Raw genomic sequence first — 115,343 nt, 5'->3', positions numbered from 1 at the left:
GGGGTTCTCCTCCTTCTGGAGGTGCATGTACGGGATCTCCTTGTCGCCGCCCACGTCGAGGGTGCGGATGATGACCGGCTGGCCCTTCATGCGCAGCGCGACCTTCTGGTACGCGGCGAACTGCTCGTCCTCGCTCGGGAGCTCCTTGGCGTCCATGAACAGGAACTCGGAGCGGAACAGGCCGACGCCCTCGCAGTCGTGCTCAGCGGCGACGTTGGCGTCGTCGGGGTTGCCGATGTTGGCGACGAGAAGGACCTTCTCGCCGTCGCCGGTCACGGTCTCCTTGCCGCGGTAGGCCTCGAGCGCGAGCTTCTCCTCGGCGTACTGCTTGGCCTTGGTGCGGTAGTGCTCGAGGTCGGCGTCGGAGGGGCTGGCGAGCACGCGGCCGCGCGAGCCGTCGACGATGACCATGTCGCCGCTCTTGATATTCTTGGTGCAGTCGGCCACGGAGAGGACCGCGGGAATCTCGAGGGCGCGGGCGATGATGGCGGAGTGGGAGGTGCGGCCGCCGGTCTCGGTCACGATGCCAGCGACGTTGTCCTTGTCGATGTCCGCCGTCATGGACGGGGTGAGCTCGTGTACCACGACGATGGAGTTCTCGGGCAGCGTGGAGAGGTCGACGACCTCCTTGCCCAGAAGGTCGGCGAGAAGACCGGTCTTGACGTCGGCGACGTCGGCGGCGCGCTCGCGGAACAGCTCGTCCTCCATGTTGGAGAACATGTTGTAGTACATGTCATAGGCCTCGGAGACGGCCTGCTCGGCGCACATGCCGCTCTCGATGGAGCCGTTGACCATCTCCTGGATGCCCTCGTCCTCGGCGAACTCGATGTGGGCCCCCATGATGGCGGCGGCCTCCTCGCCCACGGTCTGCGTCATGCGCTCAATCTGGGCGTTGGTCTGCTCGATGAACTTGGCGACGGCGGCGGCGTAGCGCTGTTTCTCGTCACCGGCGTCATCGGGCTTGTGCGGCGTGAAGCTCAGGTCGGGCTCAACGGCAACGCGTGCCACGCCAATCCCGATGCCGTCAGATGCGTTGACTCCCTCGTACATGTTACCCCCTACCTTTGGGCCGCTCAGCGGCCGTATCCCATAACGCTCACGCCCCGGGCGACCGAGGCGAAGAACACGTGGCAAGAGCGTCGGCGACGGTCGCCGACGCGCTACTTGGACGCAGCCTCCTCGGCCGCGGCCTCGCGATCCTTGTTGGCCTGGATGTCACGCGCGATGGTGCCGGGGATGGCACGGCCCATCTTCTTGTAGAGCGCGGTCACCACGCGGTCGATGGTGGAGCGCTTGGCGATGCCCTTGCTCGCCGCCGTGGCGGTTCCGCACGCGGAGGCGAAGATGAGCGCCGTCTCGTAGTCGACGCCACGCGTGACCTGCGAGAGGAAGCCGCCGACCATGGAGTCGCCCGCGCCGGTGGCGTTGACGAGCTTGATCTTGGCGGTGGGGACGACGTGCTCGGCGCCGTTCTCGTCGAGCAGCAGCGAGCCGTGCCCGCCGCAGGAGATGATGACGTTGCGCGCGCCTGCCTCCTGGAGCTTGTGGGCGTAGGGCATGCACTCCTCGGGCTCCTCGATGTTGACGCCGTAGATGCGCCCGACCTCGTGGTTGTTGGGCTTGATGAGGAACGGGTGCATCTCGAGGGCCTCCATGAGCAGCTGGCCCGGGGCGTCCACCACGAACTGGATGCCGCGCCCGCCCAGGCGCTTCATGATCTGCGAGTACATGTCCTCGGGGAGGGTGTTGGGGATGGAGCCCGTGAGGACAAGCGTGTCCCCGGCGGTGACGACGTCCATGCGCTCGAGAAGCTCGTCGACCTTCTTCTCGGGGATCTTGGGGCCCATGCCGTTGACCATCGTCATGACGATGCCGTTGAGCTTGACGTTGATGCGGGTGTAGCCGCGGTCGAGAAAGACGAAGTTGCTCGCGATGCCCTTCTCCTGCAGGCGGCGCAGGAGGTAGTCGCCGGTGAAGCCGGCGGCGATGCCCATGGCGATGCTGGGGGTATCGAGCTCGTTGAGCAGCGTGGAAATGTTGATGCCGTTTCCGCCGCAGTGCAGCTCCTCGCTGGAGGAGCGGTTCGTGAAGCCCATGTCGAGCGTCAGGGGGTGCATGACATAGTCGAGGGCGGGGTTCAACGTCATTGTGTAAATCAACGCGCGCTCCTTCCAACGGGCGAGAACACCTGTACAGTATGCCGCATGCCTCTGAAAGCTCGTGTAAAAATACGCGAGCGCGCGTGTCGGCGCGGCCAGAGGTGGTGTGCGGGCCAGACGTCGGCGGTCGACGCCCGGCCCGCGAGCGATCCTGGTGCGCCCTGAGGGATTCGAACCCCCGACCTTGAGATTAGAAGTCTCCTGCTCTATCCAGCTGAGCTAAGGGCGCGGCAGACACGTGCGTCAGTCATTTTAGAGCATCCCGAACGCCTTTGCCGCGAGAATGCCCTCCACCGTCTTGGCATCCTGAATGAGCCCCTCGCGGATGGCGGCGACGGCGTCGTCGACCCCCACCCACACCACGTTGAGGAACTCGCCCTCGTCGAGGCGGGCGCTGCCCTGCCGCAGCCCGTGGGCGAAGTAGACCGAGGTGTGCTCGTCGGTGAACCCCGGGGCCCCGTAGGACTCCGTGAGCAGCTCGAGGCGCTCGGCGACGAGCCCGGTCTCCTCGGTGAGCTCGCGGGCGGCGCAGACGTCGCGCGCCTCCCCCGGGTCGACCTTGCCCGCCGGGATCTCGAGGGTCATGCGCCCGAGCGCCACGCGGTACTGGCGCACGAGGCAGACGCGCCCGCCCACCGCGGCGACGACGCCCGCTCCCCCGTGGTGCCGCACGACCTCGCGCCACGCGAGGCTCCCGTCCGAGAGCCCCACCCTCAGGTGCTCGACCGTGAAGATCGCGCCCTCCCACTCGGCCTCGGCGCTCACCACGCGCTCGACCATCGCGGGGTCGACCTCGAGCGCGCGGCGCACCGCATCGAGCCCCTCGTTCTTCTCTCCCATGGTCCCTCACTCTCCCGCAGCGGAAAACGAGCCCGTTGCGTAGTCGATGTCGTACCCGAGCGCGGCGTTGAAGACCTCCACCTCGAGGTCGAGCTCGCCGTCCGAGGAGCGCACGTCGACGATGACGCTCCTCGGGACGAGCTCCGAGCCCTCGTAGACGGGCGCGGCGGAGTAGTAGAGGGTCCCGTCGGGGTGGGAGCGGAGCCAGTCGCGGGCAAGTCCCTCCGTGTAGGCCATGCCGCCGTCCTGGCCGCGGTTGTCGCCGACGTTTTGCGTGCGCGTGCCCGTCACGAGGTTGTAGTCCGCGTCGTCGCCGCCCAGGGACTTGGCGAGCAGGTGGCTGCGGTTGAAGAGGTAGCCGTGGTAGGTGCTGCCGTCGGGCATCTGGATGGCGACCTCCTCGTTGTGCCCCCAGCCCGAGGGGTGGACGTCGGAGATGTCCTCGCGCTCGCGCTCGCTGCCCGCCTCCGCCATCTCCGGCGTGACGAGCGCCGCGACGCGACCGGTGCGCCCGAGCTCGTCGAGCCCCTCGTAGCGCACCTCCCCCGGCTCGAGCTCGAGGTCGACCTCGGCCTCGCCGACAACGCGGTAGTAGTCCGGGCACGCCTGGGGGTCCCACTCGGTCCAGCCACCCCGGTCCGCGAACGGTGCCGCGGGCCCGATGCCCAGGGACTGCCTCATGCTCGGGACCGCGGCGCTGAGCCCCACGAAGAGCAGGGCGACGAAGACCGCGGCGAGAAGGGCGGCGGGCCTGCTCCTCATGCGGCGCGCCCGACGCCGCCCGGAGCGCGCACCGTGTGCCATGCGACCACCTCCCGATAGGTCCCCCATCTGCCTTTCTCGCAGGATACCACGGGCGCCGGACACACCCGGAACGCGACCGCGGGGACCGGGGGCAAAGCCCTCCCCGCGCACCGGCACCCGAGACATGAAAACGGCCGGGCACCCGAGGGCACCCGGCCGAAGCTATCATGGTGGATCGTCAGGGGTTCGAACCCTGGACCTTGGGATTAAGAGTCCCCTGCTCTACCAGCTGAGCTAACGATCCAAAGATGGTGGATCGTCAGGGGTTCGAACCCTGGACCTTGGGATTAAGAGTCCCCTGCTCTACCAGCTGAGCTAACGATCCGTATTCGATTAAATGGGGTGGGCGAAGGGTCTCGAACCCTCGACCTACGGAGCCACAGTCCGTCGCTCTACCAACTGAGCTACACCCACCATTTCGCGAACCTCTTCAGGCAGCTCGATTATTATGCACAACCGCGTGATGCGATGCAAGGACTTTTTTCGGGATAATCTGATTTCCCCATCGCGCCAATGCCGCGCCGGGGCGCCTCACGCCGCGGCGCACGTCGCGAGGCCCATGAATACGAGCAGCAGCGCCGCGAGCACGAGCATCGACGCCGCGCACCCGCCCAGGCACGAGCCGCAGCCGCCGGGGCCCCGGGCGCGCCCGGAGTCCGCGCGGCGCAGCTCGCCCCCGATGCCATAGTGCGTGAACGCCCGCTCGTGGCCCTCCCAGCAGCCGTCGCGGTCGAAGTCGTAGGGGTTGCCTCGCATGGCTAGTCGAGCAGGCCGTCCCAGGTCAGCAGGGTCTCGCTCCTGAGGAATCGCCTGAAGGGGCTGAGGTCGCCCTCGAGGTGGAAGATGTCGAGGCCCGCGTGGTAGGCGGCGTGGTCCTGCGCGCGGATCACGATGGGGGGCATGCCCATGGCGAGCAGGACGCCGTTCATGAGCAGGCGCGCCGTGCGGCCGTTGCCGTCCGCGAAGGGGTGGATGGCGAAGAGCCTCGCGTGCAGGTAGGCGGCGATCGTGAGCGAGCGCCTCCCCTCCTCGAGCTCGGTGTTCACCTCGTCGGCGAGCGTGCCGACCGCGTGGGGGACCTCGACCGCGGGGATGCCCACGCGCGCCGGGCCGCCCACGTAGTTGTCGATCTTGAAGGTGCCCGGGAGCTCGCCGGCCCTCAGGAGCCGCTCGCTGTAGGTCCCCATGGTCACGAGCCCCTGCGCCTGGCAGATGAGCTCCTCGGACAGGCACGGGTCCTCGGCGAGCCTCTCGCGCGCGAGGTCCCAGGACAGCTTGAGGTTGCGGGTCTCCACGAGGACCTCGGCGTCCCCGGTGTAGTTGGTGAGCGCGTCGCGCTCCACGATGTCGCGCACGGTTGAGAACTCGAGGTCGCCGTTCTCGATCTTCTCGGAGTTGTAGACGTAGTCGGCCACGAAGTCGCCCAGGAGCGCCTCGCGCCGCCCCTCCGGCAGCGCCACCCACGTCGCGACGAGCGCGTCGTAGCGCTCCTTCAGCTCGTTTGCCATGGGCACCTCCCCATAAGGGTTACCTTCTGAGTATTTTAGGGCCGCGCGCGACAGAGGGCGGAGCGCCTTCCGTCAGAGGCGGGCGGAACTCGGTGGAGGGGCGGCGACGCACGTCTCGCGTCTCCTGAGCACCCAGCAGGGCCGATGGGGCGCGATTGCCAGTTCCGCAGACAACCGAGCGCCTCACGCACGATGCTCCGGTTGTACTGCGGCAGCGTGCCATACGACGCCCGTAAAGGTCAAGCAGCTCGCGCGCGTCAGCGACAAGCTGCTCGTCTGCAAGGCTGCCCTATGCGGCCCAGTCCGCGAATCCACCCACCATGATGGCCTCCCCGCTCTTCTCGGCAAAAGCGAACGGTGCAAGGTCCCTAGCAGTAGAAGTGAGCTTCCCCAAAGTACGTTTTCCACTGCTCAACAATCTCCGCGCTTCGTGCCTCAACGATTCTCATGATGTTGCGAAGAGTCTTAGCTGGAATCTTGGAATTGTTATTGCAGAGGTAACTCTTTCCCTGCACGCGTAATCCAAATCTTCGTAGCCGCCGCGCTAGGAGCGCCTTCCGAGACGCGCACGTGAACTGGCTCGAGAGGATCGCTTTCGTTTGTCCAGAAGTAGACCCAATACGATCCGACCCTAAAAACCTGAGGCATTCTCGAACCCCCCGTCCGCGGCAAACTCGAGAATGAGGTTCGAGGTCGACGAGACAATCTCCTTGTAGCGCGCGAGCTCCTCGTCGGTAAAGCCGAAGGAGTCCTCCCAGGTGTAATCGGGAAGATAACAGGTCACATGGTGAAAGCAGTCCTTCTCATCGGGCTTCTCGATGTATACCTTGACGCGACCATCGGGCCTCGTCTCCGAATGGACAATCTCGCTGCCGTCGTTAAGCGTCATGAACGGGTACATCATGGTGGCCTCCTCGCATCGTGCGCACCTACTTTATATCCCATGCACGGGAACGGGCGCCGCGGGGCACGTCCGCAGATATACTTGACGCAGGCACCCACAGCAAGGAGGACCCATGCACATCAACGACACCGAGGTCGTCGCCCTTCTCGGCGCGCTGTCCGACGCGAAGGGGCCGTCGGGCTTCGAGGACGAGGTGCTCGACGTCGTCCGCCGGTTCTGCGAGGGGTGGGCGCGCGTGGATGAGAACACGCTGCGCGACGGCCTCGTCACGCCGCGCAGCTTCACCGGCGAGAAGCCCGTGCTCATGCTGGACGCCCACGGCGACGAGGTGGGCGGCATGGTGCGCGCGATCCACGCCAGCGGCGCGATGAGCTTTGTCGAGCTCGGGCGCTTCTCGCCGGGCGCCCTGGACGGGCAGGACGTCTGGGTCCGGGCGACGGACGGCTCGTGGGTTCGCGGCGTCGTCGGCGTGAAGCCGCCGCACTTCTGGAGCGAGGCGGAGCGCGCCGCCGGGCGCGGCACGCTCGTGCTCGACGTGGGCGCGACGTCACGCGAGGATGCGATCGGACGTTTCGGCATGGGGATGGGCGAGCCCTTCGTGCCCGCGACCTCGTTCTCGTTCGACGACCGCACGGGCATCGCGCACGGCAAGGCCTTCGACTGCCGAGCGGGCGTGTGCGCGATGCTGCTCGCCCTGCGCGAGCTCTCCGGCCGTGACGACCTGCCGTTTGACGTCGTGGCGTCGGTCTCGGCGCAGGAGGAGGTCGGAGAGCGCGGGGTGGCCGCGGCCGCGCGGCACTTCTCGCCCGCCGTCGCGTTCATGTTCGAGGGGTGCCCGGCCGACGACACCTTTGCGCCCGCCGACGAGGTCCAGGCAGCCCTGCGCCGCGGCCCGATGTTCAGGTACTTCGACCGCTGCATGATAACCAACCCGCGCTACCAGCGCTTCGTTCTGGGGGTCGCGCGCGAGTGCGGCCTGCCGGCGCAGACCTCGGTGCGCGAGGGCGGCGGCACCGACGGCGGGCCCGTCCACCAGCTCGACGTCCCGTGCGTGGTGGCCGGCGTCCCGTGCCGCCACGTCCACGCGGGGACGGCCATCTGCGCCCTCGAGGACGTCAAGGTCGCCGCCGAGGTCGCCGTGGCGGTGGCGGAGCGCCTCACCCCGGAGGTCGTCGCGGGGTTCTAGCGCAGGCGGTCCATGCGCCGGGCGAGAAGGGCCTTGGGGTCGTTGCTGCCCTGGGGTCGTCGCGGCCGCGGCGCGTGAGGGCGCCTCAGCCGCGGACCCCGTGCCGCCACGCCAGGTCCCTGACACGACGGCGGCGAGGCCGGCCACGCGCCGACCCCGCCGCACTTCTCGCCAGGTCTGAGGAAGCGCCTACAGCAGGTGCTCCGCAATCTGCACGGCGTTGGTCGCCGCGCCCTTGCGGATCTGGTCGCCGCAGCACCAGAAGGTGAGCGAGCTCACGCCGTCGGGCGCGGAGAGGTCGCGGCGCAGGCGACCGACCCAGACGAGGTCCTGGTCGGACGTCTCGAGCGGCATCGGGTAGCGCGACGCCGCGGGGTCGTCGACGACCCGCACGCCCGGCGCGGCCTCGAGCAGCTCGCGCGCCTCGTCCACGGAGAGCGGCCGCTCGAACTCCGCCGTGATGGACTCGGAGTGCGAGCGCACCACCGGGACGCGCACGCAGGTGCAGCTCACGCGCAGGCCGGGCAGGTGCATGATCTTGCGCCCCTCGTTCTGCATCTTGAGCTCCTCGGAGGTGTAGCCCTCCTCCCTGAATCCGCCGATCTGCGGGATGAGGTTCTCGGCGAGCTGGTACTGGAAGGGCGCGCTCGGGCCGACCTCCTCGCCCGCCGCCACGCAGCGAATCTCGCGCACGAGCTCGTCGAGGCCGGGCTTGCCCGCGCCGGAGGCGGCCTGGTAGGTGGAGACGATGAGACGCGTCACGCCCGCCGCCTGGTGCAGCGGCCACACCGGCACGAGGCCGATGATCGTCGCGCAGTTCGGGTTGGCGATGATGCCGCGCGGGTGGTCGGCGATGTCCGACGCGTTGATCTCGGGCACCACGAGCGGCACGTCCTCCTCGAGGCGGAAGGCGTGGGAGTTGTCCACGCACACCGCGCCCCGGCGCGCCGCCTCGGGCAGAAGCTCGCGGGCCGTGGCGTCGTCGGCGGCGCCGAGGACGATGTCGACGCCCTCGAAGGCGTCCGGCTCGGCCAGGCGCACGGGCACGTCCTCGCCGGCGAAGCGCACGGTGCGACCCGCGTCGACGGAGCGCTGGCTCGCGAGCGGCACGAGGCGCCCCACGGGGAAGGCGCGCTCCTCGAGGCACTGGAGCATCTGCTGGCCCACCACGCCGGTGGCGCCGAGGATGGCGACGGTCTTCTCACTCATGACGTTTCCTTTCTGCCGAGGGGCGTGCGGGGGGGCGTGCAAGGGGGACAGTCACTTTTGCACGGTGTCCGCGTGCAAAAGTGACTGTCCCCCTTGCACGCCCCCCCGCACGCCCCCTTCGCGTTATCCGGCGGTAACCATCTCGTCGCGGACGAATCGATCGTAGATCACCTGGATGGCGCGCTCGAAGTCCTCGTTGTTGACGCCCATGATGATCGAGATCTCCTGCGAGCTCTGGGTGATCATGCGGATGTTGACGCCGGCGTCTCCGAGCGCCCCGAAGATCTTGCCGGAGGTGCCGGAGCGCTTGGACATGTTGCGCCCGACCACCGAGATGAGCGCGAGCTTGTCGACCATCGTGATGTCGTCGGGCTCGAGCTCGCGGCGGATGTCGGTCACGATGGAGTAGATCGAGTCGCGCACGTCGGCGCCGTTGACCACCACCGAGAACGAGTCGACGCCCGTGGGGATGTGCTCGACCGAGACGCCGTAGCGCTCGAAGACCGAGAGCGCCTTGCGGACGAAGCCGACCTCGCCGGACATGTGCGCCTTCTTGACGTGCACGGAGATGAAGTCGCGCTTGCCGGCGATGCCGGTGATGAGGTGCTCGTCCTCGCCGAGGCGCGCCTTCTCGCGGATGATCGTGCCCTCGTCGCCGGGGCGGTTGGTGTTCTTGATCTGGATGGGGATGTTGACCTCGCGGACGGGGAAGATGGCCTCCTCCTGCAGGACCGTGGCGCCCATGTAGGAGAGCTCGCGCATCTCGTCGAAGGTGATGCGACGGATGGAGCGCGGGTGCTCGACGATGCGCGGGTCGGCCGAGAGGAACCCCGAGACGTCGGTCCAGTTCTCGTAGAGCCCGGCGTCGATGCAGCGCGCGAGGATGGCGCCCGTGATGTCGCCGCCGCCGCGCTGGAAGAGCTTGATCTGCCCGTCGACCGTGGCCCCGTAGAAGCCCGGGAGCACGAAGGAGCCCTGGCGCACCATCACGTCCTTGAGGCGGGCGGCCGTGCGCTCCATGTCGACCTCGCCGTTGTGGTGGAAGACGATGACGTCAGCGGCGTCGACGAAGGGCATGCCCAGGTACTCGGCCATGAGGTGGGCGGTGAACCACTCGCCGCGCGCCACGACGTACTCGGGCGAGTGCTTTTTGATGTTCTTGGCGAAGAGCTCGAACTTCTCGTGCACGGGCCACTTGAGGCCGAGCTCGGTGGCGATGTCGACGAAGCGCTGCTCGATGTCGGCGAGAAGAGACGTGCAGTCGACGTGGTACTGGACGTGCGCGTTCACCAGCAGCAGCAGGTCGGTGATCTTGTTGTCCGCCGAGAAGCGCTTGCCGGCCGCCGACACCACCACGAAGCGGCGGTCGGGGTCGGACTCGACGATGGCCTTGACCTTGCGGAACTGCTCGGCAGAGGCCACCGAGGAGCCGCCGAACTTTGCGATCTTGATCATGTGAGAACTGCCTCCCTGTTGGTTGGTGCGCGGGGCGGTGGGACGGGCGGGCACCCGGCGTCGGACGACTCGACGCGGGGTTGACGCAAGCGTCAGACGCCAGCGTCAGGCGTCAGCCCAGCGCGGCCATGAAGGTCGTGGGGTCGGCGGCGAGCGCCTCGTCGAGCAGGGCGCGGGCCGCCTCGGCCGTGAGGTCGCGGACGAGCACGGCGCCCGGCGCGTACGGCTCGCCGCCGACCGCCGCCTCGGTGCGCAGGACGTAGTCGGCGCGCAGCAGCGACGAGTCGTAGGCGAGCGGGCTCGAGAAGTCGTAGACGGGCCGGCGCGCGCCCGTGGCGCAGTCGAGCACGTCCTGGACGATGGCGTTTCCAGTGGGGAGGCTGCCGGCCCCCTGGCCGTAGAACTTGAGCTCGCCGACCGTGGTGGCATCGAGCGTCACGAGGTTGAAGTTCCCGGGGACGCACGCCTCGAGCGAGTCCTCGCGCACGGCGACGGGCTCGACGGCGGCGGCGTAGGAGCCCCCCTCGCGCACGCCGCGGCCGAGGAGCTTCACCGTGCGGCCGTCGCCCGCGAAGAGCTCGAGGTCGGAGAGGCGCAGGTTGCGGATGCCCGACGCCGGGAGGTTCTTCTCGCACGCCACGTCAAAGGCGACCGAGGCCGTGATGATGGTCTTGTTGAGGACGTCGACGCCGTCGATGTCGGCAGAGGGGTCGCGCTCGGCGTAGCCGAGCTCCTGGGCGCGCGCGAGCACGTCCGCGAAGTCCGCCCCGTCGCGGCGCATGGCGTCGACGATGTAGTTGGTGGTGCCGTTCATGATGCCCATGAACGAGGTGACGTCGTCGACGCGGCGCGCCTTCTCGATGCTCGCGATCCAGGGAATGCCGCCGCCCACGGAGGCCTCCAGGTACAGGCCGACGCCCGACGCCTGCGCCGCCGCGGCGAACTCGGGGAGGTGGGCCGCCACGACGGCCTTGTTGGAGGTGACCACGTGCTTGCCGGCCTCGAGGGCGGACATGAGGTAGGTGTGCGCCGGCTCGATGCCGCCCATGCACTCGACCACGAGCTCGACGGAGCCGTCGGCGAGGATGTCGTCGAAGCTCGCGGTCATGCGGTCGTCCGTGAGGCGGTCGGGGAGCTCGAGGATGCGCGCGACCTCGACGCCGGGCACGCGCGACGAGATGATCTCGTCCACGCCGCGACCGACCGTGCCGTAGCCGAGAAGGGCTATCTTCATGTTCGTCCAATCTTTCGAGTCTGTGTCGGGCGGCCGCGCGCCGCGGCCCGCGGCTTATGATACATGCATCCGGAGGGGCCTCGGCCCGAGCACCAGACGCAAGGAGCAACCGTGACCACGTTCTATCACAGCACGCGCTCTGCCGAAGATTCCGTAACAAGCAAGCAAGCTATCCTCGCCGGCATCGCGCCGGACGGCGGGCTGTACGTGAGCGACGCGCTCGCCGACGCGCGCGTCCCGCTCGAGACGGTGTGCGCCCAGGGCTTCCACGCCACGGCGCGGCTCGTGCTGGGAACGCTCCTCCCCGACTACGCGCCCGACGAGGTCGCCTCGTGCGTCGAGGGCGCCTACGGCACGCAGTGGGACAGCGACGCCGTGTGCCCGGTGACGCCGCTCGGCACCGACTGGCTGCTCGAGCTCTACCACGGGCCCACCTGCGCCTTCAAGGACGTGGCCCTGCAGATGCTCCCGCGCCTCATGAGCGTGGCTCGCGACGGCGGCGGCCGCAAGATCATGATCGTCACCGCCACCTCAGGCGACACCGGCAAGGCCGCGCTCGACGGCTTCGCGGGCGTGGAGGGCACCGGCGTCACCGTCTTCTACCCGCACGGCAAGGTCTCCGACATCCAGCGTCTCCAGATGGTGACGCAGCTCGGAGGCAACGTGGCGGTGTGCGCCGTCCGCGGGACCTTCGACGACTGCCAGGGCGAGGTCAAGCGCATCTTCGCCGATCGCGCGCTGGCCGAGCGGCTCGACGCGGCGGGCGTCGCCCTCTCGAGCGCGAACTCCATCAACGTGGGTCGCCTCGCCCCGCAGGTCACCTACTACTTCGACGCCTACGCGCAGCTCGTCCGCCGCGGCGCCGTGAGGGCGGGCGACGAGGTCACCTTCTGCGTCCCCACCGGCAACTTCGGCGACGTCCTCGCCGGGTACTACGCCAAGCGCCTGGGCCTCCCCGTCCGCCGGCTCGTCGTGGCCTCCAACGCAAACGACGTCCTCGCCGACTTCCTCACCACCGGCACCTACGACCGCCGCCGCCCCTTCCACAAGACCATCTCCCCCTCCATGGACATCCTCGTCTCGTCCAACCTTGAGCGCCTGCTCTACTTCGCCTCCGGCGGGGACTGCGAGCTCGTGTCCTCCCTCATGCGAGACCTCGCCGAGGACGGGGCCTACACCGTGCCCGACCGCGTCTTGGACGAGATCCGCGCGACCTTCGCGTGCGGGCGCGCGGACGACGACGACACCCGCGCCGCGATCCGCGACACCTGGCGCGAGCTCGACGTCCTCATCGACCCGCACACCGCCGTGGCGAAGCACGTGCTCGACGGCATCGAGCGCGACGGCAGCGAGCGCGTCTGCCTCTCCACGGCAAGCCCCTACAAGTTCTGCACCGACGTGCTCCGCGCGCTCGGCGAGGTCACCGACGGCATGAACGACTTCGCGTGCATGGACGCCCTCGAGCGCCTCACCGGCACGGTCGCCCCCGCCCAGCTCGCCGGGCTTCGCGCCGGCGAGGTCCTCCACGACGACGTCTGCGACCGAGAGCGGATGGGCGCCTTCGTCGAGTCGGCCTGCGCGAGGGTCTTCCTGTGATCGGGGCCGACGGTCGCGAGCGCCCCATGGTCATCGTGCGCGTGCCCGCGACGAGCGCCAACGTGGGCGTGGGATTCGACTGCCTGGGCGTCGCGCTCGACCTCACCGCGACGTTTCTCATGACGCCGGCCGAGAGCCTGCAGATCGAGGGCTGCGAGCAGCGCTTCCGCGGGGAGGACAACCTTGTCTGGACCACCTACCTCGAGGCGTGCTCCCGGCTCGGGACGCGCCCGAGGCCGCTGCACATCACGATCCTCTCCCCCATCCCGCTCTCCGGCGGGCTTGGCTCGAGCTCCGCGTGCGTGATCGCGGGTATAGGCGCCGCGATGGCGCTCTCCCCCGACGGATTTGACCGCGACCGCGCGCTCGAGCTCGCGGTCTCCATCGAGGGCCACCCCGACAACGTCGCCCCCGCGCTGCTCGGCGGGCTCGTGAGCTCGTTCGTCGACGGCGGGCTGACCACCTCCACACGCATGGACGTGGCGGACAACCTGCGCTTCGTCGCGGTCGCGCCCCCCTACGAGGTTCGCACCGCCGAGGCGAGGCGCGTCCTGCCCGACACCGTCTCGCGCGAGACCGCCGTGTGGCAGATGGGCCGCTGCGTGGCCGTGGTGCGCGCCCTCGAGCTGGGCGACGCCGACCTCCTTGGCGCGGCGTGCCACGACCGCCTGCACGAGCCCTACCGCGCAAGGCTCATCCCCGACTACGACGAGCTGCGCAGCGCCGCCCTGGGCGCCGGGGCGTGCGCGTTCGTGATCTCCGGATCCGGCTCGACCATGATCGCCATCGCCGACGGCGACGAGGCGGCCTCCGCCGTCGCCTCCGCGCTGCGCTCCGAGCGCCCGGGCTACTGGCTCCAGTCCCTCCCCGCCAACACCCTCGGCACAACCGTCGAGGTCCACTAGAGACCTGAGGAGAGAGGGGCCTCGCGGCTGCGGGTCCTTCTCGCCCTCTGCCGCGGTGCATCGCGCGACGTCACCTGCGTCCCCGCGGAGCGCCGCGCGACGTCTCCGACCAGGGCGCCCGCCGGCGACCGAGACGCTCGCCGGCGCAAACCTCCCGCGATTGGGCATAACTTTTTATGTTTCCCCCGCGCGCTCGCTTGGACATCCACCCAACCACGCGCCCTTCTCGGCAATTTGCCCAGAATATCCGACGATTGGGTGCTTTCGCGCACGCACTGGCGAGCGGTGCATAATCATGGGCACCCAACCATGGGGCGATCTTGACAAAATCGACGGCGAGAAGAGCGCGTCGGCCCCGCAATACCCAATCATCGGCAATTCCTGCCCGCCGCCCTCCGGACCGCCCGCCGCTCTTTGGGTCGCTTGCCGCCCCGCACCTCGACCGAGCCCTCGGCCCCGCGCTACATGCCGAGGTCCTTCAGCAGCTTCCCCCTCAGCAGGATCTGCCTGAGCCTGACCTCCGCGCTCGGCTCGCGCCAACGGATGCCGAGGCCCCTCCCAGCCGCCTTCGCGACCTCCTCCATGCGGTCTTGGCGCTTGAGCATCCCGGCATCGAGCTGGGTGAGCGTGCGACCGTCCGCCACCAGCACGTTTCCCTTGCGCATGTCATAGCTCGCGCGCGAGCGGGACTTGTGCTGCGAGCCCTGGTACTCGACGACGTTGCGCCCACCGTTCCAGCTGATGTCGCACACAAACGAGTCGATGCCGAAGAGTCTCGAGGTGGGGGCGCCCAGGCGCACGCGCTCGTTCATCCTCGCCTCGGGAAGCCCAAAGCCCCCGAGCCGCCGCGGGTAGGTGAGCACCATCGACGACACCGCCTCCTCGGGCGACGCCGCCCGGTCGCGAACCCGCGCGAGCGCCCGACGGGCCCGCGCGACCCCCGGGGGAAGCCCCCGACCGTCCTCGTCCCGCAGCGCCTCAAGGCGATCAAGGTAGGAGGAAATCCTCGCCCGCGTGGTGAGGGCGGGGCAGTTCGCGAACGTCGCGGTGCCGGCGCCGTCCCTGGCATAGAGTCCGCAGAGCTCGTACCCGTACGCAACGAGCAGGTCTACGTCGAGCTCGGAGGCGGCCTGGAGGAAGCACAGCTCCGGGGAGACGACCACGGCCCCCTCGCGCACGCGATACAGCGACCCCGTCGGGTAGCGCCCCGTCACCAGGTGGACCCGGGCCGAGCGCACCTCGTGGCGAGCCGCCTGGGTCGAGACGCAGACGTCGACGACGTCGCCGAGCTCGGGATGACCCGCGCGAACCGTCGCGACGCCCGCCGTGGCGACGCGCGCGGGGACCCCCGTATGACGGGACCGTTTGGGCATGGACCCGAGGTCGATGCCCGGCCCTCCCTGAAACAGAATCCTGACGAGCAGGGTCGGCACCTCATCGCTCGCCGGGTTGTCGGCCGCGATGCGGTGCCCGACGCCCCGCCAGAATCCCCGAGCGCTCGCAAACTTAAAAGAGACTGGTCCCCTCCCCGTCGAAGCCCCGCACGGGCGCGGTCGCGCAGCGCGTCGGCGCCCTCCCTCTCTACGGAAAGCGTAGGCACTTGGGGGGACCCGTGCCGACGGGGCGAGCCGATAGCATGGCGAACGCTTCGTGCAAGCCACGTTTACCCAGCTCATAGACGTCGTTTCAAGCAACTGGGCCCAAGCGAGAAGAACGTGGGGGCGGCTCCGTCACCGCGTTCACGCACATTCCACAACCTTGGTGCGGGGCGGGGGTGCGAACGCGCCCCGCACCCCCGCCGGACCGGGGCGCTCCCCAAGGGCGGGTGTCGTCACGCGCGCGAGCGTGCAGGCTGTCCACAATCTCCATGCGGTTGGGTAAACCCGATGTGCGCGTAGGCCGAGAAGCCTCATTTCGAACAGAAGCCCCGACGATTGGGTGCTCGCCCTCAGGGAGTCGCGTCGCGAGACGAGCTCGAACCGCTCGTGGACCCCCAGAATGCCCGAAACTGCCAGCGGTTGGGTGACAACGACGCCCGTCGAGCCCGAGCCGGCTTGGGAAACATCAAGATGGCTACCCAATCGCCTGGGGTTCATGCAAAATCGGGTCCTTCTCGCTTACGCGCGTCACGAGACTACCCAATCGCCCCTTGGTGCGGACGTTGGAGCGAGGACGCACCACCCAATCGCCGGGCGAGCCTGCCACCCAAAGACGCGTGGGGCCGAGCCACACGCCGCTCGCAGCCACGCGCCCGCAGCACCGCGCCGCCCGCCGTCGCGCACAAAAGGGGCGGCGGACCCGGGAGGGTGGTCCGCCGCCCACGACGAGGGCTTCGGCCGCGCGCTGCAACACGCGGCTACCCGCCCAGGTACGCCTTCCTGACGTCGTCGTCCACGAGAAGCTCGGCGCCCGTGCCGGACTTCTTGACCTGCCCGATCTCGAGCACGTAGGCGCGGTCGGCGACGGAGAGCGCCATGTTGGCGTTCTGCTCCACGAGCAGGATGGTGGTCCCGGACTCGTTGAGCTGCTTCACGATCTCGAAGATCTCCTGCACCAGGATCGGCGCGAGGCCCATCGACGGCTCGTCGAGCATGAGCAGGCGCGGGCGGCTCATGAGGGCGCGCCCCATCGCGAGCATCTGCTGCTCGCCGCCCGAGAGCGTGCCGGCCACCTGCCCGCGGCGCTCCTTGAGGCGCGGGAAGTGCGCGTAGACCCTCTCGAGGGTCTCCCTGTTCTCGGCGTCGCTTCGGGTGTAGCCGCCCATCTCGAGGTTCTCGGCCACGGTCATCTGCGTGAAGACGCGGCGCCCCTCGGGGCAGAGCGCCATTCCGCGCCCGACGACCTTGTGCGCGGGGACGCCCACCACGGACTCCCCATCGAACTCCACGGAGCCCGACTCGGGCTTGATCAGCCCGGCCACGGTGTTGAGGGTCGTGGACTTGCCCGCGCCGTTGGCGCCGATCAGCGTCACGATCTCGCCCTCGTCGATGTCAAAGGAGATGCCGCGCACCGCCTTGATGGCACCATAGGAGACGTGCAGATCACACACGGAGAGAAGAGCCATCCTACTTCACCTCCTGCTTGCCCAGATACGCCTCGATGACGCGCGGGTCGTTCTGAATCTGCTCCGGCGTGCCCTTGGCGATGATCTTGCCGTAGTCGAGCACGCCCACGACCTCGCACACGCCCATGACGAGCGACATGTCGTGCTCGATGAGCAGGATCGCGATCTGGAACTCGTCACGAATCCGCTGGATGTTCTCCATCAGCTCCTCGGTCTCGGCCGGGTTCATGCCCGCTGCCGGCTCATCCAGGAGCAGCACCTTGGGACCCGTCGCCAGGGCTCGCAGGATCTCGAGGCGACGCTGGGCGCCGTAGGGCAGGTTGCCCGCCAGCGTGTCCGCGTACTTGCGCATGTCGAAGATGTCCAGCAGCTCGAGGGCGCGGTCGTGGAACTCCGCCTCCTGGCGCCAGTGGCTCGGGAGCCGGAGCATGTCAGCCAGCAGGTGCGTGCGCATGGTGTTGCCAAAGCCCACGAGCACGTTCTCCTCGACCGTCATCTTGGAGAAGAGGCGGATGTTCTGGAACGTGCGCGCGATGCCCATGCGGTTGACCTCGGCCACTGACTTGCCGGCCGTGTCGTAGCCGTCGATGAGGACGGTGCCGCGCGTGGGCTTGTAGACGTTGGTGAGCAGGTTGAAGATCGTGGTCTTGCCAGCTCCGTTGGGGCCGATCAGGCCCGAGATCTCGGTCCTGCCCATGGCGATGTTGAAGTCGTCGACGGCAGTGAGACCGCCGAAGTCGATGCCCAGGTGCTCGGCCTGCAGCACCGGGATGGTGCCGAGGTCGCGCTCGGGAATGAGGTTGGGCGTCTCGACCTGAACGAGGACCGGACGGCGCTTCTTCCTATCGGCCATCGGCGCTCACCTCCTCGACGCTTGCGCCCGAGTCGGCGCCCTTGTCCTTCTTCCAGGGGAAGTCCCGGTTCATCACGCGCTCGATCACGCGGGAGAGCGAGAAGTCGTAGCTGCCGAGAAGACCCTGGGGCCTGAAGATCATCACGAGGATGAGCACCACCGCGTACGCGATCATGCGGTAGTCCGAGAAGGCGCGCAGCGCCTCGGGCAGGATCGTGAGCACCGTGGCGGAGAGCACGGAGCCGAGCATCGAGCCCATGCCGCCGAGGACCACCATGACGAGGATCTCGATCGACTGCATGAAGCCGAAGTTGGCCGGCTGGAGGACGCCCACGCACCCCGCGTAGAGGCCGCCGGCGACGCCGGCGAAGAACGCGGAGACGACAAAGGCGAGCGTCTTGTAGTAGGTCGTGTTGACGCCCGTCGCCTCGGCCGCGATCTCGTTGTCGCGGATGGCGAGGATGGAGCGGCCGTGACGCGACTTCATCATCGTGTGCACGAGGAAGCACACGATCGCCACGGCGAGAAACACGTTCAGGAAGTTCGAGTAGCTGGGTATGCCCGTGAGGCCGGCGGCGCCGCGCGTGAGCTCGAAGCCGAGCACGTCGTCGATGTTGAGCATGACCACGCGGATGATCTCGGCGAAGGCGAGCGTGATGATGGCGAGGTAGTCGCCCTTGAGGCGCAGCGCCGGGATGCCGATGATGACTCCCGCGACCGCGGCGCAGATGCCGCCGAAGACCACGCCGGCGAAGACGAGGAGCGCGACCATGGGGCCTCCGGCGACGATGTCTCGCGCGCCGATGCCGAGCGCCTCGCTCAGGCGCATGATGAAGATCGCGCAGCCGTACGCGCCGACCGACATGAAGCCCGCGTGACCGAGGGGGAGCTGCCCCAGGTAGCCCGTGGCGATGTTGAGCGAGACGGCCATGATGATGTAGACGCCGACCTGCTGCAGGACGGAGGTCTGGTAGCGCGTGATGGCGCCGCCGTCGACCATGAGTTCCCCCACCGCGAGGACGACGAACACGAGCAGCGCGTTGATGACGTAGCGCGCGGGCATGGGCAGGGAGCGCCTCTTCCCGTCCGCGGCACCCCCGCGCCCTCCCGTGGAGATGATCGGGCGCTTCTTGGCCATGAGTTCCTCTTCCATGCTCACACCCCCTAGACCTTCTCGCTCATGGTACGGCCGAAGATGCCGGTGGGCCGCACGATGAGGACGACGATGAGCAGCAGGAACACGACCGCGTCGCGCCAGACGGACAGGCCGATGGCCGAGACGAAGACCTCGGCGAAGCCGACCAGCATGGCACCGACCACGGCCCCGGGGATCGAGCCGATGCCGCCGAGCACCGCAGCGACGAAGGCCTTGGTGCCGAGCATCATGCCCATCGTGGGCGTGGCCTGCGGGTAGGCCATGACGTAGAGCACGGCGCCGATGCCGGCGAGGGCGGAGCCGACGGCAAAGGTGAAGGTGATCGTGTTGTTGACGTTGACCCCCATGAGCCGCGCAGCGCCCATGTCCTCAGACACCGCCCGCATCGCCTTGCCGAGCTTGGTCTTCTGGACGAGGAACGTCAGGACGATCGTGGAAGCGGCGGTGACGAGCACCGTGACGAGCGCGACGAAGGACAGGGACAGTCCCCCCACCTGGATGCTCGAGACCGGCGCGAACGAGGGGACGACCTTGGCGTCGGCCCCGAAGACGAGCTGGGCGCCGTTCTCGAGGAAGTAGGAAACGCCGATGGCGGTGATGAGCACCGAGAGTCGCGGGGCGTTTCTCAGCGGTGCGTAGGCGACCTTGTCGATGAGGACGCCGAGCAGCGTGCACCCGAGCACGGCGAGCAGCATGGCGATCACCGGGTTGAGGCCGAGCTGCGCGAGGATGATCCACAGGATGTAGGCACCTGCCATGATGATGTCGCCGTGGGCGAAGTTGAGCAGCAGGATGATGCCGTACACCATCGTGTAGCCCAGGGCGACGAGTGCGTAGATGCTGCCGAGCTGCAGGCCGTTCAGGACCTGCGAGACTATCAGCGCGACGCCGTCCACAACATCACTCCTCTCGTGAACGGGGGCGCGCTGCGGCGCGCCCCTCGGACTGCGAAAAGGGGCACCGAGCGTGAGCCCGGTGCCCCGGACGAGGCGGGAGGGACGCGTTACGCGGACGCGTCGATGGTCTCGAAGACCTCCTCGGAGCCGTCCTCGGCGAAGGTGAGGACGAGGGAGGACTTGACCGGGTCGCCGGTGCCCTCGTAGGCGATCGTGCCGGTGACGCCCTCGACCGAGCCGGAGGCGATGCCGTCGATCACGGCCTGGAGGTACTCGTCGGAGCCGGCCTCGAGCCCGGCCTCCTCGGCGGCCGCGATGCCGCCGGCGAGAACCATGGCGGCGTCATAGCCGAGCGCGCAGAAGTTGGTCGGCGTCTCGCCGTAGGCCTCCTCGTAGTCGGCCGTGAACTGCGCCGCGAGGCCCTCGGTGTTGGCCGAGGAGAACGCGCAGCAGTAGTAGCAGTTCTGCAGGTCCTCGGCGGAGGCGTAGTCGGCGACGCCCGACCAGCCGTCGACGCCCAGGATCACGCCGGTGTAGCCCTGCTGGCGGGCCTGGGTGACGATGAGGCCGTCGTCCTCGTAGTAGTTGGGGGCGAGAATCGCGTCGGGGTTCGTGGCGATGATGGTGGTGAGCTGGGAGTTGAAGTCGACGTCGCCCGCGGAGTAGGACTGCTCGGCGGTGATGGTGATGCCGAGCGCCTGGGCCTCCTCGACGAAGGCGTTGTTGACGCCCTCGTTGTAGTCGTCTCCCTTGAGATAGAGGGTGCCGACGTTCTTGTAGCCCTGCTCGTTGGCGAACGCGGCCATGATGCGGCCCTGCTCCGGGTCGGTGACGCAGGCGCGGAACGTGTTGTCGCCGTAGGTGACGATCTCGGCCGCCGTGGCGGACGGGGTCACGCAGGGCATGTTGTCGTTCACGGACTGCTGGGCGACGGCGGTGGTGGGGCCGGTGGTGACGTCGCCGACGATGCCCACGACGCCCTGCTCGACGAGCAGGTTGTAGGCGGTCACGGCCTGGGTGGGGTCGCCCTGCTCGTCCTCGACGAGATACTCGACCTGCTTGCCGTTGATGCCGCCGTCGGCGTTGAGCTGGTCGAAGTAGAGCTGGGCGCCGTTGCGGCAGGCGATGCCGTAGTTGGCGACGTCGCCGGTGTGCGGGCCGAGGATGCCGACCTTGATGGTGGAGGCGCCGTCCCCGCCCTCGGAGCCGCCCTCGGAGCCGCCGTTGCACGCGGCAAGGCCGAGCAGTGCGGTGCCCGCTGCGGATACCTGCAGGAACTGACGCCTGGAAACGCTCTCGAACATGACTTTCTCCTCCCGTCGCTTCTTGTTGAGCAAAGCGCTGCGACTACGCTACGCCCGCGCGCAGGCGCTCATAAGCGATGTGGAGGGTTTGTTAACCGAGACGTGACGTCGCTAACACTGCCGAAACATTGTCCGTCAGGCGCCCCGTGACCCGCGACGCCCCGCGCGGGCGCGACGGGCGAGCGCGATAAGCGCGCAGCCGACCGCGATTCCCGTCACGTCGATGAGCACGTCGAGCGGCTGGCCCGTTCGTCCCGGGACGAGCAGCTGGACGCACTCGTCGACCAGCGGGACGGCGCACAGCGCGAGCAGGGAGCGCGGGGTCGCCCCGATGCCGCGCGCGGAGGCCCATGAGGAGGCGAGGGCGCCGAGGACGGCATACTCGCTCAGGTGCGCCCCCTTGCGTATCACGAACGTGACCAGGTGAGCGTCAACGGCCTCGAGCGAGGGAACGAGCGAGGTGACGAGGCGCGCCACCGCGTCGCTCTCTGCCGTGGACCCCGGGCCCGGCACGAGGGAGTGCCCCCAGATGAACAGGACCCAGCAGACGAGCGCGATCCCCCGCCATGGGAGCGCGCGGCGCGACGGGCCGTTGGGGCGGGTCGGCCCTCCCCCGCGCGCGGCCGTCACGCCTCAGCGGCCTTGGGAGCCGAGAAGTGCTTGCCCACGTAGCCCGTTCCGCCCGCCACGGTGTCGGCGAGGTGGCGGGACGCCGGCTGGGTGCCGCCCTCGAGCACGCGCAGGAACCGGCGCGAGCTGCGGCGGGCCGCCGTGGAGGAGTTCTTGGAGAACTCGTCCTCGATGAGGTAGTCGACGTAGGACTCGGCGTCGACCACCTCGGGGTGGCCCGCGGGGGTCTTGAACGGGATGAAGGACGTCTGGGGCTCGAGGTTGTCGGGCTCGTCGAGCGTGTCGGCGCCCCCGACGAGGTCGAAGAACGGGCGCAGCGGGCGGTCGCCCTGCGCGAGCTCCTCGGCCGCGATCCTCTCGTCGAGCGAGCGGAGCGCGAGGTCCCACTCGTCGACGACGTTGAGGTCGTCGACGGTGCGGTGCTCGGGATAGGCGCCCTCGTCGATCCGGGCGACGCGCAGCGCGATTCCCTCGGCGTCGTGGGGCTCGGTCGGGCGCGGGGCGGGCGCGGGCGCGGCTGCCGGCGGCGCCACGCGGGGCCGCGGGGCGGTTCCGGACGCGGTGAAGTCCGAGGGGATGGCGAGGTCCGCCTCGTCGGCGGCAAACCCGGTGTTGGAGGTCATCGCCCCCTCCCCCACGGCCTTGCGCCACCAGGCGGTGCCGACGTCGCCCACCGAGCCGTCGGCGCGCTCGATCACCGGGACGCCGCTCATCATGTTCGCCCCGAGGCGCTCGAGCAGCGTCGCGGAGACGCCCTCCGCGCGGCGCGCCATGCGCTCGCGGAAGCTCTGGCGGCGAACGTAGTTCTCCGCGATGTCGGCGTAGTCGCGCGCGGCATGCGAGGGCGCGTGGGAGCCGGTCCCGGAGGGGTCTGCCGCCTCTGCCGGGGCGTCGTCGACGGGGGGCGCGTCCGTGCGGAAGTGGCGCCCGCGCACGGGACGAGGCGGCTCGGGAGCGTCCCCGCCCTTCTCCGCGACAGACTCCCCCGCGACTGCTCCGGACGGCGCATTAGCCGTCTCGCTGCCAACGAGCGGCTGGTCAGAGGTGTTGTCGGAGGAACTCTGCGCATCGCGCGCGCGACGGCGCCCCACGAGTGCGACGCCGCTCGCGACGAGGGCGGTGAGGGCGACGCCCCCGGCGAAGCCGGCGGCGAGCGCGGCGGACGGCGTCGCGAAGGCGGAGTCGACCGCCGAGAGAGCATCGCCCAGAGAGAGGGCGTCCGCCTCGACGGGCGCGGCGAGCGACAGGGCTCCAAGCAGGCCCGCGAATATGGCGGCGTTTCTCCTCACGCCCATGTGCTCCCGCTCCTCCCAAGACTGGGAAGACGAGACGAGCTTCAAACCCATGCCCCAGCCGAGCCGGGGGGCAGATGCGTCAACGGTTTGGGCTGCGTTTCATCTTCGTGTACCGTGACATGCCCGCGGTGCGGACGTCTACGAATATACCCATTACCCTCCCGCTCGCGCAAGGGGGTGGGCGGGAGCCGGCGGGCGGGGCGCGGGGTCGCGCCCCGCCCGGGCCGGCCGGCGCCCCTAGGCCACGTAGCCGGACTGGGCGGCCTTCTTGGCGCTCTTGATGAGGAACTCGCGGTTGGAGTCGGTCTCCTTGAGACCGCGCACGAGCGCGTTGGCCGCGCGCTCGACGCTGCTCATGTTGGCGAGCACGCGGCGGATGCCCCAGACGAGCGGCTGGTAGTCAGGGTCGATGAGCAGGTCCTCGTTGCGCGTCCCGGACGCAACCGGGTCGATGGCCGGGAAGACGCGCTTGTCGGCGAGGTCGCGGTCGAGCTTGAGCTCCATGTTGCCCGTGCCCTTGAACTCCTCGAAGATGACCTCGTCCATCTTCGAGCCGGTGTCGACGAGCGCGGAGGCGATGATCGTGAGCGACCCGCCGTTCTCGATGTTGCGCGCGGCGCCCAGGAACTTCTTGGGCGGATAGAGCGCCGCCGAGTCGACGCCGCCGGAGAGGATGCGCCCGCTCGCGGGCTGCGCGAGGTTGTAGGCGCGCGCGAGGCGCGTGATGGAGTCGAGGACGACCACGACGTCCTCCCCCAGCTCGACGAGGCGCTTGGCGTGCTCGATCACGAGCTCGGAGACGTGGGTGTGGTTGTCGGCGGGCATGTCGAAGGTGGACGCGACGACCTCGCCGCGAATGGAGCGCTCCATGTCGGTGACCTCCTCGGGGCGCTCGTCCACGAGCAGGCAGAAGAGGTGCACCTCGGGGTTGTTGGCGGCGATGGACTGGCAGATCTTCTTGAGGACCGTGGTCTTGCCCGCCTTGGGGGGGCTGACGATCAGGCCGCGCTGGCCCTTGCCGATGGGGCTCACGAGATCGATGGCGCGACCGGTGATGGAGTCCTTGCCGCACTCCATGACGAGGCGCTCGTTGGGATAGACCGGCGTGAGGTCGCGGAAGCGCGGGCGCGCCCTGAGGTTCTCGGGAGGGCGGCCGTTGACGGACGAGACCTGCTGGAGCGGCGGGTACTTGCTGTTGGCGCGACCGGGGCCGACGGTCCCGGCGACGCGGTCGCCGGGGCGCAGGCCGAGCGAGCGGATGAGCTGCTGGTGCACGAAGGCGTCGTCGTCGCCCTCCATGTAGTTGCCGGTGCGCACCCAGCCGTAGCCCTCGTTGCCGATCTCGAGGATGCCCTCGACCTGGCGGAAGCCCTCTGCGCGCGCCGCGGCCTCGAAGACCGCCTCGACGAGCGCGGGCTTGCGGACGCCGGCGTACTCGACGCCGAGCTCAGCGGCCTTGGAGCGCAGCTCGGCGACCTTCATGGCGGAGAGCTCCTCGACGGTGAGCGTGGGGGTGGCGACCTCCTGCTGGCGACGGTTGCGCTTGCGTCCGCCCTTGCCCTGCTCGCCCTTGCGGCGGTCCTGCTGGCCGCCGTCCTGGCGGTTGGCGTGATCGCCGGGTCGGCGGCGCTTGCGGCCCTGGCGCCCGGCGTCGTCGCGCTGCGCGGAGCCGTCGGCGGGCGCCTGGTCGCGCGGGGCGGCAGCCTGCGGCTGCGACCCGGGCTCGACCTGCGGGGCCGCCTGCTCGTCCTGGGCCGGCTGCGGCGACGCGGCGTCGGCGGCGGGCTGGTCGGACGCACCGTCCTGCTTGCGCGGGCGGCCGCGACGGCGCTTGGGCTGCGCCGCGTCGCCCTCCGGCTCCGTGCCCGGGGCGGGAGCCTCCGCGGGGGCCGCGGCGGCGGGCTCGCCCGCGGGAGCGGGAGCGGCCCCCGCTGCCGACGAGCCCTCCTCGGCGGCGGCCTGAGACTCGCTCTTGCGCGGGCGGCCGCGGCGACGCTTCGGGGGCCACGGCTCCCCGGCCGCCTCCGCCGCCGCGCGCGCGGCGGCCTCCTCGGCGCGGGCGGCCTCCATCTCGGCCTTGGTGCGACGACGCCTGCGCGGCTTGGCCGGAGCCTCCTGCGGCTGAGCGTCGACAGGCTCGACGGGGGCGTTCCCGGAAACGGGCGTCTCGGCATCGGACATATGTGCAACCTCTCTGCTGTGGCCATGCACGACTCGCCCACGGCGACATCGTGCCCACATGGCATAACCTATTCCTGTGCAAGGATGTGAGAAGCGGAGAGGACGCGACCGAATTGTGCGCCAAAGCGGCCCCCCGCGTTCGCGCATATTGTATCACGCAACAGGTCCTGGGGCGCCCTCGACGCGGCGCGCGTCACGGAATGCTGGCAGGGGCGCAGTCGTGGCGCGTCACGCCTCGCTCGCGGTCCCGTCCGTCCCCGCGTCGCCCTCCGCCGCGGACCTGCGCGCACGTCGCGGCCCGCGCCTCACCACGATCCTCGCGATGCCGTCCTCGAGCTCGCGCGCGACCGCGTAGCCCTCGGGCGTGAGGGTCGCCGCCGCGCCGCGGCCGCCCCTCGGGATCGCGTCGCGCGCGAGCATGCCGTCCTCGACGAGCGCGGATACCGACATGGAGACCGTGGGCTGCAGCAGGCCGAGGGCGTCGACGAGCTGCATCACCGTGAGCTCGCCCTTCTCCGAGGCGAGGAGCCCGAGCAGGACGAGGTCCCCCGCGTTGCAGAAGAACGACCCCATCGCGTCCACGTACTTCTCGATCCGCTCCGGCGAGGTGCGGGAGAGCGACCTCCCGGACCTGATCTTGGCCCGCGTGAGCCCGCAGAGCTCGCGCACGCGCTCGCGCCCCAAATCGGAGATCGAGCAGACGACGTTGCGGCGGTCGCGCTCGCCAGGGGCGCGCTCGATGAGGCCGAGGCCGGCGAGGTGGTTGGTGCGGTGCGTCATCGTGGGACGAAGGGCCCCCTGGTACTCCGCGATGGAGGAGGTGTTCATAGGGCCCTCGGAGGCGTCGAGCCTGCAGAGAATGGCGAACTCCTCGAACGTCAGGCGCTCGCTCGACGCGACGGACTGCCTGACGACGTTGTACGCCCTCCGGACGGACATGTACTCCCTGAGGTCCACGCTCCAGATCCTCCCCGACTCGCTCATACGAACCAGCCCCAGCGCACGCGTGCGGGACGGCCGAAATCCAACAGTGCGGTAGTATACATTTTTTTGGTCGGGAGTCTCCCCCACCACGCATGCGCCACAAAGATGCGGGCGCCCGGGGAGTCCCGGGCGCCCGCGAGTCGACAGGAGGCGCGCTCCGCCTACATGCTCTGCGGGGCGCTCACGCCGACGAGCCAGAGCGTGAGCGCGAGCACACGGCGCGTGGCGTCGACGGCGGCGAGGCGCGCGTGCGAGAGGCCCTCGTCAATGGGCCGGCCCTTGCCGGGGAGGACCTGGCACGCGGCGTAGAACGAGTGGAACTCGGCGGCGAGCTCCTCGGCGTAGTGGGTCAGGCGGAACGGCGCCCGGTCGCGGGCGCAGCTCTCGACCAGGCCGGGCAGCTCGGAGAGCTTGCGCGCGAGCGCGGCCTCGGCGGGGTCGGTGAGCAGCCCCAGGTCGTAGGACTCCCCGACCGCGCGGCTCGCGACCTCGTCCATGCCGACCTCGGACGCCTCCTCGAGCGTGACGCCCGCGCCTCGGCGCAGGATCGAGCAGATGCGTGCGTGCGCGTACTGCACGTAGTAGACGGGGTTGGTGTTGTCCTGGCGCTTCACGCGCTCGATGTCGAAGTCGATCATCTGGTTGGAGGACTTGGAGATGAGGGTGTAGCGCGTGGCGTCGGCGCCGACCTCGGCGAGGAGCTCGTCGAACGTGACCATGGTGCCCTTGCGCTTGGACATGCGCACCGGGCTGCCGTCGCGCAGCAGGTTGACGAGCTGGCCCAGGAGCACCTCGAACTGCGTCGGGTAGCCGAGCGCCTCGCACGCGGACTGCACGCGCTGGATGTAGCCGTGGTGGTCGGCGCCCCAGATGTCGATCACGTGGTCGACGCGCTGGAACTTGTTCCAGTGGTACGCGACGTCCGAGGCGAAGTAGGTGTACTCGCCGTTGGTCTTGATGAGCACGCGGTCCTTGTCGTCGCCGAAGGTCGTGGAGCGAAACCACAGCGCGCCCGCCTCGTCGCGGTAGAGGTGGCCGAGCTCGTCCAGGGCGGACAGGGCGCGGTCGACGGCGGAGGCGCCGTCCTCGCCCCTCTCGTAGAGGCTGCGCTCGGAGAACCACACGTCGAAGTCGCAGCGCGCCTCGTGGCACGTCTGGCGGATCGACTCGAGCATCCAGCGGTAGCCGCGCTCGCGGAACTCCGCCATGCGCTCGTCCTCGGGGACGCCCGCCCACCTCTCGCCGTCCTCCTCGACGAAGCGACGGGCAATGTCGACGATGTAGTCGCCGCCGTAGGCGTTGCCGCCGAGCGCCTCGTTGAAGGCGTCGGTCAGGGGGTGCGTCTCGGGAGCGGAGTCGTCCTCGTCGGCGACGAAGGCCTCGCGGTCGGCGAGGAGCGCGGCGCGGGCGTCGTCGAGCGAGCAGCCGCGCTGCGCCATCACGTCGAGCAGCTGGCGGTAGCGCATGGAGACCGAGCTGCCGAAGACGTCCATCTGGGAGCCGTGGTCGTTGATGTAGTACTCGCGCTCGACGTCGTAGCCGGCGTGCTCGAGCACGCGGCAGAGCGAGTCCCCGAGCGCGGCCCACCGGCCGTGCCCTATGTGGAGCGGGCCCACGGGGTTTGCGGAGACGAACTCGACCTGCACCTTGGTCCCGGCGCCGATCTTGGAGCGGGCGAAGTCGCCGCCCTGCTCGCGCACGGTCCGGAAGACCTCGTTGGCCGATGCGGCGGCGAGGTAGAAGTTGATGAAGCCCGGGCCGGCAACCTCGACGCGCTCCACGGAGGCGTCCTCGGGGAGGTGCGCCACGACGGCGTCCGCGATCTGGCGCGGGCTCATGCGGGCGAGCTTCGCGGAGCGCAGGGCGACCGTGGAGCTCCAGTCGCCGTTGGAGGAGTCGGCCGGGCGCTCGAAGCCGAGGTCGCCCACCTCGAAGGAGGGCAGCTCACCCGCCTCCTGGGCGGCGGCGATGGCGGCACGTACGAGCTCCTCGATCTTCTCGGGCATGTGGTCTCCCTCTTCTTGCGGCGCGTGCGCGGCCAGCGGGCCGCGCGCTCGCGGAATCGTCCAGCTGGATGAGTGTAGCAGAGCCGCGGCGGGGCCCGCGCGGCGGGACGCGCCTTCGCAGCTACGCCACGTTCCCCGCGAACGGGCGCGCGACCGCCGGGAGGGCGAGGCGCCTGGCACGGGCGGGTCGCGGGCATGCGCAGACGGGTCGCAGGCACGGCGCTCGGCGCGGGCGGGTCGCAGGCACGGCGCTCGGCGCGGGCGGGTCGCGTGCACACGCAGACCGAGGTTTTGGTCGAAACCCCGGGCGATTGGGTATCACATTTGATGCTCGGGCAGCAATACGGGCGAGCGGGCGGGGCGAATTGGCGCCTCGCCGGTCCTTCTCGCCAAAAAATCAAGGTGGTTGGGTATCAGTTTTGATGCATCGGGCATCTCTCCATAAAAAATGATACCCAATCGCCCCGCCAACGCGCGAAAACGGGCATCTCGGGCGCCCCCGGCGCGCTCGTTCACCCAATCGCCTGGGAATTTGGGCAGGCGCGTGGAATGCGCCACGGAGCGGCCAGGCGGCGAGCGCGCCGGCGCGGGCAGCGAGGCCGTGCGGGGGCGCCCCCGCCAGAGCGCTCGCGCCCCCTATGCCGTGGGGCGACCGGACTCCTCGCGCTCCTCGCGGGCGAGGCGGCTCCTCAGCTCGGCGAGCCCCTCCTCGAGGCCCACCGGGTAGGTCTGCGGGTTGAGGAAGCGGGCGACGGCGGGGTCGAGGCGCATGAGCGCGTCCTTGCAGCGTTCGCGCGCGACCTCGATGCCCTCGGGCTCGCCGGCGCGCCTTCCGTGCTCGACGAGCGGCACGAGCAGCTCCTCGGGCTCGCCGACGAGCGGGAAGGTGGTGTAGGGGTCGAGGATGTCGACCATCCGCCGCGCGCGCCCCTCGCGCGCGACCTCGTCGACGACGATCATGTCCGCGGTGGGGCGGCCCGCCGGGTCGTAGTAGCGCAGCACGCGCTGCACGCCCGGCACCGTGCGCTTGTAGTGCTGCTCGGAGAGCTTGATGACCGGGGTCCAGGGCTCGCCCTCGCCGCGGCGCACCGCCGAGAGCTTGTAGACGCCCCCGAGCGAGGGCTGGGGGTCGCACGTGGCGAGCTTGGTGCCCACGCCGAAGGAGTCGATCGGTGCGCCCTGGGCGAAGAGGGACTGGATGGTGTACTCGTCGAGGTCGTTCGAGACCGAGATCTTGACGTAGGGCAGACCCGCCTCGTCGAAGGCCGCGCGCGCCTCCTTCGAGAGGCGGGCGAGGTCGCCCGAGTCGAGGCGCACGGCCGAGAGCCGCTCGCCGTCGGCCTCCATCTCCTTTGCCACGGTGATGGCGTTGGCGATGCCCTGGTGCACGTCGTAGGTGTCGAGGAGAAGGACGCAGTTCTTGGGGCTCGACTTCGCGAAGGCGCGGAACGCCTCGAGCTCGCTCGGAAACGCCATGACCCAGGAGTGCGCGTGGGTGCCGAACACGGGGATGCCATAGATCTTGCCCGCGAGCACGTTAGAGGTCGAGGATGCGCCCGCGATGTAGGAGGCGCGGGCCACGGCGAGGCCACCGTCGGGGCCCTGGGCGCGCCTGAGCCCGAAGTCCGAGACGGGGTGGCCCTCGGCGGCGCGCACGACGCGCGCGGTCTTGGTCGCCACGAGCGTCTGGAAGTTCACGAGGTTGAGCAGGGCGGTCTCGATGAGCTGGCAGTCGATCACCGGACCCTCGACGCGCACCATGGGCTCGCGCCCGAAGACGAGCTGCCCCTCGGGAACGGCGTGGATGGTGAGGTCGAGGTGGTGGTTGCGCAGGTACTCGAGGAAGCCCGGCTTGAACATGGGGCCGCCGCCGGGCGCCTGGACGGACGCGAGGTAGTCGACGGCGTCGTCCTCGAACACGAAGTTCTCGACGAGGTCGGCGATCTGGCCCGTGCCGCAGCAGACGGCGTAGCCGCCCTCGAAGGGGGTGTCGCGGAAGAAGGCGTTGAAGCAGGCCTGGGCGTCGGCGAGCCCCGACTCCCAGAACCCCTGCGCCATCGTGAGCTCGTAGAGGTCGGTGTTGAGCGAGACGTCAGCGGGCTTGGTTCGGTCGGTGAGCGACATCTGTCCTCCTATCCCAGGGCCGTGACGGCGAGCCACACGGCGACGATCCCCACCACCGCGAGGATCACGATCTTCTGGCCGAGGGACATCCTGAGGTCGTCGTCATCGGGCTCCATGAGGGCGCGGCCGCGCTCGCGCGCCTCGGCGTCGCGGGCGGCCTGCTCCCGCTCCGCCTCGCTGCGCGCGCGCTCGCCGCGGAGGCGCTCCAGCTCGGCGCGCTCCGCCGCGTCGCGGGCGGCCTGGGCGCGCGCGGCCTTCTCGGCGCGCAGCTCCTCGAGCTCGGCGCGCTCCTCGTCGGTGAGACCGGTCCTGTCCGCCATGTGCCCTCCCGTGTTCCAGTGTGTCTACAGTTTATACACCCAACCGGCGCGCTCACGCATCCCGCGCGGGAGGTGCGCCGAGCTCGGGCCCCTCGACGCCCGTGGCGTCGAAGGCGGGGACGAAGCTCTCGGAGACCGTTCCGCCCTCCTGCCACCAGATGCGCTCGAAGCCGAGGTCGTCCGCGTGGCACAGCACGATCTCGTACTCCTCCTCGGAGATGCCCCGCGCGAGGTCGCCGCCCGCGCGACGGCACGCCTCGTTGGGCGTGTACTGGTTCATGACCGACAGGTCGACCTCGTTGCCCGCGAGCTCCCACACGCGGTCGAGCACGGCGCAGGAGTCGTCCGCGTGACCGGGCAGGACGAGGTGGCGCACGATGACGCCCCTCCTCATGGACCCGTCCTCCGCGAGCTCGCGCCCGCCCGCGGCGCGCACCGACTCGACCATCGCCGAGAGCGCGCGGGCCGCGACCTCGGGGTAGTCCGGCGCGGCGGAGAGCTCGCCGGCGAGGCGCGCGTCGGCGTACTTGAAGTCCGTGAGCCACGCGTCGACGACGTCGCCGAGGGCCCGCACGACCTCGGGCAGCTCGTACCCGGAGGTGTTGCACACCACCGGGAGCGTGAGGCCCGCTCCACGGGCGAGAAGAACCGCCCGTCGCACCTGGGGGGCGAAGTGCAGGGGCGTCACGAGGTTGACGTTCAGGGCCCCCGCGCCCTCGAGCTCGAGCATCATCTCGGCGAGCCGCTCCGTGCTCACGTCCACGCCGAACCCGCCGCTCGATATCTCGTGGTTCTGGCAGAAGACGCAGCGCAGCGGGCAGCCCGAGAAGAAGATCGCCCCGGAGCCGGACTCCCCGGAGATGGGCGGCTCCTCCCAGAAGTGCAGCGCGCTCCGGGCGACGCGCAGCTGCGCCGTCATGCCGCAGCGGCCCGCAACGCCCCGGGAGCGACGTGCGCCGCAGCGGCGCGGGCACAGCCGGCAGGCGTCGAGGGCGGAGAGGGGAAGGGGGTCCCCCGAGGGCCCCGGGAAGGGGGCGCGCGACGCGTCGGGCGCAGGGCTCACCGCTCGCCCTCCCCCCGGTGGTGGTGGACCTTCTCGGCCTCCTCCTCGAACGCGGCGTCGTCGGGCCCCACGAGCTCGTCCGCGCCGGTCTTGGGGTTGTAATGGTGCAGCAGAACCGGCTCGAAGAGGTGCAGGTGGCGCGCGAACGCCATCGAGATGAGCAGCAGGCCGCAGAAGATTACGATGCGCGGGACGGTCTCCACCTGGGTCATCACGAGCGACCCCACGCACAGCAGCGCCGTCCACCCGTACATGAGCAGCACCGCCTGGCGCTGGTCGTAGCCCTCGTCGATGAGGCGGTGGTGGATGTGGCCGCGGTCGGCGTGGCTGATGCTCACGTGTCCGCGGAGGCGCCGCACGATGGCGGAGAACGTGTCGATGATGGGGACCGCGGCGATCACGAGCGGCACGATGATCGTGGTCAGGCCCGCGAAGCGCGTGACGGACAGCAGCGAGACCGTTCCGAGCGCGAAGCCGAGCGTGAGCGCCCCGGAGTCCCCCATGAAGACCGACGCGGGGTGGAAGTTGTAGCGGAGGAACCCGAGCGAGGCGCCCGCGACGGCGATGGAGAGCGCCGCGGCGTCGAGGCGGCCCGCCAACACCGAGAGCACGAACATCGTGAAGCTCGCGATGGCGGAGATGCCCGCCGCGAGCCCGTCGAGGCCGTCGATGAGATTGATGATGTTGGTGTAGGCGACGAGGTAGACCACCGTCACCGGGTAGGCGACCCAGCCGAGCTGGATGAACCCCCCGGGGACGAAGGGGTTGGAGATGTCGCCGATCACCAGGCCGCCGGCGACGGCGATAAGAGCGGCGAGGACCTGGCCGAGGAGCTTCTGGCGGGGGCTGAGGGAGAAGCGGTCGTCGAGCAGGCCCGTGGAGAAGATCACCACGAAGGCCGCGACGAGCATGCCGTAGTTGACGTCGAGCTTGGGCGAGGGCACGAGCACGACGGGCCAGCCGAAGTTCATGGTGCCCACGTACTGCACGACGAAGGCCGCCACGATCCCGAGGAAGATGGCGATGCCGCCCATGCGAGGGATGGGCCGCTTGTTGATCCTGCGGGCGTTGGGGTAGTCCACGGCGCCGCAGCGCACGGCGATAGCTCGGGCGAGCGGCGTGGTGAGAATAGTCACGAGCAGGGCGGCGAAAAAGAGGCAGAGGTACGGTATGAGATTCGGCACCACCTCGTCCCCCTTCGGTCTCCGCACGCTCCCCGCCGTTTACGACGAGTCATGATAGCCGAAAGCGCAAGAGGGCGGGGCGGGCGCACGCAAAATCCGGGCACCGACGGGCACGGCGAGCGGGCGGCCCCGTCGACGCAGCACAAAAACCGCACGTACATACACGTATACAATCAATTTTGCGGAGATTGCGGACCATGTCAAGACTGGTATCTCCGCGCGGCTCCCCTATAGTAGGTGGTGTCGTCCCCCTGCGGCCTAACTGGGTGAACCGACAAGCGTTACTTGGGAGTCCGATATCTCGTGTTCAGTACGGGGATCCTCCGTTGATGAGGAAGCCGGAACGCGCGATGGGGACACCCACCTTTTGAGAGGTGGGTTCATTTTCGTGCCGCAGGGGGCGTCTTCGTGGCTCGCGGCCTTCTCGTCGGGCCCGCCCGCTATCTCTGCCATGCTGGGCCCGGAGAGTGTGGGGCTTAGAAATCTCTCTGAATTCCGAGACGTCGCGCACCGCGCTTAGCCATCGCACCTAGTTTCGCGACCAAGCCAACTCCCGCTTAGGATAATCACCGAGTTCGCGCCGTGTCGCAGACGAGAAGGACGCACATCTGAAACTCGGCCTGAATCGTAAGCACGGCATTCCAATAATCCCGAACTCGACGCATTCCTTAACCAACACCGGGATGCCAGCCGCCCGCGCAACTCCCGGTATCCGCCGTTCGTCCAGCTACTCAAGACCCTTCCAAGCCCGCCACCAGCATTTGAGCTACTGTTTAGAGCGCGGTCTTTCAGAATGCTTTTAGAAAGGAGAGCCTCGTGACCCACGTATGCCCAAAATGTGGGAGGTCGTTTGACAGCGCCTTCTGCCCCGACTGCGGGTCCCCCGCACCGAGCACCCCCCCCCAATGAGACGTTAGCCCGGCCCAAGCTTGACGAGAATTCCCCCGTCATTCCGGCCCCCGAGCCTCCGTCTCCGAACAATGGGGCCGATGAGAAACCCAAGAAACCCTTCTATAAGAAGCCGTGGTTCATTGTCATAGTAGTTATTCTCATTCTCGCGGCGATTGGGTCCGTGAGCGGCAATAATGACGCAGGAGAATCCAGCTCTAGCACCACCACGGCGCAGGAAGAATCCTCGACCGACCAGAGCGTTGAGGAGGAGCCTGCAGACCTCGTATCAATCAGCGCGACCTACTCAGGTAATACCGAGGCAGGCGTTTCCATCGAGACCGGAACCGAAGGCATAAGAGTTAGCGGCACCTATGACGATGGGAGCACTGACGTAGTTTCTGGCTGGACCGTCGACAATCCCGGAACACTCGTCGCGGGAACGACGTCAACCTTCACCATCTCATATCAGGGCATGACATGCACGCTGGACATTACGTGCACGACCGTGGATCCGGAGCAGTTCAAGGCATCCTGCACCTCTTATCCCTACGAAGAGCTCGCCCGTAACCCTGATTCATACTTCGGTCAGAATATCGTTTTCAGGGGCGAGGTCATTCAGGTCCTTGAGGATACCGGCGGAGTGACCATGCGCGTCAACGTGACTGAGGGAAGCTACGGCATCTGGGATGACACCGTAATGGCCTACTATTCCTATGATGAGGGCGAGTCACGCATCCTCGAGGATGACATCATCACCATGTACGGAACTTTCGGAGGGCTCTATACGTACGAATCTGTCTTCGGCGCCTCGATTACCGTACCTCTCATGTACGTCGAGGTGGTCGAAATGGGCTGAGGGGCTCGTCCCACCGCCAACCTCGCTCAAAGTTCTTGTTGACCCTGCGCGGGATAACCGTCATAATAACCAACGCGCAATGCGCCTGGGGACGTAGCTCAGCTGGGAGAGCGCTGCCTTCGCAAGGCAGAGGCCGGGGGTTCGAATCCCCTCGTCTCCACCAGGTAAACGCAGGACCCGGATGCCTCACCGCATCCGGGTCCTTTTGTGTGGCCGCGGGGAGCCCTCGACAGGCCCTCCTCTTGGCCCGTCCTTCTCGCCACCTTTTCCCGGACGACCCCCTACGGGAGATCATGCCAAAACCATCTGCATTCTCCGCGCGATTTTCGGCACTTCAAGCCAGATGGAAACGTTTCTAAGTGCCGAAATTTCGCGGAGAACAATCCCGGCACCGCACCAAAGGCCCGCCTGGCACCAAACGTCAACATGGTCGAGGCGCCAGCCGATCCCCGCCACAACCCCGGCAACAGACACTAGTAAGCGCCACGGAGCGAATACCAGCCGCAGGACTCCCCCACCACGAGCGGCACGTCAAAGAGGTCGCTCATGACCTCGCTGGTGAGCAGCGCCTCCTTGGGACCGTCCGCAAAGACCTCGGCGTTCTTGATGAGGAGAACGCGCCCGATGGCCGGAACGATGTCCTCCGGATAGTGGGTCACCAGCACGACCGAGCGCCCCTCGGCCGCGAGCGTGCCCATGGTCTGCCGCACGTGATACATGCCCTCGGGGTCGAGACCCGTGCAGGGCTCGTCGAAGATGAGGACCTGGGGATCGCGCACGAGCTCGCGCGCCACGAGCACGCGGCGCACCTGGCCCGTGGAGAGGGTCATGACGTCGCGCGGGGCGAGACTTGCGATGCCCAGGCGCTCGAGCGCGTCCGTCGCGAGCGCCCGGTCTCGCGCGCTCACCTCCCCGCGAAGCGGGAGGCCCAGCGTGCCGAAGAGCCCTCCCGTCACGATGTCGATGACCGGAAGGTGGACCCTCACCTGATCGTGCATCGTGGAGCTCACGATGCCGAGGGTGCGCTTGATGTCCTCGAGCCGGGGGCGCTCCTGGCCGCGGAAGCGCACCGGGGGCTCCTCGCGCCAGAGGGGGAAGACCTCGCGCGTGAGCAGCTGGATGAACGTGGACTTGCCCGCCCCGTTGGGGCCGAGCAGGGCCACGTGCTCGCCCTCCGCGAGCTCGAAGTCGCCCACGTGCAGGATGGTCTTGCCGCCACGCACCACGCTCGCGTCACGGATCTGGAAGAGCAGCGTCGCGTCTCCCCTCGCGGGCGTCAGGTCCTTCTCGCCCGCCGGGTCCCTCTCGATGATTTCCATTTGGTGCCCCTTCGCCTTGCGCCGGGACGTCCCTGCCCCGGCAGGACTACTATAGGCAAGCGAAAAACCGTGGTGACGGCCCCGTAACGCGCCGTCTACTTTGCAGGGGGGAGCCGCTATGGCAGAGATGCTCACGCTCGAGGCGTTCGAGGAGGCCTCGGAGAAGGTCCGGGAGGTCACGCAGGAGACCAAGCTCGTGGAGAGCCCGTCCTTCTCTGCCCAGTGCGGCAACCGCGTGTGGCTCAAGCCAGAGAACATGCAGCGCACCGGCGCCTACAAGGTTCGCGGCGCCTACTACAAGATCTCCACCCTCTCGCCCGAGGAGCTCTCCCGCGGCATCATCACCGCGAGCGCCGGCAACCACGCGCAGGGCGTGGCCTTTGCCGCCACGAGGGCGGGCGCGCGCTCGGTGGTGGTGATGCCCACGACCACGCCGCTCATCAAGGTCGAGCGCACCAAGGGCTACGGAGCCGAGGTGGTCCTCCACGGGGACGTCTACGACGAGGCATGCGATTACGCACTCGAGCTCGCCGAGCGCGACGGCCTCACCTTCATCCACCCGTTCAACGACCCCGTGGTCTCGACCGGCCAGGGCACCATCGCCATGGAGATCGTCCAGGAGCTGCCGCTCGTGGACACCATCCTCGTGCCGGTGGGCGGGGGCGGGCTCGCCTGCGGCGTCGCCACCTTCGCCAAGCTCCACAACCCCAAGATCCGGGTGGTGGGCGTGGAGCCGGCCGGCGCCCCCTCGCTCACCGCGGCGCTCGAGGCGGGCCACCCCGTGCGACTGCCCTCCGCCAACACCATCGCCGACGGCACGGCGGTCCTCGAGGTCGGGGACCAGGTCTTCCCCTACCTGCGCGACAACCTCGACGACGTCATGACCGTGCCCGACGACGAGCTCGTGGTCGCCTTCCTCGACATGGTGGAGAGCCACAAGATGATCGTGGAGAACTCGGGGCTTCTCAGCGTGGCGGCGCTCAAGCACCTGCCGGCCGAGAACAAGCGCGTGGTCTCGATCCTCTCCGGCGGAAACATGGACGTCATCACGATGAGCTCGGTCGTACAGCACGGCCTCATCATGCGCGACCGCATCTTCACCGTGAGCGTGCTCCTGCCCGACCGCCCGGGCATGCTCGTGCGCGTGGCCCAGGTCATCGCAGAGCAGAACGGCAACGTCATCAAGCTCGAGCACAACCAGTTCGTGAGCACCAACAGGAACGCCGCCGTGGAGCTGCGCGTGACGATCGAGGCCTTTGGCACCGAGCACAAGAACGGCATCGTGGCCGCCCTCGAGGCGGCGGGCTTCACGCCCACGCTGGTGCAGACGTCGCTGTAGCCCTCCCGGCACTCGCGTGCCGCTCGTCCCGTCTTGCCGCCGCGCGCGTCCTGGAGGATAGTGCGCAAAATATAACATGCGCGATTTTCTGAGCTGGGCATATAGAAAGTTGTGTCATTTTTTGCGCACTCTCTTCAGCTCGGACGCGCGCGGCGGCAGGCGCAGAGACGCTCAGCTGCCCCACCGTCTCACCGCTCACGGGGGAAACACGACCGCTCACAGGCGGTCACACCCCGGAAACACGCCGCGCGTAGAGTGGCCGCACTGAGCAAATGCGACGACAGGGCAAGTACGGGCCGCACCCGTCCCCCAGCGAGCGGGCAGCGTGAGAACCCGCGGCGGACGGCCCCGAACACTCCCTCGAGCAGCTCGCGTGAACCTCGCGCTCCCAAGGGCCACCCCCCTTCCGGCGCGCCGAGAAGTACCGCGCGCCGGCACCCGCCGTCAAGGGCAGCGCCCACCGCCGCGTTTCTCGCCACCTGCGTGCCCACGAGGGAAAGCGAGGATAACGTGCAGCTGAGAAGCGATGCCATCAAGCGGGGCCTGGCCCGCGCGCCCCACCGCAGCCTCCTTGCGGCCGACGGCCTCACCGACGAGGAGCTCGACCGCCCGCTCGTCGCCGTGGTCTCGGCGCAAAACGAGGTCATCCCCGGCCACATCCACCTGCAGCAGATCGCCGACGCCGTCAAGGCGGGCGTGCGCATGGCCGGCGGCACGCCGCTCCAGGTCAACACCATCGGCGTGTGCGACGGCATCGCCATGAACCACGCGGGGATGCGCTACAGCCTCACGAGCCGCGAGGTGATCGCGGACAGCGTCGAGTGCGCGGTCCAGGGCCACCAGTTCGACGCGATGGTCCTTATCCCCAGCTGCGACAAGATCGTCCCCGGCATGCTCATCGCCGCCGCGAGGCTCGACATCCCCACCATCCTCGTCTCCGGCGGCCCCATGCTCGCCGGGCGCGGGCGCCACGGCGAGCAGACCGACCTCAACAGCCTCTTCGACGCGGTCGGGCAGGTCACCGCGGGCACCATGACCGAGGAGGAGTGCTCGTGGCTCGAGAAGACCGCCTGTCCCACCTGCGGCAGCTGCTCGGGCATGTTCACCGCCAACTCGATCTGCTGCCTCGCCGAGGCCCTCGGCATCGCGCTCCCCGGCAACGGGACCGTGCCCGCGGTCTACTCCGAGCGCATCCGGCTCGCCAAGCGCGCCGGCATGAAGGTCATGGAGCTCGTCGAGAAGAACCTCACCGCGCGCCAGATCCTCACCCCCGCCGCCATCCACAACGGCATGGTGCTCGACATGGCCTTCGGCGGCTCCACCAACACGATGCTGCACCTCACCGCCATCGCCCAGGCGGCCGGCTGCCCCGTCACGATGGATGACTGGGACCGCGCCTCCGCCGAGACCCCCAACATCGTGCGCATCGCCCCGGCGGGCCCGCTGCACATCCAGGACCTGAACGACGTGGGCGGCGTCTCGGCCATCATCGGCGAGCTCGGCCGCACGGGGCACCTCGATCTCGACGCCGTGACCTGCCACGGCACCATGGCCGAGTGGGTCGCCGCGTGCCCGGAGCCCGACGGCGAGGTCGTGCGCGCCGTGGGCGACGCCTACTCCCCCGACGGCGGCCTCAAGGTCGTGCGCGGCAACCTCGCGCCGGACTGCGGCGTCGTCAAGAAGAGCGCCGTCGCGCCCGAGATGTGGCGGCACAGCGGCCCCGCGCGCGTCTTCGACTCCGAGGAGCAGGCCTGCGAGGCGATCTTCGGCGGGGCGATACACCCGGGCGACGTGGTGGTCATCCGCTACGAGGGTCCGGCGGGCGGGCCCGGCATGCGCGAGATGCTCACCCCCACGAGCGCCATCTGCGGCATGGGCCTCGCGAGCTCCGTGGCCCTCATCACCGACGGGCGCTTCTCCGGCGCCTCGAAGGGCCCGTGCATCGGCCACGTCTCCCCGGAGGCCGCGGCGGGGGGCCCGATCGCGCTCGTGCGCGAGGGCGACACCATCTCCATCGACATCCAGGCAGGAACGCTCACGCTCGACGTCGACGACGACGAGCTCGCCAGGCGCCGCGCCGCGTGGCAGCCGCCCGCGCCCAAGTACACGACCGGCGTGCTCTCCCGCTACGCGAGGCTCGTCACGAGCGCAGACAAGGGGGCTTACCTCTCATGATCACCACGGAGGAGAAGATCGCGCGCCGCCGGCGCGCCATCGAGGGCCGGCCGTTCGGCCCCGGGAGCCAGACCGAGCACGAGGGCAAGACCATGACCGGGGCGCAGGCCATCATCGCCAGCCTCGAGGCCGAGGGCGTGGACACGATCTTCGGCTACCCCGGCGGCCAGGCCATCAAGATCTACGACGCCCTCTACGACTCCAAGAAGATCCGTCACGTCCTCGCCCGCCACGAGCAGGGCGCCGCGCACATGGCCGACGGGTACGCCCGCGCCACGGGCAAGGTGGGCGTCGTGCTCGTGACGTCCGGCCCCGGCGCGACCAACACCGTCACCGGCATCGCGACCGCCTACATGGACTCCGTGCCCCTCGTCGTCATCACGGGCCAGGTCACGCGCGGCGTCATCGGGACCGACGCCTTCCAGGAGTCCGACATCGTGGGCATCACCATGCCGATCGTCAAGCACAGCTTCCTGCTGCAGTCCACCGACGACCTCACGCGCACCTTCCGCGAGGCCTTCTACATCGCCTCCACCGGGCGCCCGGGCCCCGTCCTCATCGACATCCCGAGCGACCTCTCCGGCTCGGAGATGGTCTTCCACTACCCCGACACCGTGAGCCTCCCGAGCTACCGCCCCACCTACCGGGGCAACGCCAAGCAGGTCAAGCAGGCAGCGGCCCTCATCGCAGCCGCGCGGCGCCCGCTCATCATGGCCGGTGGCGGCATCGTGGCGTCCCACGCCTGCCCGGAGCTCGTGGAGCTCGCCGAGCGCATGCAGATCCCCGTGGTCACCACCCTCATGGGCAAGGCGGCCATCCCCTGCTCCAACCCGCTCAACCTCGGCCCCGTGGGCATGCACGGCTCCAAGTACGCCAACATGGCCGTCACCGAGTCCGACCTCATCGTCGCCTGCGGCGCGCGCTTCTCCGACCGCGTGACCGGCAAGGTCTCCGAGTTCGCCCCGCACGCCAAGATCATCCACATCGACATCGACCCCGCCGAGATCGGCAAGATCGTGAACCCCGACGTGCCCATCGTGGGCGACGTCAAGGTGGTCCTCGCCGCCATCAACGAGCGCCTCGAGAAGATGGGCGCCGCGCCGGTGTGCGAGGAGTGGCGCGACGAGGTCTTCTCGTGGCGCGAGCGCTGGCCGTTCTACACCTCCGACTTCGCGGACTACCCCGACAAGATCGCCCCGGAGGTCGTGCTCGAGCACCTCTCCGACAAGCTCGATCCCCACGCCTCCATCGTCACCACCGAGGTCGGTCAGCACCAGATGTGGGCGCTGCAGAACATCCACCGCGAGCACGCGCGCACGTTCATCTCGTCCGGCGGCCTCGGGACCATGGGCTTCGGCTTCCCCGCCGCCATCGGCGCCAAGATCGGCTGCCCCGACGAGCAGGTCGTCTGCATCGCCGGCGACGGCTCGTTCCAGATGAACAGCCAGGAGATGGCCACCGCGAAGATCAACGGGGTCCCGGTCAAGGTGCTCATCATCGACAACCGCGCGCTCGGCATGGTCCACCAGTGGCAGCACCTCTTCTACCACGACCGCTTCTCGTTCACCGAGCTCGCGGACAACCCCGACTTCGTCAAGCTCGCCGACGCCTACGGCTGGCGCTCCGCGCGCATCGAGCGGCCCGACCAGGTCGACGCGGCGCTCGACGAGATGCTCGCCTCCGACGAGCCCTACCTGCTCGACGTCGTGATTCCCGCGGAGCAGACGGTCTACCCCATGGTCGCCCCCGGCGCCCCCATCGACGACATCATCGGGGCGCTCGACGTCACCCTGGGCGGGGTCCGCGTCACCGAGAAGGGCTTCGGCGAGGGCGGTCGGCCGCGCGTCAAGCCGTCCCACGAAGGAGTTGATGAGTGATGAACTACCTGCTCTCCGTGCTCGTTGAGAACAAGTCGGGCGTCCTCTCCCGCGTGACGGGCCTCATCAGCCGCCGCGGCTTCAACATCGAGTCGCTCACCGTCGCCCCCACCGAGGACGCGAGCCTCTCGCGCATGACCATCATCGTCGACGCCGACGAGGTCGGCTTCGAGCAGATCACCAAGCAGCTCCACAAGCTCGTCTCGGTGTACAAGATCTCCGACCTCACCTACGAGGACGCCGTCGAGCGCGAGCTCGTGCTCTTCAAGGTCCAGGCGTCCCCGGAGCGCCGCCACGAGGTCATCGAGATCGCCAACGTCTTCCGCGCCAAGGTCGTCGACGTCGGCAAGAACACGCTCACGATCGAGGCCACCGGCACGGCGAGCAAGCTCGACGCGATGGAGGACCTCTTCCGCGGCTATGGCATCAAGCAGCTCACGCGCACCGGAAAGATCGCCATGGCCCGCGGATCCCAGTGAGTACGTGCAAAGGGGACAGGCACCTTTGCACGGTCCCCTCGCATCATCCGGCACCACCCGCCGCAACGCGCGGCGGTGACGCATAGCGTGCAAACGGCAAGACAAAGGAGAAGAACATGGCCGTTGACATCTATTACGAGAAGGACGTGGACCCGAGCGTCATCCAGGGCAAGAAGGTCGCCATCATCGGCTACGGCTCCCAGGGCCACGCCCACGCCCTCAACCTCATGGACTCCGGCGTCGACGTCCGCGTGGGCCTTCGCGAGGGCTCCAAGTCCGCACAGGCCGCCCGAGAGGCCGGCCTCAAGGTCGTGAGCATGGACGAGGCCGCGGAGGAGGCCGACGTCATCATGATGCTCGTCCCCGACGAGACCCAGCCCAAGGTCTACGAGGAGCACGTCGCCGCCCACCTCAAGCCCGGCGACACCCTCGCCTTCGCGCACGGCTTCAACATCCACTACGGCTACATCAAGGCCCCCGAGGACGTCAACGTCATCATGTGCGCGCCCAAGGGCCCCGGCCACATCGTGCGCCGCCAGTACACCGAGGGCTCCGGCGTCCCCGACCTCGCCTGCGTCTACCAGGACGCCACGGGCGACGCCTGGGACATCGTCCTCTCCTACTGCTGGGGCGTCGGCGGCGCCCGCTCCGGCATCATCAAGGCCACCTTCAAGGAGGAGACCGAGGAGGACCTCTTCGGCGAGCAGGCCGTGCTCTGCGGCGGCCTCGTCGAGCTGGTCAAGGCCGGCTTCGAGACCCTGACCGAGGCGGGCTACCCCGAGGAGCTCGCGTACTTCGAGGTCTATCACGAGATGAAGATGATCGTCGACCTCATGTACGAGTCCGGCATCCACTTCATGAACTACTCGATCTCCAACACCGCCGAGTACGGCGAGTACTACGCCGGCCCGCAGGTCATCAACGCGGAGTCCCGCGAGGCCATGAAGCGCATCCTGGCCCGCATCCAGGACGGCAGCTTCGCGCAGGAGTTCGTCGACGACTGCAACAACGGCCACAAGTGGCTCCTCGAGCAGCGCGAGGCCATCAACTCCCACCCCATCGAGAAGACCGGCGAGAAGATCCGCTCCATGTTCTCCTGGATCAAGAAGTAGCGTCTGTAAATTGGGGACAGTCCCCAATTTACACAAATGTTTGATGCTGGCCCGGCGCCGCTTCCTGCGGTGTCGGGCCCTCTTGTGGCCGGCCCTTCTCGCGCTGGGGCATCTTCGATCCTGAGGGAGGGTATGCGCACCCACCCTCTAGGGTATGCGCACTTTCCGCTTCGCCCGTTCTTCTCGTCCACGCCCTTGGCCTGCGGTTTTGGGAGAAGAACCTCGAAGCGAGGTGTACATACCCGGTATGCGCACTGTGCATACCCTTCAGGAGGTGCCAGAGAGCGCCAGCAATCGAGCACACAAAACAGGGGCGGCGCCCCATTGCGCCGCCCCGCCTCGTCTGTACTTTGGAATCACCCGTGTCGCTGCGTTGTATGTCGGACAGCCAGCGATTCGATGTCTGGACCCGCTCCGCAGCTTCTATCAACGACCCAAACCGATAAACGAATCGGAGACGTTGGCGAGTGCGCTCGCCCGAAGCTACAGGGTCTCGGTCGCGCGGAAGGCGGGTCCAAACCCTGCTACCAGATCACTGTTCATTGGACTCGCCTCCTCTGCCGGTCGCTTTGTGGGTAGCGACGATTGACAACGTTACTTTCTTTGTTCCCGCGCAACCGGTGTTTACGCACTCGTTGCAGAGTCTTCCGCAGACGGTTCCCTTTTGCCGGCAGACGGTACCCGCCCCACGTCACGGGCGAGAAGGCCCTCGAGCTCCTTGCTCGAGTGCACCCCCAGAAGCTCGTAGCCCTGCGCGCGGTAGGCGTTGACGGTGCCACGGGCAACGTGGAGCGCCTCGCAGATCTCCGGCGCGCTGCGCCCGAGCGCGATCTCGGTCAGCACGCGCGCCTGGAGCTCTCCCGCACCACGCCCGCGCAGGTAGAGCACGCAGCGCTCCTCGTCGAGCGTCGTGACCTCCCGCACGACCGGCCACAGCAGGTGCGGGGCGAACAGCACCAGCGAGGCCACGTACCCAACGAGCGCGACAAGGCTCAGGCTCACCATGGTCTGAGGGGCGCCCTGGGAGGGCAGGGATACCCAGAGCGGATCCATCCCGCCCGCAGAGAAGCCGAACGCCACCAGGGTCACCAGCACCAGCACCAGCCGGCCACTCGCCTCGCGATGCCGCACCCGCATGCCCCTCAGCCGTGCATAGGCGAACAGACAGCCCCAGGGCACCGTGAGCGCGAGGACGGGGACCGCCACCAGATCGACCTGAGACGCAAAACTGAGGTACGGAGAATAGCCCGTCACGTAGTGCAGGATCATCCCAGCGCAGAGCGCGAGCGCCATGAGCGGCAGCGAGCCAGCAGCGCCCACGTCGAGCCGCGACGGGACGGACGCCGCCCCATAGGCGCGCGGCACCAGCTCGTCAAGCGAGGCTACCCCGAGCTTTTCGCACGCGCGCGCCCGGTACGTGCCCACGGAGGAGGCGCTAATGCCAAGCGCCTCGGCCGCATGCGCCTGCGTGCTCCCCGAGACAAGCAGCTCCGCCACCTCTCGCTCGCGCTCCGTGAGCGCCTCCGCCCCGGGACGCCCGTCAAGCGGAGAGCCCACCTTTTCAGCGAGCGTTTCCGCAGGCAGCACCCACGTCACCAGCGCGGACCCCCACAGCCCCCACGCCGTGTAGCGCGCCACCTTCTCGAGAAGGACCAGCAAGCCGCGCAGTGCATACTCCGTCACGAAGGCGCCAAGGTAATAGGCGGACGAAAGCCCCAGATATGCCACGAGCGCAGCCACGGCCGCAATAACGAAGGCGCTCCGCCTTCCGGCAATGCGCTCCCGGAACGAGTACGTCAGCGCGGCGGCCACAAAGGCAAGCGGAATGGCCGCGCTCCACGGCACAAAGAACCACAAGTCGATGGGGTCAGCCCAACCCTCCGGCAACTTCTCGAGGTAGCTCGCGTACCGCAGCGCACCCGGCACAAAGAGCATCGTCGCAAGCCACGCCGCCCACGCGGCGAAGCGCGCCACCAGCCCCAGCGTCCTTCTCGTCCGTAGCATGACCGCCTCCCTTGCGTCCGTCTGTGGCCCCATCGTAGGAAACGCCCGCTCGGCTGTCATGTCGCGGGCGATATGCGAACGTCACGACAGACAAAAAACGCCCCGGGTCGTAACCCGGGGCGCATAACATGACAAAGGGACTGTCCCCTTGTCAACTTTACTCGGCGAGGGCCTTCTTGGCGACCTCGGCGATGTCGGCGAAGGTCTGCTCGTCGCTGTAGGCAATCTCGGCGAGGACCTTGCGGTCGAGCTCGACGCCGGCGAGCTTGAGGCCGTGCATGAACTGGCTGTAGGAGAGGCCGTTCATGCGAGCGGCGGCGTTGATGCGCTGAATCCACAGGGCGCGGAAGTCGCGCTTCTTGTTGCGACGGTCGCGGTAGGCGTACTGGCCGGAGTGCTGAGCCTGCTCCTTCATGCCACGGAAGGTGCGGGAGCGGACTCCGTAGTAGCCCTTGGTGCGCTCGACGAGCGTCTGACGCTTCTTACGGCCGGCGACGGCGCGCTTGACTCGTGCCATATCTAATCAACTCCTTGGTGAGACTTCAATCGAGGGACGCTCGCGCGCCTACTTGGAACCCATGCGCTGGGAGACGGTCTTGACGTCGGCGTCGGAGAGGACGGTCTCCTTGCGGAAGCCGCGGATGCGCTTCGGGGACTTCTTGGTGAGGATGTGGCTCTTGAAAGCCTTGGCACGCATGATCTTGCCGGTGCCGGTGCGGCGGAAGCGCTTTGCCGTACCCTTGTGCGTCTTCATCTTGGGCATGTCTAGTTCTCCTTCTCCGTTGCTGCCTTCTCGTCCCCGGCCTTGGGCTTCTCGTCAAAGGCGCCCTTGATCGGGACGATGGTCATGTGCATGTTGCGACCCTCCATGAGCGGCTTCTGCTCGACCGTGGCCACGTCCTTCAGGTCCTCGGCAAGGCGGTCGAGCACCATGCGACCCTGCTCGGGGTGGGCCATCTCGCGACCGCGGAACATGATCGTGATCTTGACGCGGGCGCCCTTCTTGAGGAAGCGAATGACGTGACCCTTCTTGGTCTCGTAGTCACCCACGTCGATCTTGGGACGGAACTTCATCTCCTTGATCTCGACCTTGGCCTGGTTCTTGCGGGCGGCCTTGGCCTTGCGGTCCTGCTCGTACTTATACTTGCGGTAGTCGAGCATCTTGCAGACCGGGGGCTCCGCGTTCGGGGCGATCTCGACGAGGTCGAGACCCTGGTCGCGGGCGATCCTCAGCGCGTCGCGCACGCCAAAGAGGCCCATCTGGGAGCCGTCGATGCCAATCAGACGGCACGTGCGGGACGTAATCTCCTCGTTGATGCGAGGACCATCGTTCCTGGCTATGTCGAACTCCTTCCCTCCGTCGCGGCTCCCGCCGCACAAGAAAAGCTCCCGGCACCAGTGAGCAGCATCCGGGAGACAGCGCTCGCCCCTAGGGCGAGATGAGCATACGTTGTCTGACCAGACAGCAACCCGTAGGCGCCGTGTAGGTGGGGACCCAACCTCGATCCCACTTCGCAAAAGCACACTTGGACAGAATAGCACGCGTCCCGGAGACCGGCAACGGAAATCTTGCGTCGGTCCCCGGGGCGCTCGAGCTTCAGAGTTTCTCCAAAAGCCGCGGCGAGCCTAGAGCTTGAGGGAGGCGGACTGCACGTAGGCACGCGCCTGGTACTCGCGGTCAAGGTCGTAGAGGCCCTTGGGGTCGCAGCCGAAGAGCTTCATGTTGGTGATCATGTCGCGGGCGTTGGTCTCCTCCTCGCCCTGCTCCTCCACGAACCAGTCGAGGAACTTCATCGTGCGGACGTCGTGCGCCTCGTGCGCGACCTCGTAGCAGTGGTGGATGAGGCTCGTGACGTACTCCTCGTGCTCGAGGCCGGCCTCCAGCGGCGCGAGATCGTTGTCGAAGGTCTTGTCGGGCTTGGCGATGGCCTCCATCGTGGGCCTGAAGTCGTTGTCCAGGAGGTAGCGACGGATTGCCAGCGCGTGGTCCATCTCCTCCTTCGCCTGAATCTCATACCAGTTGGCGAACCCCTTGAGGCCGCGGTCCTCGTAGTAGTCGGCAAAGGTGAGGTAGAGGTAGCTGGAGTAGAGCTCCTTGTTGATCTGCTCGTTCAGGACGGAGGTGACCTCGCTCGTGAGTGCCATGGAAAGCTCCCTTCTCGCACGTTATGCTTGTACGCCTTGCATTCTACCCCCTCGACCGGACAACGATTCACGCGAGGGCAGCAGGCGTCCATCGACGCGCGCTCGGCCCTCCGGGAAGAAAGGCCCTCGGGGAGCCCCGCGCCAAACGCACGCTCTTGGCGCCCGAAGCGTTCGTTTGGCGCGGGCTTCGGACCGGGTCGCGAGAACGACCGCGCCCAAGGCACGCTTTGGGACCACAAAGCGTGCCTTGGGCGCGGACCAGCCCACACGGCGATGCATGGACGCTCGGACTGGTGGTATAGTCATCTTTGCTGGCGCATCGCGCCGCCGTGCCCGAGTGGCGGAATTGGCAGACGCGACGGTCTCAAAAACCGTTGAGGCAACTCGTGCGGGTTCGAGCCCCGCCTCGGGCACCATCAGAGCGCGTCGGCGCCCAGGTCGCGCGCAGCGCTCCTCTACCGCAGAAACGGGTTGGTCGCGAGCTCGCGCGCCATCGTGGTGGACGGGCCGTGCCCGCAGAGCAGCGTCGTCTCGGGCGCGATCTCCCTTGCCATCCTGCGCAGCGACGCCATGATGGCACGCTCGTCCCCTCCCGTGAGGTCCGTGCGGCCGTGGCTGCCCGGGAAGAGCGTGTCACCCACGAAGGCGATTCCCTCGGCACTCCCGCCGCCCACGAGCACGATGCCGCCCGGCGTGTGGCCCGGCGTCTCCATGACGGTGAAGGTAGCCGCACCCACCGAGACGACGTCTCCCTCGGCGAGCGTGCGGTCGGGCGCGGGGGCGTCCTCGTCATAGCTGCGGCCGACCTCGCTCATCTGGCCCGCCCGCGCGGCGAGCGCGGCGTCGGCCGCATGGATCGCAAAGGGCGCGCCCGTCGCACGGCAGAGCGCGGCCGCGCCGCCCACGTGGTCGCCGTGGCCGTGGGTGGCGACCACGCAGGTCACGCGCACGTCGCCCAGGTGCCCCGCCACCGCCTCCCCGGAGCCGCCCGGGTCCACGACGAGGCACTCCCCCGCGCTCACGTAGGCGTAGCAGTTGGTCTGGAGCGGCGTCACGGCAAAGCAGCGCAGCTCGTCGCGCTCGGGGCGGTCGTCCTTCTCGCCGGGGACGCACTTCTCTGCCATGAGCTCCTCCTTGACTCCAAAACCTCGCACCTGGTGCGAGTCTAGAAAATAAAGTAGCTTTATATACTACATAAAACAACTCTCAGACGTGGTAGGTACCACTAGGTGCGAGGTTCGCGACGCAGCGGGGCGCAGTGCGAGGTTCGCAGCGCGGCGGGGGCGAAAAGCGAGGCTCGCACTGCGCGGCGGCCACCGGATGCAAGGCCCACGGCGCGACGGCCGCCGGACGCGGTTCCGGGCGAGCAGGCCAGGCGAGCGCGGCGTCCCCGCCCCGCGTCACCTCACCCGCTGCTTCATCTGGTTCGCGCCCTCGCCGGGCATGATGCGGCGTGCGTCATAGACCGAGGGCACGCGGCTCACCGCGGCGAGCAGGACGTCGAGCAGGCTCGCGTCGGAGATCGCCACGAGGAAGCGCAGGCGCGCCACGCCCTGCGTGCTCGTCTGCGTCGCGGCGGAGAGGATGTTCGCCCCCGCGTCGCCGATCGCGACGGTGATGTCCTTGAGCAGCCCCATGCGATCGGTCGCCTCCACCACGATCTCGACCCTGAACTCCGTCGCGCCCGAGGTGTCCCAGGCGACGTCGATCATGCGGTCGGGATTGCGCATGAGGTCGGTCACGTTGGGGCAGTTGGCGCGGTGGACCGAGACGCCGCGTCCGCGCGTGATGAAGCCCACGATCTCGTCGCCGGCGACGGGGTTGCAGCAGTGCGCGAGGTGCACGAGCAGGTCGGGGTCGCCCTTGACCACGACGCCGCAGTTGCTGCGCCTGCGCTTGCCCTTGGCGGCCTGCGTGAGGGCGTAGGACTTCATGACCGGCGCGCCGGAGGTCATGGCGCGGTCGTGCTCGGCGCGGCGACGGGCCTCCGCCTCCTGCGCGGCGAGCTGCTCGGGCGATCCCTCCTCGAGGATCTCCTCGATGCGGTTGGCCGCCTGCTTGACGGAGACCTTGCCGGTGTGGACGCACGCGAAGAGGTCGTCGGGCGAGCGAAGCTCGAAGCTCTCGCACACGCGCTCGATGGCCTTGACCGTGCGGCGCGTCGAGATGCCGTAACCGCGCTTGCGCAGCTCGTGGGCGAGCTCGGTGCGGCCGGCCTCCGCGTCGTCGTTTCTCGTCTGGGTGGAGAAGAACTTGCGGATCTTGGCGCGCGTCGACGGCATCACGACGAGGTTCATCCAGTCGCGGCTCGGCTTGGCGCTCTTGTTGGTGAGGATCTCGACGCGGTCGCCCATGTTGAGCTTGTAGGACAGCGGCACGACCGATCCGTTGACCTTGGCCCCCACGCAGTGGTTGCCCACCTCGGTGTGGACGGCGTAGGCGAAGTCGAGCGGCGTGGCGTCACGGCGCAGGCTCATGACCTCGCCCTTGGGCGTGAAGACGAAGATCTCGTGCTCGAAGAGGTCCACGCGCAGGTTGTCGAGGAACTCGTGCGGGTCGTCGATGTCGTCCTCGGTGGCCCAGTCGAGGGTCTTGCGAATCCAGTTGATCGTGGAGTCGATGGCACGGTCCTCGGCGCTCATGCGCCCGCGCGAGTTGCCCTCCTTCTTGTAGAGCCAGTGCGCGGCGATGCCGTACTCGGAGGCCTCGTGCATCTCGACCGTGCGGATCTGGATCTCGATGGGCTTCCCGTCGGGGCCCACCACGGTGGTGTGCAGCGACTGGTAGAGGTTGGCCTTGGGCGTGGCGATGTAGTCCTTGAAGCGGCCGGGCAGCGGGTTCCACAGCGAGTGGACGGCGCCGAGCGCGGAGTAGCAGTCCCCCACCGTCTGCGTGATCACGCGCAGCGCGATGAGGTCGTAGATGTCCGAGAACTCGCGCCCCTTGCGCGTCATCTTCTGGTAGATGCTCCACAGGTGCTTGGGACGCCCGGTGATCTGGTAGTTGCTGAGGCCGGCGGACTTGAGCTCGTCGTCGAGCGTCTTGATGGCGGCCTCGGTGTCGTCCTCGCGCTGGGCGCGGGAGTCCTGGACCATGCGCGCGACGCGCTGGTACTCCTCGGGCTCGAGCCAGAAGAAGGCGAGGTCCTCGAGCTCCCACTTGATCGAGGAGATGCCGAGGCGGTCGGCGAGCGGGGCGTAGACGTCCATGGTCTCGCGCGCCTTGAACTGGCGGCGGTCGGGCGGGAGCGCCGCGAGCGTCCGCATGTTGTGCAGGCGGTCGGCGAGCTTGATGATGACCACGCGGATGTCGCGGCTCATGGCGAGGAACATCTTGCGGAGGTTCCACGCCTGCTTGGCGTCCATCGACGAGACCTGGATGCTCGTGAGCTTGGTCACGCCGTCGACGAGGTCGGCGACGGTCTCGCCAAAGAGGTCGCGCAGCTCGTCGAGGGTCGCTGGGGTATCCTCCACGGTGTCGTGGAGAAGGGCGGCGCAGATGGTGTCCTCGTCCATGCGCAGGTCGTGCGCCAGGATGAGGGCGACCTCGACGGGATGGTTGATGTAGGGCTCACCGGAGCGCCTGCGCTGGTCGCGGTGGTAGTCCGCGGCGAAGCGGTACGCGCGGTCGACCTTCTCGCAGCCCTCGTCGTCCAGGTAGGCCTCGCACGCCTCCTGGAGCAGGCGGTAGTTCGCCGCGGACGGAACGACGCTCTTCTTGGGACGCACGGGGGCGGGCGCGCTCGCACCCTCCGGCGCGACGGTGCCCTCCGGGCGCTGGGTCTCGTTGACGCTCATCTCCATCATCCTCCCCTAGGACACGATGATACCGAAGTTGGGCGTGATGGGGCGGTTGAGCCGGGCAAGAAGCTCGTCTGCGGGCGCGTCGAGCGCCCAGCGGCAGAACGAGGCGTACTCGCGCTGGAGCCTCTGCCCCTCGAGGTAGCAGGCCGACTCGGTGAGCTCCATGCGCGCAGGGGCGCTCGCCATGGCGACGCGGCGCGAGGCGCCCCAGCCCGTGACGGCGCAGAAGCCGAGCTCCGAGAAGACCGAGAGCCCGGAGGCGACCTCGCGGGCGTCGAGCGCGCAGAGGGGGTCGCGCTCGCGGGCGGCGCGCGCGATGCCCTCGTCGTCGAGGCCGACCGGGCCCGACGTCCGGAAGAGGGCGAGGAGGGTCCGGTAGAGGGCGACCAGGTCGTCTCGCGCGGGGGCCGCGGACGCGAGGATGGCCTCGCCGGCGCGGACGTCGTCAGGGCCGAAGAGGAGGTGCACCGTCGCGGGGGCGCCGTCGCGCCCCGCGCGACCGCTCATCTGGTTGAACTCGACCCGGTCGAGGGGGAGCCCGTAGAGCACGACGTGGCGGATGCCGGGGAGGTTGACCCCCTCGCCGAAGGCGCTCGTCGAGACGATGCACGCGAGCTCGTCGCCGCGAAACGCGCGCTCGACCCGACGGCGGGCGTCGCGCGAGAGGCCGGCGTGGTAGAGAGCCACGCGCGCGGCGAGGCCGGGGACGCAGTGGCGCAGCATCCGCACGAGCGCGACGGAGCGCTCGCGCGTGGGAACGTACACCACGCACTTCTCGCCGGTCGACACGATGCGGGCGAGAAGGGCGTCGCGGTCGAGGGCGTCGCGCGCGTCGTCGAGCAGGAGGTTCTCACGCACCGAGCAGTCCACGACGACGTCCCCCTCGTCGATGCCGAGGAGCCGGCAGATCTCCGACGCCGCGGCGGGGTCGGCCGTCGCCGTGACCGCGAGGGCCACGGGGTCGCCGAGGTCCGCCAGGACGGAGGGCAGCTCGAGGTAGGCGTCGCGCGAGCCGGGGGCCGCCGCCCCCGCGTGATGCGCCTCGTCGACCACGACGAAGCCCACGCGGCCCCGGGCGAACGCGGAGCGGTGGATGGCGAGGAACTCGGGCGTGGTGAGCACGATGTCGACCTCGCCGGAGGCGAGGGCCCCGAGCACGCGGGCGCGCTCTGAGGCGGGGCTCTCCCCCGTCAGCACCTCGGCGCGCACGCCGAGCGAGCCGAGCGACTCGCGAAGGTGGAAGGACTGGTCGCCCACGAGGGCGCGCAGCGGGTAGACGAACACGCTCGCCTCGCCGCGCGCGACGGCGAGGCGAGCCGCGTGCAGGTGGAAGATGAGGGACTTGCCGCGCCCCGTGGCCATGACGGCCAGGCACGACCTGCCGGCGGCGAGGCGCTCGAGGGTCGCGCGCTGGGCCGCGAGCAGGGGGCGGTCGCCGATGAGGGCGCGGCGCAGCTCGTCGGTGAGGGTGGGCTCGCCCAGCGCCGCGAGCTCCGCGCGGCGCCGTTCGTCGGCGGGCGGTTCGGCGCCGTCGGCCCCCTCGCCCCCGTCGCCGGGGGCCCCGGCGTCGACGTCCGCGCCGAACCGGCCCAGGCGCCCCCGCTCCCCCGCGGGGGCGGGGATGAGGATGTCCTTGACCATGAGCTTGGGCTTCGTCCTGCCCTGCCACGTCTCGTTGACGGCCTCGAAGACGAGGTCGCAGACGCCCTCGTAGGCAGCGGCTGCGGCCGGGTCGGGAACGCGGAACATGATCGCCGGGACCGAGGAGCGGCCGTCGGTCGCCATGAAGCGCAGGTGCGCCCCGTCCGCGCCCACGAGGGCGCGGTTGCGCATCGTGACGCCGCGCGCGGCGAGCACGGGCTTCTTGTTGCCCTGCCCGAAGGGCTGCAGCAGCTCGAGGGCGTCGAGGGACTCCACGCTGATCTCGGGGAGCGCCACCTCGGCCGTCACCTCCCCCACGTCGACGAACTGGTCCCCCGGCAGGGCGTCGAGCGCCGCGCAGAGGCGCTCGCGGAACTCGTCGAGGCGGGAGGCCTCGCACGTGACGCCCACGGCGCCGGCGTGGCCCCCGAAGCGCACGAGCACGTCCGAGCACTGCTCGACGGCGTGGAAGAGGTCGACGGAGCCCACGGAGCGCCCGGAGCCGCGGGCGATGCCGTCCTCCGTGACGGTGAAGACGATCGAGGGGACGTGGTAGCGGCTCACGAGGCGCGATGCCACGATGCCCTTCACGCCCTCGTGCCACCCTCGCCCGCCCACCACCACGGCCCGCTCGCCGCGATAGGAGCGCTGCGCCTCGGCGAGCGCGGCCTCGGCGAGCGCGGCCTCCGTCTCGCGGCGCTCCGCGTTGATTGCCTCGAGGCGGCCGGCGAGGACCGTCGCCTCCGACACGTCGTCGGTGAGCAGGAGGTCGAGGGCGACGTCGGTCGAGTCCATCCGACCCGCCGCGTTGAGGCGCGGGATGAGCGAGAAGGGCAGCGAGTCGGCGCTCACGGCCGCCACGTCGAGCCCCGCCGTGCCCGCGAGGGCCGCGAGGCCCGGGCGCGGACGGCGGCGCATGAGGTCGATGCCGGCGGCCACGAGGGCGCGGTTCTCGCCGGTGAGCCTCATCATGTCGGAGAGCGTGCCGAGGGCAGCCACGTCCAGGTAGTCGAGCCACAGGTCGGGAGCGCCGCGGCGGGCGCCGAGCTCGCAGATGAGCTTGAGCGCCACGCCGACGCCCGCGAGCTCGCGCGAGGGGCAGTCGGGCGAGAGCTTGGGGTCGGTCACCGGAACGCCGGCGGGGACGAGGTCGGCGGGCTCGTGGTGGTCGGTCACCACCACGTCGACGCCCAGCTCGCGCAGCCACGCCACCTCGTCGGCCGCGGCGATGCCGTTGTCGACGGTGACCACGAGGTCGGGGTCGCACGCGTCGCGCACGCGCGCGAGGGCCTCGCGCGAGAGGCCGTACCCCTCACCGAACCGGTGCGGGATGAAGGGGTGCACGTCGCCGCCCAGGCGGCGCAGCGCGAGGGTGAGCAGGCAGGTCGAGCTCATGCCGTCCACGTCGAAGTCGCCGAAGACGGCGACGGTCTCGCCGCGGTCCAGCGCGAGCGCGACGCGCTCGACGGCGGCATCCATCCCCGGGACGCACAGCGGGTCTGCCCAGTCGCGCTCGAGCGAGGGCGAGAGGAAGGCGCGGGCGTCCTCGACGTCGGTGATCCCGCGGGCCGCGAGCACGCGCGCGACGAGGGCGGGAACGCCGAGCGCCTCCACGAGGCGGCGCTCGGCGCGTGGGTCACGGGGCAGGACCGACCAGCGACGGCTGTCGGCGTCGCCGGGCATCTAGTCCTCGTCCCTCTTGGCGTCTCGCGCGCCGGCGGCGTCCCGGTCGCGAAGGGGCCCGCAGGCGAGCAGCTTGCCGAGCGGGAGCACCACGAGTGCGAGCGACAGCGCGCCCACGACCGCCGCGACGGGCCAGGCGAGGCCCGCGGGGCTCGTGGCGAGGCCGCCGTCGGACACGACGAAGTAGAGGACGAGGCCGCCCACCACGAAGACGGCGGCGAGCGTGCCGAGCTCGATCCTGAGCGAGCGCGGCACGGAGCGCAGCGCGTCGCGCGCGTCGGTGCCGGAGCGCATGCGGGAGCGCACGCGCGCGACGACGAGCAGCTGGGCGCAGAAGGCGACGAGCACGGCGACCGCGGCGCCGAGGTAGGCGGTCACCGTCGGGACGAAGACGCCCGCGGACGAGAGCAGCGCGAGCCCGCCCACCTCGAGCACGGCGGTGTAGGCCAGGCCCGCGTAGGCCACGAGCCCGAGCAGGCGCATCCAGACGAGAAGGACCACGAGCAGCGCGAGCACCGCGACGCCCGCCACGATGAGCGCGCGACCGAGCTCGTCCGCGCCGACGGCGGCGGAGAAGGCCGAGGAGCCCTGCTGCACGAGCGAGCACGGGAGCTCGCCGGTGGAGATGGCGGCGGCGATGCCGGCGGCCTCGGTCTGGGTGAGCGAGAGCGAGATGCTCACCTGCCCACCCTCGATGGCCTGGCTGACCTGCGGCGCGGCCACGACGGTGCCGTCGACGACCACGGCGATCTGCCCGTAGACGGGGGCGAGCTCGCCGGTGACGTCGGCGAAGGCCTGGGCGCCCTCGGAGTCGAAGGAGAGCGCGAGGCCGTAGACCCCCGACCCCGACGAGGTCTCGACGGCGGACGCGGCGGTGACCGACGAGCCGTCGAGGAAGGCCTCGTAGGTACCCTCGGCGAGCTCGACGTCGCTCACGCCCGCGGAGATGCGGGCGAGCGCGTCGGCGTCCGAGATGGAGTCGAGGCGCACGAGCTCGAAGCGGCCCGTGCGGGCGACCTCGGCCACGGCGGAGGCGTCATCCTCGCCCGCGGGGACCTGGACCGTGAGCTGGCCGTCGGCGGCGCTCACGCGCGCGCCGCGCACGTCGAGGGCGGCGAGGCGGTCGCGGACCGTCCCCACCGCGGAGGAGAGGTCGGCGTCGGCGTCGGACACGAAGGTGTAGGAGGTCCCGCCGGCGAAGTCGGCGCCCCACCCCAGGCGCTCCGCCGGGGGCAGGCAGGCGACGACGGCGCCGACGAGCAGCAGCAGCGCCACCACGAGCGCGGGAATCTGCGCCCTCGCGTCGCGAGACAGGCCGCGGCGGCGCCTCTTCCTGCGCGCGCCGTCCCCCTGCCTCCATCGGGCGACGCCGGTCGCTTCCTTCTCGTTCTTCTCTGCTGAGGAGCTCTTCATGATGAGGCCTCTTCTCGGGTCACGTTCGTCTTGTCAACCGAACAATGATACCCCAACGGGCGGCCGGGGCCGCCCGCCCTCACGAGGAGACCCCAAAGGTTGCTGAGGGCCAAGCGCGCCGGACGGCGCGCGGACGGGCCTACCAGTCCCGCGCCGCGGGCGAGGCCATCCAGTCGTCCACGAAGGCGGCGTAGGTCCCCGCGGCGACGGACTCCCGGATGCGACGCATGAGGTCGAGCAGGTAGAAGATGTTGTGCTGCGAGATGAGGATCGAGCCGAGCATCTCCTTCTGGCGGACGAGGTGGTGGAGGTAGGCGCGCGAGAACCCTCCCGTGCACGTGGGGCACGAGCACGCCGGGTCGAGGGGGCCGGCGTCGTGGGCGAAGCGCGCGTGCCGGAAGTTGAGCCTCCCCTCGCTCGAGAAGGCAGACCCCGTGCGCGCCGTGCGCGTGGGCAGCACGCAGTCGAACATGTCGACGCCGCAGGCGACCGCGCGCACGAGCGTGGTCGGGTTGCCGACGCCCATGAGGTAGCGCGGCTTCGTGCGCGGCATGTGCTCGGACACGAGCGGCTCGAGCGACTCGAACATGGTCTCGTGGTCCTCCCCCACCGAGTAGCCGCCGATCCCGTACCCGGGGAAGTCGCCGATCTCCTCGAGGTGCCTGAGGCTGCGAAGGCGCAGGTCGAGGTGCATGCCGCCCTGGACGATGCCGAAGAGCGCCTGGTCGGGCCTCTCGTGCGCCGCGTAGCAGCGCTCCGCCCACAGGCTCGAGAGCTCCACGGAGCGCTCGACCTTGCGGCGCGGGGCCGGGTAGCCCACGCACTGGTCGAGTTGCATCACGATGTCGGCGCCGAGCCTCTGCGCGATCGACATGTTCTCCTCGGGCGTCCAGGTGAACCAGCGCCCGTCGTAGTCGATCGCGCGGAAGCGCACGCCGTCGCGCGAGAGCTTGAAGAACTCCTCGTGGCTGAAGACCTGGAAGCCGCCGGAGTCCGTGAGGATGGGGTGGTGCCAGCCCATGAAGTCGTGCAGTCCCCCCATCTCGGCCACGAGGTCGGCGCCGGGCCGCATGGAGAGGTGGTAGGTGTTGGCCAGCAAGATCTTGGTGCCGAGCGACTCGAGCGTGGAGGGAAGGAGGCCCTTGACCGTGGCCTTGGTCCCCACCGGCATGAAGATGGGCGTGGGGACGTCGCCGTGCGGGGTGTGCAGCACGCCCGCGCGCGCGTGCGTCGACGGGTCCTCGGCGACGACGTCGTAGGTGAACAGGCTCTGGTCCATGCGGCTCCCCTCACGCGAGGACCGGCGCGGCCGGTCGCAATCGAAAACACCGACCCATCCTACACAAAAAAGGGCCCGACGCCGCAGGGCGCCGGGCCGAACAGGCGAAAAGGGCTCTTCTCCCCCGCGACTACTCGCCGAAGCCGGAGTCGATGAGGGCGATGAGGGCGTCGAGGGCCTCCTGCTCGTCAGCTCCGTCGCAGGCGACCTCGACCTTGGTGCCGGTGCCGAGGCCGGCGGCGAGGATCATCATGATGGACTTGGCGTTGACGGGAGCGGAGTCCTTGTCAACGTTCTTGATGGTGACGTTGCTCTGATACTTCTTGGCCTCGGTCACGAAGACGGACGCGGGACGCGCGTGAAGGCCGGTGGCGTTGATGATGCTCGTCTGCTTAGAAACCATGTCGTGAACTCCCTTTCCAGATTTCCCAACAACCGGGGAATATCTGAGATCCCCCGAAACACAGGATACATAGTAGCAAACGGCGCGTCGTTTGAAAGGTACGGACCACCCCAAGGATGCGTTTACGGCGCCGAGCGGACAGTTTTTGCGGGTCGCGCGTCGAAGTGGGGCACAATAGGGGTGTGCGTCGCAGACCGCGGCGCTCGTGAGACGAAAGGGAGCACGCGATGTCAGACGATGCCGACCAGCGCCGAGACGACGAGAGGGACGGGGGCGCCGAGGGCGGCGTCGCGCCCGCGCGGGGCGGCGCCCAGGCGCTGACCTCGACGCTGAGAAGCGGGCTGGAGGCCATGCGCGACGTGAGGGAGGCCTCGCGCCGGCACGGGGCGGCCCGCTCGCGGCTGCGCGACCTCGAGGACGAGCTCGCCGAGAGCGAGGCGGCGCTCGCGAGGCGCGAGGAGGTCGAGGGCTCCTTCGACGACATCGTCGCCGAGCAGAGCGACGTCGTCGAGCGGAGCGCGCGGGAGATCTCCGGGCAGCGCGAGCGCGTCGAGCGGCTCGAGGACGAGGCGAGGGAGCTCGACGAGCGGCTCGCCCGGCTGCGCGACGACCACGAGCAGGAGCTCAGGCCCTACAAGCGCATCGCCGAGACCGCGCGCGGCAGGTCCGAGGAGGCGGGTCGGGGCGTCGCGGAGGCCAAGCGCGCGGTGCGCACGGCCGAGGGCCAGGTCAAGGAGGCGACCGACCGACGCGAGCAGGGCATCGCCGCGGCGAACCGCGCCGTCGACTCCTCCCAGGAGCGCCTGCGCAAGGTGCGCGACGAGCTCAGGCGCGCCCAGGGGTCGGGAGCGGCGCCGGCGGCGGTGCGCCAGCTCCAGGACGAGCTCGCGACCGAGCTCGCGCACGTCGAGGCGGCGCGATCCGAGGTGAGCACGGTCACCTCGGAGGCACAGTCCTCCGTCGACGCGGCGCAGACGCACCTCTGGACGCAGAAGCGCTCGCTCGAGGAGGCGCAGCGCGAGGCTGACGCCGCCAAGCGCGAGTACGAGGCGCGCCGCGACGACTACGAGGCCAGGAGGGCGAACGCCCAGGCGCAGGAGAAGGACCTCGAGGACCGGATTTGCGACCTGCGCCGCGAGGCGGAGGAGGCCAAGGCGGCCCACGACGAGGCCGCGGAGCGCCACGACGAGGCGCAGGCGCTGCTCGACGAGGCGCGCCACGTCCACGACACCCCCGAGGAGACCGAGCGCCTGCGCGACGAGATCGCCGCGCTGCGCGACGAGATCGCCTCGCAGCGCGACGAGGTCGACGAGCTCGCCGAGGGGGAGCGCTCGCTGCGCGCCCACACGCGCTCATCGCGGATGGCGCTCGGTGCCGTCGTGCTCGTGGCGCTCGCGCTGATCGTCGGGATCGCGGTTCTTCTCGCCACGAGGTAGGGCCCGCCGCGGCCCCGGCTACCTGATGAGCATCGCGTCGCCGAAGCTGAGGAAGCGGTAGCGCTCCTCGATCGCCGCGCGGTAGGCGGCCATGACCTGGTCGCGCGTGGCGAAGGCGGAGACGAGCATCATGAGCGTCGAGCGCGGCACGTGGAAGTTCGTGATCATGGCGTCCACCACGTGGAACGCGGAGCCCGGCATGAGGAAGAGGTTGGTGGTGGCGCTCTCGCGGCAGACGATGTCCCCCGTGCCGGCGAACGACTCGAAGCGGCGCGCCGCGACGGGCGGGTCGCTCGGCTCGGCGCCCGGCTCCCAGGCGCTCTCGAGGGAGCGCACCGACGTCGTGCCCACCGCCACCACGCGGTGGCCCGCCGCCTTGGTGGCGTGCACGGCGTCCACCACCTCCTGGGGGACGTGGTAGCGCTCGGTGTGCATGACGTGCTTCGTGGGGTCGTCCTCGGTGACCAGGCGGAAGGTGTCGATGCCCACCTCGAGCTCGACCGTCGCCCAGCCCACGCCCCGCTCGCGGATGCGCTCGATGAGCTCGGGCGTGAAGTGGAGGCCGGCGGTCGGCGCGGCGGCGGAGTGCTCCTCGCTCATGGCGTAGACCGTCTGGTACTTCTCCGGGTCGCCCTCGTAGGAGGTGATGTAGGGGGGCAGGGGCACGTGGCCCGCGGCGTGGATCGCCTCGTCGAGGGTGCGCGGGCGGCCGTCCGCCCCCTCCCCCACCGGCGAGAAGCGCACGAGCCTGCCGCCCCGGCTCCCCTCGACGAAGTCGACGATCTCGCCCGTGAGGACCACCGGCGCCGACTCGGGCGCGTGCAGGCCGCCCGCGCGGTACTCGATCACGGTTCCGCTCTGGCGCAGGCGCTTGCCGGGGTTGACGAGGCACTCCCAGACGCCGCCGAGCGCGTCGACGTCCTCGCGGCGCCTGAGCAGCAGCGTCTCGCACACGCCGCCGGTCCCGCTCTTGCGGCCGACGAGGCGCGCGGGCATGACGCGCGTCCGGTTGGCCACGAGCAGGTCCCCCGGCTCGAGGTAGTCGATCACGTCGGTGAAGCGCCGGTGCTCGACGGAGCCGTTCTCGCGGTCGAGCACGAGCAGGCGACACGAGTCGCGGGGCTCGGCGGGAGCCTGGGCGATGAGCTCGTCGGGCAGGGGGTAGTCAAAGTCGTCGGTGCGCATGAAGGTTCCTCCTCGGGTTTCCAGCGCACTACGATAGCACGTCCCCGAGGACGACCCACCCGCTCGCCGCGGCCCGGCACGCGGGAGGGCCGCCTAGTGCCACATGCCCTTCCGCTTGAAGATGAGGGCGGCGACCAGGCAGCACACCGCGGCGAGGAGCAGGGGGAACGCCCAGTTGTCGAGCAGCGGCACGCCGTCGAAGGGCAGGTCCACGTTCATGCCGTAGAACCCGAAGACGATGTTGGGGATCGCCATGACGATGGTGATGACCGAGAGCACCTTCATCACGATGTTGAGGTTGTTCGAGATGATGCTCGCGAAGGCGTCCATGGTGCCGGAGAGCGTGTTCGAGTAGATGTTGGCCATCTCGATCGCCTGGTGAATCTCGACGAGCACGTCCTCGAGCAGGTCCTGGTCGTCCTCGTAGAGCGGGATGACGCGCCCCTGGGCGATCTTGTTGAGCGTCACCTCGTCGGACTTGAGCGACGTCGAGAAGTACACGAGCGACTTCTCGAGGTTGAGCATCTGGATGAGCTCCTCGTTTCTGACCGACGCGTGGAGCTTCGCCTCGGTGTTCGACGAGAGCCGGTCGATGCGGCGCAGGTAGACGAGGTAGAGCTGCGAGACGTGGAGCAGCATCTGCAGCAGGAAGCGCGTCCGGTAGCGGGTGTCGACGTTGCGCACGCGCCCCCCGGCGAGGTCGGAGACGACCTCGTTCTCGAGGATGCTCACGGTCACGAACATGCCCCGCTCGGGAAGAAAGACCATGGTGAGCGGCATCGTGTCGTACTGCAGCGGGCTCTGGGCGCGCACGCCGGCGCCGTCCTCCCCCACCACGGGGTAGTCAACGATGACGAAGATCTGCCGCTCGTCCTCGTCGTAGTCGAGGCGCGAGGTCTCCTCGTCGTCGAGCGCCGAGCGGAGGAACTCGGGGAGCACGCCGACCTCGGTCTCGAGCCACGCGCGCTCCTCCGGCGTGGGCGCGACGACGTTGACCCAGCACCCCGGACACGGGGCCTCCACTCTCTCCATGGCTCCGTTGGCGCCGGTCATCAGGCACTCGATCATCGTTCACACCGTCCTTCGTCGCTTCGGGAATCGCGGGCCCTCCCACGGTATCCCAAACGGGCGAGAAGGGCGGCTGCGTCGCGACGGGCTTGTCAAATCCTTACAAGTGGGGGACGGGCCGCGCGCGGGAGGACGGCGACGGCTACCCCGCCGACCGGGCGGCCCGCCTGGCGCGCTTGCGGGCGTCGCGCGCCTCATGGCGCTCCATCGCCGCCTCCGCGGCCGAGAACCGGCACCCGCAGTAGTTCTGGCGGTACATGCCCAGCTCGCGCGACTCGCGGGTGGCCTCGGGGTAGTACGGCCTGAAGTCGCGCCAGACCGGCTCGAGGCCAAAGCGGGGCGCCACCGCGCGCAAGATCTCGCCGCAGGCGTCAAAGAGCTGGTAGGGGGAGACGGCGAGCGTCGTGGAGACGTACTCGAAGCCGAGGTCGCGGCCCACGCGGCAGGCCTGCGCGAGGCGCAGCGCGTAGCAGGCGCGGCAGCGACGCTCGCGGTCGAACCCGGCAGGGGCGGCGGCGCGCTCCCACGCCGGGCGGTCGTCCCCCGCGACGACGACCTCGACGTGCGCGACGTCCGCCGCCCACGCGCGCAGCGTGTCGAGCCGGCGCGCGTGCTCCGAGAGCGGCTGGATGTTGGGGTTGGTCCAGCAGATCGTGGGCTCGAAGCCCTCCTCGCGCAGCAGCCTCACCGGCTCGAGCGAGCACGGGCCGCAGCACGCGTGCAGCAGCAGCGGGGTCATGGTCCCAGCTCCATTTCCGGGCGCGCCCGGGGACGGCGCGCCGCTGGCATCAGTGACAGGACGAGGACAGTATAGGCCGCCGGTCGACCGGGGGGCTCGGGAGGGGACCCGCGCCGCGCCCGGCGCCTCACGAGCGAGGGGCCCGGGCGCCCTCGAGCAGCTCGATGCCGACGTCGGTGTCGCGCACGTGCGTGCAGCGCGGCTCGGCGAGCGCGGACGCGGCCATGACGAGGTCGCCCGCGCACCCCGCCAGGTGCAGCCCGGAGAGAAGGACGGCGAGCACGGGACGTCCCGCGATGAGCGCCACCGCCGCCACGGCGGCCGTCACGAGGGCGGCGGGGGCGAGCAGCACGACCACCATGCGCCCGCGCGTGGCGACGGCGCCGTCGGTCTTGGTGTAGAGAAACGAGTCCTGAAAGCCAAACGACACGCGGCAGCCGGGGCAGAGCAGCTTGAACGCGGCGCCGTGGACGAGCTCGTGGACGGGCAGGGGCGCGAGGCAACCCGCGGCGAGGCAGACCCACCACCAGACGGAGAGGACCTCGCCGCCGCCCGCGAGCACGCCGACGAGGACGGTCGCGACCAGCGTCACGCCCGCGATCGCCAACGAGAGTCGCAGGACCCGCCGCTGCAGCCCGACGTCGCCCAGAACGTCCATGTCGGCTATCTTTTGCATGTGGCAATGGTACCCCATGCGGATACGTGCCAAAATGGTACGGTTGCAGTCGTCTCATAAGGAGCCCACATGCCCGACACCCGACCGAGCTTCCCCAAGCGCGCCGTCATCACCGGCGGCATGCCCTACGGCAACAAGAACCTGCACTTCGGCCACATCGGCGGCGTCTTCGTCCCCGCCGACTTCTTCGCCCGCTTCCTGCGCGACCGCATCGGGCGCGAGAACGTGCTGTTCGTCTCCGGCACGGACTGCTACGGCTCGCCCATCGCCGAGGGCTTCCGGAAGAAGGTCGAGAACGAGGGCTACGAGGGCACCATCGTGGACTACGTCAGCGCCAACCACGACGCCCAGAAGGCCGCGCTCGACGCGTACGGCATCTCGCTCGACCTGTTCGGCGGCTCCGGGCTCGAGCCCGCGCGCGAGGTGCACGCCCGCCTCAGCGACGAGCTCATCCGGCGGCTCCACGAGCGCGGCTACCTCAAGCGGCGCACCACGCGCCAGTTCTTCGACGTCGAGGCGGGAACCTTCCTGAACGGCCGCCAGGTCCAGGGCCGCTGCCCGGTGCGCGGCTGCAAGTCGGAGAAGGCATACGCCGACGAGTGCGACCTCGGCCACCAGTTCGACCCCGAGGAGCTCATCGCGCCCGTCTCGCAGCTCACCGGCACCACCCCCGAGCTGCGCCCGGTGGACAACTGGTACTTCGACCTGCCCGCCTTCCGCGAGGAGCTCGAGCGCCTCATGGACGAGTGGGACCTCGACCCGCAGGTCCGCGCGATCGTGACCAAGACCGTCCGCGAGAGCCTCGTCGACCCCGTCATCTACGTGCAGAACAAGTTCCGCGACGCCTACGACGCCGTGGCGGGGAGCCTGCCCGCCCACACGCTGACGGAGGCGGAGAAGGGCCAGCAGTCCTTCTCGCTCACCTTTGACGGCTGGGAGGCGCGCGACGAGGCGCGCGAGGCGCTCGACGCCGCCGGCGTGCGCTTCCGCACGGGCAAGTGCCTGCTGCCGTTCCGCATCACCGGCAACATCGACTGGGGCGTCGCGGCGCCCGAGCTCGAGGGCACGAGCGGCCTCACGGTGTGGTGCTGGCCGGAGAGCCTCTGGGCCCCCATCTCCTTCACGCAGACCGCGCTCTCCCTCGCCCCGGAGGGGCGCTACTCGTCCGCGGACTGGCGCGACTGGTGGTGCTCCGACGAGGCGCGCGTCTACCAGTTCATCGGGCAGGACAACATCTACTTCTACTGCGTGGCCCAGCCCGCGCTCTGGGAGGCGCTCGACTGGGGCCTCACGCAGGACGTGCCCGTCGCCAACTACCACATCCTCTTCATGAACAAGAAGGCCTCGAGCTCCGGCAAGATCGCGCCGCCGATGGCGGCGGAGCTGCTGGAGCGCTACACCCCCGAGCAGCTCCGCGCGCACTGGCTGAGCCTCGGCCTCGACCAGAAGGCCGTGAGCTTCAACCCCAAGGCCTTCGACACGTCCGTCTCCCACAAGGACAAGGCCACCGGCGAGGACGTCCTCGTGCGCGACGACCCGCGCGTGGTGGACCCCGCCCTCAAGGAGTCGGCGTTTCTGACCAACATCTTCAACCGCCTGGCGCGCAGCTGCTTCTACGGGGCGGCGAACGTCTGCGGCGCGCACCTGCCCGTCGCGGCGCCGAGCGAGCAGGCCGTGTCCTGCGCCCGCGAGGCGACGCTCGCCTTCGAGCGGAGGGCCTACGAGTTCGACGCCCACGGGGCGCTCGGCGTCGCCGAGGAGTTCGCGCGCGCGGCCAACAAGCGCTGGGACGACGCGAGCAAGGCCGCCAAGGGCGACGACGCCGCCTATGAAGCCGCCCTCGCCGACGCGTTCGTCGCGCTGCGCACGACGGCGCTGCTCATGCACCCCGCCGTGCCCCGCGGCTGCGAGGCGATCTGCGAGCACATGGGGTTCTCGCCCGAGCTGTTCTTCAGCTGGGAGCACGCCTTCGAGGGTCCCGTCGAGCTCGCCGCGACGCTCGGCGAGGCGCCCGAGGAGCACGCCATCGTCCCCCTGCCGCCGCGCTTCGACTTCTTCGAGAGGCACCCGTCGCAGGTGAAGGGCAGGTAGCGGCGCGGCCATCGACGCGACCACCCCGCACTCGACGACCGTAGGAGCAAGGCGACGTTTTTCTTGGTGGAAGCGTCGCTTTGCTCCTACATTTGGTATCTGTAGGAGAAAGACGACGCTTTCGGCGCACGAAGTGTCGCCCCGCGCCTACGGCCCGCAGCGAGAAGAGCCTCGCGCCCGACAGAATGGAGCCACCATGCCCGTCAGCTTCCCGCCCGTGCACGTGCCGCGCCCCTACGCGCTGCCCGCGACCCCGCTCGCCGCGCGCGTGGAGTGCCCCATGCCCGACGGCGCCGTCATCGTGGCGTGGACCTACGCGCCGGCCGGCGTGACCGACGCGCCGGGCGCGCCGTTTGGACTGGACCTCGCCGTCCCCCCGGTGCTGATGCTCCACGGCAACGGCGAGGAGCACGGCATCTTCGGCCCCGTGATCGACGCCGTGTGCGCGAGCGGGCGCCCGGTGATCGCCCTCGACTCGCGCGCGCAGGGCGCGAGCACGCGCGGCACCGACCAGCTCACCTACGAGCTCATGGCGGCTGACGCCGTGGAGGCGTGCGCGCGCCTCGGCGCGCCTCAGGTCCACGTGCTCGGCTTCTCGGACGGGGGCATCCTCGGGCTCCTGCTCGCGCGCGACTGGGGGGCGCACGTGCTGAGCCTCACGGCGCTCGGCGCCAACCTCACGCCCGCGGGGCTGCCGAGGGAGGACACGGACTGGATGGCGTTCGCCGCCGCGGAGAACCGCCGCTGGGCGGAGCAGGGCTGGGAGGGGGCGACGCTCGAGGACGGCACGCCGGTCCCCTCCCCCGCCGAGTCGGCGCGCATCGCCGAGCTCCTCCAGCTCATGGTCGAGAACCCCCGCATCGAGGCGGCGTCGCTCGCGACCGTGAACTGCCCGGTGACCGTGATGGTGGGAGAGTTCGACGAGATCCTGCCCGAGGAGACGGACCGCATCGTGTCGGCGATCCCCGGCGCGACCAAGGTGGTCGAGCCCGGCATAGACCACAACCTGCCCAAGATGGCTCCTGGCGCCGTGGCGCGCGAGCTGCTGGCGACGGTGGAGAGAAACGACGTGCGGCACCCGGCTCGCGCGGCGCGCGTGCCGGAGGGCCTCGCCGTGTGCCGCGTCCCGGTGGAGGGGCTGTGGGCCGAGCGGCTGGACGCGCTGTACGAGCGCGTTGCCGCCGAGCCCGGGACCTCTGGCTGGGTCCGCGACGTCTGGCCCCCCGCGGGCATGGCCCGAGAGCTCCTCGCCTCCGGGGCCTACTGGGGCGCGTTCGAGGCGTCGTCCGTGAGCGGGGGCACCCCGAGCGACGACGCCGAGCTGCTCGGGGCGGTCGCCGTGAACCGCGACGCCCACATGGGGGACGGCGGCGCGCCCGGCCACGGCTCGGGCCTCGGCGGCCCCAGCTGGGAGGGGCTGGGCGAGAAGGACGTCGCGGGCTGGCACCTTCTGGCCGCCGACCCCGCCGCGCGCGGGCGCGGGGTCGGCGACGCGCTCGTCTGCGCGGGACTGCTCGCGAGCCGCGAGCTGGGGGCCCGCTCGGCGCGGCTCAACACCAACGTGGCGAACGTCCCCGGGAACTGCCTCTACGCCAGCCTCGGCTTCACGCGGCACCGCCCGGTGTGGCTCCCCTACCCGGGGCTGCCGCTGCCCGGATGGTCCAACCTGTGGGAGATGCGCCTCTAGGGCGCCCAGGTCCCGCCCCGGACGCCGGGGCGGGACGAGCGCGTCACGACATGCGCATCACGACATGCGCATCAGCATGGTCGCGACCTCTCCGCGGGTGCAGGTGCCCTGCGGGTCGAGGGAGACGCCCCCCTTGCCCGTGATGACCCTGGCCCCCACGGCCCAGGCCATGGCGTCCGTCGCATACTCGGAGACCGCGGACGCGTCGGAGTAGGACGAGAGGTCGCCGCCGGCGGCGGACATCCCGGAGAGGCGCCACAGGACCGTGGCCGCCTCCTCGCGCGAGATCTGGCGCTCGGTGCCGAAGGTGGTTCCGTAGCCGGTGAAGTACCCCTGCTCGAGGCACCAGGAGATCGCCTCCGCGTACCAGCCGCTCGCGTCGACGTCCGAGAACCCGGAGAGGTCGGCGTCGGACGCCGGGCGGCCCGCCTGGTTCCAGAGCGCCTGGGCCATCTCGGCGCGGGTGATCACTTTGATGGGCCCGAACTCGGCCCCGCCGTCACCGTAGCCGCCGAAGACGCCGTTGGTGATGGCCCAGTCGACGCCGTCGTGGTACCACGCGTCGTACGCCACGTCCTCGAAGCCGGCGGACGGGCAGTTCTCGGGGGTGTGGGGCTCGTCCGCGGCGTCGCCGCCCTCGCCGTCGTCCCCCGCGGCGCCGTCGTTCTCGTCGTCCTCGCCCTCGTCCGGCGTGGCGTCGCCGCCCGCGCCGTCGGAGCCGCCGTTCAGGTCGGCATCGCCCTCGTCGTCCCCGGCCCACGTCGCGTTGCCGAACGCGTTGAGGTCGACCCTGCCCGGGAAGCCGTCGACCGCGCCGGAGCTCGTGTACTGCCACCCGCGGAAGTTGCTCGAGAAGTCCGTGAACGCGAGGCTGGAGCCGTACTGGGCCGCCCACAGGGTGTGCTCGTGGATGTAGTCGGAGTCGAGCGGCCCGTAGAGGTAGTTGGTGTACGAGTAGACGCCGGCGTCCGCGTAGCCCGCGGCCTCGACCTCGGCCATCCAGGCGCGCACGATGCCCTCGTAGACGGCGGGGTCGGTGGGCGGGGTGTGGCCGGTCCACGTCCAGCGCTCGAGGTCGTAGAACACGGGCAGCGAGAGGTCGCCGGGCTCGACGCCGAGCTCCCTCAGCCACGCCACGACCTGCTGGCCCTCCGCGGCGCCGTCTGCGGGCTCCTCGGCGTACGAGTAGATGTAGACGCCGAAGGGGATCCCGAGGCGCTTGCACTCCGCGATGTTCCTCTCGGCGTAGTAGTCGAGGCGCGTGGTGCCGAAGCCGACCCTGATGATGGCGCCCTGGACGCCGTCGGCGACGGCGGCCTCCCAGTCGATGTTGTAGTTCCACTCCGAGACGTCGATGATGCCCTGCGCCTCGCAGACGAACATCGAGCCGTCGGCCATGTAGAACGCGGGCTCGTCGCGATACGTGCCCCAGTAGGCCCCGTACTCGTTGCCGCCGAGGCGCTGCGCCAGGAGGCTGGCCCCTCCCTCCGAGAGCTCGGCGCGGGCCTCCCCCACCGAGAGCTGCTCGAAGCGCTCGCCGTCGGAGGCGCCGAGCGGGTCGGGCGGCGTCGCGGCGGTGCCGAGGACGTCGGCGTCGCTCACCCGCGAGCCGTCGGACACGCTCACGACCTCACCCGTGGAGAGGCGCGCGTAGTCCTGCGAGATGAGCGTCGCGTCATCGGGGACCGACGAGTCGATGCTGCCGGGCAGCGAGGAGTCGGCGACGACCTCGAGCGCCCGGGCGGGCGCGGGGGCGACCGTCGCCCCGAGGCCGAGCGCGAGCGCCGCGACGGCGGCGGCGACGCCGGCGCGGACGGCGCCGCGTGCGTACGTGTGTGACATGGGGACCACCTCTCGGGTCTGACGCGCGACCGCCGCGGCGGGCGCGCGAGCGATGCGTGCGGGCACAGCGTCACATGGTAGCGCAGGCCGCGCGCGGGACTTTGCGCACAAAGGGGCGGGGCAGGCGTCAGCAGGAAAACCCTACAGGCCTGAGCGCCCGGGGCCGCGCGGGCCGGGATGGGACCCGGCGGCGGGGCCGTCCCGCGCGCCGTCCCTAGGCCTCTGCCGGGAAGAGCACGGTGATCGTGGTGCCCTTTCCGAGCTCGCTCTCGAGCTTGATCTCGGCGGAGTGGTAGTTGGCCGCGTGCTTGACGATGGCGAGGCCGAGCCCGGTGCCACCCATGTCGCGGCTGCGGCCCTTGTCGACGCGATAGAAGCGCTCGAAGACCTTGTCCTGGGACTCCTCGGGGATGCCAATCCCGGTGTCGCTCACGCGCAGCGCGACGCGCCCCTCCTGCGGCAGGACCCACACGTAGACCTTCCCGCCCACGCGGTTGTAGCGGATGGCGTTGTCGCAGAGGTTGGTCACGAGCTCGTCGAGGAGGCGGGCGTTGCCGCGGACGTAGCTCGACACCCCACCCACGCTCACGGTCACGCCCGCCTTCTTCGCCTTGCTCGCGAGCCGGTCGACGGCGTCGCGCGCGACGGAGAGCAGGTCGGCGCGCTCGGAGGGCTCGAAGAGCTCCTGGCTGCCCGCGCGCTCGGACTCGTCGAGCTTGGAGAGGGTGAGGATGTCGCTCACGAGGCTCGAGAGGCGGCGCGCGTCGTCGTAGATGCGGCCCGCGAAGCCCGGGACGTCCTTCTTCTTGGCGATGCCGTCGCGGATGAGCTCCGCCGCACCCTGGATGGAGGCGATGGGGGTCTTGAGCTCGTGGGTCACGTTCGCCGTGAACTCGCGGCGCAGGTCGGCGGCGTCCTGGATGGCGCTCATGCGGTGCATGAGCTCCTCGTGCTGCTCGTTGAGGCGCGTGACGAGCGGGTCGAGCTCCACGTAGGGCGCGACGCCGTCGCCCGAGGAGGGGTCGATCTCGAGGATGGGCTGCACGAAGCGCCGCGAGAGCCGGCGCGACACGACCCAGCTCGCCACCACGAGGAGCACGGCGAGAAGAACCAGGAGCAGCAGGTCCTGGAAGAGGAACGCGACGACGCCGGCGCGGTCCACGGACAGGCGCATCACCTGGCCGCTGTCGAGCCGCACCGCCTCGTAGAGGCTCGTGTACCCCACGGTGTCGCTCGCGCGCTCCGAGGAGCCGGAGCCCGACTCGAGGGCGGCGACGACCTCGGGGCGGTCGGCATGGCTCTCGAGCTCGCCCGCATCGGCCTGCGAGTCGAAGGTCACGGTGCCGTCCGGGTCGATGAGGGTGGCGCGGATGTCCCCGAGCTCGAGCGCGGAGAGCACCGTCGCGTCGTCGTCCGTGCGGTCGAGCAGCGACGCGAGCGTGCGGCACTCGGCCGCGAGCTGCTCGTGCTCGTCGCTCAGAAACGCGCTCTGGTAGAGCAGCGAGGCCGCCGCGGTAACCGCGACGGCCACTGAGGCGCACGCGACCACGAGCGCCACGAACATTCGATGCGAGAGAGACCCCTTGCCGCCGGGCTGCCTGGTCATCGGCACCCTCTCCTTCTCACCCCGGGGTTGACAGAATGACCTGACACCAATGTCAAGTTGACAGAATGACCTGACACCAATGTCAGGTTAGCCGCGGACGCGGTAGCCGACGCCGCGGACGGTCTCGATCAGGTCGGAGGAGTCGCCGAGCTTGGCGCGGATCTGCTGGACGTGGACGTCGACCGTGCGGGAGCCCCCGTCGAAGTCCCACCCCCAGACGCGCTGGAGCAGCGTCTCGCGCGAGAACACCACGCCCGGGGAGCGCATGAGGAACTCGAGCAGGTCGAACTCGCGCATGGTGAGCTGGACCTCGCGGCCCGCGACGCTCACCTCGCGGCGGTCCGGCCACAGCGTCACGTCGCCGGAGACGAGGCTGGCGGGCTTGTCCTGCGCCACCGACTCGCGGGCCACGCGACGCAGCAGGGCGCGCGTGCGGCTCACGACCTCCATCATGCCGAAGGGCTTGGAGAGGTAGTCGTCGGCGCCGGAGTCAAGCGCCTTGACGGTGTCGAGCTCGGTGTCCTTGGCGGTGAGCATCATGACGGGGACGTCCCTGAGGTCGGGAGACCTCCGGATGCGCGCCAGGATCTCGAGCCCGTCCGTGTCGGGCAGCATGATGTCGAGAAGGACCGCGTCGGGAACGCGCTCCGAGCAGGCGCGGCGGAACTCCGCGTCGTCGGCGCACCCACGCGCCTCGATGCCGCCCTGGCCGAGGGCATAGACCGTCAGCTCACGAATGTTCTTGTCGTCCTCGACGTAGTAGACCACGCCCTGCCTCCCAACAAACGCTTCGAAACCCGTGCTATCGCTCGGCGCCGCCCAGGCGCTGGCTCTCCTTCTCGGCGACGTTGTGCTCCCCGGTCACGCGGAAGATGGCCCAACTGGCGATGCGCTTGGCGAGGTCGCCGATGCGCTCGAAGTACTTGGCCACCATGAGGAGCTCGGGCAGGTACTGCGCGGAGGACTTGCCGTCGCGGATGAGGCCGACGAGCTTCTCCTCGACCTCGACGTAGAGCTGGTTGACGGCGGCGTCGGCCTCCATGACCTGCTGCGCCTTCTCGACGTCGGAGGCGCAGAAGGCGTCGACCGCCTTCTCGACCATGCCCGCGGCGTCCTCGCTCATCCTGACGATGTCCTCGGAGATCTTCTTGGACGCCTTCTCCGGGATCTCCTCCGAGAGGAAGACGGCGTCGCGCGTCATGGAGTCGATGTGGGACAGGTCGCTCACCATGCGGAACGCGCCCGAGACGAAGCGCAGGTCGACGCCGATGAGCGGCTGCTGGAGCAGCATGATGTCGAGGCAGGTGTTCTCGATGGCGGAGCGCAGGCGATCCTCCGCCTTGCGGCCGCCCATGACGCCCTCGGCCGCGCCCCGGTCGCCGTTCGCGGCGAGGCCGGCGGCGCGCACGTCCGCCACGGTCTTCTCGCCAAAGCGCCTGATGAAGCCCTCGACCTCGTCGAGCTGCTCGGTAAACTTGGTGCGGGTTGCCATTAGCTGAACCTCCCTGACAGATATTCCTTCGTACGCTCCTGCTTGGGGTTGCCGAAGAGCTCCCTGGTGGGACCCTCCTCGATGAGCTCGCCCAGGTAGAAGAACGCGGTCTTGTCGGCCACGCGGGTGGCCTGCTGCATGTTGTGCGTCACCACGACGACGGTGTGGTCGAACGCGAGCTCGGTCATGAGCTCCTCGACCATGCTCGTGGAGATGGGATCGAGCGCGGAGGTCGGCTCGTCCATGAGCAGGATCTCGGGGTCGGTGGCGAGGGCGCGCGCGATGCAGAGGCGCTGCTGCTGGCCGCCCGAGAGGCCCAGTCCGCTCTTGTTCAGGTCGTCCTTGACCTCGTCCCAGAGCGCCGCGCGGCTCAGACAGCGCTCGCAGATCTCGTCGCCCTCGGACTTGGAGATGCGACGCTGGCGCCTGGGCCCGTAGAGGATGTTCTCGCGGATGCTCATGGGGAAGGGGTTGGGGTGCTGGAACACCATGCCCACGTAGACGCGCAGCGCGTTGGCGTCCATGGAGAAGATGTCCTGGCCGCCGAACTCGATCGTCCCCTCGGTGCGCACGCTCTCCACGAAGTCGCACATGCGGTTGAAGGTGCGCAGCAGCGTGGACTTGCCGCAGCCGGACGGGCCGATGAAGGCGGTGGCGCGGTTGCGCGGGATCTCGAGGTTGATCTTCTTGAGCGCCTGGAAGTCCCCGTACCACAGGTCGAAGTCGCGGATGGTGATCGCCGTCTCGGCCTCCTCGATGCTGCGATGGGAGGTCGTCATGTTCTGTGTGTCCAATGTCGCTCCCTTCTTAGCCGAAGCGGCCCGTGAGATAGTCGACCAGGCGCTGGTCGTGCGGGTTGCGGAAGATCTGCTGCGTGGTGCCCGTCTCCACCATATCACCAACGTAGAAGAAAGCGGTGCGGTCGGAGACGCGAGTCGCCTGCTCCATGTTGTGGGTGACAATGATCTCGCAGATGCCGGTGGAGGCGATGTCGCGGATGGTCTCCTCGATGGCGAAGGTCGAGATGGGGTCGAGCGCCGAGCACGGCTCGTCGAAGAGGACCACGTCGGGCTTCATGGCGAGGGTCCGGGCGATGCAGAGGCGCTGCTGCTGGCCGCCGGAGAGCGCGTGGGCGGACTGCTTGAGCTTGTCCTTGACCTCGTCCCAGAGCGCCGCCTGGCGAAGCGACGTCTCGACGAGCTCGTCCTCCTCCTCCCGCGTCCTCACGCGCCCGTGCTTCTTCGGCGCGAACAGGATGTTCTCGCGGATGGACTTGCGGAACGGCGTGGGCTGCTGGAAGACCATGCCGATGGACTTGCGCAGCTCGAAGAGGTTCTCCTTGGGCGTGTTGATGTCGTGCCCGTGGTAGAGGATCTGGCCGCCCACCGAGCACTTGGGGATCTCGCGGTTCATGAGGTTGAGGCAGCGCAGGAACGTGGACTTGCCGCAGCCGGAGGGCCCGATGAGGGCCGTGACCTGGCCGGCCTCGAAGGTGAGCGAGGTCTTGTGGAGCGCCTCGTGCGTGAGGTCGTAGGTGACCGTCACGTCCTTGGTGGTGATCAGCGAGCCGCCGGGCTCGGTCACCTGGGTGTTGGCGGTGTCTGTCATTCGGCCGTCAGCCTCCTCGAGAGGAGCTTGCCGAGCAGGCGGGCAAGCAGGTTGAACAGGAGCACGCAGACGAGCAGGACCGTCGCGGTGCCCCAGACGATCTCCGTGGAGCCGGCCGTGGGCTCGGAGGTGAGTCGCCAGATGTAGACGGCGAGCGAGCAGGCCGGGCGGAAGATGTTGAACGGGTTGGTGGGGCTCAGGAAGTTGAGCGAGCCGAAGTTCAGGCGCGCGGGGGCGGAGCCGGCCGTGAAGATGAGCGCGGCGGCCTCGCCGAAGACGCGCCCGGCGGAGAGCACGATGCCGGTGACGATGGCGGGCATGGCGGCGGGGAGAAGGACGTTGATCGTGGTCTCCCAGCGCGTGAGGCCCATGGCCAGGGCGGCGTCGCGCTGGCTGCGCGGGACGTCCTCGAGCGCCTGCTGGATGGTGCGCACCAGGATGGGGATGTTGAACATCGTGAGGGCGCACGCGCCGGCGAGGATCGAGATGCCCCAGCCGAGCGTCACCACGAAGAAGAGCGAGCCGAACATGCCGACGACGATCGAGGGCAGCGAGGACAGGGTCTCGATGGCGGTCTTGGCCGCGGAGGTGACCCAGTTGTCGGGGGCGTACTCGACGAGGAAGATGGCGGCGCCGAGCGAGATGGGGACCGAGATGACGAGCGTCACGAGCAGCATGTAGAACGAGTCCCACAGCTGGTAGAGGATGCCGGGGGCGACGTCGTCGTTGTAGGGGTTGGTGAGGAACCCCGGGGTGAGCGCGCGACCGGCGCCGCGAATGAGGATGTAGGCGATGATGGCCACGACGAGCAGCATCACGAGGCCCACGATGACGGTGAGCACGCCCGTGGCGACCTTGTCCTGAGAGTCGATGCGACGCACGTGCGCATCGAGCTCCGCGGAGCGAGAGCTAGCCATTTGCCTTCGCCCCCTTCCTGCCGATGAGGTGAATGATCAGGATGAAGACGAGCGACATGGCGAGCAGGATCAGGCCGAGCGACCACAGCGCGTGGTAGTAGACCGAGCCGGAGGTCGCGTTGGAGAGGCCAGCCGTGAGCGCCGCGGTGAGCGTGGAGGCCGGGTCGAGAAGGCCCGTGGGCATGGAGCGCTCGACGCCGCCGATGACCATCTGGACGGCGAGGGTCTCGCCGAAGGCGCGGGTCATGCCCAGGATGACGGCGGTCATGAGCGAGGGCAGGGCGCTCTTGAGCACGACGTGCCACGTGGTCTGCCAGCGGGTGCAGCCGAGGGCGTAGGAGCCCTCGCGATACTGGTTGGGCACCGCGCGCAGGGCGTCCATCGAGAGCGTGGTGATGGTGGGGAGGATCATGATCGCGAGCACGAGCGAGCCGGAGAGGATGCCGGCGCCGGTGGGCGCGGCGTCGCCGAAGATCGCCTTGACGAGCGAGTTGATCACGTAGAGGCCGAGCACGCCGTAGACGACCGAGGGGATGCCCACGAGCAGCTCGATGAAGGGCTGGAAGACGCGACGGCCGAAGGTCGGCGCCACCTCCACCACGAAGATCGCGGAGCCGATGGCAACGGGGAGGGCGAAGACGGTCGAGAGCAGCGTGACCGCGAAGGAGCCCACGATCATGGGCAGCGCGCCGTAGCGCTCCTGCTCGGGAATCCAGTTCTGGCCGAAGAAGAAGTCAATCGGGTTGAGGCCGTCGACGAAGAAGGTCGTGAGGCCCTGCTGGGCCACCATGAAGATCAGCGTGACGACGACGAGCGCGACGAGCGCGACGCAAAACCCCGTGATTCCCAGGCCAATGTTCTCGAGCCTCCGCTTGGGCATGAGATTCGCCATTGAGAGCCTTTCTCGTCAGGGAAGCGGCGGCGCCCCCCGGGCCGGGGTGCGCCGCCGCTGGGAGGAACAAACCTGCTTAGGCAGCGGTGATGTTGCCGTCGGCGTCCTTCTTGACCTGCATGTCGCCCATCGGGATGAAGCCCTGCTCCACGACGGTCTCGGCGAAGTCGTCGGACATGATGAACTCGATGAAGGCCTGGGTCACGGCAGCCGTGGACTCGTCCTCGTCCTCACGGGTGTACATGTGCTCGTAGGCCCAGATGGTGAAGTCGCCAGACTCGACGTTGGCCTGCGTGGGCTCGATGCCGTCGACGGTGAGGGCCTTGATGCCGTCGTTCTCCATGTAGTTGAAGGCGACGTAGGAGATGGCGCCGTCGGTCGCGGCGACCTGCTCGACGACGGTGCCCGAGGAGTCGACCTCGGCGACCGGGCGGAAGCTGTCAGGGGCGGTCTCGCCGCCGAGGACGGCGGCCTCGAAGGTAGCGCGGGTGCCCGAGCCGGCCTCGCGCTGGATGACCTGGATGGGGGCGTCGGAGCCGCCGAGCTCGGACCAGTTGGTGACCTGGCCGAGGAAGATGCCCTTGAGCTGGTCGCTCGTGATGTCGTCGACGTCGACGGAGGCGTTCACGATCGGGCCCATGCCCACGATGCAGACCTGGTTGTCGACGAGGCCCTCGCACTGGTCGGCCTCGAGCTTCTCCTCGGCGTAGACGTCGGAGCGGCCGATCTGGACGGAGCCCTCGGCGATCTGGGAGAGGCCCTGGCCGGAGCCGCCCGCGGAGATGGCGATGGAGACGTCGGGGTTGGCCTCCATGAAGTCGTCGGCGGCAGCCTCGACGAGCGGCTGGAAGGAGGTGGCGCCGGAGCAGGAGATGGAGCCGGAGAGGGTGGCCTCGGCGGCGTCGCCCTCGGCGTCGCCCTCGCCGGTCGAGGTGGTGGTGCCGTTGCAGGCGGCGAGGCCGGCGACGGCGGCGGTGGCGCCGAAGACGCCCAGGAACTGACGGCGAGAGAGATCAAGCTTGGACATGGATCTATCCTTTCCCGTGGATGTGACCCGGCCCCAGGTGGGTCCGGACCGTTTCGCAGTGAATGCTAGGTTCTTGTCGCCCTGTGATCGGTCTCGTTTCAGATGCATTACGGGAGCCTGACAGCAGCTTACATTCGGTTTACAGAACGCCTTACATAGGGGCCCGTGTTTGTAAGCTGCCGTTCGCCGGATGCGATGAGCTGCGGTTCCTACCGTTCGTCGGGTGCTTACAATCGGGCGCGCGGAGCCGTGGGTACGCGGTGGCGCGCCCTTCTCGCCCGTCCTTCTCGGCTCGCCCCCTCGGTTCGTCGCGCCGCCCGCCGAGCATGCCGCATCGCACGGTTTTACCGAGCCTGCCATATTGCACATCTCCCCCCGCCTCGCGACCCCTTTCTGTGCGATATGGCAGTCTGTGCGATATGGCAGGCTCGGCACCGTGCGGGCCCCGCCCGGCAGCCGGCGCCGCTGCCCGCGCGTTCTTCTTGCCCGTCCCCCTTGGTGCCGCAACTGTGAACGCTTTGTCAAGGTACCACGAGATATATCTCTCGGTACCTTGAAAACAACCGTTCGTCGGCGCAAAATGACCACCTGTCGAAAGGAGTCATATGCAAAAGAAGACCAAGGAGACCGCTCCGAGCGGGCGCGAGGTGATCCGCACCCTCGCGGGGAGCATCCGCGAGTTCAAGGGGGCCTCAGTCGCGACGCCGATCATCGTCACCGGCGAGGTCGTCATGGAGGTCGCCATCCCCTTCGTGACCGCCCAGCTCATCAACTCAATCCAGGCCGGGGCGTCCCTCTCCGAGATGCTCCCCTACGCCGGCGTGCTCGTGGCCATGGCGCTCGCCTCGCTCACCTTCGGCATCGGGGCGGGCATCACGTGCAGCCAGGCGTCGTGCGGCCTGGCCATGAACCTGCGCCACGACGTGTTCGCCGCGGTGCAGCGCTTCAGCTTCGCCAACATCGACCAGTTCTCCTCGAGCTCGCTCGTCACGCGCCTCACCACCGACGTCACCAACGTCCAGCTCGCCTACATGATGGTCATCCGCACCGCCATCCGCTGCCCGCTGCTGCTGCTCGCGGGCATCGTCATGGCCTTCATCATGGCCGGGCCGCTCGCCCTGGTCTTCGTGGTCATCGTGCCGGTCCTGGGCTTCGGCCTCTACAAGGTCGTCCGCACGGTGCACCCGATCTTCCGCTCCGTGTTCCACAAGTACGACGCCCTCAACGAGTCGATCGAGGAGAACGTCACCGGGATGCGCGACGTCAAGAGCTACGTGCGCCAGGACTATGAGAAGGAGCGCTTCGGCCGCGCCGCCCAGGACGTCTGCGCGGACTTCACCCGTGCGGAGAAGATCCTCGCGCTCAACACGCCGATGATGAACTTCGCCGTGTACGCCGTCTTCGCCGTGACGCTGCAGTTCGGCAGCTACCTCATCATCTCGAGCCAGGGGACGACGCTCAACGTGGGCCAGCTCTCGGCGCTGACCACCTACGGCTTCATGATCCTCATGGCCCTCATGATGGTCTCGATGGTCTTCGCCATGATCACGATGGCGCAGGAGAGCGCCGAGCGAATCTGCGAGGTCCTCACGACCGAGCCGACCATCAAGAACCCCGCGCACCCCGAGACCGAGATGCGCGACGGGTCGATCGACTTCGACAATGTGACGTTCAAGTACTCCGAGAAGGCGGAGCACCGCGCCCTCGCCGAGATCGACCTCCACATCAAGAGCGGCGAGACCATCGGCATCATGGGCGGCACGGGCTCGGCGAAGACCTCCCTCGTGAACCTCATCAGCCGCCTCTACGACGTGACCGAGGGCTCCGTCAAGGTCGGCGGGGTCGACGTGCGCGACTACGACCTCGAGTTCCTGCGCAACAACGTTGCCGTGGTGCTCCAGAAGAACGTGCTCTTCTCGGGCACCATCAAGGAGAACCTGCGCTGGGGCAACCCGGACGCCACCTACGACGAGCTCGTCGAGGTCTGCAAGCTCGCGCAGGCGGACGAGTTCATCCAGCAGCTCCCCAAGAAGTACGACTACTACATCGAGCAGGGGGGCACCAACGTCTCCGGTGGCCAGAAGCAGCGCCTGTGCATCGCGCGCGCCCTGCTCAAGCACCCCAAGGTGCTGATCCTGGACGACTCCACCTCGGCGGTCGACACCAAGACGGACGCCCTCATCCGCGAGGGGATGCGGTCCTACCTGCCCGAGACCACCAAGATCATCATCGCCCAGCGCACGAGCTCGGTGGCCGACGCCGACCGCATCCTCGTGCTCGACAACGGCCACGTCGCCGGCCTCGGCACCCACGAGGAGCTCATGGAGAGCTGCCCGTTCTACCGCGACACCTACCTCGCGCAGAACCGCACGAGCCTCGACGACGAGGCAGGCGCCGAGAAGGACGAGAAGGACGAGAAGGGCGCGCCCGCGGCGAGCGCCGCGCCCGCGAAGGGGGGTGAGGCGTAAGATGGCCGCCAACAGCAACTCCGCCGAGACCATCCTCAAGAACGTCACCGGCTCCACCATGCCGACCGAGCCCGAGCGCGAGCCCGAGCGCCAGAACGTCGCCGGCCGCCAGACCGAGCGCCCGCGGCGGCGCGGAACGCGCGGCAAGACCCTCGGCCGCCTCATCAAGATGCTCTTCTCGTTCTACCCCAAGATGCTGCCGCTCGTCGTCCTCTGCATCGTGGTGTCCGCCGTCCTCTCGGCGCTGCCCGCCACCTTCATGCAGCGCACGCTCGAGATCGTGACCGCGACCTGGCAGTCCGGCGACTGGGAGAGCGTCGCGGGCAGCGTCACCTCGCTCGTGCTCACGCTCGTCGGGATCTACGTCGTCTCCCTCGCGCTCAACTTCACCTGGACCCGCGCGATGGCCGTCATCACGCAGGGGTCGCTCGAGAAGTTCCGCGAGCGGCTCTTCGGCCACATGCAGGACCTGCCGATCAGCTACTTCGACCAGCACCAGCGCGGCGACATCATGAGTCACTACACCAACGACATCGACGCCCTGCGCCAGATGATCGGCCAGTCGCTGCCCAACATCACCCTCACGGTCGTCACGCTCGTCTCGGTCTTCTCGGTCATGATCTACTACAGCGTCTGGATGGCGATCGTCATCGTTGCCGGCGTGCTGTTCATGGCCTACATGACCAAGGTGCTCGGAAGCCGCTCCGCACGCAACTTCGTGGCGCAGCAGAAGGAGATCGGCGTCGTCGAGGGCCACGTCGAGGAGGTCATGAACGGCCAGCGCGTGGTGAAGGTCTTCTGCCACGAGGACGCCGCGCAGGAGGACTTCGACGTGCGCAACCGCAGGCTCTTCGAGGCCTCCCGCGCCGCGAACATGTACACCAACACCCTCGGGCCCATCCTCATGAACCTCGGCAACCTGCTCTACGTCATCGTGGCGCTCGTGGGCGGCGTGTTCATCGAGTGCGGCGTGCCCAACCTCTCGCTCTCGGGCCTGCCCTTCTCCATCGCCGTCACCGTGCCCTTCCTCAACATGACGCGGCAGTTCTCCGGTCAGATCGGTCAGATCTCCCAGCAGATCAACTCCGTGGTCATGGGCCTCGCCGGCGCCGAGCGCATCTTCGAGCTCATGGACGAGGAGCCCGAGCACGACGAGGGCTACGTCGAGCTCGTCGCCTGCACGGTCGACCGCGACGGCACCGTCCGCGAGTGCGACCGTCGCTCCGGTGACTGGTCCGGCCAGTGGGCGTGGCGCCACCCGCACGGCGACGGCTCGCTCACCTACACCCCGCTCGCCGGCGACGTGCGGCTCTTCGACGTCGACTTCGCGTACCGCAAGGGCCACACCGTCCTGCACGACGTGAGCGTGTGGGCGAAGCCCGGCCAGAAGATCGCCTTCGTCGGCGCCACGGGCGCGGGCAAGACCACGATCACCAACCTCATCAACCGCTTCTACGACATCGAGGACGGCAAGATCCGCTACGACGGCATCAACATCAACAAGATCAAGAAGCCCGACCTGCGCCGCTCGCTCGGCGTGGTGCTCCAGGACGTGAACCTGTTCACCGGCACCGTCATGGACAACATCCGCTTCGGGCGCCTCGACGCCACCGACGACGAGTGCCGCGCCGCGGCGCGCCTCGTGGGCGCCGACGGCTTCATCCGCCGCCTCCCCGACGGCTACGACACGATGCTCACCGACAACGGCTCCAACCTCTCCCAGGGGCAGCGCCAGCTCCTCTCCATCGCGCGCTGCGCCGTCGCCGACCCGCCCGTGATGATCCTCGACGAGGCCACCTCCTCGATCGACACCCACACCGAGGAGATCGTCCAGCGCGGCATGGACGCGCTCATGACCGGGCGCACCACCTTCGTCATCGCGCACCGGCTCTCCACCGTGCGCAACTCCGACGCGATCATCGTGCTCGACCACGGCCGCATCATCGAGCGCGGCAGCCACGACGAGCTGATCGCCAAGCGCGGAACGTACTACCAGCTCTACACGGGCGCCTTCGAGCTCGAGTAGCGAGAAGGACATCCGCTCGGGAGACGCCCCGAGGTTCCTCCGGGAAGCGCGCTTCGCGACACTTCCCTCCGGAGCCTCGGGGCGTCGCTCTGTCGAGGCTCACTCGCGCGGATCGGAGAAGCTCCCCGTTTTGCATGGTACCTTGACACCTGCGCGCCGGGGCTTCACAGTGTTTCTTGTGGATTTCGGGAGAAAGGGGGCCCTCGTGACGAAGCCGGTCACGACTGAGACGCGCATCATGCGCGACTTCGGCTACTTCGGATACTACCTTCACATGCACTGGGGCGGCCGCAACGGCAAGCAGCACATCCTCGTCGAGCTCCTGGCGCACGACGGACAGATGACGCAGCGCGACCTCCAGGAGGCCTCCTGCATCACGTCCGCCTCGCTGTCGGAGGTCATCGCCAAGCTGGAGGCAGAGGGGCTCGTCGCGCGCGAGCGCTCGGAGACCGACCGACGCCAGCTCACGGTCACGCTCACGGCATCCGGCACCGCCCGCGCCCACGAGCTCGTCCGCACCCGGGCCGACTTCGAGGCGCGCGCCTTCGACGTCCTCGAGCCCGCTGAGCGCGAGCGGCTCCTCGAGACGCTCGACCGCATCGCCGAGCGCTGGGAGCAGATCGAGGACGAGGAGCGCCGCCGTCGCGCGGCGAGGGACGAGAAGGGCGACGAGACCGAGAAGGGGGACGGGAGATGAGCCTTCTTCCCAAGAAGCCAGACATCGACGAGGGGTTCGTGAAGACCGCGTCGCACGTGGGCTACGGCACAGTGGGCCGCAAGCTCGTGGGGAGCGTGAGGGAGTTCAAGGCCGCGGCCGTCGTCACTCCCCTGCTCGTGCTCGGCGAGGTGGTCTTCGAGGTCATGATCCCGCTCTACACGGCGGACCTCATCGACGCGATCAAGGCGGGCGCCGACCTCGCCCAGATCGTCTCCACGGGGGCGACGCTCGCCCTCATGGCGCTCGTCTCGCTCGCCTTTGGCGCGGCCGCCGGCCTCACGTGCGCGAAGGCCTCGACGGGCTTTGCCAGGAACCTGCGAAAGGACATGTTCTACAACATCCAGACCTTCTCGTTCGCCGTGATCGACCGCTTCTCGAGCTCGTCTCTCGTGACGCGCATCACCACCGACGTCATGAACGTCCAGATGGCCTACATGATGCTCATCCGCACGGCCATCCGCTCCCCCTTCATGCTCGTGCTCGCCTTCGTCGCGGCGTACAGCATGGCGGGGTGGCTCGCGCTCGTCTTCGTGGTGATCATCCCGGTGCTCGCGCTCGCGCTCTTCGCCGTGATCCGCAAGGTCGTACCGGTCTTCCGCCGCATCTTCCGCAAGTACGACGCGCTCAACGAGCGGGCCGAGGAGAACCTCGCCGGGATTCGCGTGGTCAAGTCCTACGTGCGCGAGAGCTACGAGAAGCAGAAGTACGACCGCGCAGCCACCGAGGTCCAGGACGACTTCACCTACGCGGAGCGCATCCTCGCCCTCAACGCGCCGATCATGAACTTCTGCGTCTACACCGTCATGGTCTTCGTGATCTACGCGGGCTCCTACGCGATCGTCTCCACCCGCGGCGAGCTGCTCGACGTGGGCCAGTTCTCGTCGCTCATCACCTACGGCTTCATGATGCTCATGCAGCTCATGATGCTCTCGATGATCTTCGCCCAGGTGGTCATGTCCGAGGAGAACGCGCGGCGCATCTACGAGGTGCTCGACGCCAAGACCACCATCGACCAGCCGGACGACCCCGTCTTCGAGGTCGCCGACGGCTCGATCGACTTCGACCACGTGGGCTTCTCCTACAGCGGCGACAAGAACCGCGAGGCCCTGAGGAACATCGACCTGCACATCAAGAGCGGCGAGGTCATCGGCGTCATCGGCTCGACGGGCTCGGCCAAGACCTCCCTCGTGCAGCTCGTCCCGCGCCTCTACGACGTCACCGAGGGGTCCGTTCGCGTGGGCGGTCGCGACGTGCGCGACTACGACCTCGAGACGCTGCGCGACTCCGTCGCGATGGTGCTCCAGAAGAACGTGCTCTTCTCGGGGACCATCGCCGAGAACCTGCGCTGGGGCAACGAGCACGCCACCGACGAGGAGGTCGTCGAGGCCGCGCGGCTGGCGCAGGCCGACGAGTTCGTCCGGGCCTTCCCCAAGGGGTACGACACCTACATCGAGCAGGGCGGCACCAACGTCTCCGGCGGTCAGAAGCAGCGCCTGTGCATCGCGCGCGCCCTGCTCAAGAACCCGAAGATCCTCATCCTCGACGACTCGACGAGCGCGGTCGACACCAAGACCGACCGCCTCATCCGCGAGGGCTTCCGCAGCTACCTGCCCGAGACCACCAAGATCATCATCGCGCAGCGCACCTCGAGCGTGGAGGACGCCGACCGCATCGTGGTCATGGACTCCGGCACGATCGACGACATCGGGACCCACGAGGAGCTCCTGCGCAGAAACGCAATCTACCGCGAGGTCTACCTCTCGCAGAACAAGCAGAGCCACGACGAGCGTCAGCTCGACGAGCTGGAGGTGAGCGCTCATGAGTAGCAACACGCATCGCGGGCGGGCGCCCAAGTCCATGGGGAAGACGGCGCTGCGCGTCCTCAGGATGATGCGCGGCTTCTACCCGGTCATGCTTCCCGCCGTCGCCTGCTGCATCCTCGTCCAGTGCATCGTCCAGGCCATGCCCAACGTCTTCATGGAGCGCGCCCTCACCGTGGTGGGCCAGACCTGGGAGTCGGGAGACTGGGCCACGGCGCAGCCGCAGGTCCTCGCCAACGCGGCGATCCTCGCCGCCCTCTACTTCGCGAGCCTCATCTGCAACGCGGTGTGGCAGCAGTGCATGGCGATCATCACCCAGGGCTCGCTCAAGAAGTTCCGCTGCCTCATGTTCGACCACATGCAGGACCTGCCCATCAGGTACTTCGACACGCACCAGCACGGCGACGTCATGAGCTACTACACCAACGACATCGACGCCATGCGCCAGATGATCGCCCAGTCGCTGCCGCAGCTGTTCCTCACGATGCTCATGCTCTGCTCGGTGGGCTGCATCATGCTCTGGTACAGCCTCCCGCTCACGCTCGTCGTGGTGGCAGGCGCCGCGGTCATGGCGCTCCTCGGAAAGACGCTGGCGGGACGCTCGGCCAAGAACTTCCTGCGCACGCAGCGGGCGGTCGCCGCCGTCGAGGGCCTCGTGGAGGAGGTCATGAACGGCGAGAAGGTCGTCAAGGTCTTCTCGCACGAGCGCCAGATCGAGGCGGCCTTCGACGAGCTCAACGACGAGTTCCGCGAGGCTGCGTGCACGGCGAACTCCTATGCCAACACGCTCATGCCGATCCTCATGAACTCGGGCAACCTGCTCTACGTGATCGTGGCCGTGGCCATCGGCGTGCTGCTGGTCGTCGGCGCGCCCAACCCGTCGCTCTCCGGGATGGGGCTCACCATCGCGGTGGGAGTGCCCTTCCTCAACATGACCAAGCAGTTCGCCGCCCAGATCGGTCAGATCTCCAACCAGGTCAACGCCGTGGTCATGGGCCTCGCCGGCGCCGAGCGCATCTTCGAGCTGCTCGACGAGCCGGTGGAGCAGGACGAGGGCTACGTGGAGCTCGTCGCCTGCACGATCGACCGCGACGGCACCGTCCGCGAGTGCGACCGCCGCTCGGGAGACTGGGCCGGCCAGTGGGCCTGGAAGCACCCCCATCAGGCGGACGGCACCGTAACGTACACCCCGCTCGCCGGCGACGTGCGCCTCTTCGACGTCGACTTCGCCTACGAGCCGGGCCACACCGTGCTCCATGACGTCTCGCTCTACGCCAAGCCCGGCCAGAAGGTGGCGTTCGTCGGTGCCACGGGCGCCGGCAAGACCACCATCACGAACCTGCTCAACCGCTTCTACGACATCGAGGACGGCAAGATCCGCTACGACGGCATCAACATCAACAAGATCAAGAAGCCGCACCTGAGGCACTCGCTCGGCGTGGTGCTCCAGGACGTGAACCTGTTCACCGGCACCGTCATGGACAACATCCGCTACGGCCGGCTCGACGCCACCGACGAGGAGTGCGTGGCCGCCGCGCGGCTCGCCGGCGCCGACGACTTCATCCGCCGCCTCCCCGACGGCTACGACACGATGCTCACCGACAACGGCACCAACCTCTCCCAGGGGCAGCGCCAGCTCCTCTCCATCGCGCGCGCCGCGGTGGCCGACCCCCCAGTCATGGTGCTCGACGAGGCGACCTCCTCGATCGACACCCGCACCGAGGCCATCGTCCAGCGCGGCATGGACGCGCTGATGGCGGGGCGGACCACCTTCGTCATCGCCCACCGCCTCTCCACCGTGCGCAACTCCGACGTCATCATCGTGCTCGACCACGGCCGCATCATCGAGCGCGGGACGCACGAGGAGCTCATCGCAAAGCGCGGAACGTACTACCAGCTCTACACGGGGGCCTTCGAGCTCGAGTAGCCGACATCCTCGTGCGAGCGGAGGCCGCCCGCTGACGTTCCCTCGAGAAGCGCGCTTCGCGGAGCTTCTCTTCGGAGCGTCGGCGGGCGGCCTCGCCCAGTCGCCGGGGCGACGTGGCTCCTGTCGGCGGGCGCCGCCAGCGGCCCGTCAGCCGGCGAGAAACTCGTCCAGAAGCGCCTGGTTGCGTGCGATGAGGACCTCGAGGGCGCGCCTCGCCTCGTCCGAGAGTCCCCCCGCGGGAAACTCCCCCGCCATCGTCGCGTTCACGCGCGCGTCGCAGATGTCGCCAAGAAGGTCCTGGACGCCCTTCATGCGACGGCCCTCCGCCGCCGCGCCATCGCCCAGGAGCCCGGCGAAGCTCTCGCTCACGTAGCGCACGCGCTTGGCGCGCTTTCTCAGGGTGTGCACGGCGTCTGCGTCCGCCCGGTCCACGCTCTCGTAGCCCTCGTCCACGACGCGCACGAGGTCCCGAAAGGTCGCCCGCACGTCCGCCCGCGTCACCCCGTCCCCTCGCACCGAGTCCCTCCAGGGAGGCCGGGCGAGGACCTTGCGCACGCGGCGCAGCGCCCGACGCGTGTGCCGGCCGCGCATGACGTCGACCACGTGGTTTCGCTCGAGCTCCCGGAGCTCCACGATCTTCTCGGCGAGCTCCCCGCACGGCACCTCGAGCGCGCGAACCTGACGGAGCAAGACGTCGTACTCGCGCAGGCGCGAGGTCTCTATCACGACGGAGCGCAGGTCGTCCTGGAGCAGGCGATGGCGCCTGCGCTTGAGCAGCGGCGAGACAAAGGCGAGCAGGCTCCGCAGCGTCCGGATGGAGATGCGAAGGCGATGGACGGTCTCCACGTCGTCCGGGTCCGCGAGGAAGTCGTCGAGGCGGCGCTCCACCGTCTCCTCCCCCTCTCGCAGCACGCTGGCGAGCTCCTTGCGCACGTCAGCCATCTTTGGCCCCCTCTCGCGGCAGGGGGCGGGAAGGAGGCCCGCCCCTCGGACTCATTCTACGCGACTGCTCACCTCCTGATCTGCCTCATCGCGATGCCGTCGACGATAAGGCTCGCCCCGGCGACGACGAGGTAGGCCGCCATGAGGTAGCCGAGCACCAGGCTCGAGAAGAGCGGCATGAGCAGGAAGGCGGCGCCCGCCACGATGTTGACGACGCCCGTCGCCGTCGATGCCCCGGACCCCTCGATGCCGAAGTAGCGCATGCGGTGCGCGGTCGAGAGGCGCTCCGCGCCGGACGCGATGAACAGGAAGGCGAGCAGGAAGGCGAGCGTGCCCGCCGTGAGGTACGCCGGGAGCGTGAGCACCATGACGCCGAGCACCGCGTTGAGGACGCCGGTGACGAGCGTGACGGGGCTGCGGAAGAGCTCCGGCGTGCGGACGTAGGCCGCGATTCCCGCCGCGCCGCCCGCGACGAGCGCCACCGCGATGCCCGCCTGGATGACCGCGTAGAGGCTGAAGGGCGAGACCAGGCTCGCCACGCCCGCGAGCGCGATCAGCGCGCCGAGGCAGATGGTGAGCGCGCGCGTGCGGCGCACCTCGGCGTTCCAGCGCGTGACGAAGTCGCCGACGTGGTCGAAGCTCGAGTCGTATCGTTGCATGTTCTCTCCTTGGTTGGGCCGCCCCGCCTGCCGTGTGGCGCGGGCGCCGGCCTACTCCTCTTCTGCCCAAATTGCGACTTTCTAACTCGCAATTCCGAAAGTGCCTCGCGGCACGCCGCTCGCGTGCGTCGCTCGACCGTCGGCGCCGGGCATCGTAGAGTGGAGGTGCGCGAATGGCGACGGCGCCCCGGCGGGGCGCGACGACGGGAGGGAGGGGCCATGACCGACGAGCAGTTCGAGCGCGCCGTCGAGGACGCGCTTGACACGATTCCCGAGCGGTTCTGGGAGCAGCTCGACAACGTGATCTTTGCCGTGGAGGACGAGCCGACCGAGGAGGAGCTCTCCGGGTCGGGGGACGACAACGCCTCGTTTTCCGACGACGAGCTGCTCGGCCTGTACGACGGCACGCCCCTGACCGAGCGCGACAGCTTCTACGGCACCGGGGAGCTGCCCGACGTCATAACCATCTTCAAGGGGCCGCACGAGCGCTGCTTCGAGGAGCTCGGGGAGGCCGCCCTGAGGGACGAGATACGCCGCACCGTGATCCACGAGGTCGGCCACTACTTCGGGAACGACGAGGAGACGCTCGCCGAGATGGGCTACTAGGGCGAGGGGGGCGACATGCGAGGCAAGGCGGAGACGCTCGAGCTCCTCGACCGGTCGGGGATCGCCTACGAGCTCTACGAGCACGAGGCGGTCCGCACCGTCGAGCAGGCGCGCGCGGCGGGCATCCCCCACCCGGAGCTCGCCGCCAAGAACCTCTTCCTGCGCGACGACCGGCACCGTGCCCACTACCTCGTCTGCCTCCCTGACGACAGGGACGTCTCCCTGCGGGAGGTCCAGTGGTGCCTGGGCTCGCGGAGGCTCTCCTTCGCGAGCGAGGGGGACCTGGGCTCCATGCTCGGCCTCGCCCCGGGCTCGGTGACCCCGCTCGGGGCGCTCAACGACGCCGCGCGGCGCGTCACGGTCGCCCTCGACCGGGCGCTCGTCGACGCCGGGCGCGTGACGGTTCACCCCTGTGACAACAGGGCCACGGTCCTTCTCGCCACCGGCGACCTCATCGCCCTCCTGCGCGCCCACGGGTCGCCCGTTCGGGTGGTCGACCTCGCCCCGCTCGTCCCGCGCGCGCTCAGCGACGCCGACCTCCCCGACCTGCTCGCCCTCTGCGAGAGCAACCCCGACTACTACGGGCACTACGGCGAGCCTCCCACCCTCGCGAACCTCGCCCGGACGCTGCGCGAGCTCCCGCCGGGGTGCAGGGGCGACCAGAAGACGTTTATCGGGTACTTCGACGCCGGCGCGCTCGTCGCGGCGCTCGACCTCGTCCGGGGCTACCCCGACGAGGAGAGCGCCTACATCGGGCTCCTCATGGTGGACGGCGCGCGACGCGGGCGGGGGATCGGGGGCAGGGTCGCGGGCGGCGCCCTCGACCGGCTGCGGCGCGAGGGCTTCTCGCGCGTGCGCCTCGCCTGCATCGAGGGGAACGAGCCGGCGCGCAGGTTCTGGTCCAGGCTCGGCTTCGCGCCCACGGGGAGGCCCGCGGTCACGCCGCGCTACGTCGCGATCCCGATGGAGCGGAGCCTGTAGCGCCGCGGGCACCGGGCGCCGACGCCCGAGACGCCCACGGCGACGTTCGTGGCGGCCCGGGCTCCCCTCCGCCCCCTTGCCCTATCTTGGTGCCGACAGGATCTTGAGGCGAAGGGAGGGGCCGTGAGGCGCCTTGGAGTCGTGATCGCGCTCGTCGCCCTTGTGGGCGGGTGCGCCTTTCTGGGAGGGTGCAGCTCGACCGAGGACGGCGTGGGCTGGGAGGCCCACTACGAGTTCGAGTTCTAGCCGCCGAACGCGGCGCCACCAGCCGTCGCCTACCTGAGCGCGCGCCAGTAGGCGACGGCGATCTGCGTGCGGTTGCGAAGGCCCAGCTTGGCGAGGATCGAGCTGATGTGGTTTCTCACGGTGCCCTCCCCCATGTATGCGGCCGCCGCCACCTCGCGGTTGTCAAGACCGTCGGCGATGAGCGCCACGACCTCGCGCTCGCGGTCCGTGAGCTGGGGGAACGTGGCGCGCAGGTCCGGTGCGGCGACGCGGCGGGCGCCGGCGTCGCCCAGCGACACGGCCCGCTCGAGCACCTCGCCCTCCAGGACGCTGCGCCCTGCCATGACCGTGCGCAGCGCCGGGGCGACGCCCGCCACGTCCTGCTTGATGAGATAGCCCGCGGCGCCAAGGGCGAGGGCGCGCACGATGTACTCGTCATCCGAGAACGTGGTGAGAAACACCACGCGCGGGGGGTCGGGGGCGGCGAGGATTCTCTCCGCCGCGACGAGGCCGTCCGTCCCCGGCATCTGGATGTCGAGAAGAACGACGTCGGGTCGGGTCCTCTCGACGAGGCCGACGGCACCGGCGCCGTCGGCCGCCGTCCCCACGACCTCGATGTCGGGCTGGGCGTCGAGCACGACCTCGAGCGACGACGCCACCACGGCGTCGTCGTCGGCGATGACGACCCTCATGCGCTCCTCCCTCCGCTCGTGCGAGCCCCCTCGCCGCACCGCGGCACGCTCGCGAAGACCGTCCAGCCCCCTCGCGCCCCCGGCCCCGCGCGGAACGTGCCGCCGAGCGCCCGCACGCGCTCGTCCATGGAGGCGAGCCCCATGCCCGAGCCCTCGCGGGCCGCCTTCCCGTCGGGGCGCCCCGCCGCCGCCCCGTCGTCCTCCACCGTGAGCCTCCAGAGGCCCGGGTGCTCGACGAGCTCGACGCGGACGCGCCGCGCGTCGGAGTGGCGCAGCACGTTGGACACGGCCTCGCGCGCGACCGCGAGCAGGCACGAGGTCACCGCCGCGGGGGCGTCCGACGCCTCCGCGCGCACGTCCGCCGAAAGGCGCGTCCCCGCGCAGGCCCGCCCGACCTCGTCGCGCAGCTGGACGGCGAGGTCGGAGGCGTCGTCGCGCAGGTCGTGCACGCTCGCGCGAACCTCGTCGAGCGCCTCGCGCACGGTCCCCGCGACGGCTGCGAGGTCCTTCTCGACCGGGTCGCCGGCATGCGCCACGCGATACGCCTCGGCCTGCACGACGGCGCGCGTGAGCAGGTGCCCGACGTTGTCGTGGATCTCGCGGGCGATGCGCGCACGCTCCGAGAGGGTCGCGAGGCGCACCTCGTAGTCGCGCGCGTCGAGGAGGTCCCGGTTGCGCGCCTCGAGGGCGAGCTCGCGCTCCCGCAGCTCGTCGGCGCGCGTGCGGTTTGCCGCGCGGTCGGCGACCGTGCGGTCGGTGCGGCGCGCGAGCGCGGCCGACGCCGCGCAGGCGAAAAGCGCCGCGACCACGACGACCGGTGACAGCGCGCCCGACCAGCCCGCCGCGAGCGGAACCAGCGCCGCGGGGACGAGGAGTGCGGGGGCGCGGCGGGCGAGCTCGTATGCCGGAAGCGCCGCGAAGACGACGCCCGCGGGGAGCGCGAGGGCAACGGGGAAGTACGTCGCCGCCAGCGCGCCGGCCGCGCGAGGTGGCAGAACCTCGGCGAGAAAGGCGCAGCTCAGCGCCACGAGCAGCATGCCCACGCTCTGCGGGTTCACCCCGACGAGCGCGAGCGGCGCCACGCAGCACGAAAGCACGACGAGCTTGTCCGCGATCCTCTCCATGGGACCAGTGTAGGGCAGCGGCACGCCCGCGGACCCGTGACAAAACTCACTTCCCGGCGCCGCGGGGCTCGCCTAGGCTTGGGTCACGCCCAGGAGAAGGGAGCACCATGCAAGAGATCGTCTCGGTGAGCGGGCTCGTGAAGCGCTACGGCGACACCCTCGCGCTCGACCACCTCGACCTGCGCATCGCCCGCGGCGAGATCTTCGGCCTGCTCGGCCCCAACGGCTGCGGCAAGACCACGGCCATCAACTGCATGCTGCAGCTGCTCACCTACGACCGGGGCTCCATCGAGCTCTTCGGCGAGCCCATGTCCCCGACGCGCTTCGACCTCAAGGCGCGCGTCGGCGTGGTCCCGCAGCAGGTCGCGGTCCTCGACGAGCTCACCGTGCGCGAGAACGTCGACGCCTTCTGCGCCCTCTACGTGAGGGACCGTCGCGAGCGACGTCGCCTGGTCGACGAGGCGCTCGACTTCGTGGGCCTCACCGACCACGCGCGCCAGCGCCCGCGCCGGCTGTCGGGCGGCCTGCTCCGCCGCCTCAACATCGCCTGCGGCATCGCGCACCGTCCCGAGCTGCTCTTCCTCGACGAGCCGACCGTCGCCGTTGACCCGCAGAGCAGAAACGCCATCCTGGACGGCATCCTGAGGCTGCGCGACGAGGGGGCGACCGTGGTCTACACGAGCCACTACATGGACGAGGTCGAGCGGATCTGCGGGCGCGTCATGATCATGGACGCGGGGCGCTCCGTCGCCGAGGGGTCCCCCGACGAGCTCAAGCGCCTCATCGACGTGGGCGAGAAGATCGTGGTCGAGCTCGCTCCCCCGTCCGAGGGGACGCTCTCGGGGCTGCGCGAGCTCGAGTGCGTCCGGCGCGCCTCGTACGCCGACGGCGAGCTGCGCGTCGACTGCGCCCCGGCGCCGCACGCGCTCCTCGACGTGCTCGGCGCCCTCGAGGCGTCAGGCGAGCGCCCCGGCCGCGTCTGGTCGGAGCCGCCCACGCTCAACGACGTCTTTCTCGAGCTCTGCGGCCGCGAGCTGCGCGACTAGGGGGTGCGCGATGCCTGCTCTTCTCAGGGCGGACCTCACCCAGGTCCTGCGCAACCGAGGGATCGTCATCTGGGTGATGGCCTTCCCCATCATCCTCGCGACGATCTTCATGTTCGTCTTCGGCGACTACTCCTCCGGCGCGGGCGCGAGCGCGGAGGTCGGCCTCGTCGAGAGCCCCGGCGCCGAGGCCCTCTCCGAGGCGCTCGACGCCCTCGCGGAGGGTGACGACCCCCTGCTCACGGTGCGGCGCTACGCCAACGAGGGGGACGCGGAGGACGCCGTGCTCGCCGGCGACGTCTGCGCCTACGTCACCGTGGGCGACGACGGCTCGCCGCGCATGCTGGTCTCCCCGCAGGACTCCGGCACCGTCTCACAGGCCGTCGTCCAGCTCGTGCTCGACCGCTACCAGCAGGTCGCGGCGACGCTCGCCACCGTCGCCGAGAGGGACCCGGCGGCGCTGGCGTCCCCGGGAGCCGCCGAGGCGCTCGCGCAGGCCCTCGCCGGCGACGACGTCCTCACCGAGCGCCTCTCCGTCCTGCGCGCCGAGTCCGGGGAGTTCCAGCGCTACTACTACGCAATGCTCGGGTTCTCGAGCCTCATGGGCGCGCAGGTGGCGCTCCTGCTCGTCACCTCAAAGCGCGCCGACGGCTCCGAGGTGGGCGCCCGGCGCCAGGTCGGCGCCACCCGCCCCGCCCTCCAGCTCGCCACCGCGCTCCTCGCCTCGTGGCTCGTGTGCCTCGCCTGCCAGCTCGTCGCCCTCGCCTTCATCCGGTTCGTGGTGGGCGTCCCCCTCGGCGGCCGGGAGGGCCTCGCCGCGCTCGCCTGCGCCGCGTGCGCGCTCGTGAGCTGCGCCATCGGCGCCGCCATGGGGGCGCTGCCCGGCATCGCGACGCAGGCGAAGGACACCCTGCTCACCATCCTCACGATGGGGCTCTCGCTGCCGGCGGGCCTCTTCGGCACGCCCTCGCTCGAGCTCTCCGACTGGCTGTGGGCCAACCTTCCCTGGGTCCAGGCCATCAACCCCGCGGCACAGGCGGGCGAGGCGTTCTACCGACTCACGTTCTACGACTCGCTCGGGCCCTTCGCCGCGTCGGTCGCGTCGCTCGTCGCCGTGTCCGCCGCTCTTCTCGTCATCGCGGCCCTGTTCATGAGGAGGCAGCGCTATGCACGTCTTTAGGCTCGTCGGGCGCGTGGTCCTGCGCCACCGCTACCTCATCCTGCTCTACGTGGGCATGCTCGCGTGCTTCGGGTTCCTCATGGCGTCCTCGGTGGGCTCCCCCTCGGAGGGGTACGAGTCGTCGAGCCCGACCGTCGCCGTGATCGACCGCGACGACTCGGAGCTCTCCCGCGCCATCGCCGGCCTCGTGCGGGACGGCGGCGAGGAGGTCGAGCTCCCCGACACCCCCTACGCCCTCCAGGACGCGGCGGCGAAGGACCTGGCGAGCTACGTGCTCGTCATCCCCGAGGGCTACGGGGAGGCGCTCGTGGCCGCCGCGCGCGACGGGGCCGAGATGCCCGTCCTCGAGACCGTGACGAGCTACCGGGAGACCTCCGCGATTCTCATGGACGAGCGCGTGAGGGCCTATGCGCAGCAGCTCTTCGCCCTGCTCGCCGAGGCGGGCGCGAGCGTCGAGGAGGCAGTGGCGTGGGCGGGCGAGGCGCGGCAGGCGCGCACGGAGGTCGACCTCATCCAGACCGAGGCCACGGGGCTCCCGACCGGCTATCTCGTCTTCATGCAGTTCTCGACCTACGCGCTGTTCGGCGGCGTGGGGATCCTCGTCGCGAGCGGGCTGCGCTCGCTCGGGCGCGACCAGGCGGCGCGCCAGCGCCTGCTCGTGGCGCCGCTCGGCACCGCGTCGTGGGGGGCGCAGGTCGTGCTCGCCTGCCTCGCCGTGGCGGTCTTCGTGTGGGCGGCGCTCGGCGCGCTCGGGATCCTCTGGTGCCGGGGGGAGCTCGCCGGCGTGGACGGCGCGCTCGTGCTCCTCGCCCAGCTGCCCCTGCTCGCGCTCTCCATCGTCGGCGCCGCCTTCGGCTACCTGCTCTGGGAGCTCGGGTCGAGCGGCGACGTCATCCACGCCGCCGGCAACATCTCCTCCATGGTGCTGTCTTTTCTCGGCGGCACCTGGGTCCAGCAGGCCAGCATGGGCGCGGCGGTGGCGGCGGTGGGCAGGCTCACCCCCGTCTGGTGGGTCGTGAGCGCGCTCGGCTGCGTCTACGCCGCCCCGGGGCCGAGCGAGGCGCTGCTGGCCGAGGTCGCGACGTCGTGCGGGCTGGTCCTGCTCTTCGCGCTCGCCATCGCCGCCGCCGGGGCCGCCGTCGGCAGGGCGCGGGGCAGGGGCTGAGGACGCGGCGCCGAGCCCCACGACCGCGAGCGCGGCGATCGCGAGCGAGACCATCGTCCTTCTCTTCATCATCACCCTCCTGTCCGCGGGGGCGCCGGGCCCGCCCCGGCCCCCTCATGACAGACACGACTCAGGGGGCGAAATCCTTGCACGGACCCGCGAATTATCCGGGGGCGTCCGCTCGCGGGGTCGGGGCCCGCGCCGGTCGGGTGCCCGGCAGGCCGCGTGCCGGGCCCGGGGATTCCCGGATGAGCCGATTTGGACGAAACCCCGGGCGATTGGGTAGCACATTTGATGTTGAGCACGCACTCGGCGAGCTTGCGCGATGTACGGGCAAGGAAATCCGCAGGTCAGAGCATCGAGAAAATTCGGCGCGACCCGGGAGCGCGGGCTCAGCATCAAACATGCTACCCAATCGCCCGGATACCTTGCCAACGCGCGCCGCAGGGGCCCGCGCCGGGCCCGCTCAATACCCAATCGCCCGGCATTCCTGGCTGCCGGTCCCGCGTCGAGCCGCGTCCCTAGCGCCGGCGGCGCCGGCGGCTCTCGCGCAGGACGTCGTGGGCGACCCAGACGCCGAGCACGAAGGCGACGAGGTACCCGATGAAGCCGATGATCGGGATGCCGAAGATGACCGGCTGGATGCGCGCGTAGTAGACCACGGACGAGCCGATGAAGAGGCCCGCCACGATCACGCTCATCGTGAGGCGGTTGGCGATGCGCGAGACGTCCTCGAGCGGGTCCTCCGTGCCGGCGAGGTCCAGGTTCACGCGGAGCTGCCCGCGCGTGAGCATCCGCATGGCGAGGCCCAGCTCCCCCGCCGCGCCGAGCAGGCCGTGCGTCGCGGCGACGGTCTCGCGCGCGAGGCGCCTGAGCTCGTCGGCGGCGAGGTCGTCGATCGCCGTGTGGGCGCGCACGTGGCTCTGGATGATGCCCACGATGGAGGCGTCGGGCAGGAGGTCGTGCACCACGCCCTCGAGCGTCACGAGCGAGCGCGCGAGCATGGTGATCGTGCCGGGAAGCTCGATGCCGTTCTTCTGCGCCATGGATATGACGGCGTTCATGAAGGCACCGATGTCGAGCTCCGACAGGTCGGCGGTGCCGTAGTCCGCGACGATGGCATCGAGGTCCGCGAGCAGGTGCGCCTGGTCGACGTCGGCGACGCTGGAGACCGAGAAGCGCATGAGGCCGTCGGCGAGCGCGGCCGAGTCGCGCCGCCCCACGGCGAGCACGATGTCGCTCACGGCCCGGCGGTCGTGCGCGGAGAGCCGTCCCATGATGCCGAGGTCCAGGTAGACGATCTTGCCGTCGCGGATCACGAGGTTGCCCGGGTGCGGGTCCGCGTGGAAGAAGCCGTCGTCGAGCATCTGGGTGGTGTAGTTGTCCGCGAGCTTGGTGCCGATCTCGGCGAGGTCGTAGCCCTGCGCCACGAGCCGCGCCGTGTCGTTGATGGGGATGCCCTCGACGAAGTCCATGACCACGACGCGGCTCGTGCAGAGCGCGGGATAGGGCTTGGGGCAGTCGATGAAGCGGCAGTCTGCGTTGTTGCGGCGGAACTCCTCGAGGCTCCTCGCCTCCACGAGGAAGTCCGTCTCCTCGCGGAAGGACTGCCAGAGCTCGTCCACCACGGACTGCAGGTCGATGAACTGGTCCTCGCCCATGAAGCGGCTCGCGTAGCGCGCGAGCGAGCGGATGATGGAGATGTCCTGCGCCATGATCTCCTTGACGTGCGGGCGCTGGACCTTGACGGCCACCATGTCGCCCGAGACCAGCCGGGCCTTGTGGACCTGCGCCACCGAGGCCGACCCCAGCGGGCGGTCGTCGATCGCGTCGAAGATCTCCTCGAGCGGCGTCTCGTACTCGGCGCGCAGGGCGTCGATCACCGTGTCGCGGTCCATGGGCTCCACGCTCGTGCGGAGCTTGCCGAGCTCCCGGGTGAAGCTCTCGGGCAGGATCTCGGAGCGCATGGAGAGGATCTGGCCCGCCTTGACGAAGGTGGGCCCCAGCTCCTCGAGCATGCGTCGCAGCCCCTTCGGCGTGAGGCCGTGGAAGATGTCGTAGCGCCGGACGATCTTGACCATCTCGCCGATTCGCGCGAGGCGCGAGGCGGTGGTGAGCTCGTAGTCGTCCGCGCCCGCCGCGCGGCCGCCGAAGATGCCGATGGTCTGGGAGGACTCGCGCCTGGCCTCGCGCTTCTTCACGGCGGCGTACCAGGCGTCGAGGATCTCGTCCGGGGTCCTGGAGGTCGTGGGGTGCTGGCGGCGGGGCAGCTCGGTCCCCATGACGGGCCCCCAGCTGCGGCGCTCCTCGGCGGGCGTCGGCGCGGCAGCATCGGACGGGCCCGCGTCGGGCTGCGCGCCCGTCACCGGCCCGTCGTCCCTCTCTTTTCCTGCGCCGACCGGGACCCGGCCACCGCCGAGGCCCCGGTCGTCGTGCCCTGCTTGCGTCACGCGGATCCCCCAGGCTACTTGGCGTCGGCCTCGTCCTCGCCCGCGGGCTCCTCGACGTCCACCTTGACCGTCTGGGCGTCGATGTCCGCGGACATCTCGGCCACCTTGGCCGCGTAGGCGGCGCGCTCCTCGGGCGTCATGGCCTCGAGGCGGGCCCGCAGCGCCCTGTCGCTCGTCCCGTCGATGACCTCCTTGGCCTTGCGGGTGAGCTCCTGGTTGAGCGTCTTGCCCTGCTCGACCGTCAGCTCGCCCTTCTTGACGAGCTCGTCGACCACCTCCTGGGACTTCTCGGCGCCCATGGCGACGGCGCCCACGCTGGCGAGGAAGAGCTTCTTCAGGCCCTCGGTCACGTCGAACTCAGACATGCTTTCCCCTTTCTCCCGGTTGGCAACGGCCGTGCGTCGACTCTATGCTCACCCTTCTACCCACAGGGGCCGCCATGATTTCGGCGACAGGGACGGCGGGCGGCGCGGGCGCGCGGGGCTAGGCGCTCCCCAGCAGGACCCGCAGCAGCCCCTCGACGCTGCCCGCAACGGCGCAGGCGCCCGCGCCCTCGAGCTCGCCTGGCGCCGCGGTCCCGCCATAGGTCACGCCCACGCAGGCGACGCCGACCTCCGCGGCGGCCTCAACGTCGTGGTGGCGGTCCCCCACCATGACCGCGTCGCCCGGCTCGCTGCCCGTGAGCTCGAGCACGCGCGCGATCGTGGCCGCCTTGCTCGCCTGCGCGTCCGACTGCTTGCCGAGGACGACGTCGAAGAGGTCGCCGACCCCGTTGTCCGCGACGGCCCGCGCCACGAGCGCCTCTCGCTTCGACGACGCCACGGCGAGCGAGCGGCCGGCGGCGCGCAGGGTCTCGAGCGCGGCGCGCATCCCCGGGTAGAGCGGCCACCCCTCGATTCCGAGGCCCTGGTAGATGGCTCGGTACTCGGCGGTCACCTGGGCGGCCTCCCGCTCGTCGAAGCCGTAGACCAGCGAGAACGCCTGGGGGAACGGCGGCCCGATGATCCGCCTGAGGTCGCCGAGCCCCTCCTCGGAGATGCCGTGGGCGAGAAGGACCGTGCGCGCCGTGGCGCAGATCCCGTCAACCGTGTCCGCGAGCGTGCCGTCGAAGTCAAAGATCACGAGCCGCCTGCCCGTGACGTCCTCACCGGTGAGCGCCATCGCGCCTCCTTCCCTCGTGGCCCCAAGCGTAGCACGCCCGGCGGTCGCGCGCCCGCCGGGCGCCCGAGGCGGCCGCCCGGCGCCTCGCCGCGTCGCGCGCGCCGCGCGCGGGGTATCATGGCTGGGTGTAACGAGTTCGCGAGGAGGAGCCATGCACGTCGAGCCCATCACCTGCTACCGACCGAGGCCCGAGGCCGCCGCGACCCTCGCCTCCCCGCCCTACGACGTCTTCGACCGCGCGGGCGCCGAGGCCTACCTCGCAGCGCACCCGGGTTCGTTCCTCTCGGTCGAGCGCCCGGACGCCGCGTCGTCGCCCGCCGCGGGCCCCGACGCGCCCGACGACGTCTACCAGGTCGCGCACGACCGGCTCGCCGACCTCGTGAACGGGGGCTCGCTCCTGCGGGACGGCACCCCCTGCTTCTACCTCTACCGCCTCGAGGCCGACGGGCGCTCGCAGACCGGCGTGGTCGCCGCGTGCTCGCTCGACGACTACAGCAACGGCATCATCCGGCGCCACGAGCTCACCCGCCCCAAGAAGGAGGACGACCGCGTCCGGCACATCGAGGCGACGGGCTGCCAGACGGCCCCGGTCGTGCTCGCCTATCCCGACAACCCGGTGCTCGACGCCCTCGTCGAGGCGGCGAAGACGGCCGAGCCCCTCTATGACTTCGTCGACGCCGACGGCGTCCGGCAGACCGTGTGGCGCGTGGCGCGACCGGCGGCGGTCGAGTCGCTGCGCCTGATGTTCGAGCACGTCCCGTGCGCCTACGTCGCCGACGGACACCACCGCGCCGCGGCCGCGGCGCGCGTCTGCAGGCGCATGCGCACCGAGGGCGGCGAGCGCCACACCGGCGACGAGGCCTACAACTACCTGCTCTGCGCGCTCTTCCCCGCGAGCCGGCTCCACGCGGACCCCTACGACCGCGTGGTCGCCGACGTCGCGGGCATGACCGAGGACGAGCTCGTCGCCGCCCTCGAGGCGCAGGGCGTCTCCGTGGGGCCCCGGGGGGAGCGCCCCGTGCGCCCGTCCCGCCGCGGGGCCGTGGGCATGTACGCGTTCGGCGCCTGGAGGGAGCTGGGCCTGCCCGACGAGCGACCCGACGACCCGGCCGACGCGCTCGACGTCTCCGTGCTGCAGGACCGCGTGCTCGCGGGCGTCCTGGGCGTGGGCGACCCGCGCGAGGACCCGCGGCTCTCCTTCGTGGGCGGCGCGGCCGAGGCGGGAGAGCTCGAGCGGCGGGCCGGCGACCGAGGTGTCGCCTTCACCCTCTTCCCCACCTCCGTCGCTGAGCTCATGGCCGTCGCCGACGCGGGGCGGCTCATGCCCCCCAAGTCGACCTGGTTCGCCCCCAAGCCGTCGAGCGGCCTGTTCGTGAGGCGCGTCAGCAACCGGGAGTGCGTGCTCGACGGCAGGAGGAGGCACCGGGGCGAGCGGGACGACGAGTCCTAGCGAGAGGGAGCCCGGGCAGCGGCGGGAGACGGCGCGGGAGGCGAGGTGACGACATGGCCGACATGGACGAGAGCGGGCGCGGACGGCTCGGGAGGCTCTTCGCGGCGCTCGTGAGCACCGACCCGGACGACGGGGCGGAGGCGGCGGGCGGCGCCGACGGCAACACCTCCGTGCTCGACGTCGACGGCCTCGCCGACGCGCTCATGGCGTCCCCCGACCCGATGGCCCTTCTCGCCGGCATGGTCGCCGACGTACGCGCCCGAGCCGAGGCGACCGCGCTGCCGGGTGCGGACGTCCCCGCGCTGCCGCCGAGCGCGCTCGAGACCCACCTCGCCGCGCGGCTCGTGGGCGCGGGGCTGCTCGAGCCAGAGCCCGAGCTCCCCTCCGTGCGCGTCGTCCGGCCGCGCCTCTCCGGCCTGCTCTACCTGAGGATCGAGGACGAGCGCGTCAGCTACCTCGCCAAGCTCCGCGTGCTCGGGATCGAGGCGGCGCTCAACTCCGCCCTCCTCGTCACGCGGGCGCTCGAGCGCCCGGCCGACGCCACCGTCGAGGAGCTCGTTCGCGCCGAGCAGCGCGTGGCGCGCTCCATCGTCGCCCAGGCGGGCGAGGTCGCCGGGCGCGTCGGCGCCCCTGCGCTCGGCGAGTGGGAGGTCCGTCACGCCATCTCCCTGGGGATCGAGTCGCTGCGGCTCCCCTACCGCCTCACCACGCGGTTCCGCGTGAACGTGGCGCGCGGGGTCGCCGCCTTCGAGGTCGACCTCGTTCCGCCCTCGGCATGGGTCGACACCGCCTTCGTCGACGGCCTCGGCATCGTCCCCGCCACCGCCGAGATGCGCCGCCGCGCGGCGAGCGACTACAACGCGCGCCTCGCGCTGCTCCTCGCCGAGCTCGCGCTCGGCGCGTGCCCGCAGCTCTCGGAGGTCTGGGTCGCGGGCGTGGTGGACACCGCGACCGACCACGCGTGCTACTACTCCGTGCGGATCGGGCGCGCCCTGCTCGAGCGGCTCGGCCCCGACCCCGCGGCGAGCCCGCTCGCTGCGCTCGGCGCGGCGGGCGCCGAGATCGACGCCGACGGCGTCTCGCTCCACCCGGTGCGCCAGGGCTTCACCCTCGACGACGAGGAGCTCTGCCCGCCGCAGCGCTACGAGCCCCCCGAGCTCTCCGACCGCGTGCTCTTCGGGGACCGCCCGCGCGCCCTGGGCTGCGAGCGCGTGCTCGACCTCGGCGTCGACGAGGCGGCGCGCCGGCGCGCCGTCGCCCGGGAGCTCACCCGCGACCTCGGGACCTCGACGGCGGACAACGTCGCCGCGATCCTCGAGGCCGCGCGTCGCGACGGCAGCCCCGACGTCGACGAGGCGGCCCATCGCTGCCTGCGGGGCCTGATCGACGGGACGCTCGACGACGACCCGCTCGCGATCGAGGAGGCGTTCGTCGCGGGAGACGACCTCACGAGGCTCTGCGCGCTGGCGCGCGGGCGCCTCGCCGCGCGCGACCTCGACGGCGCGGGCAGGCTCGCCGAGGAGGCGCTCCTGCCCGTCGACGGGCTCGGGACCTACGAGGGCGGGTCCGACGGCACGCGCTGGGCGTCGTTCGACGGCTACGCGGACCGGGTCGTCTACAACCGCCTCGTCGCCCGCCCCGGCGAGCGGTGCGCCCTCGTGCCCTCCGCCTACCTCGAGGCGCACACCATCGCTGCGGCCTGCGACCTCGCCCGCGGGCGCGTGGAGAGCGCCCTCGCTCACGCGCGGCGGGCGGCTCAGGTGGCCCCCCTCTCCGCCCAGGCGGGGCTCAACCTCGCGCAGTGCCTCGAGGCCGCCGGCGACGCGGAGGGCGCCGAAGGGGAGATCGCGCGCGTGCTCTCCCTCGCGCACGACCCCGAGTCCATCGGCATCGCGTACCTGCAGATGGCGCAGCTCCAGTGGCAGGCGGGCAGGGTGCTCGCCGCACAGGCCTGCTACCAGCGCGCGACGCGCCAGCTCGGCGCCCCCGCCCTCGTGGCGGGGCTCGCCGTCGTGGCGCTCATCGGCCACGTGGGCGCCTCGTCCGGCGGGCAGCTCGGCCCCGAGCAGGCAGACTCCGTGCTCGTCGCGGCGGGCATCCCGCTGGCCCCGACCGAGGAGGTCGGCGCCGTCCTCCTCGAGGCGGCGCGCGCGGCCACCGACGCCGAGCTCTTCTGCGTCGCGCGCGACCTCACGCGCGCGCTCTGCTCGCTCACCCGCGACGACGTCACCTACGGCATCCTGCGCTCGTTCGAGGACGAGCCGGACCGATGACGGGCGCCCCGCGCGACGGCGCGCGCCCCTCCCCCGCCGCGGCGCCCCTCCGCCTGTGGCCGCCGAGCTTCGGCGCGGCGATCGTCGACTTCGACGGGACGCTCGCCGAGACCTGGCACCTCTGGCGCGAGGTGGACGAGGTCTTCTTCTCGTCGCGCGGCATTCCTTTTGACGAGGACGCCTCCGCCACGCTCGCGACGCTCGGGTTCGCGGCGGGAGCGCAGTGGTGCTTGGAGCGCTACCACCTGCGCGACGAGGTCGCCGACATCGTCGACGAGTGGAACCGCCTCGGGGCGGCGCTCTACGAGACGAGGGTCCGCCTGCGCCCCGGCGCAGAGAGCTACCTGCGCTCGCTGCGCTCGGCGGGCGTGCCGCTCGCACTGGCGACGACCAACGACCCCCACGTCCTGGGCGCTATGCGACACGTCGACGTCCGGTCCCTCTTCGACGAGGTCGTGTGCGGGCGCGAGGTCGCGCGCGGCAAGGACCACCCGGACATCTACCTCGAGGCGGCGCGGCGGCTGGGCGCCGAGCCCGCCGCCTGCGCGGTCTTCGAGGACATCCTGCCCGGCGTGCTCTCCGCCCGCCGCGCCGGCATGCGCGCCGTGGCCGTGGGCTGCGACGACCCCCGCCAGCCGCGGACGGAGCTCCGGCGGGCGGCGGACGCCTGGATCGACGGCTGGGAGGGCCTCGCGGAGGCGTCCCGAGCCCGCTGACGGGCGCGACCGGGCGAGCGGCCTGTCTGGGGCCGGAGCGCGCGGGCCGCGGGGGGGGACGGTTCGCAGGAGCGCCCAGAGCACAGTTCGCCGGAGCGCCCGAGCGCGCGGGCCGCGTGGGCACGGTTCGCCGGAGCGCCCGATTTGTCTGGCTACCCCTGTGATTGGGCATAACATTTTATGTTGGGGAGGGACCGATGACCCGAGCCGGGGATGCACGTTGGCCCTCGCACGTCCTTCTCGCCCTCATGTGTCAGGTTGGAGCGGAGATTGGGTGTCCCGTCGGCTGGGGCACCGGCAAGCGAGGAGGGCCCGCCACCCAATCAGGCGGGCATCCTGACAAATCCGGCCCCGCGGGGAGCGCCCGATTGCCAAAGTACCCAATCGCTCGAGAAATCTGTCACGGGGCGATGGACGCGCGGGGCGGCTAGGCGGGACGACGGGCGCGCGGGGCGCCGCGGGGCGGCTAGGCAAGACGACGCAGCTCGGCGTGGAAGTGCGTGTCGGCGTTGGGCCTGGCGGGGGTGAGCCCCGCCGCGATGAGCTCGAGCCCCGCGCCCGCCCCGCTGGAGAGAAGCGCCTCGACCACGCCCTCGTTCTCCTCGGACAGGACCGAGCAGGTGGCGTAGACGAGCCTGCCCCCCGGGGCGACGCGCGCCGCCGCGGCGGACAGGATCTCGAGCTGGAGCGCGGCGAGCTGCGCGGGCGCCGCCGCGTCGAGCGACCAGGCGATCTCCGGGTGGCGCGCGAGCGTACCCGTCCCTGTGCAGGGGGCGTCAACAAAGACCAGGTCAAAGGTACCGAGAAGTACCTCGGGCAGATCGGTCCCGGCGAGGTCGCGCGCGTCCAGCGCGACGCACGCAACGTGGCCCGCCACCCCCGCCGCCTCCATGCGGCGCGCGGCGAGCACGGACTTGCGGGCGTCGAGCTCGACCGACACGATGTCGCACGCCCCGCCCGCGGCGACGGAGGCGCCCTCGAGCAGGAGCGTCTTGGTGCCGCGTCCCTGTCCCACCTCGAGCACGCGGCTTCCGGGCGCCGGCGCCGCGGCGAGCGCGACCTCCTGCGCGGCGAGGTCGCACGGCAGCACGAGCGCCCGCTCGACGAGGCCGGACGGCGCGAGGCGGGCGGGCGCCCCGAGCAGGAGCGACCCGGGCAGGGGGCCCTCCGCGGGCTCGCAGCCCGCCTCGGCGAGAAGGGCCGCGGCCTCCCCCGTCGTCACGAGCGAGCGGTTCGCCGAGGCCCACGCTCCGACGGGCCCGAGGGCGCCCGACGCCCATGCCGCGGCGCGGGCGGGCCCGAGCGACGCGAGCGCGAGGTCGCAGAGCCACTCCGGGAGCGCCCCCACGAGCGCGAGGTCGGCGGCGTCGGGGGCGCCCGACGCCGCGCGGGCGCGGGCCGCCTCGAGCCGCGGCGCATCGAGCTCGGCCGCGCGGCGCAGCACCGCGTTGGCGAGCCCGGCGGCCCGCGGCGCGACGCCGCGCACGAGCTCGACGCCCTGGCTCACGGCAACGTCCGCGCGGCCGTCCAGGTACAGCAGCTCGAAGGTCGCGACCCTGAGCGCGTCGCGCACGCGGGGCTCGAGCCGCGCCCCGGGCCTGAGGTGGGAGTCGATGACGCGGTCGAGCGCGCCCTCGGCGGCCGTGGCGCCCATGACGAGGCGCGTGGCGAGGGACCGCTCGCGAACCGGCAGCTCCGAGAGCCCCGCGCTGTCGCGCATGAGCTCGCGGGCGCGCGCCCCGCGCCGCCTGCGCTCGGAGACGAGCGACAGCGCGGCGCGGCGGGCGGGCGTCGCCCGGGCCACTACGCGCGCCCCCAGGCGATGCCGTCCCCGCGAAGGCCGGCGGCCCACGCGGAGGCATCCATCTCGCGCTTGCCGTCCGGCTTCACGCGGACGACCTCGATCGAGCCGTCCGAGCAGCCGAGCCACGCCCTCCCGTGGCTCACGAGGACGGACCCGGCGGGCACGTCCCCGTCGCCCGCCGCCGCCGCGCACACGCGCACCCCGCGGCCGGCCACCGAGCAGCGCGCGGGAGCCGTGTCCCCGGACGCCAGCACGCGCGCGAGGTTCCTCTCGGCGGTGTCCTCGGGGTCGAGGAGCATCTCGGCCTTCCCCACCTTGGCGGCATGCGTCACGAGCGCCTCGTCCTGCTCGGTCCACGCGGCGCTCCCGTCGAACACGGAGGGCAGCACGTCGACCAGCAGCTCGGCGCCCATGCGCGCGAGCTCCGCGGTGAGCTCCGCCGTCGACTTTCCCGCAACGCCCGTGGCGGCCTGCGCGCAGTAGGCGCCGGTGTCCACGCCGTGGCCGATCCTCATGATCGAGACGCCCGTCAGCTCGTCGCCGGCGAGAATCGCCCGCTGGATCGGCGCCGCGCCGCGCCAGCGGGGCAGCAGCGAGGCGTGGACGTTGACGCAGCCGCCCGGCGCGAGGCCGAGCACCTCGTCGGGGAGGATGCACCCGTACGCCGCGACGCAGATCACGTCAGGGCGCGCGTCGCGCAGGGCGACCATCACCTCGGGCGTGACGCGACCCGCCTCGAGCACGGGCAGCCCGAGCTCGAGCGCACGCGCCTTGACGGGCGAGGGCACGAGCGCCCTCCCGCGGCCGCGCACGGCGTCCGGTCGCGTGAGCACGAGCGCGACGTCGTGGGCGTCGGCGAGCGCCTCGAGCGAGGGCACGGCGAAGTCGGGCGTGCCCATGAAGACGACGCGCAGGCGCCCGTCGCGCGCGGTCCGATCGTTCTTCTCGCCTGCCATGCTCCCCCCTACTCCGCGACCTCGGTCTCGCCGGGGCGCGCGCCCGCGGCGAGGGCCGCCTCGTACTCGCGCTCCGCCTCCGCCCGGCGCATCGGGGCGAGGTGGTCGAACATCGTCACGCCGTGGACGTGGTCGATCTCGTGCTGGAGGCAGACGGCCATGAGGTCGCCATCGGCCTCGTACTGCATGAGGTCGCCGTCGAGGTTTCTTGCCTGCACGACCACGTGGCTCGGCCTGCTCACCGTGACGCTCACGCCCGGAAAGGACAGGCAGCCCTCCGAGCCCTCGCGCTCCGGGCCGTCGGCGCAGACGATGCGGGGGTTGATGAGCACGTAGGGGTTCTTCTTGCTGCCGCGCCCCGCCCAGTCGACGTCGATGACGACGATCTGGCGCATCTCGCCGATCTGCGGGCCGGCGAGGCCGCAGCCGTCGGCCGCGTACATGACCTTGAGCATGCGCTTGGCGAGCGCGCGGACCTCGTCGTCGATGACGTCGATGGGCGCGCACTCCTGCGAGAGGCGCGGGTCGGGCGAGAGCACGATCTGGTTGAGCTCGTTCATGGTCCTCCTTCCGCCGGCGGCGGGGCCGCGCGGCGACGATGCGAGACGGCCCCGGTCACATGAGGTCGTAGGCGTCAACGTCCACTGCTATGGTAATACCCGCCCGTCGGCCGAGTCCCGCGGCGCACGAGGCGAGCAGATTCCCCACCTCCGCCTCCGGGGGGCACTTCACCAGCACGTGGCGCCGCACGCGGTCCTTCACGCGGGCGCGGACGCAGTCGGCGGGCCCGAGCACCTCCCACCCGGCGGCGCCCCCCACGCGCTCGCGCACCGCGGCGGCGAGCGCGTCGCACGCGGCACGGACGTCGCGCTCGGAGCGCCCCTGCACGACGACGTTCGACACCCTCGAGAAGGGCGGGTAGGACGCCTCGGCGCGCTCGGCGAGCTCCGCGTCGAGAAACACGGAGCGGTCGTGGGCCGCCACGGCTCGCATGGCGGGGTGCGTCGACCAGTACGTCTGGACGATGACCTCCCCCGGCCGCCCCCCGCGGCCCGCGCGGCCCGCCACCTGCTCGAGCAGGTCGTAGGTCCGCTCCGCCGCCCGGAAGTCGGGCAGCTTGAGCATGGTGTCGGCGTTGATCACGCCCACGAGCGTGACCTCGGGGAAGTCGAGCCCCTTGGCGATCATCTGCGTGCCCACGAGCACCGCGCACTCCGCGGCGTCGAAGCGCTCGAGCAGCCGCTGGTGGGCGCCCTTGGCGCGCGTGGTGTCGGCGTCCATGCGAATCACCTCGACGCCCTCGGGCAGGAGCGCCGAGAGCTCGTCCTCGACGCGCTGCGTCCCCACCCCGTACGCGGCGAGGTAGCGGCTGCCGCAGTTGGGGCACGCCGTCGACGGGTCGGGGAAGGCGCGCACCGGCCAGGTGCGGCCGCACGTGTGGCAGGCGAGCATGTGACCGCGCTCGTGGTAGGTGAGCGCGGTCGAGCAGTGCGGGCACTCCGGGACGCACCCGCACTCGCGGCACATGAGGAAGCTGGCGAAGCCTCGGCGGTTGAGCAGCAGCACGGCCTTCTCGCGCCGCTCGACCACCCCGCGCAGGGCGTCGACGAGCGGGGCCGAGAAGACCGAGCGACCCCCGCCTCGGAACTGCTCGGCCATGTCAACCACGGTGACGCGGGGCAGGACCGCGCCCGCCGGGCGCTCGGGCATCTCGACGCGCGACCAGCGCGCGCCCCGGAATCGCCCGGCGCGGCAGCGCTCGAGGCTCTCGAGCGAGGGCGTTGCGGAGCCGAGCACGAGCGCGGCCCCGCGCTCGCGCGCCAGGCGCGCCGCGACCTCGCGGGCGTGGTAGCGCGGGGCCTTGTCCTGCTTGTAGGAGGACTCGTGCTCCTCGTCGATGATGATGAGGCCGACCTCGGAGAGCGGCGCGAAGAGCGCCGAGCGCGCGCCCACGACCACGCGGGCGCGCCCGGAGCGGACGAGGTCCCACTGGTCGAAGCGCTCGCCGGTCGAGAGGCGCGAGTGCAGCACCGCGACCTCGTCGCCGAAGCGGCTGCGGAAGCGCCCCACGGTCTGGGCCGTGAGGGAGATCTCGGGCACGAGGACGAGCGCGCCGCCGCCCGCGGCGAGCGAGCGCTCGATGGCGGCGAGGTAGACCTCGGTCTTGCCCGAGCCGGTGACGCCGTCCACGAGCACCGCGTCGCCGCGGGCGGCGGCGCGAGCCTCGTCGATGGCGGCGAGGGCGGTGAGCTGACCGTCCGTGAGGCGCCGCGGTCGGGGCGCGGCGGCCGAGGAGAGCGTGGTCTCGTCACGCCCGCGCAGCTCGCGGCGGCGCGTGACCGCCACGACCCCGCGGCGCTCGAGGGCCGCGACCGCGCTCGATGCGCCCGGGATGGTGGCGGAGAGCTCCGCCACGCGCTGCGGCCCCTCGCGCAGGGCCTCGATCACCGCCCGCTGCCGACTCGCGGAGCGGGCGGGGACGTAGTCGTCCGCCGTCGGCGTCAGCGCCGCCCAGCGAGCGTCCACGGCGCCGGCGCGCTCGGTCTGGAGCTCCCACGGGGCGTCCTCGGACGCGCGCGTCACGCGGACCTTCTGCCCGGGCGCGAGAAAGGGCCGGATTGCCTCGCAGAGCGGGCAGGCGTACTCGCGCGCCATCCACTCCGCCACGCGCGCGGCCCCCTCGTCGAAGGCGGCGGGGGCAAGGACCTGGGACACGGGGAGCACCCGCTCGGGAGCGACCCCGTCGGGAGGCGCGTCCGAGGTCGCCGTCACGTAGCCCACCGCCATGCGGTGCGAGAAGGAGACGAGCACCGTGGAACCGACGACGACGTCCCCCTCGAGCTCGGGGGGCACCGCGTAGTCGAACGCGCCCTCGAGCGCGCGCGTTGGTATGTCGAGCGCGACGCTCGCGTAGCGCATGGGCATCCTCCGTTCCTGGGTCGATGGGCGGCAGGGTGAGCACACCATTGTAGTCGAGCCGCGGCGCGGGGACGGACCGCGGGGCGCACGGGGGGCGCGCGTGCGGCGCGTGGCGTCGCGCAGGGTCTCGCGCGGGCGCGGCCGCGCGGGCGGCTCGCGCGCCGCTAGAGCCCGATCCAGAAGAGGCTCGCGTCGTCCGAGCGCTTGAGGCGCGGAAAGCGCGCGAGGTCGGGGTCGGACGCCTCGAGCTCGCGCAGGCGGCGCACGATCTCGTGCGCCCGGCCCGGCGTGAGGCCGACCAGCTCGCGCGCCGCCTCTGCGACGCCGAACTCCGAGAACGCGCGCCACATGCCGTCGCTCATCCCCGCCACGGCGAGGACCTCCTCGCGCGGCAGGGACGCGCGCCGCGCATGGGCGAGCCCGTCCCCCGAGGAGTCGAGGCTCCAGTACCCTCCGTCGACGTTGCGCAGCAGGCGGTTCGCGCGCACGACGTCGTCGACGAGCCTGCGGCGCTCGGGACCGCTCAGGGCGCACCCGGGGTCGCGGAGCGCCATGAGGCTGACCGCGCGGGCGTCGAGCGCCTCGAGGGCCTCGTCGGTCACGACGACGAGCGACCCGTCGCGCATGAGCACCGCCAGCGGCGAGTCCCCGAGGCCCCGAAGCTCCACGACGTCGCCCTTCACCGCGGCGAGCGCGAGCGTGGCCGACGGGACCGCGAGCGGGTCCATCCGCTCGAGCGCGACCCCCGCCGCCGTCTCGAGCTCGGCGCGCGCGGCCCCAACGGCCCGCTCGAGCGCGTCGTCGACGCTCGCCCCGCCCTCGAGCTCGGCGCACGCGCGCTCCCCCACCACGTGCGAGAGCCACTGGGCGTTGGTGGCGAAGCGCGGGGCGAACAGCGGCTCCCCGGCGAGCCCCGACGCCCCGTCGACCACGATGCCGTACGACTCCGTCACCCGCACGAAGTCCTCGTTCGCCGCGTTGCCGCGGTCCGTGAGACACAGCGCCCCCGCCACAGGCCCCACCGTCCTTCTCCGCCGTCCCCTCGTCCGACCACGCCCCGCACGATACCACGGCGCCCCGCGCCCGTCACGCCGCCGGGCGGTACGGCTCTCCGGAGCGCTCGAGCGCCAGGATGACGCGCACGAGCTTCTTGCACGCGTGCGAGATCGCCACGTTGTAGTGCTTGCCCTCGGCGCACTTCTTCCCCAGGTACGCCGCGAAGGTCGGGTCGTAGCGGCACACGTGCTTGGTGGCGTTGTAGAGCGCGTAGCGCAGGTAGCGGCTGCCGCGCTTCTCCATGTGCGGGTAGCAGTTCCTGAGCTGCCCCGACTGGTAGGTCGAGGGCGACATGCCGGCGTACGCCAGCAGCTTGTCCGCGCTCTCGAAGCGCGAGAAGTCGCCCGCCTCGGCGATGATCATGGCGGCCATCCGGAACCCGATGCCGGGGATGGTCGTGATGGGCGACGCGATCTCGACCAGGATCGCCTTGATGAAGCGCTCCACGTCGTCAACCTCGCTGCCGAGCTCGCGGGCGAGTCGGATGGTGTGCTGCAGCTCGAGGGACTTCGCCGGCGCCCACGCGCCGATCGACGAGCGCGCGGCCTCGTAGATCTCCTCCGCGGCGCTGCGCTTGTAGTGCCCCTTCGAGCTGCGCTCCAGCAGCTCCGAGAGCTCCTCGAGCCCCGCCTCGGCAACCTGGGCCGCGCCGGGGAACGCGCCGAGCAGCTCGTAGACGGAGCGCATGTGCAGCGTGGGCACGAGCTTCTCGAGCTCGGGGAACAGGATGCACACGAGCCTCGAGATCGACTGCTTGAGCTTGGCGCGCTCCCGGACCTTGTCGAAGCGGTAGCGCGTGAGCGACTTGAGGTCCTCCGTGCGTCGCGCCTCGGCGCGATACGGCACGAGGCCCGACCCCGACAGCAGCATCGCCGCGATCGTGCGCGCGTCCACGCGGTCGGTCTTGGTCTTGCGCAGCGAGAGGCTCTTGCGGTAGAGGTTGGTCGAGAGTGGGTTGAGCACGTAGACGGCGAGGCCCGCGTCGACGAGGAACCTCAGGAGGTTGGTGCCGTAGTGGCCCGTCGCCTCGAGGCCCACCCGCACCTCCTCGCGGTCCCCCGAGCACGCGCCGATCTGCCCGAGCAGCCGCGAGAAGCCCTCCTGGCTGTTGGGGACGACGAAGGAGTCGGCGAGGATCACCCCGTCCCCTCCCACGACCGTGCAGTCGTGCTTGTCCTTTGCGACGTCGATGCCCACGGCGATCATGGCGCCACCTCCCGAGGTCGAGTCCTGCCTACACGTAGACTCTTCCCCTTATGGGGCGACCCATGCCGCGGGGGCGAGAAGGACGGGGACTCGCGGCGCCGGGTCGGGGCGCCGGGGCGCGCTCGCGCGGGGGCTGCGGTCGGAGCCTTTCAAGAACCGTCTGCGCGGTAGGAGTCAACGACCAATCCGCGGCCCCCGCGGAAGCGCCGCGACGGCCCGCCGCGCGGGGCGGGCGGGCTCCGCCATCATCGTACACCACGACGCCGGGCTCAGGCGCCCGCCGCCGCGCGCCGCGCTACGAGAACAGCTCGGCGTCGAGCCGCGCGAGCTCGGCGGGGACGTCGTCGGGGTCGCAGCCGAAGGACTCCGCCACGGCGCGCGCCTGCAGGCGCCTGAGCCCGGCCAGGTCGTCAGCTCCCTCGCGCCCGTAGATCGTCGCCAGGCGCGCGAGCGCGTAGCAGACGTAGCCCGCGACGGAGTCGCCGATGCCGGAGATGACCATCATCGTGACGAGCGAGTCGGGCGCCAGGACGAGCGCGGTGCCCGGGTCGAGGTCGAGCAGCTCACCGATCTGGCGCTCGATGTCGTCCGTAGCCCCGGCCTCGCCCCGCAGGGCGCGCCTCAGGGCGTCGGAGACCCCCTCGACGAACTGGTCGACGATCTCAAGGACGTAGTCCCTCTGCAGCATGCGCTCTCCTCTCTCGCGTCACCCGACTAGGATAGCGCGCGGCGGCCCCGGGCGGGAGGCGGGGCGGGCACGCGGAGGCGGGCCGTCACTCGCTGCGAAGCGCCTCGACCGGGTCGCGGCGGCTCGCCGCGGAGCTCGGGATGAGCCCGGCCACGAGCGTCAGCGCCACGGACACGCACACGAGCGCGAGCGCCGAGGTCGCCGGGAGGCTCATGATGTTCTCGACGGCGAAGCTGGACTCCACCCACGCGTTCACCGGGATCGACACGCCCACCACCACGGCAATGGCGAAGAGGCCCGAGATGAGGCCCTCGATGAAGGTCTCGGCGTTGAACACGTTCGCGACGTTGCCCTTCGAGGCACCGATCGCGCGCAGGATGCCGATCTCCTTCCTGCGCTCGAGCACCGAGATGTAGGTGATGATGCCGATCATGATCGAGCTCACCACGAGCGAGATGGAGACGAAGGCGATGAGCACGAGCGAGATCATGTTCACGATGTCGGTCACGCTGCCCATGATGACGCCCATGTAGTCCGTGTAGGTGATGACCCCGTCCTCGTTGCCGGCCGCCCGCTGCGCGTCGTTGTAGCCGTCGATGACGTCGAGCACGCGCTCCTTCGCCTCGAAGTCGCGCGGGTAGATCTGGATGGCGGCGGGGTTGTCGGGGGTGGCGTAGCCGAGCGTCTGGAGGTTGTTGTCGTAGGTGAGCTGGCTCGCGTTGGCGTAGCTCTCCATGAGCGAGGTCAGGTCCTCGGCGTCCATGTTGAAGTGGATGGCCGAGGCGAGGGCGTCGGCGTTCACGGAGAAGGCGTCCTGCAGGCTCGAGAGCCCGCCCGCCACCTGGCTCGCGTAGCTGGCCATCACCTGGGAGATCGCGCCCTGGAGCTGGGAGGAGATGGCCGAGGAGATCTGGGACGACATCTCCTGGAGGAAGGACTGGAGGTAGGGCGCGAGCTCGCCCGACACGTAGTCGGACACGATCTTCTCCACGCGCTCGCGCACGGGCTGGCCCGCCACGGCGTCGATCTGGGCGAGGAGGGCCCGGGCCTCCTCGGTCTCGAGGTAGCGCCCGAGGAGGTCGACGACGCCCTGGGCGAAGGCGGGGTCGTCGGGGTCGAGCTCGCCCGCGTTCTCCCCCCACCAGCGGACGAAGCCCCCCACGAGCTCGCCGCCGAGACGGGCCGCCTCCTCGAGCTGATCGAGGGTGACGGGCGGGTCGCTCACCGCCTCCTCGAGGATGGCCGAGAAGTCCGGCGCGGGCACCCCCGCCACGAGCGACTCGACGTCGATCGAGTCCGCCACGCCCGAGAGGTCGACCGAGACCCCGGAGAGGTCGATCCCGGAGGGGTCGAAGGCGGCGGAGAGACCGCTCGCGTCGAAGGAGAACGCGGAGCGCAGGCCCTCCTCGTCCACCGAGAAGAGGCTCTCGAGGTCGACGCCCTGGCGCGCCTCCTCCTGGAGGGTCGCGAAGCTCTTGCCCGTGAAGACGTCCGTCTCCGGGTCGGAGAGCTGCTGCTGCACGATCTGCGAGCTCGCCGCTCGCTCCATGAGCGCCTCCGTGAGCCCGGGCGTGTAGGCGATGCCCGCCGAGAGGGCCTTGGCGTCGGACGACTCGTTGGGCCGCACCACCCCCACGACGCGCAGGTCGAGCCCGCCCTCGACGGCGGAGCGCATGAACTCGGCGTCGGAGGACATGTCGGTCCAGCCGCCCGTCTCCTCGTTCCTGCGGTACTCGTCGGTGGGGCTGATCACCTTGAACGAGAGGGCGAGCGCGTCGTCGTAGGTGAAGTCGATGTCGTCGTGCTCGACGTCGGTCTCCCCCGCCGTGCCGCTCATGGCGCTGCTCACCATCTCGGTGAGCTCCGCCGGGTCGAGCGCGCCGATGCCGTAGAGCGTGTAGTCGGAGATGCCGCCGCTCTGGGTGAGCACGAGCACGCACTCGTCCGGCGCGCTCGCCCAGCGCCCCGCCACGACGTCGTACTGGGACGCGAGGAGCTCCTGGTCGTCGATCATCTCGTTGAAGACGGACATGCCGCCGCCCGTCATGCCCGCGGTCGCGGTCCCGGACGCGCCGCCGGTCATGGCGGTGCCGAGCGCGTTGGGGTTGAGCTGGACCGCCCCCTCGGAGGTGTCTGCCCTGTAGACGAGCGGCGTGAGGCCGTAGTCGTACTGGATGGCGTTGACGTTCTCGGAGAGGCCGTCGGGGTCGGTCTCGAGGTAGGCCTTGAGACCCGACAGGTCGTTGGAGCCCACGGTCGAGAACATGTCGGTGAGCATCGTGAAGGTGGGGATCTGGTCGGGGTCGTCGTCCTTCTCGGCCTCCCCGGCGCCCGCGTCCTCCGTGAGCATGCTCGAGACGTCCATGCTCTGCCTGGTGATGGAGAGCGGGTAGCTCGACAGCGTGTCCTCCTCGACGCGGGCGATGTAGTCGTTCACGCCGTTGGCGAGCGCGAGGATGGCGGCGATGCCGATGATGCCGATCGAGCCCGCGAAGGCCGTCATGACGGTGCGGCCTTTCTTGGTCATGAGGTTGTTGAACGACAGGCCGAGCGCCGTGAGGAAGCTCATCGAGGTGCGCCGCGCCGCCCTCGCCTCGCGCCGGGGGGCGGACGCGGGGTCGAAGGGGTCCGAGTCGGCCGTGACGTGCCCGTCGCGAAGCTCGACGACGCGCGTGGCGTAGCGGCGCGCGAGCTCGGGGTTGTGCGTGACCATGATCACGAGCCGGTCCCGGGCGACCTCCTTGAGCAGGTCCATCACCTGCACGGACGTGGCGGAGTCGAGGGCGCCGGTGGGCTCGTCGGCGAGCAGGATCTCGGGGTCGTTGATGAGGGCGCGGGCAATGGCGACGCGCTGCATCTGACCGCCGGAGAGCTGGCTCGGGCGCTTGCCCACGTGGTCGGAGAGGCCCACGCGCGCGAGGGCGTCGAGGGCGCGGCGGCGGCGCTCCGCGCGGCCCACGCCTGAGAGCGTGAGCGCGAGCTCCACGTTGGCGAGAATCGTCTGGTGCGGGATGAGGTTGTAGCTCTGGAACACGAAGCCGATGCGGTTGTTGCGGTACGCGTCCCAGTCGCGGTCGCGGTAGCGCTTGGTGGAGATGCCGTCGATGACGAGGTCCCCCTCGTCAAAGTGGTCGAGCCCGCCCACGATGTTGAGCATCGTGGTCTTCCCCGAGCCCGACGGGCCCAGCACCGCGACAAACTCGCTGTCGCGGAAGGCGACGGAGACGTGGTCGAGAGCGACCTGGGTGAAGGAGTCGGTCACGTAGCGCTTGCAGATGTCCTTGAGCTCGAGCATGGGGGGTCCTCCGAGGGGGTCGTGATACCAGGGTAGGGTACCCGTTCCCGCGCCCGCTGATACGCCGACCGTCCCCGGGTTCAGGTTTGCGTCACAGTGCTGAACGGGCGCGGCGGCAGGGGCGGCCGCCGGCGCGGGGGCGACCCCGCGCTCAGGCCCCCTCGCGCAGCAGCAGGCGCGAGCACTCCCGCACGCAGAGCAGGTAGAAGGCCCCCAGCAGCGCCAGCGTCCCCAGCAGCGAGGCCGCCGCAATGGCCAGGAACACCTCGTCGGCAACCCCCATCGCGAGCTGCCGCACGAGCGCGATGCCCACGAGGTCGTGCGCCGCGGCCATCGCAGCGGGAAGCGCGAACGACGCCCCCACCTGGGCGCGCACGGCGGAGCGCAGCTCGCGCGGCTCCGCCCCGAGCTCGACGAGCGTCGCGTAGGCGCGCCTCCCGTCCGCCGCCTGCCCGAGCTGCTGCAGCGCGAGCACGGCGGCTGCGGCCACGAGGAACGCCTCCCCGTAGAAGATCCCCACGAACCCGATGGGCGCGAGGCTCGCCTCCGAGAGCGCCCCGGGGTCCACGAGGCCGGAGGCGCGCTGCCCAACCGAGAACAGGAGCCCCGCGCACACCATGCAGACCGCGCACGCCATGAGCACGCAGGTGCACGAGAGCGCCTGGCACGAGGTGGAGACGCGCCCCTCGAGCTGGCGCAGCACGAAGGCGCGCAGCCCCTCCCAGTAGCCATCGCGCCTCCTGAGCGCCCCGGGCACGCGGGACGCCACGATGCGGAACACCAGCGACGTGGCCACGTAGGCCGCCCACCCCATGGGGAGGATGGCGAGCACGAAGAGGCCGGGCTGCACGAGGCACGACCCCCACACCACCGCGAGCAGCAGGGCGGCGAGCGCGGCCTGGGCACGGGTCGGCGCCCGCCCCGTGAGCACGAGGCGCTCCGGGGCGCGGTCTTGCTGGAGGAGCTCCACCAGCGGCCTCCTCAGCACCTCGATGACCGAGAGCGCGATCGACGCCCCCTCGATGGCGGCGAACCAGCCCGCCGTCGCGACCGCGGAGGAGGGCGAGAAGGACCACGCGAGCTCCCAGGGCACCCCGAAGACGAAGGCGGCGATCGATCCGAACGCCGGCGACGCGGCGAACCCGACCGCGACGCCCGCGGCGAGGGCCATCGCCCCGACCAGCGCGCCCTCGGCGGCGACCACCCCGGCGAGCAGGGGCGCGCGCATGCCGAGCAGCCCGTAGGTCGCGAACTCGCGTGAGCGCCTCCGCACGATGTAGCGTCCGGCGTAGGCCACGAGCAGGGCGAACACCAGCACCACGAACGTCGTGAACGCCCCCGTCACGTCGCGCGCCTTCCCCACGACCTCGGCCTGGGCGGGCGTGAGGGGGAGCGCGAGCAGGTAGTCGCCCGCGGCGTTGAACGAGTAGAGCAGGCACGACGCGCACGTGAGCGTGACGAAGTAGACCGAGTAGTCGCGCACGCAGCGCCCGACGTTGCCGAGCGCGAGCCTGATCGCGAGGGGCATGTCATCTCCTTCCTGTCGGCGGCCGCCGCGCCCGAGGGTCGGGGCGGCCCGGGCGCGAGAACGACCCCATCGTCCCCCTCGCCCGGGCATCGGGCCATCGAGGGGCCTTATGCGCCCCTAAGGATTTCGCAAGGGTCCGACCGAACCCGACGGGACGCGGGCGCCGGCGCGTGCCATACTCGTCTGGAGGGAAAGGAGGCCGCATGGGCGCACGGGCAGACATGGCGCGCTTCGACCGGGCGGCGCTGGGGGCGAGCCTTCGCGCCGCGCGCGAGGCGCGCGGGCTCTCGGTCGGGGAGCTCTCCGAGCGGGAGGGGATCGAGGAGCGCGACCTCGCAGAATGGGAACGGGGCGACGCGCTGCCGTCGGCGGCCCGGCTCATCGGCCTGGCAGCCGCGCTCGAGACGGACCTCGGCGCGCTCGTCGGGAGGGACGGGGCGGCTCGGCTCGACGAGATCGCGGCGGAGTCGCGCCGGGAGCTCAAGGCGACCTACGCCGCGCTCAGCCTGGGCTGGCTCGTCGTGCTCGCGCTCGAGGTCGCGCGCACCCTCGCCCCGGGGAGCTCCTTCCTCGCGGCATACCTCGCGCTGCTCGTCGTCTCGGCGCCGCTCTCGGTGCGCGCGCTCCTGCTCGAGCGCGACGCGGGCCTGCGCACCGCGCGCGGCGTCACCGACTACCTCGAGCGCGGCGCGCGCCCGGCCGACGAGGAGCGGGCGCTCT

At 70.2% G+C, this 115,343-nt stretch carries 93 protein-coding genes and 6 tRNA genes (2 of these 99 only partly in view); 29 read left to right on the top strand and 70 right to left on the bottom strand.

Going from position 1 to position 115,343, the window contains the following annotated elements:
- The 11 genes from ptsP to BQ7106_RS01690 form a co-directional block, all read right to left on the bottom strand.
- Window positions 1-1,050, bottom strand: the 5' portion of a protein-coding gene (gene ptsP, locus BQ7106_RS01745; RefSeq protein WP_072370289.1) for a phosphoenolpyruvate--protein phosphotransferase. 654 nt of this gene lie to the left of the window's left edge; the window shows 1,050 of its 1,704 coding nt (coding positions 1-1,050); it begins with the start codon at window positions 1,048-1,050; the stop codon falls past the left edge of the window.
- A 110-nt stretch (window positions 1,051-1,160) separates the two neighbouring features.
- Window positions 1,161-2,159: a 1-phosphofructokinase family hexose kinase gene (locus tag BQ7106_RS01740; RefSeq protein WP_072370286.1), complete on the bottom strand. Its 999-nt coding sequence runs from the start codon at window positions 2,157-2,159 to the stop codon at window positions 1,161-1,163.
- 152 nt (window positions 2,160-2,311) lie between these two features.
- Window positions 2,312-2,388 (bottom strand) — tRNA-Arg (locus tag BQ7106_RS01735).
- Between the two features lie 23 nt (window positions 2,389-2,411).
- Window positions 2,412-2,999, bottom strand: a complete 588-nt coding sequence (locus BQ7106_RS01730; protein ID WP_072370282.1) for an NUDIX hydrolase — start codon at window positions 2,997-2,999, stop codon at window positions 2,412-2,414.
- Between the two features lie 6 nt (window positions 3,000-3,005).
- The gene (locus tag BQ7106_RS01725; RefSeq protein ID WP_072370279.1) at window positions 3,006-3,803 is read right to left on the bottom strand and encodes a DNA/RNA non-specific endonuclease; all 798 of its coding nucleotides are present in this window, start codon (window positions 3,801-3,803) and stop codon (window positions 3,006-3,008) included.
- 168 nt (window positions 3,804-3,971) lie between these two features.
- Window positions 3,972-4,047: transfer RNA gene (locus BQ7106_RS01720), tRNA-Lys, on the bottom strand.
- Between the two features lie 5 nt (window positions 4,048-4,052).
- Window positions 4,053-4,128 (bottom strand) — tRNA-Lys (locus tag BQ7106_RS01715).
- Window positions 4,129-4,141: 13 nt separating this feature from the next.
- Window positions 4,142-4,217 (bottom strand) — tRNA-His (locus tag BQ7106_RS01710).
- A gap of 117 nt (window positions 4,218-4,334) precedes the next feature.
- A complete protein-coding gene (locus BQ7106_RS01705; RefSeq protein WP_072370274.1) occupies window positions 4,335-4,559 on the bottom strand; it encodes a hypothetical protein in 225 nt (74 codons plus the stop codon).
- Window positions 4,560-4,561: 2 nt separating this feature from the next.
- Window positions 4,562-5,311: a Fic family protein gene (locus tag BQ7106_RS01700; RefSeq protein ID WP_072370271.1), complete on the bottom strand. Its 750-nt coding sequence runs from the start codon at window positions 5,309-5,311 to the stop codon at window positions 4,562-4,564.
- A 631-nt stretch (window positions 5,312-5,942) separates the two neighbouring features.
- On the bottom strand, window positions 5,943-6,215 hold the full coding sequence (locus BQ7106_RS01690; RefSeq protein ID WP_072370268.1) for a hypothetical protein: 273 nt from the start codon (window positions 6,213-6,215) through the stop codon (window positions 5,943-5,945).
- Between the two features lie 112 nt (window positions 6,216-6,327).
- Here BQ7106_RS01690 and BQ7106_RS01685 point away from each other — a divergent pair, with 112 nt between their 5' ends.
- Window positions 6,328-7,401 (top strand): M42 family metallopeptidase, encoded by a 1,074-nt coding sequence (locus BQ7106_RS01685; RefSeq protein ID WP_072370265.1) that lies wholly within the window; start codon window positions 6,328-6,330, stop codon window positions 7,399-7,401.
- A gap of 189 nt (window positions 7,402-7,590) precedes the next feature.
- Here the strand turns inward: BQ7106_RS01685 and BQ7106_RS01680 are convergent, their stop codons facing one another.
- The 3 genes from BQ7106_RS01680 to BQ7106_RS01670 all read right to left on the bottom strand — a co-directional run bounded on the left by BQ7106_RS01680 (window position 7,591) and on the right by BQ7106_RS01670 (window position 11,299).
- Complete coding sequence (locus tag BQ7106_RS01680; protein WP_072370263.1) at window positions 7,591-8,610, bottom strand: aspartate-semialdehyde dehydrogenase; 1,020 nt, start codon at window positions 8,608-8,610, stop codon at window positions 7,591-7,593.
- Window positions 8,611-8,733: 123 nt separating this feature from the next.
- Window positions 8,734-10,065 (bottom strand): aspartate kinase, encoded by a 1,332-nt coding sequence (locus tag BQ7106_RS01675; protein WP_072370260.1) that lies wholly within the window; start codon window positions 10,063-10,065, stop codon window positions 8,734-8,736.
- A 112-nt stretch (window positions 10,066-10,177) separates the two neighbouring features.
- On the bottom strand, window positions 10,178-11,299 hold the full coding sequence (locus tag BQ7106_RS01670; RefSeq protein ID WP_072370257.1) for a homoserine dehydrogenase: 1,122 nt from the start codon (window positions 11,297-11,299) through the stop codon (window positions 10,178-10,180).
- Window positions 11,300-11,410: 111 nt separating this feature from the next.
- Between BQ7106_RS01670 and thrC the strand changes: the two genes are divergently transcribed.
- Together thrC and thrB are read left to right on the top strand one after the other, a co-directional pair.
- Entirely contained in the window at window positions 11,411-12,895 is a 1,485-nt protein-coding gene (thrC, locus tag BQ7106_RS01665; protein WP_129583756.1) for a threonine synthase, read from the top strand.
- Window positions 12,892-13,800 carry a homoserine kinase gene (gene thrB / locus BQ7106_RS01660; RefSeq protein WP_240307398.1) on the top strand — a complete coding sequence of 303 codons (909 nt, stop codon included), beginning with the start codon at window positions 12,892-12,894 and terminating at the stop codon, window positions 13,798-13,800. The genes thrC and thrB overlap by 4 nt, the downstream gene beginning before the upstream one ends.
- Before the next feature lie 461 nt (window positions 13,801-14,261).
- Here thrB and BQ7106_RS01655 read toward each other — a convergent pair whose 3' ends face one another.
- The 15 genes from BQ7106_RS01655 to BQ7106_RS01585 all read right to left on the bottom strand — a co-directional run bounded on the left by BQ7106_RS01655 (window position 14,262) and on the right by BQ7106_RS01585 (window position 32,860).
- The gene (locus BQ7106_RS01655; protein WP_072370250.1) at window positions 14,262-15,233 is read right to left on the bottom strand and encodes a hypothetical protein; all 972 of its coding nucleotides are present in this window, start codon (window positions 15,231-15,233) and stop codon (window positions 14,262-14,264) included.
- A 923-nt stretch (window positions 15,234-16,156) separates the two neighbouring features.
- Complete coding sequence (locus BQ7106_RS01650; RefSeq protein WP_072370247.1) at window positions 16,157-16,864, bottom strand: ABC transporter ATP-binding protein; 708 nt, start codon at window positions 16,862-16,864, stop codon at window positions 16,157-16,159.
- A 1-nt stretch (window position 16,865) separates the two neighbouring features.
- Window positions 16,866-17,717, bottom strand: a complete 852-nt coding sequence (locus tag BQ7106_RS01645; protein WP_072370244.1) for an ABC transporter ATP-binding protein — start codon at window positions 17,715-17,717, stop codon at window positions 16,866-16,868.
- A complete protein-coding gene (locus BQ7106_RS01640; RefSeq protein WP_083526845.1) occupies window positions 17,707-18,870 on the bottom strand; it encodes a branched-chain amino acid ABC transporter permease in 1,164 nt (387 codons plus the stop codon). Before BQ7106_RS01640 ends, BQ7106_RS01645 begins: the two co-directional genes overlap by 11 nt.
- A gap of 11 nt (window positions 18,871-18,881) precedes the next feature.
- A complete protein-coding gene (locus BQ7106_RS01635) occupies window positions 18,882-19,754 on the bottom strand; it encodes an ABC transporter permease subunit (RefSeq protein ID WP_072370599.1) in 873 nt (290 codons plus the stop codon).
- A 122-nt stretch (window positions 19,755-19,876) separates the two neighbouring features.
- Window positions 19,877-21,073, bottom strand: coding sequence for an ABC transporter substrate-binding protein (locus BQ7106_RS01630; protein WP_072370238.1), 1,197 nt, complete (start codon window positions 21,071-21,073; stop codon window positions 19,877-19,879).
- A 135-nt stretch (window positions 21,074-21,208) separates the two neighbouring features.
- Entirely contained in the window at window positions 21,209-21,703 is a 495-nt protein-coding gene (locus BQ7106_RS01625; protein WP_072370235.1) for a VanZ family protein, read from the bottom strand.
- Window positions 21,700-22,998 (bottom strand): hypothetical protein, encoded by a 1,299-nt coding sequence (locus BQ7106_RS01620; RefSeq protein WP_072370233.1) that lies wholly within the window; start codon window positions 22,996-22,998, stop codon window positions 21,700-21,702. Before BQ7106_RS01620 ends, BQ7106_RS01625 begins: the two co-directional genes overlap by 4 nt.
- A 237-nt stretch (window positions 22,999-23,235) precedes the next feature.
- Window positions 23,236-25,179, bottom strand: coding sequence for a transcription termination factor Rho (rho, locus tag BQ7106_RS01615; protein ID WP_072370231.1), 1,944 nt, complete (start codon window positions 25,177-25,179; stop codon window positions 23,236-23,238).
- Window positions 25,180-25,407: 228 nt separating this feature from the next.
- The gene (locus tag BQ7106_RS01610; RefSeq protein ID WP_072370229.1) at window positions 25,408-26,136 is read right to left on the bottom strand and encodes a MarR family transcriptional regulator; all 729 of its coding nucleotides are present in this window, start codon (window positions 26,134-26,136) and stop codon (window positions 25,408-25,410) included.
- Window positions 26,137-26,324: 188 nt separating this feature from the next.
- Window positions 26,325-28,169 carry an arginine--tRNA ligase gene (locus BQ7106_RS01605; protein ID WP_072370227.1) on the bottom strand — a complete coding sequence of 615 codons (1,845 nt, stop codon included), beginning with the start codon at window positions 28,167-28,169 and terminating at the stop codon, window positions 26,325-26,327.
- A gap of 636 nt (window positions 28,170-28,805) precedes the next feature.
- A complete protein-coding gene (locus BQ7106_RS01600) occupies window positions 28,806-30,293 on the bottom strand; it encodes a nicotinate phosphoribosyltransferase (RefSeq protein WP_072370225.1) in 1,488 nt (495 codons plus the stop codon).
- An 8-nt stretch (window positions 30,294-30,301) separates the two neighbouring features.
- Window positions 30,302-30,613, bottom strand: coding sequence for a hypothetical protein (locus BQ7106_RS01595; RefSeq protein WP_072370221.1), 312 nt, complete (start codon window positions 30,611-30,613; stop codon window positions 30,302-30,304).
- 52 nt (window positions 30,614-30,665) lie between these two features.
- A complete protein-coding gene (locus tag BQ7106_RS01590) occupies window positions 30,666-31,589 on the bottom strand; it encodes a radical SAM protein (RefSeq protein WP_072370596.1) in 924 nt (307 codons plus the stop codon).
- A gap of 83 nt (window positions 31,590-31,672) precedes the next feature.
- Window positions 31,673-32,860, bottom strand: coding sequence for a glycosyltransferase family 4 protein (locus BQ7106_RS01585; protein WP_083526843.1), 1,188 nt, complete (start codon window positions 32,858-32,860; stop codon window positions 31,673-31,675).
- Window positions 32,861-33,932: 1,072 nt separating this feature from the next.
- Between BQ7106_RS01585 and BQ7106_RS10740 the strand changes: the two genes are divergently transcribed.
- Window positions 33,933-34,607, top strand: coding sequence for a hypothetical protein (locus BQ7106_RS10740; RefSeq protein WP_129583755.1), 675 nt, complete (start codon window positions 33,933-33,935; stop codon window positions 34,605-34,607).
- 87 nt (window positions 34,608-34,694) lie between these two features.
- A tRNA-Ala gene (locus tag BQ7106_RS01575) sits at window positions 34,695-34,770 on the top strand.
- 310 nt (window positions 34,771-35,080) lie between these two features.
- Here BQ7106_RS01575 and BQ7106_RS01570 read toward each other — a convergent pair.
- On the bottom strand, window positions 35,081-35,926 hold the full coding sequence (locus tag BQ7106_RS01570) for an ABC transporter ATP-binding protein (RefSeq protein WP_083526828.1): 846 nt from the start codon (window positions 35,924-35,926) through the stop codon (window positions 35,081-35,083).
- A 118-nt stretch (window positions 35,927-36,044) separates the two neighbouring features.
- On the opposite strand from BQ7106_RS01570, the gene ilvA reads away from it, so the two are divergent.
- From ilvA to ilvC, 5 genes are all read left to right on the top strand, one after another.
- A complete protein-coding gene (gene ilvA / locus BQ7106_RS01565) occupies window positions 36,045-37,265 on the top strand; it encodes a threonine ammonia-lyase (protein WP_205407642.1) in 1,221 nt (406 codons plus the stop codon).
- Window positions 37,266-37,775: 510 nt separating this feature from the next.
- Window positions 37,776-39,440: a dihydroxy-acid dehydratase gene (gene ilvD, locus BQ7106_RS01560; protein ID WP_072370212.1), complete on the top strand. Its 1,665-nt coding sequence runs from the start codon at window positions 37,776-37,778 to the stop codon at window positions 39,438-39,440.
- Complete coding sequence (gene ilvB, locus BQ7106_RS01555; RefSeq protein WP_072370209.1) at window positions 39,437-41,317, top strand: biosynthetic-type acetolactate synthase large subunit; 1,881 nt, start codon at window positions 39,437-39,439, stop codon at window positions 41,315-41,317. The genes ilvD and ilvB overlap by 4 nt, the downstream gene beginning before the upstream one ends.
- Window positions 41,317-41,796: an acetolactate synthase small subunit gene (gene ilvN, locus BQ7106_RS01550; protein ID WP_072370207.1), complete on the top strand. Its 480-nt coding sequence runs from the start codon at window positions 41,317-41,319 to the stop codon at window positions 41,794-41,796. Before ilvB ends, ilvN begins: the two co-directional genes overlap by 1 nt.
- A gap of 116 nt (window positions 41,797-41,912) precedes the next feature.
- A complete protein-coding gene (gene ilvC / locus BQ7106_RS01545; protein WP_072370205.1) occupies window positions 41,913-42,908 on the top strand; it encodes a ketol-acid reductoisomerase in 996 nt (331 codons plus the stop codon).
- Window positions 42,909-43,532: 624 nt separating this feature from the next.
- Here the strand turns inward: ilvC and BQ7106_RS01540 are convergent.
- From BQ7106_RS01540 to BQ7106_RS01520, 5 genes are all read right to left on the bottom strand, one after another.
- Window positions 43,533-44,912 carry a LuxR C-terminal-related transcriptional regulator gene (locus BQ7106_RS01540; RefSeq protein WP_072370202.1) on the bottom strand — a complete coding sequence of 460 codons (1,380 nt, stop codon included), beginning with the start codon at window positions 44,910-44,912 and terminating at the stop codon, window positions 43,533-43,535.
- Window positions 44,913-45,069: 157 nt separating this feature from the next.
- Entirely contained in the window at window positions 45,070-45,429 is a 360-nt protein-coding gene (gene rplT, locus BQ7106_RS01535; protein WP_072370199.1) for a 50S ribosomal protein L20, read from the bottom strand.
- Between the two features lie 48 nt (window positions 45,430-45,477).
- Window positions 45,478-45,675 carry a 50S ribosomal protein L35 gene (rpmI, locus tag BQ7106_RS01530; protein WP_072370196.1) on the bottom strand — a complete coding sequence of 66 codons (198 nt, stop codon included), beginning with the start codon at window positions 45,673-45,675 and terminating at the stop codon, window positions 45,478-45,480.
- A gap of 2 nt (window positions 45,676-45,677) precedes the next feature.
- Window positions 45,678-46,292, bottom strand: a complete 615-nt coding sequence (gene infC, locus BQ7106_RS01525) for a translation initiation factor IF-3 (protein ID WP_240307396.1) — start codon at window positions 46,290-46,292, stop codon at window positions 45,678-45,680.
- Window positions 46,293-46,538: 246 nt separating this feature from the next.
- Entirely contained in the window at window positions 46,539-47,057 is a 519-nt protein-coding gene (locus tag BQ7106_RS01520; protein WP_072370193.1) for a ferritin, read from the bottom strand.
- Between the two features lie 331 nt (window positions 47,058-47,388).
- Between BQ7106_RS01520 and BQ7106_RS01515 the strand changes: the two genes are divergently transcribed.
- Window positions 47,389-47,473, top strand: a tRNA-Leu gene (locus BQ7106_RS01515).
- A gap of 39 nt (window positions 47,474-47,512) precedes the next feature.
- On the opposite strand, the gene BQ7106_RS01510 is transcribed toward BQ7106_RS01515, so the two are convergent.
- The 6 genes from BQ7106_RS01510 to BQ7106_RS01485 all read right to left on the bottom strand — a co-directional run bounded on the left by BQ7106_RS01510 (window position 47,513) and on the right by BQ7106_RS01485 (window position 57,279).
- Window positions 47,513-48,181, bottom strand: a complete 669-nt coding sequence (locus BQ7106_RS01510; protein ID WP_072370190.1) for an MBL fold metallo-hydrolase — start codon at window positions 48,179-48,181, stop codon at window positions 47,513-47,515.
- Between the two features lie 276 nt (window positions 48,182-48,457).
- A complete protein-coding gene (locus tag BQ7106_RS01505) occupies window positions 48,458-50,860 on the bottom strand; it encodes a RelA/SpoT family protein (RefSeq protein WP_420544355.1) in 2,403 nt (800 codons plus the stop codon).
- Window positions 50,861-50,869: 9 nt separating this feature from the next.
- A complete protein-coding gene (recJ, locus tag BQ7106_RS01500) occupies window positions 50,870-54,184 on the bottom strand; it encodes a single-stranded-DNA-specific exonuclease RecJ (protein ID WP_072370187.1) in 3,315 nt (1,104 codons plus the stop codon).
- Complete coding sequence (locus tag BQ7106_RS01495; protein WP_072370184.1) at window positions 54,185-55,597, bottom strand: SecDF P1 head subdomain-containing protein; 1,413 nt, start codon at window positions 55,595-55,597, stop codon at window positions 54,185-54,187. It lies immediately after the preceding gene.
- A gap of 139 nt (window positions 55,598-55,736) precedes the next feature.
- Window positions 55,737-56,876 carry a tRNA guanosine(34) transglycosylase Tgt gene (tgt, locus tag BQ7106_RS01490; RefSeq protein ID WP_072370181.1) on the bottom strand — a complete coding sequence of 380 codons (1,140 nt, stop codon included), beginning with the start codon at window positions 56,874-56,876 and terminating at the stop codon, window positions 55,737-55,739.
- A 130-nt stretch (window positions 56,877-57,006) separates the two neighbouring features.
- A complete protein-coding gene (locus tag BQ7106_RS01485) occupies window positions 57,007-57,279 on the bottom strand; it encodes an HPr family phosphocarrier protein (protein WP_072370178.1) in 273 nt (90 codons plus the stop codon).
- 227 nt (window positions 57,280-57,506) lie between these two features.
- Between BQ7106_RS01485 and BQ7106_RS01480 the strand changes: the two genes are divergently transcribed.
- Window positions 57,507-58,715: a hypothetical protein gene (locus tag BQ7106_RS01480; RefSeq protein ID WP_072370175.1), complete on the top strand. Its 1,209-nt coding sequence runs from the start codon at window positions 57,507-57,509 to the stop codon at window positions 58,713-58,715.
- A gap of 18 nt (window positions 58,716-58,733) precedes the next feature.
- Here the strand turns inward: BQ7106_RS01480 and queA are convergent, their stop codons facing one another.
- From queA to BQ7106_RS01460, 4 genes are all read right to left on the bottom strand, one after another.
- Entirely contained in the window at window positions 58,734-59,900 is a 1,167-nt protein-coding gene (gene queA / locus BQ7106_RS01475; protein WP_072370172.1) for a tRNA preQ1(34) S-adenosylmethionine ribosyltransferase-isomerase QueA, read from the bottom strand.
- Between the two features lie 93 nt (window positions 59,901-59,993).
- Window positions 59,994-60,968 (bottom strand): magnesium transporter CorA family protein, encoded by a 975-nt coding sequence (locus tag BQ7106_RS01470; RefSeq protein WP_072370169.1) that lies wholly within the window; start codon window positions 60,966-60,968, stop codon window positions 59,994-59,996.
- A gap of 142 nt (window positions 60,969-61,110) precedes the next feature.
- Window positions 61,111-61,707 carry an epoxyqueuosine reductase QueH gene (locus tag BQ7106_RS01465; RefSeq protein WP_072370165.1) on the bottom strand — a complete coding sequence of 199 codons (597 nt, stop codon included), beginning with the start codon at window positions 61,705-61,707 and terminating at the stop codon, window positions 61,111-61,113.
- A gap of 127 nt (window positions 61,708-61,834) precedes the next feature.
- Window positions 61,835-62,383: a DUF3267 domain-containing protein gene (locus BQ7106_RS01460; RefSeq protein WP_159431255.1), complete on the bottom strand. Its 549-nt coding sequence runs from the start codon at window positions 62,381-62,383 to the stop codon at window positions 61,835-61,837.
- Window positions 62,384-62,452: 69 nt separating this feature from the next.
- On the opposite strand from BQ7106_RS01460, the gene BQ7106_RS01455 reads away from it, so the two are divergent.
- Together BQ7106_RS01455 and BQ7106_RS11110 are read left to right on the top strand one after the other, a co-directional pair.
- On the top strand, window positions 62,453-64,474 hold the full coding sequence (locus BQ7106_RS01455) for a class I tRNA ligase family protein (RefSeq protein ID WP_072370157.1): 2,022 nt from the start codon (window positions 62,453-62,455) through the stop codon (window positions 64,472-64,474).
- 196 nt (window positions 64,475-64,670) lie between these two features.
- A complete protein-coding gene (locus tag BQ7106_RS11110; protein WP_072370154.1) occupies window positions 64,671-66,161 on the top strand; it encodes an alpha/beta fold hydrolase in 1,491 nt (496 codons plus the stop codon).
- Between the two features lie 57 nt (window positions 66,162-66,218).
- On the opposite strand, the gene BQ7106_RS01445 is transcribed toward BQ7106_RS11110, so the two are convergent.
- The 9 genes from BQ7106_RS01445 to BQ7106_RS01405 all read right to left on the bottom strand — a co-directional run bounded on the left by BQ7106_RS01445 (window position 66,219) and on the right by BQ7106_RS01405 (window position 75,545).
- Window positions 66,219-68,003, bottom strand: a complete 1,785-nt coding sequence (locus BQ7106_RS01445; RefSeq protein WP_072370152.1) for an S-layer homology domain-containing protein — start codon at window positions 68,001-68,003, stop codon at window positions 66,219-66,221.
- A gap of 214 nt (window positions 68,004-68,217) precedes the next feature.
- Window positions 68,218-69,609 (bottom strand): sensor histidine kinase, encoded by a 1,392-nt coding sequence (locus BQ7106_RS01440; protein WP_072370149.1) that lies wholly within the window; start codon window positions 69,607-69,609, stop codon window positions 68,218-68,220.
- A gap of 87 nt (window positions 69,610-69,696) precedes the next feature.
- Entirely contained in the window at window positions 69,697-70,377 is a 681-nt protein-coding gene (locus BQ7106_RS01435; RefSeq protein WP_072370145.1) for a response regulator transcription factor, read from the bottom strand.
- Between the two features lie 34 nt (window positions 70,378-70,411).
- Window positions 70,412-71,101, bottom strand: a complete 690-nt coding sequence (locus BQ7106_RS01430; RefSeq protein ID WP_072370142.1) for a phosphate signaling complex PhoU family protein — start codon at window positions 71,099-71,101, stop codon at window positions 70,412-70,414.
- Window positions 71,101-71,880 carry a phosphate ABC transporter ATP-binding protein PstB gene (gene pstB, locus BQ7106_RS01425; RefSeq protein ID WP_072370139.1) on the bottom strand — a complete coding sequence of 260 codons (780 nt, stop codon included), beginning with the start codon at window positions 71,878-71,880 and terminating at the stop codon, window positions 71,101-71,103. Before pstB ends, BQ7106_RS01430 begins: the two co-directional genes overlap by 1 nt.
- Before the next feature lie 28 nt (window positions 71,881-71,908).
- The gene (locus BQ7106_RS01420; protein ID WP_072370136.1) at window positions 71,909-72,709 is read right to left on the bottom strand and encodes a phosphate ABC transporter ATP-binding protein; all 801 of its coding nucleotides are present in this window, start codon (window positions 72,707-72,709) and stop codon (window positions 71,909-71,911) included.
- Window positions 72,706-73,626 (bottom strand): phosphate ABC transporter permease PstA, encoded by a 921-nt coding sequence (gene pstA / locus BQ7106_RS01415; RefSeq protein WP_072370133.1) that lies wholly within the window; start codon window positions 73,624-73,626, stop codon window positions 72,706-72,708. The genes BQ7106_RS01420 and pstA overlap by 4 nt, the downstream gene beginning before the upstream one ends.
- Window positions 73,619-74,518, bottom strand: coding sequence for a phosphate ABC transporter permease subunit PstC (pstC, locus tag BQ7106_RS01410; protein WP_072370130.1), 900 nt, complete (start codon window positions 74,516-74,518; stop codon window positions 73,619-73,621). Before pstC ends, pstA begins: the two co-directional genes overlap by 8 nt.
- 76 nt (window positions 74,519-74,594) lie before the next feature.
- Window positions 74,595-75,545 (bottom strand): phosphate ABC transporter substrate-binding protein, encoded by a 951-nt coding sequence (locus BQ7106_RS01405; RefSeq protein ID WP_072370127.1) that lies wholly within the window; start codon window positions 75,543-75,545, stop codon window positions 74,595-74,597.
- Between the two features lie 605 nt (window positions 75,546-76,150).
- Here BQ7106_RS01405 and BQ7106_RS01400 point away from each other — a divergent pair.
- The 5 genes from BQ7106_RS01400 to BQ7106_RS01380 all read left to right on the top strand — a co-directional run bounded on the left by BQ7106_RS01400 (window position 76,151) and on the right by BQ7106_RS01380 (window position 84,504).
- Entirely contained in the window at window positions 76,151-78,013 is a 1,863-nt protein-coding gene (locus BQ7106_RS01400; protein ID WP_240307395.1) for an ABC transporter ATP-binding protein, read from the top strand.
- Window positions 78,014-78,071: 58 nt separating this feature from the next.
- Window positions 78,072-80,039, top strand: coding sequence for an ABC transporter ATP-binding protein (locus BQ7106_RS01395; RefSeq protein WP_083526841.1), 1,968 nt, complete (start codon window positions 78,072-78,074; stop codon window positions 80,037-80,039).
- Window positions 80,040-80,244: 205 nt separating this feature from the next.
- A complete protein-coding gene (locus BQ7106_RS01390) occupies window positions 80,245-80,736 on the top strand; it encodes a MarR family winged helix-turn-helix transcriptional regulator (protein ID WP_240307394.1) in 492 nt (163 codons plus the stop codon).
- Window positions 80,733-82,583 carry an ABC transporter ATP-binding protein gene (locus BQ7106_RS01385; protein WP_205407641.1) on the top strand — a complete coding sequence of 617 codons (1,851 nt, stop codon included), beginning with the start codon at window positions 80,733-80,735 and terminating at the stop codon, window positions 82,581-82,583. Before BQ7106_RS01390 ends, BQ7106_RS01385 begins: the two co-directional genes overlap by 4 nt.
- The gene (locus BQ7106_RS01380) at window positions 82,576-84,504 is read left to right on the top strand and encodes an ABC transporter ATP-binding protein (RefSeq protein WP_072370121.1); all 1,929 of its coding nucleotides are present in this window, start codon (window positions 82,576-82,578) and stop codon (window positions 84,502-84,504) included. Before BQ7106_RS01385 ends, BQ7106_RS01380 begins: the two co-directional genes overlap by 8 nt.
- A gap of 147 nt (window positions 84,505-84,651) precedes the next feature.
- Here the strand turns inward: BQ7106_RS01380 and BQ7106_RS01375 are convergent, their stop codons facing one another.
- Both BQ7106_RS01375 and BQ7106_RS01370 read right to left on the bottom strand, forming a co-directional pair.
- Window positions 84,652-85,446 (bottom strand): CHAD domain-containing protein, encoded by a 795-nt coding sequence (locus tag BQ7106_RS01375; RefSeq protein ID WP_072370118.1) that lies wholly within the window; start codon window positions 85,444-85,446, stop codon window positions 84,652-84,654.
- Window positions 85,447-85,514: 68 nt separating this feature from the next.
- Window positions 85,515-86,105, bottom strand: a complete 591-nt coding sequence (locus tag BQ7106_RS01370) for an HdeD family acid-resistance protein (protein WP_072370115.1) — start codon at window positions 86,103-86,105, stop codon at window positions 85,515-85,517.
- 219 nt (window positions 86,106-86,324) lie between these two features.
- Here BQ7106_RS01370 and BQ7106_RS01365 point away from each other — a divergent pair, with 219 nt between their 5' ends.
- From BQ7106_RS01365 to BQ7106_RS11330, 3 genes are all read left to right on the top strand, one after another.
- On the top strand, window positions 86,325-86,711 hold the full coding sequence (locus BQ7106_RS01365) for a metallopeptidase family protein (RefSeq protein ID WP_072370112.1): 387 nt from the start codon (window positions 86,325-86,327) through the stop codon (window positions 86,709-86,711).
- 15 nt (window positions 86,712-86,726) lie between these two features.
- Window positions 86,727-87,692 (top strand): GNAT family N-acetyltransferase, encoded by a 966-nt coding sequence (locus BQ7106_RS01360; RefSeq protein WP_072370109.1) that lies wholly within the window; start codon window positions 86,727-86,729, stop codon window positions 87,690-87,692.
- A 123-nt stretch (window positions 87,693-87,815) separates the two neighbouring features.
- Window positions 87,816-87,938: a hypothetical protein gene (locus BQ7106_RS11330; protein ID WP_273396689.1), complete on the top strand. Its 123-nt coding sequence runs from the start codon at window positions 87,816-87,818 to the stop codon at window positions 87,936-87,938.
- Window positions 87,939-87,967: 29 nt separating this feature from the next.
- On the opposite strand, the gene BQ7106_RS01355 is transcribed toward BQ7106_RS11330, so the two are convergent.
- A complete protein-coding gene (locus BQ7106_RS01355) occupies window positions 87,968-88,609 on the bottom strand; it encodes a response regulator transcription factor (RefSeq protein WP_072370106.1) in 642 nt (213 codons plus the stop codon).
- The gene (locus BQ7106_RS01350; protein ID WP_083526825.1) at window positions 88,606-89,757 is read right to left on the bottom strand and encodes a sensor histidine kinase; all 1,152 of its coding nucleotides are present in this window, start codon (window positions 89,755-89,757) and stop codon (window positions 88,606-88,608) included. Before BQ7106_RS01350 ends, BQ7106_RS01355 begins: the two co-directional genes overlap by 4 nt.
- A gap of 83 nt (window positions 89,758-89,840) precedes the next feature.
- Here BQ7106_RS01350 and BQ7106_RS01345 point away from each other — a divergent pair, with 83 nt between their 5' ends.
- The 3 genes from BQ7106_RS01345 to BQ7106_RS01335 are packed head-to-tail and all read left to right on the top strand — an operon-like array spanning window position 89,841 to window position 93,121.
- Entirely contained in the window at window positions 89,841-90,779 is a 939-nt protein-coding gene (locus BQ7106_RS01345) for an ABC transporter ATP-binding protein (RefSeq protein WP_072370103.1), read from the top strand.
- 10 nt (window positions 90,780-90,789) lie between these two features.
- A complete protein-coding gene (locus BQ7106_RS01340; RefSeq protein ID WP_072370101.1) occupies window positions 90,790-91,956 on the top strand; it encodes an ABC transporter permease in 1,167 nt (388 codons plus the stop codon).
- Window positions 91,943-93,121 (top strand): ABC transporter permease, encoded by a 1,179-nt coding sequence (locus tag BQ7106_RS01335; RefSeq protein WP_072370098.1) that lies wholly within the window; start codon window positions 91,943-91,945, stop codon window positions 93,119-93,121. The genes BQ7106_RS01340 and BQ7106_RS01335 overlap by 14 nt, the downstream gene beginning before the upstream one ends.
- A 521-nt stretch (window positions 93,122-93,642) precedes the next feature.
- Here the strand turns inward: BQ7106_RS01335 and BQ7106_RS01330 are convergent.
- The 3 genes from BQ7106_RS01330 to BQ7106_RS01320 all read right to left on the bottom strand — a co-directional run bounded on the left by BQ7106_RS01330 (window position 93,643) and on the right by BQ7106_RS01320 (window position 96,732).
- Window positions 93,643-95,487: an ABC1 kinase family protein gene (locus BQ7106_RS01330; RefSeq protein WP_240307393.1), complete on the bottom strand. Its 1,845-nt coding sequence runs from the start codon at window positions 95,485-95,487 to the stop codon at window positions 93,643-93,645.
- 98 nt (window positions 95,488-95,585) lie between these two features.
- Window positions 95,586-95,936 (bottom strand): phasin family protein, encoded by a 351-nt coding sequence (locus BQ7106_RS01325; RefSeq protein ID WP_072370094.1) that lies wholly within the window; start codon window positions 95,934-95,936, stop codon window positions 95,586-95,588.
- Between the two features lie 118 nt (window positions 95,937-96,054).
- On the bottom strand, window positions 96,055-96,732 hold the full coding sequence (locus BQ7106_RS01320) for an HAD family hydrolase (protein ID WP_072370090.1): 678 nt from the start codon (window positions 96,730-96,732) through the stop codon (window positions 96,055-96,057).
- Window positions 96,733-96,883: 151 nt separating this feature from the next.
- On the opposite strand from BQ7106_RS01320, the gene BQ7106_RS01315 reads away from it, so the two are divergent.
- From BQ7106_RS01315 to BQ7106_RS01305, 3 genes are read left to right on the top strand one after another with little or no spacing between them, the layout of a single operon-like run.
- The gene (locus tag BQ7106_RS01315) at window positions 96,884-98,182 is read left to right on the top strand and encodes a DUF1015 domain-containing protein (protein ID WP_072370087.1); all 1,299 of its coding nucleotides are present in this window, start codon (window positions 96,884-96,886) and stop codon (window positions 98,180-98,182) included.
- Between the two features lie 53 nt (window positions 98,183-98,235).
- Window positions 98,236-100,455 carry a tetratricopeptide repeat protein gene (locus BQ7106_RS01310; RefSeq protein ID WP_072370084.1) on the top strand — a complete coding sequence of 740 codons (2,220 nt, stop codon included), beginning with the start codon at window positions 98,236-98,238 and terminating at the stop codon, window positions 100,453-100,455.
- Complete coding sequence (locus tag BQ7106_RS01305) at window positions 100,452-101,171, top strand: HAD family hydrolase (protein WP_072370079.1); 720 nt, start codon at window positions 100,452-100,454, stop codon at window positions 101,169-101,171. The genes BQ7106_RS01310 and BQ7106_RS01305 overlap by 4 nt, the downstream gene beginning before the upstream one ends.
- Before the next feature lie 466 nt (window positions 101,172-101,637).
- Here the strand turns inward: BQ7106_RS01305 and BQ7106_RS01300 are convergent, their stop codons facing one another.
- From BQ7106_RS01300 to BQ7106_RS01260, 9 genes are all read right to left on the bottom strand, one after another.
- Window positions 101,638-102,975 carry a transcription antitermination factor NusB gene (locus BQ7106_RS01300; RefSeq protein ID WP_072370076.1) on the bottom strand — a complete coding sequence of 446 codons (1,338 nt, stop codon included), beginning with the start codon at window positions 102,973-102,975 and terminating at the stop codon, window positions 101,638-101,640.
- Entirely contained in the window at window positions 102,975-103,889 is a 915-nt protein-coding gene (gene fmt, locus BQ7106_RS01295; protein ID WP_072370568.1) for a methionyl-tRNA formyltransferase, read from the bottom strand. The genes BQ7106_RS01300 and fmt overlap by 1 nt, the downstream gene beginning before the upstream one ends.
- A gap of 50 nt (window positions 103,890-103,939) precedes the next feature.
- Window positions 103,940-104,491, bottom strand: a complete 552-nt coding sequence (gene def, locus BQ7106_RS01290) for a peptide deformylase (protein ID WP_072370073.1) — start codon at window positions 104,489-104,491, stop codon at window positions 103,940-103,942.
- A 55-nt stretch (window positions 104,492-104,546) separates the two neighbouring features.
- Window positions 104,547-106,850, bottom strand: a complete 2,304-nt coding sequence (priA, locus tag BQ7106_RS01285; protein WP_072370070.1) for a replication restart helicase PriA — start codon at window positions 106,848-106,850, stop codon at window positions 104,547-104,549.
- Between the two features lie 164 nt (window positions 106,851-107,014).
- The gene (locus BQ7106_RS01280) at window positions 107,015-107,863 is read right to left on the bottom strand and encodes a protein phosphatase 2C domain-containing protein (protein WP_072370067.1); all 849 of its coding nucleotides are present in this window, start codon (window positions 107,861-107,863) and stop codon (window positions 107,015-107,017) included.
- Between the two features lie 73 nt (window positions 107,864-107,936).
- Entirely contained in the window at window positions 107,937-109,112 is a 1,176-nt protein-coding gene (locus BQ7106_RS01275; RefSeq protein WP_072370064.1) for an IS110 family RNA-guided transposase, read from the bottom strand.
- Window positions 109,113-109,407: 295 nt separating this feature from the next.
- Window positions 109,408-109,800 carry a hypothetical protein gene (locus BQ7106_RS01270; RefSeq protein ID WP_072370060.1) on the bottom strand — a complete coding sequence of 131 codons (393 nt, stop codon included), beginning with the start codon at window positions 109,798-109,800 and terminating at the stop codon, window positions 109,408-109,410.
- 85 nt (window positions 109,801-109,885) lie between these two features.
- A complete protein-coding gene (locus BQ7106_RS01265) occupies window positions 109,886-113,095 on the bottom strand; it encodes an ABC transporter ATP-binding protein/permease (protein WP_072370057.1) in 3,210 nt (1,069 codons plus the stop codon).
- A gap of 151 nt (window positions 113,096-113,246) precedes the next feature.
- Window positions 113,247-114,623: an FtsX-like permease family protein gene (locus tag BQ7106_RS01260; RefSeq protein ID WP_072370054.1), complete on the bottom strand. Its 1,377-nt coding sequence runs from the start codon at window positions 114,621-114,623 to the stop codon at window positions 113,247-113,249.
- A 203-nt stretch (window positions 114,624-114,826) separates the two neighbouring features.
- Here BQ7106_RS01260 and BQ7106_RS11225 point away from each other — a divergent pair, with 203 nt between their 5' ends.
- Window positions 114,827-115,343: the 5' portion of a helix-turn-helix domain-containing protein gene (locus BQ7106_RS11225; RefSeq protein WP_072370051.1), read on the top strand. 77 nt of this gene lie beyond the right edge of the window; the window shows 517 of its 594 coding nt (coding positions 1-517); it begins with the start codon at window positions 114,827-114,829; the stop codon falls past the right edge of the window.

It is taken from the genome of Thermophilibacter mediterraneus (assembly GCF_900119385.1).
Classification (GTDB): Bacteria; Actinomycetota; Coriobacteriia; order Coriobacteriales; family Atopobiaceae; genus Thermophilibacter; species Thermophilibacter mediterraneus.
This window is presented reverse-complemented; position numbering and strand designations above follow the sequence as displayed.

Coding starts and splice junctions, on each gene's coding strand:
- BQ7106_RS01730 (WP_072370282.1), bottom strand. CDS start 2,999: ATGGGAGAGAAGAACGAGGGGCTCGATGCGGTGCGCCGCGCGCTCGAG.
- BQ7106_RS01725 (WP_072370279.1), bottom strand. CDS start 3,803: ATGGCACACGGTGCGCGCTCCGGGCGGCGTCGGGCGCGCCGCATGAGG.
- BQ7106_RS01705 (WP_072370274.1), bottom strand. CDS start 4,559: ATGCGAGGCAACCCCTACGACTTCGACCGCGACGGCTGCTGGGAGGGC.
- BQ7106_RS01700 (WP_072370271.1), bottom strand. CDS start 5,311: ATGGCAAACGAGCTGAAGGAGCGCTACGACGCGCTCGTCGCGACGTGG.
- BQ7106_RS01690 (WP_072370268.1), bottom strand. CDS start 6,215: ATGATGTACCCGTTCATGACGCTTAACGACGGCAGCGAGATTGTCCAT.
- BQ7106_RS01685 (WP_072370265.1), top strand. CDS start 6,328: ATGCACATCAACGACACCGAGGTCGTCGCCCTTCTCGGCGCGCTGTCC.
- BQ7106_RS01680 (WP_072370263.1), bottom strand. CDS start 8,610: ATGAGTGAGAAGACCGTCGCCATCCTCGGCGCCACCGGCGTGGTGGGC.
- BQ7106_RS01675 (WP_072370260.1), bottom strand. CDS start 10,065: ATGATCAAGATCGCAAAGTTCGGCGGCTCCTCGGTGGCCTCTGCCGAG.
- BQ7106_RS01670 (WP_072370257.1), bottom strand. CDS start 11,299: ATGAAGATAGCCCTTCTCGGCTACGGCACGGTCGGTCGCGGCGTGGAC.
- BQ7106_RS01650 (WP_072370247.1), bottom strand. CDS start 16,864: ATGGCTCTTCTCTCCGTGTGTGATCTGCACGTCTCCTATGGTGCCATC.
- BQ7106_RS01645 (WP_072370244.1), bottom strand. CDS start 17,717: ATGGCCGATAGGAAGAAGCGCCGTCCGGTCCTCGTTCAGGTCGAGACG.
- BQ7106_RS01640 (WP_083526845.1), bottom strand. CDS start 18,870: ATGGAAGAGGAACTCATGGCCAAGAAGCGCCCGATCATCTCCACGGGA.
- BQ7106_RS01630 (WP_072370238.1), bottom strand. CDS start 21,073: ATGTTCGAGAGCGTTTCCAGGCGTCAGTTCCTGCAGGTATCCGCAGCG.
- BQ7106_RS01620 (WP_072370233.1), bottom strand. CDS start 22,998: ATGGGCGTGAGGAGAAACGCCGCCATATTCGCGGGCCTGCTTGGAGCC.
- rho (WP_072370231.1), bottom strand. CDS start 25,179: ATGTCCGATGCCGAGACGCCCGTTTCCGGGAACGCCCCCGTCGAGCCT.
- BQ7106_RS01605 (WP_072370227.1), bottom strand. CDS start 28,169: ATGCCCGAGAAGATCGAGGAGCTCGTACGTGCCGCCATCGCCGCCGCC.
- BQ7106_RS01600 (WP_072370225.1), bottom strand. CDS start 30,293: ATGTCGCTCACCGACCGAACCAAGCCCGCTGACGTCTCGCTCAACACC.
- BQ7106_RS01595 (WP_072370221.1), bottom strand. CDS start 30,613: ATGGCGGACAGGACCGGTCTCACCGACGAGGAGCGCGCCGAGCTCGAG.
- BQ7106_RS01570 (WP_083526828.1), bottom strand. CDS start 35,926: ATGGAAATCATCGAGAGGGACCCGGCGGGCGAGAAGGACCTGACGCCC.
- ilvA (WP_205407642.1), top strand. CDS start 36,045: ATGGCAGAGATGCTCACGCTCGAGGCGTTCGAGGAGGCCTCGGAGAAG.
- ilvB (WP_072370209.1), top strand. CDS start 39,437: ATGATCACCACGGAGGAGAAGATCGCGCGCCGCCGGCGCGCCATCGAG.
- ilvN (WP_072370207.1), top strand. CDS start 41,317: ATGAACTACCTGCTCTCCGTGCTCGTTGAGAACAAGTCGGGCGTCCTC.
- ilvC (WP_072370205.1), top strand. CDS start 41,913: ATGGCCGTTGACATCTATTACGAGAAGGACGTGGACCCGAGCGTCATC.
- BQ7106_RS01540 (WP_072370202.1), bottom strand. CDS start 44,912: ATGCTACGGACGAGAAGGACGCTGGGGCTGGTGGCGCGCTTCGCCGCG.
- rplT (WP_072370199.1), bottom strand. CDS start 45,429: ATGGCACGAGTCAAGCGCGCCGTCGCCGGCCGTAAGAAGCGTCAGACG.
- rpmI (WP_072370196.1), bottom strand. CDS start 45,675: ATGCCCAAGATGAAGACGCACAAGGGTACGGCAAAGCGCTTCCGCCGC.
- BQ7106_RS01520 (WP_072370193.1), bottom strand. CDS start 47,057: ATGGCACTCACGAGCGAGGTCACCTCCGTCCTGAACGAGCAGATCAAC.
- BQ7106_RS01510 (WP_072370190.1), bottom strand. CDS start 48,181: ATGGCAGAGAAGTGCGTCCCCGGCGAGAAGGACGACCGCCCCGAGCGC.
- BQ7106_RS01505 (WP_420544355.1), bottom strand. CDS start 50,860: ATGGAGATGAGCGTCAACGAGACCCAGCGCCCGGAGGGCACCGTCGCG.
- recJ (WP_072370187.1), bottom strand. CDS start 54,184: ATGCCCGGCGACGCCGACAGCCGTCGCTGGTCGGTCCTGCCCCGTGAC.
- BQ7106_RS01495 (WP_072370184.1), bottom strand. CDS start 55,597: ATGAAGAGCTCCTCAGCAGAGAAGAACGAGAAGGAAGCGACCGGCGTC.
- tgt (WP_072370181.1), bottom strand. CDS start 56,876: ATGGACCAGAGCCTGTTCACCTACGACGTCGTCGCCGAGGACCCGTCG.
- BQ7106_RS01485 (WP_072370178.1), bottom strand. CDS start 57,279: ATGGTTTCTAAGCAGACGAGCATCATCAACGCCACCGGCCTTCACGCG.
- BQ7106_RS01480 (WP_072370175.1), top strand. CDS start 57,507: ATGTCAGACGATGCCGACCAGCGCCGAGACGACGAGAGGGACGGGGGC.
- queA (WP_072370172.1), bottom strand. CDS start 59,900: ATGCGCACCGACGACTTTGACTACCCCCTGCCCGACGAGCTCATCGCC.
- BQ7106_RS01470 (WP_072370169.1), bottom strand. CDS start 60,968: ATGATCGAGTGCCTGATGACCGGCGCCAACGGAGCCATGGAGAGAGTG.
- BQ7106_RS01465 (WP_072370165.1), bottom strand. CDS start 61,707: ATGACCCCGCTGCTGCTGCACGCGTGCTGCGGCCCGTGCTCGCTCGAG.
- BQ7106_RS01460 (WP_159431255.1), bottom strand. CDS start 62,383: ATGCAAAAGATAGCCGACATGGACGTTCTGGGCGACGTCGGGCTGCAG.
- BQ7106_RS01455 (WP_072370157.1), top strand. CDS start 62,453: ATGCCCGACACCCGACCGAGCTTCCCCAAGCGCGCCGTCATCACCGGC.
- BQ7106_RS11110 (WP_072370154.1), top strand. CDS start 64,671: ATGCCCGTCAGCTTCCCGCCCGTGCACGTGCCGCGCCCCTACGCGCTG.
- BQ7106_RS01445 (WP_072370152.1), bottom strand. CDS start 68,003: ATGTCACACACGTACGCACGCGGCGCCGTCCGCGCCGGCGTCGCCGCC.
- BQ7106_RS01440 (WP_072370149.1), bottom strand. CDS start 69,609: ATGACCAGGCAGCCCGGCGGCAAGGGGTCTCTCTCGCATCGAATGTTC.
- BQ7106_RS01430 (WP_072370142.1), bottom strand. CDS start 71,101: ATGGCAACCCGCACCAAGTTTACCGAGCAGCTCGACGAGGTCGAGGGC.
- pstB (WP_072370139.1), bottom strand. CDS start 71,880: ATGACGACCTCCCATCGCAGCATCGAGGAGGCCGAGACGGCGATCACC.
- BQ7106_RS01420 (WP_072370136.1), bottom strand. CDS start 72,709: ATGACAGACACCGCCAACACCCAGGTGACCGAGCCCGGCGGCTCGCTG.
- pstA (WP_072370133.1), bottom strand. CDS start 73,626: ATGGCTAGCTCTCGCTCCGCGGAGCTCGATGCGCACGTGCGTCGCATC.
- pstC (WP_072370130.1), bottom strand. CDS start 74,518: ATGGCGAATCTCATGCCCAAGCGGAGGCTCGAGAACATTGGCCTGGGA.
- BQ7106_RS01405 (WP_072370127.1), bottom strand. CDS start 75,545: ATGTCCAAGCTTGATCTCTCTCGCCGTCAGTTCCTGGGCGTCTTCGGC.
- BQ7106_RS01400 (WP_240307395.1), top strand. CDS start 76,151: ATGCAAAAGAAGACCAAGGAGACCGCTCCGAGCGGGCGCGAGGTGATC.
- BQ7106_RS01395 (WP_083526841.1), top strand. CDS start 78,072: ATGCCGACCGAGCCCGAGCGCGAGCCCGAGCGCCAGAACGTCGCCGGC.
- BQ7106_RS01385 (WP_205407641.1), top strand. CDS start 80,733: ATGAGCCTTCTTCCCAAGAAGCCAGACATCGACGAGGGGTTCGTGAAG.
- BQ7106_RS01380 (WP_072370121.1), top strand. CDS start 82,576: ATGAGTAGCAACACGCATCGCGGGCGGGCGCCCAAGTCCATGGGGAAG.
- BQ7106_RS01375 (WP_072370118.1), bottom strand. CDS start 85,446: ATGGCTGACGTGCGCAAGGAGCTCGCCAGCGTGCTGCGAGAGGGGGAG.
- BQ7106_RS01370 (WP_072370115.1), bottom strand. CDS start 86,105: ATGCAACGATACGACTCGAGCTTCGACCACGTCGGCGACTTCGTCACG.
- BQ7106_RS01365 (WP_072370112.1), top strand. CDS start 86,325: ATGACCGACGAGCAGTTCGAGCGCGCCGTCGAGGACGCGCTTGACACG.
- BQ7106_RS01360 (WP_072370109.1), top strand. CDS start 86,727: ATGCGAGGCAAGGCGGAGACGCTCGAGCTCCTCGACCGGTCGGGGATC.
- BQ7106_RS01355 (WP_072370106.1), bottom strand. CDS start 88,609: ATGAGGGTCGTCATCGCCGACGACGACGCCGTGGTGGCGTCGTCGCTC.
- BQ7106_RS01345 (WP_072370103.1), top strand. CDS start 89,841: ATGCAAGAGATCGTCTCGGTGAGCGGGCTCGTGAAGCGCTACGGCGAC.
- BQ7106_RS01340 (WP_072370101.1), top strand. CDS start 90,790: ATGCCTGCTCTTCTCAGGGCGGACCTCACCCAGGTCCTGCGCAACCGA.
- BQ7106_RS01335 (WP_072370098.1), top strand. CDS start 91,943: ATGCACGTCTTTAGGCTCGTCGGGCGCGTGGTCCTGCGCCACCGCTAC.
- BQ7106_RS01325 (WP_072370094.1), bottom strand. CDS start 95,936: ATGTCTGAGTTCGACGTGACCGAGGGCCTGAAGAAGCTCTTCCTCGCC.
- BQ7106_RS01320 (WP_072370090.1), bottom strand. CDS start 96,732: ATGGCGCTCACCGGTGAGGACGTCACGGGCAGGCGGCTCGTGATCTTT.
- BQ7106_RS01315 (WP_072370087.1), top strand. CDS start 96,884: ATGCACGTCGAGCCCATCACCTGCTACCGACCGAGGCCCGAGGCCGCC.
- BQ7106_RS01310 (WP_072370084.1), top strand. CDS start 98,236: ATGGCCGACATGGACGAGAGCGGGCGCGGACGGCTCGGGAGGCTCTTC.
- BQ7106_RS01305 (WP_072370079.1), top strand. CDS start 100,452: ATGACGGGCGCCCCGCGCGACGGCGCGCGCCCCTCCCCCGCCGCGGCG.
- def (WP_072370073.1), bottom strand. CDS start 104,491: ATGAACGAGCTCAACCAGATCGTGCTCTCGCCCGACCCGCGCCTCTCG.
- priA (WP_072370070.1), bottom strand. CDS start 106,850: ATGCGCTACGCGAGCGTCGCGCTCGACATACCAACGCGCGCGCTCGAG.
- BQ7106_RS01275 (WP_072370064.1), bottom strand. CDS start 109,112: ATGATCGCCGTGGGCATCGACGTCGCAAAGGACAAGCACGACTGCACG.
- BQ7106_RS01270 (WP_072370060.1), bottom strand. CDS start 109,800: ATGCTGCAGAGGGACTACGTCCTTGAGATCGTCGACCAGTTCGTCGAG.
- BQ7106_RS01265 (WP_072370057.1), bottom strand. CDS start 113,095: ATGCTCGAGCTCAAGGACATCTGCAAGCGCTACGTGACCGACTCCTTC.
- BQ7106_RS01260 (WP_072370054.1), bottom strand. CDS start 114,623: ATGCCCCTCGCGATCAGGCTCGCGCTCGGCAACGTCGGGCGCTGCGTG.